Below are 88,825 nucleotides of genomic sequence, written 5' to 3'. Positions count from 1 at the left end.
CCGATCATCCAGAGGTCCTTTCAGAATCGATTTCCGCACACCACACAAGAGTCCCTTTGTACTCATGTGCGATTCCCCTGCCCTCGAGGGGGGAGATCAGCAGCGTCAGCTCACCGCCCCATAAACCGGCGTCTCGATCCCCTCCATCCGTGCCTTGATCTGCAGCGCTACATACTTCGAATAGAAGCGCGACAGCGCGAGGTTGCCGCCGTGGAACCACAGCGCTTCCTGCGCGGTCGGTTTCCACATGTTGCGCAGCTCGCCCTGCCATGGTCCGGGGTCGCCCTTGACGCCCGAGCCAAGACCCCAGCAGGGGCCGACCTTGTCGGCGACCTCGCGCGAGACGATTTGCGCCACCGTCTCGTTCATCGACTGATAGCCGGTGCAGGCGATGATCGCGTCGGCGGCGAGTTCGGTGCCGTCCTCGAACAGGATGCCGTCCTGCGTCAGCGATCTGATGGCGACGCCGCTGCGGATGCCGATCTTGCCGTCGATGATCAGGTCGGACGCGCCGACATCGATGTAGTAGCCGGAGCCGGTGCGATAGGCCTTCATCAGAAGGCCGGTCTCGTCGTCGCCGAAATCGATGGCGAAGCCGGCGGCGCGCAGGCGGTCGTAGAAGGCCGCGTCGCGCGCCTTGATCACCTCGTAGAGAGCCCGCTGGCCCTTGGGTACGAGCGCGAACGGCATCGAGGCGACGATCATGTCGGCTTTCTCGGTGGTGATGCCGCGCGCCAATGCCTTCTCCGAGAAGATCTCGAAACCGACCTCCATCAGCGTGTCCGACTTGACCACGGTGGTCGGCGAGCGCTGGATCATGGTGACGTCGGCGCCGCTTTCCCAGAGATCGACACAGACATCATGACCGGAGCTTGCCGCACCGATGACCGCGACGCGTCTGCCGTGGAACTTCTCGCCGCTGTCATATTGGCTGGAATGCAGCAGCTCGCCTTTGAATCGATCGGCGCCCGGCAGGTCGATCCGGCGCGGTGGACCATAGGCGCCGGTGGCGAAGACGATGTGCTTCGGCTTCAGCGTGATGTGCCGGCCGGCGCGATCGACCATCACGGTCCAGCCTTTCTCCGCCTCGTCATAGCTGGCGCTGAGGCAGTTCGTGGCGGGCCAATAGTTGAGCTCCATCACGCGCGTGTACATTTCCAACCAGTCGCCCATCTTGTCCTTGGGCGTGAAAACCGGCCAGTTTTCCGGGAAGGGAATGTAGGGCAGATGGTCGTACCAGACCGGGTCATGCAGCACGAGCGTACGGTAGCGGTTGCGCCAGGAATCGCCGGGCCTTGAATTTTTCTCGATGACGATGGTGGGCACGCCGAGCTGGCGCAGCCGCGCGCCGAGCATGATGCCGCCCTGGCCGCCGCCGATGACCAGGCAATAGGGTTGCTCTTCGGCGCCAAGCTTGCGTGTCTCGCGCGCCCGCGCCTCCGACCAGGTCTCACGCTCGGGATCGGCCTTGTGGCGGACGCCGAGCGGACGCTTTGCCCCCTTGCGCTCCTCGAACCCTTTGAGCTCGGTCATCGCGGTAAACAATGTCCGGCAGCGGCCATCGCGCAGCCGCATGATGCCCTCTCCTGACGCCACAGCTGTCTCGAAGCTGAGCCAGGCCTCGATGGTACCCTCCTCCGAAGTCGCCTCGCCGGTCAGCTGCCATGCCGTCGGCCTGGTCGTCGCCAGCGTTGCCTCGAGCATGCCGGCGATCGCGTCGCGGCCTTCCATGGTCGTGATGTTCCAGGTGAAGATCAGGAGATCGCGCCAGTAGCAGTCGTCGACGAACAGGTTGCTCGCTGCCGCCCCATCGCCCGCTTCGAGCGCGTGCGCAAAAGAAGCGAGCCATGCCGCTGCCTGTTTCGATGGTGCCATGTCCAGCATTACTTCCCACTTTCGTTTTGGCGTTGGCCTCGCCCGTTCTTTCCTTCTCCACTTGTGGGAGAAGGCAGAAGCGCAGCCTCAATCCCCGAGCGGCTCCATCTCCTTGCCGGAATCCTTGATCAGCCAAGTGATGTCGAGGATGCGCATGGCAGGATCGCGCCCTCCATATCGTGGCCCGGATCAGGTCCTTCCTGGCTGCCAGCTTCGGTCATGATCCTTTCCCGGGTTGCGAGGCAGACTTCTTAGCATGTTTGCAGGCCATGGCTCCACGTGGGCCATTCTGGATGATGACCACTGGCGCAGTATGACACCCGGAAGTAAGCCGACCACAGAGCGCCCCAAGGGCCTTCGCTATCCAATCACCTCCAGCCGCCTCGGCAGGCGGTTCATGGCGACAGGTCCATCCGGCGTGATCAGGAACTGGTCCTCGAGATTGAAGCTGGCGAGGCCATCGATGTAGAGCGGGATCTCGAAAGCCAGCACCATGCCGGCTTCGATCGCGACATCGCTGTCGGCCGCAATGAACGGCCATTGTTCGGAAAAGACCGATTGTCCGACGCCATGGCCGAAATGACCGCGGCGATAGGAGCGCAGCCCTTGCCGCGCCAGGCTCTCGGTGGCGACGCGATGCACGTGGGCGAGCGTGGTCCCCGGAACAAGGGATGCCAGCCCGTCCTCGAAGGCCTGTTCGGCGATCGCATGCAGCTCGGCCCGCTCAGCCGATGGCGGCCCGAAGGTGAAGTTTCGCGACATGTCGGAGGCGTAGCCGCCGACCGTGCAGACCATGTCGCACTTCAGCGGGTCGCCGGGCACGGCTTTCGCATCGGCAGCCTTGGCCTTCGCGCCCAGCGTCACATATTCGGCCGTCGCCACGGGATGGGACAGGCCCGCCGCGGCGCCGGCGACGCCTTCCCGGTAGAGGGCAATGAGATCGGCCTGGCGCATACCGGCCATCGCATCCACCTGCAGCCGCTCCAACCCGGCCTCCGAGAGGGTGATGCCTTGCTGCAAAAGGTCGATCTCGCGTTGCGACTTGATGGCCCGCAGCCTGTCGAGCGCGGCCGAGCCATCAACCATGATGCAGGCCGGCAGCAACGACTGCATGGCCAAGAAATCTGCGGCGGCGATGAAATCGAGATCGACGCCGATCGTTGCGCGGTCGAGACCGAAGCAGGTCAAGATTTCCTTCAACGCGCGGACGGAATTGGTCAGGTCGAAAGTCGCCGGCCGCGAGAAATCAGGCGCCCGGCCGGACGATGTCAGGCCAGCCTCGATGCGTTGCACCAGCGCTAGGCCGGACGTCGAGGCGTCAAGCGCAGCGGTTTCGATCCAGACCGGGTGGCTGCGAATGACAGCATCGGGCAATGCCGCCTGCAGCTGCGCCGCATTGAAGTCCGCGACCACCACGCCGATCGGCAGGTCCTGGCCAGCGGGGATGACGACGAAGCCGGCACCGGCACGCCGGAACAGTCCCGCCGGACCGATCGAGGCGCCGGTCGCATAGTGGAAGGCCTCGGGCGCGCACAGCACCAGCGCCTCGATGCCGGCGCGATCCATCAGTTGAGCCGCGCGCTGGCGGTCGACAAAGCCTGTCATGGGTTTCTCCGAATGTCCGAAGCGGCAACGGAGCATTCCGGACAGCGACGATCAAGTGGCAGATGCGGGGCAGGCGTTGTGCCGCGGGACACAACCCGGCGGTTTCGACCACTGCCCTTTCCGGGCGCGGGTCTGAAGCGATCGCCCCTGCGATGACGCAGGGAGCAACGGACGGAAACCGCTATCTGATCGATTCCAGCTTGGCGACGGCTGCGTTGGGCTTCGGCTGGGCCGGCCTGGTGGGCGGGCTAAGCCGCGGCGCGCCTGTCGTGCCGCCCTTCCCTGATTTCCTCGGCGAGCTTGTCGCAGAACGCGTCGAGATCGCCCGGGTTGCGGCTGGTGACAAGTCCCTGGTCGGTGACCACCGCGCTGTCTTCCCAGACACCACCGGCATTGATCACGTCGGTCTTGATCGATTTGTAGGATGTGACCCGGCGGCCCTTCACAATTCCGGTCTCGACGAGCAGCCAGGGCGCATGGCAGATCGCGCCGACGACCTTGTTGGCCGACCAGAACGATTTGATGAAATTGAGGAGTTTCGGCTCGATCCGCAGCAGATCGGGGTTGATAACGCCGCCGGGCAGCACGATCGCGTCGTAGTCATCCGCGCGCGTCTCGTCCAAAATCTTGTCGACGGGCACCTCGCGGCCCCAATCTTTGTGGTCCCAGCCCTTGATCTTGCCGCTTGCGAGCGACACGACATCGACCTCGGCGCCCGCTTCGCGCAATTTCTTGAGCGGCACCTCAAGTTCGGCTTGTTCAAAGCCATTTGTCGCAAGGATAGCGACGCGCTTGCCGGAAATGTCCTGCATGGTTTTCTCCATCATTGGGTTGATGGAAGAGCTAACGAGGTCCAGCGGGAAGCGTTCCTTGCTGTAACTTTATGTGACTTCTGGAGGATGATTGAAGGGATTTCGGTCAGGTACCCCCACCGGCCCGGTCAATGTTGTCGACCCAAAACCCGGTTGAAACCAGGTTCGGCCGCGCAGCCCCGCCGGGTCGCGGCGAGCGCTACATATGGCCAACGAGCTGTCGGCGATATTTCTTATACTGCCACTCGATGCGCTTGTACCAAAGCGGCCGTTGACTGTCGGGATTTATGGACGTCAAGAACGCCCCATTGTGCGTGCCCTGCTCAACAAAGGGTCTCTCGAACCAAAGCACCTCCACCCCGAGCGCCGCGTCCGCACCGTCGATCTCGTGGCCGATCGGCGCGGACATCTTGCGTGCATCAAACCAGGCGCACCTCTCGGCTGCCACGGAGCGGGTGATGATATAGGAATCGGTGGATCTGCCGTGAGGGGCTGGATAGAGATGTTGTCCGCGCTTCAACTTGAACGCCGAAATGTAGTACGTACCGGCATTGCCGATATAGATGACGGCCTTGCGGTTTGGATCGCCGAGCTCCGCCAGAGCTGCGTTAAACTTTGTATTGAAATTGGCCGCCAGGAAAACGTCGTCCTCAAAGACCAGACAATAGGGCTTGTCGGTCTGCAGAAACTCACGCCAGATCCCGATGTGTTTCAAGGAGCAGGACAGTTCCGCCAGTTTGAGAGCGCCTGGCACGGTAAGCCTTTCGACCTCTTCGTCAGTAATATCTGAAACATCCCAGTGAAGATACCAGGTGGCCGGGATACCATGACGAGCGACCTGCCTTGCAATGTGCTGTTCGCGGTCCTCATAGCCCTGCTTGACGTGGCAAACACGCACATAGACCTGGTCGGCGGGAAACGTAGGCATTTGCCGTGTATAGCCATCGGCTTTTTGCGAGTCTACGCCTTGAACGGTCACGGGACACAGCTTCTTATTCGCCATGCCGAAGCTCTTTGATTTAGAGGCGGATTCAAATTTCAGATCGAATCGACCTGAAACCATCCGGTTCTAGCCGCTTGTCCAAGGCATCTCGATCACCCCGTACGATACGGCGATCCCGAGGGCAATTAGCGCAATGCCCAAAGCAGCTTCGAAGCGTCGGCCACGCCGCATCAGCTTCTCGACGAAGACGATCAGTGTCAAAAGCAGCATCCAGGCGAGGCTCATGACGCCCGATGCGACCAGTATGGCGAACAGCGCCCAGCAGCAACCGAAGCAATACAGGCCGTGGCGCAGCCCCATCTCAAGCGCGCCAACTCGCCCGTCGCGCCAGTGCTGGGCAACGAAAGCGAGCGGCGAGCGGCAATGGCTTAGGCAAATGTGCTTGAGGGTCGTGAACTGGTAGAGGCCGGCGACGCCAAGCGTGGCACCGAGCGCGAGCGGCGCCCATTTCGACCGCTGGGGCGGATCGAGGCTTGTCGCGAACTCGCTGCCGAACTGGACCAGGACATACACGAGAAGGCCCGCTGCCACCCAGACGAGAAGGTAGCCCGCGACGAAAATCCAGGTCGGAACGGCCACCTGCCGTCCGCGCCTGGCTTGCGCCGCCGCGAACATAAAGATCATGGGCGCCGCGGCCGGCAGCATCATAGCCGCCATCATCACGGTCCATACTGCGAGAAAGGCGGCGACGCCGGCGAGTGACCAGCCGTCGGCCGCAATTCCGGCCATCGCCATGCCGGCCATGCCTTCCATACCCTCCATCCCGCCGCGCACCGCAATGCCCATGGGCATGTCCATGCTGAAGGTCTGGTAGAGGGTGAGCGCCCATGCCGCCGCCGTCAGTACGACGAGCGACGCGAGAAGGCCGAGCGGAATGCCACGCAAATTCCCGAGCCGCCACGTTTTCCTGGGGAACGCGCCGGGCATCGGCACGCCCTAGTTCGGGCCGGACCAGTCGAACGGAATGTGCTTGCTCGAGCGGGCCGTGCCCGTCCAGTCCAGCCCGAAGCCTTTGGTGCTCACCTCGACAGAACGCCCCCAGGTGGCAACCTGGCCTGGGCCGACCTCCGAGCCCGGCGGGTTGATTGTCTGCACCCGCTTGCCGGGCGGTGTCGTAGGACCGGAAAGCGCTTCCGCGCGACCGACGACGAGGCCAGGAATTTCGACTCGCCAGGTGGCGAGGTCGCCTGCCACCTCGAAAGTGATTGGCACAAACTCCATGCCACGCATCTCGCCGACATTGGCGGCAAAGCCCGCCGGCCAGCCGCCGGCGTGGCCGCCGAAGATTACCTGCAGGGCTTCGCGCTGCGACTCATTCGCCTTCTCGTCGAGGTACATGCCCATCACGGCTTTTGCCTCGCCGGCCCATAGATTGCCTTCGAACTCGCCGAGCGCCACCAGCGTCAGGCCGTCGAGCTTCACGTCGCCATACTGACCCTCGCGCACATGCCAGGCGAGCACGCCCTGGCAGTGATTGCCGGTTGGTCGCTGGGCGAACTCGCACGGGCAAGGGATGTCGCAGCTGCAGATGTCGAACCAATCGCCCGCGAGGCGCCATTGAGGCACTGCGTCCATGGCTCTTTCCTCCCGAAATTGAGCGGCAATCATACGTCGAACGCTGGGCGCATGCCAGCAGTTCGTGCGTCGCTCCGTGATTTGCCGCTCAATCCGGAAGCCCGCTTTTGCGATCGTCTGGCGGTCCTTGCGTCCACGCTCGAGAACGCCAGGCGTAAAGACGCCGTTCCAGATCGACACCAGCGCGGCGCCGCTCAGCAGAAGCGGAATGCGGGCATCTCAGCCAGCGCGGCGCTCGATCCGATGCCTGGAATTGGGGAAAATCCACGGTGCATCCAGCGGCACGAAAGAGGCTCTAAGGAGTCCTCACGCTTGCCTTCGGATAGGCTGGTCGTCGGCGATCAGGATCGCAATTGCAAGCCGAACTAAGAACTCCCCCGGACCCAGACAGCAAAAAGGCCCGGTTACCCGGGCCCTTGATGCTTTTCAAATCTAAAGAAGATTTGGAGCGGGTGAAGCGATTCGAACGCTCGACCCCAACCTTGGCAAGGTTGTGCTCTACCCCTGAGCTACACCCGCTCACACGGCGTCTTGGCCGCAAGCCGGGCCTATATGGCTGAAGAGCGCGGCGATTGCAACAGGGAAATCGCAGGCTTTTTTGTGACACGGCGGGCGACGTCGGCAAAGTCGCCGGCACCGTGGCGAGGCGTGCGAGCGGCGGGCGGCGGCGGCACCGCGAAGGGCGGTGCCGCTCACCGTGATGTCGCATGACGGTCTTGTGTCGGCCGCCCCATTGGCCGTAAACGGCATGGCTGAGAAACCGGGCGAAGACAAACCGATGCCGAAGACCGAAGCCGACCTGATGGCCTTTCTTGCCGAACTCGGGATCATCACGTCGACGAAACGCCATCCGCCTCTCTACACGGTCGCCGATTCACAGGCGCTGCGCGGCGAAATCGCCGGCGGGCACACGAAAAACCTGTTCCTGAAGGACAAGAAGGACAATTTCTTCCTGGTCACCGTCGCCGAGGACGCGGTTGTCGACCTGAAGCAGATCCACCAGGTGATTGGCGCCGCCAGCCGCGTCTCCTTCGGCAGGCCGGAGATGCTTATGGAGCTGCTTGGCGTCACGCCGGGCGCTGTCACGGTCTTTGGCGTCATCAACGATACCGCAAACAGGGTCAAGCTCGTGCTCGACAAGGATTTGATGGAGCACGCGGTGATCAATGCGCATCCGCTGACCAATGAGGCGACGACGTCGATCGCCGCAGGGGACCTGATCAGATTCGTCGAGGCAACCGGGCACGATGCTGCTATCTTGAAAGTCTCCGCGTGATCGCCACATGGATGGCTTGAAACCGATGGTCTGAAGGAAATGGCGCCGGCTGCCAGCCGGCCCGCTACGGAAGGGTTAAAGAGATGAGCGACAACAATCCGTTTGGCGGCCCCTTCGGCGGCAATGGTGGCCAGTACACCACATCGGTGCAGTATGGCGGCACCGCGCCGGCGCCGGCGAAGGTCGCGCTTGGCGATGCGCCCACTGCCCCTGCCAATGTCATCAAGGACACGACGACCGCCGCTTTTGCTGCCGACGTCATCCAGGAATCGCGCCGCCAACCGGTGCTGGTCGATTTCTGGGCGCCCTGGTGCGGGCCCTGCAAGCAGCTTACGCCGCAGCTGGAAAAGGCGGTCAAGGCCGCCGGTGGCAAGGTCAAGCTGGTCAAGATGAACATCGATGATCATCCGTCGATCGCCGGCCAGCTCGGCATCCAGTCGATTCCCGCGGTCATAGCCTTCAAGGACGGCCAGCCGGTCGACGGCTTCATGGGCGCCATCCCCGAGAGCCAGATCGCCGAATTCATCACCAAGGTCGGCGGCAAGGGCGATGGCGCGCCGCCGGTGGCCGAGGCGCTGGCCGCGGCTGCGGAAGCGCGCGACGCCGGCGACATGCAGACCGCGGCCGACATCTATGATGCCATCCTGGCGCAGGCGCCGGAGACCGTCGAGGCGATCGGCGGCCTGGGCGAGCTGCTGTTCGAGGCTGGCGACGTGCAAGGCGCCGAGGCACTTTTGGCAACAGCGCCGGAAGCCAAGAAGGATGCGCCGCCGCTGGCCGCCCTGCGTGCCAAGATGGCGGTTGCCGCGCAAGCGGCGGCGCTTGGCAATCCGGCCGAGTTCGAGCGCCGCCTGGCGGAGAATCCCGCGGATCATCAGGCGCGTTTCGATCTGGCCATGATTCAGAACGCCAACGGCGACCGCACCGCGGCGGCCGATAATCTGCTGGCCATCATCAAGGCCGACCGGACCTGGAACGAGGACGGCGCCAGGACGCAATTGCTGCAGCTGTTCGAGGCCTGGGGCATGACCGACGAGGCGACGCTTGCGGCGCGGCGCAAATTGTCGGCGCTGCTGTTTTCCTGACCTTGGTGTTGTTTTGCCGCACGGGCTTGGCGTCGGCGATCAGCGCGCCAGATTAATGCATGCGCTTCGTGAAGAAGCGATCGGAGGAATGAGGTGCAAGCGGGAAACGCGCATTACCGGCTCGCCAAGCATTTGCCATCGACGATCCCGATCTTTCCGCTCGAGGGTGCGCTTTTGCTGCCGGGGGGCCGCATGCCGCTTAATATTTTCGAGCCGCGCTACCTGCAGATGGTGGACGAGGCCATCACCGGCTCGCGGCTCATCGGCGTCATCCAGCCCAGGCTCGATGGTGCGCTGCGTGCCGACGGCGAGCCGGAGCTTTGCAATGTTGGCTGCGCCGGGCGCATCATTGCCTTTTCCGAGACCGGTGACGGCCGCTATCTGGTTTCGTTGCAGGGCGTGTGCCGGTTTCGCATTGCAAGCGAATTGACGGTCAAGACGCCGTTTCGCCAGGCCAAGCTGGCGCCCTTCCTGGCCGATCTCGATGAGGATCAGGCGGCCGACGAGATCGACCGGCCATCGCTGCTCAAGGCATTTCGCGCCTATCTGCAGGCCAACGACCTGGAAGCCGACTGGGAAAGCGTCAGCCGGGCCGAAAACGCCATGCTGGTCAACGCGCTGTCGATGATGGCGCCCTACGGGCCGGCCGAGAAACAGGCGCTGCTCGAAGCAGCCGACCTGAAGACCCGAGCCGAAACGCTGATCGCCATCACCGAAATGGCGCTGGCGCGCGAGAATGAGGACTTTGGCTCGAGCCTGCAGTAGGATGTGCCGATATTCAGGTCGGGCCGGCCTGCAAACGGAGGCTTCCTGCGCTTTCGGTGCTCACGTACCCAAAGTACGCTCCGCTCCGGTTCTCGGTATCAGCCGTTTTCGGCTCGGCCTGACCTGACTCAACACATCTTAGGCCCGCAACTGGCTGGGAAGAGAATCTTATGGCGGCGGTTGGACGTGACGGGAAGAAGGTCAATGTCGACCCCAAGCTGCTGGAGCTGCTGGCCTGCCCGCTGACCAAGGGGCCGCTGACCTGGGATCCGGAGCGTGGTGAGCTGGTCTCGCGGGTCGCCAAGCTCGCTTATCCGGTGCGGGACGGCATTCCGATCATGCTGCCCTCGGAAGCGCGGACGCTCTCCGTGGAGGATGTGCTGGCCCCCCCGCCGCCGCGCCTGGGTGGGCCGGGCTGAATTCGAGCGCCGTGCGGCGCAGAAATTGCCGTGGCTGGCGGGCCAGCACCCCCCTCTGGCCTGCCGGCCATCTCCCCCGCAAGGGGGGAGATTGGCAGTTCGTGCGTGCCGCCAGCCTTCAGACGTTGGAGATTGGCGAAGGCCGATGCGACATCCGATCTCCCTCCTTGCGGGGGAGATGTCCGGCAGGCCAGAGGGGGGTGCTGTCCCGCTGACATCGTTTTTGCCACTACTGAAAATTACGCCCCTTGGGCATCACTTGTTCCGCCTCTCCCGATAATGCCGCAAGATCCTGTCGGATCGGTGCGCTCCGGATTGTGGGTCGACTGTCGCGATCCGGACTTCTGGCAGTGCGTTCCTGAGGACCGGCGACCGCCGATCCAGCTTCGCTGACCTTCTCCAGAAGCACGGTTAGCCAAGGCGTCAGGTCCTCGACCTTTTCTGCGACGATGTGGACCACACCCGATTCCGACTGCAATTTCCCGGTGACCCGAATGAACCGCGCGCCCATCACAATCGGCCGGTAGCGGTCGAAGGTTCTTTGCCAGAAAATGATGTTGGCGACGGCCTTGTCGTCTTCGAGCGTCAGGAAGATCGCATTGCCCTTGCCGGGGCGCTGCCGCACCAGCACGAGGCCGGCAACGGAGACACGCCGGCCGTCGCGCACGCAAGGCAGGTTCGCATTGGGCGTGACGCCGGCGCGGTCGAGGCGCTCGCGCAGGAAGGCGACCGGATGCGCCTTCAGCGACAGGCCGAGCGAGCGGTAGTCGTGGATGACATGCTCGCCGAGCGGCATTCTCGGCAGTTTCGTCTCGGGCTCCAGGTCGCGCAGGCGGAGTGCCGGCTGATCGAACAGCGGCAGCCTTTCGGCGGCGCTCTTGCCGTCGAGCGCGCGCACCGCCCACAAGGCTTCACGACGATCGAGGCCAAGCGAACGGAAGGCGTCGGCCTGCGCCAGCCTCTCGATCTCGCCGACATCCAGGCCGGAGCGCAGCCAGACGTCCCTGACGGACACGTAGCCGTCGCCGCGCCGGTCGACGAACAGCTCCATGCGCTCCTTGGAAAGGCCTTTGATCTGGCGGAATCCGAGACGCAGCGCATGATCCGTCTCGATGACGCCGCGCATCTCGGCATGGCGCGCGAGAATGCGGGCCGGATCGAAAGGCGCTTTCTCCAGCGTGCAGTCCCAGACCGAGAAATTGACGTCGACGTCGCGGATGTCGACGCCATGGTCGCGGGCGTCGCGCACCAGCTGGGCCGGCTGGTAAAATCCCATCGGCTGCGAATTCAGGATCGCGGCGCAGAACACGTCGGGATAGAAGGTCTTGAACCAGCAGGAGGCATAGACCAGCAGCGCGAAGGAGGCGGCGTGGCTTTCGGGAAAGCCGTATTCGCCAAAGCCTTCGATCTGCTTGAAGCAGCGTTCGGCGAAGTCCTTGGTGTATCCCTTGCCAACCATGCCGTCGATCATGCGCCGGCGATAATTGCCGATCGTGCCGGTGCGTTTGAAGGTGGCCATGGCGCGGCGCAGTTCATCGGCCTCGCCCGGCCGGAAACCGCCGGCGACGATGGCGATCTTCATCGCCTGTTCCTGGAATAGCGGTACGCCCAGCGTCTTGCCGAGAATCTCCTTCAATTCCGCCTTCTGATACTCGGCCTTCTCCTTGCCCTGCCGGCGGCGCAGATAGGGGTGGACCATGTCGCCCTGGATCGGCCCGGGCCGCACGATCGCCACCTCGATGACGAGATCATAGAATTCGCGCGGCCTGAGGCGCGGCAGCATCGACATCTGGGCGCGGGATTCAATCTGGAAGACGCCGAGCGTGTCGGCGCGGCAGATCATGTCGTAGACATTCCTGTCCTCGGGCGGCAGCGTGGCCAGCACATAGGGCCGGCCATATTCATCCCGTGCATTGGGATAGTGCTCCTCCAGCAAGGTGAAGGCGCGCTTCAGGCAGGTCAGCATGCCGAGCGCCAGCACGTCCACTTTCAGGATCTTCACCGCGTCGAGATCGTCCTTGTCCCATTCGACCATCTTGCGCTCGTCCATCGCCGTCTTGACGATGGGCACGATCTCGTCGAGCCGGTCCCTGGTGATGACGAAGCCGCCGACATGCTGCGACAAATGGCGGGGAAATCCCATGATCTCGTTGGCGCGTTCCAACACATGCCGCGACACCGGATCGGCGCGATCGAGCCCGCCGGCGCGGGCTTCCTTTTCGCCGAGTTCCGAGGTCGACCAGCCCCAGATCGAGCCGGACAGGGACGCCCTGACATCCTCCGACAGGCCCATCGCCTTGGACACTTCGCGCAGCGCCGAACGGCCGCGGTAGCTGATGACGGCGGCGGCCAATGCCGTGCGCTTGGTGCTGTACTTCGTATAGATGTACTGCATGACCTCTTCGCGTCGCTCATGCTCGAAATCGACGTCGATATCCGGCGGCTCGTTCCTCTCCTCGGAGATGAAGCGCTCGAAAAGCGTGTCGATCCTGTCCGGCCCGACTTCGGTGATGCCGATGCAGAAGCAGACGATCGAATTGGCGGCCGAGCCGCGTCCCTGGCAGAGAATGTCCTGGCTGCGGGCAAACTTGACGATGTCATAGACGGTCAGGAAATAGCGGGCGTAGTTGAGGCGCTCGATCAGAGCGAGCTCTTCCGCGATGCGCTTGGTCACCGAAGCGGGCACGCCTGCGGGATAACGCTCGGCAGCCCCCTCCCGCGCCAGCCGTTCCAGCTCGGCCTGCGGCCCGAGACCCGATTCCGTCGGTTCGTCGGGGTAGTTGTACTGGAGATCGCTGAGCGAAAAAGTCAGCTCCTGCGCAAAGCGCAAGGTTTCGGCCAGTGCCTGCGGATGCCTGCGGAACAGGCGCGCCATCTCCATTGGCGGCTTCAGGTGGCGTTCGGCATTGGCGGCCAGTTGCAGCCCGACCTCGGAGACGGGTGTGTTGAGGCGGATCGCGGTCAGCACGTCCTGCAGCGGGCGCCGTTCGGCCGTGTGGTAGAGAACGTCGTTGGTCGCCATCAGCGGGATGCCGGCGCTCTCGGCAAACGCCGCTGCCTGCTCGATCCGGAAACGGTCATTGCCGGCATAGTCGGGCGAAACGCCAAGCCGCAGGTTCCGGCCGAAACGATGCTTGAGATCACGAAGCAAGGCGAGACGGTCTTGCGCCCCCGCCGTCAGATCGGGCAGGACCGCCAGCGACATCAGATCGCCCCATTCGAGCAGGTCGCTGCGCTGGAGAAGGGTGGCGCCCTTTTCGTTTTCATCGCGCAGGTTGGCTTGGGTGAGCATGCGGCAGAGATGACCCCAGCCCTTGCGGTCCCTGGGATAGGCGAGAATATCCGGCGTGCCGTCGCCAAAAACCAGCCGGCAGCCGGGGTGGTAGGAAAGCTTTTCCACTTTGGCCTGCTGCCAGGCGCGCACCACGCCAGCCACCGTGTTGCGGTCGGCAAGCCCGATCGCGGAAAAGCCCAAAAGCTTGGCGGCGACCACCAGTTCCTCCGGCTTGGAAGCGCCGCGCAGGAAGGAGAAATTCGACTGGATGCCGAACTCGGCATAGGGAATGACGGTCAGCGCGTTCATGCGAAGACACCATGCAGGAACCAGCGCGGCGGGACCTGCGAGGCGCCGCCGTAAAGGCCTTGACGGTAGAGCCAGTAGCGGCGGCCGTCGGCATCCTCGATGCGGAAATAGTCGCGTGTCGATGCCGCTTCGTCGCCTGGCGTCTCGCGCCACCATTCCGCCGCGATGCGTTCCGGCCCCTCGGCTCGCGTCACTCGGTAGAGCGCGCGCCGCCAGCGGAAGTTCAGTGGCGGTCCCTCCGGCATTTCGGTGGCCGGCACATCGATGGGTTCGGGCGAGCGGAACAGCCGGATCGGCCGTTCCGGCGGGAAGATGGTTTTCGGCGCCTGCAGCCTGTCCGGCCTCTTCGGCGGCGTGGTCCGGCGCGGCGCTTCGGTGAAGGGGATCGTGGCGACGGCGCGCTCCGGCAGATGGCTTTCGACGGCAACCGGCTGCAGGACCGCGCCATCGCCGAGCCGGGCGCGGATGCGGTCGGCAAACAGCGCGATATCGGCGCCGTCGTCGATCACCTCGCCGGCAAAGTCGGCCTGCTGCATGTCGAAAGCGGCTGATGTCAGCACCGAAAGCCGCACCAGATCGAAGCCATAGCCGGCATCGATATCCTGTTCGAGCGCCGCCAGCCGCTCGTGGAACAATTTCTGGATCAGCCGGGGCTCGCGCATCGGCCGCGAGGTGCCGATGGCGATGCGGCTGACGGCGCCGTCGACGCGAAAGAGCAGCAGCGCCAGCGCCCTGGCGCCCTCGCCGCGGCGCTCGAGGTCGGTCTTCAAGGTCGTCGCCAGCATGCCCACCAGACGTTCGATGTCCTCGGTCAGGGTGACGGGCTCGGCGAGATGGCGTTCGACCGAAAGCGGCGCGACGGGAAGGCGCGGCGACACCGCCTCGTCGAGACGGCCAAGCGCCTGGTCGAGGCGCAGGAGCAGCAAGGCGCCGAAGCGGCGGGCGAGCGGCGCGCGCGGTGCCGCCATGACGGCGCCCGCCGTGCGCAGGCCGACGCTTTCCAGGCTGGCGCGAGTCGCCGGCTCGATGCGCAGCGCGGCCAGCGACAGGGGTGCCAGCAGCGCTTCCTCCTCGCCGCCATCGACGATGCGGTCACCGGCAAACCGTGCCGCCGCCCAGGCCGCCCCCGGTGTCGCGGCAAGCCCGGCGCGAACGTCAAACCCCTGATGGAAGAAGCGCGACAGGATGTCGTCCAGCATGGCGCGTTCGCCGCCGAACAGATGGGTGCAGCCGGTGACGTCGAGAAACAGGCCGTCCGCCCCGTCCAGCGCCACCAGCGGGGTGTAGCGGTCGCACCAGTCGGCAAGGCCTTCGAGCAGGCGGCGGTCGGCCTCCGGATCGGCCTCGACGATGTCGATCGACGGATGCATGGCGCGCGCATCGGCAATGCCCATGTCGCGCTTCAGATGCAGCGCCTCAGCCCGCTCGTCGAGGGCCGAGATGCGTTGCGCGTTGCGGTCGCGATGGCTGATCACGAGCGGTGGACGAGATGGCGGCAGGTGATCCGACGGCCGGGAACGCCAGGACCGTCCCAGACGCTGCCGCAGGATCCGTTCCACTGCCAGATAGGGAAACCAGAGGGACAGGATTCTTTGCCCGGCCTCTCTCTTCGCCCCTTCTATCGTCGCCCGCTCTTTCGTCGCCCGCTCTTTCGTCGAATGCGCGTTCATCGGGGTTCCACTCCAGTGTGAATTGTCCAGGCAGGGCCGTGCGGCTCTTGCCGATGGTGAGGGTGAAGGCCGGGTGGCCGATCGAGCCGGCGAGCGGCCCGGCAATGGTGTCTCGCGGCGTTGCCGGTGCCGCCGCGACGATGAGGCGGACGGGGGCCGCCGTCGGTTCGGGCTCTGCCGCCTGCCGCAGCAGGAACACCGGCCGGCCGGCACCTTGCGCCCGCGCATGCAGCCGGCGCGTCGCGGTCAGGTCCAGCCGCTGCGGATTGCCGCGAATTTCGAGGATGACGGCGGCGAGCGCCGTCATCCGGGCCGCCTCCTCGGCGACCCACAGCGCATCGACGAGTTTTGGCGCCTCGGAAAACAGCAATTGTTCCGGCTCGATGCCGAACGAGGCGTGAAGCCCCCTGGCATAGGGAAAGCCCGCCTCGCGGAAGATTTCCGTGGTGCCGATCCACAGCACCGGCAGCCCTTGCGCCTGCTTGAGGATCAGGCTGGTGAGCGACAGGGCGAAGCCGGCGACGGCCCCGGCATCGCGGGTTTGCGTGCCATGGATTTCGCTCAGGGCTGCCTTCGGCAGGCCGCCGCTCAGGGCGGCATCGAGACGCTCGACGCCGGTGGGCAGGTACGCATCCGGCAAAGCCGCGGCAATGCCACGTCGGACGATTGTGAGATCGGTATTGGGCGTGACATCGGTTTTGGCGTCAGCATCAGGGGTCGCTGCGGCCGGCGCCTGCAGGCGCTCGGGCAGCGTTCCCTCGATTTTCGCGATCTGGCGGCGCAGGGCAAAAACAGTTTCCCGCGCCACGGCGGTCATCGCCATGACGGTCAGCTTCCACTCACAATTGTTCCTGTTATGTTCCCTATAGATTCCAGAGGGTGCCGGAAGAGTCAAGCGGAGTCATGGGGAATTTATTCCTCTCCACCTGATGGTGCAGGCGCATCAGCCCGTTCATTTGCCGATTCCGGTGCGAAAGCCTATATGCCCGGATCAAAGGACAAAGCATGGCCCGCATCTACAAGACCCGCACCTGGCACGACGAACTCTCGCCCTCGATGGACGAAATGGAGTTCCTGGCGCTGGAGGCCTATGCCCATCTGCCGGAGGATTTTCGCAAGCTGACCGGCGAGATCGTCATCCAGATCGCCGAATTCCCGACCGACGAGATCATGGACGATCTGTCGCTGGAGACGCCCTTCGACCTGCTCGGCCTGTTCGAAGGACGCGGCATCGCCGAGCGCTGGAATCCGCAGACCGGCGAAGGCCCGAACCGCATCACGCTCTACCGCCGCGCCATCCTCGACTACTGGTCCGAGAACGAGGAAACGCTGGGCGACATCGTCACCCACGTGCTGATCCACGAGATCGGCCACCATTTCGGGCTGTCCGATGACGACATGGAGAAGATCGAAGAGGCGGCCGAGTAACTGGTTCCTACGCCGCGTGAAATGTCTACTCCTCTCAAGTCGACCCAGAACTCAGCGGCGGCAAAGGCTTCTAAGATTTCGCTTCAGATAGGTCGGTCATCCGGCTGATGAAAAGATGCAGCGCCTTCCGCAGGGCGAGCGATGGCGGCTCGGACGGATGCCACTGCGAAAAATGACCATCAACCACCATTCGTGCCAAGCCATAGACAAATGCACGAGCGGCAAGAACCAGATGATCGAAGTCTGCGTTCGCAGCCAACTTACTCTGTTGTTGCGCTTGGGTCAGCAGGTCGATCATCTTCCGGCGAATGGCCTCATTCTGTCCGCGAAGACTGTCCGACCCGTCGAAATCAATCAGCGTTCGGGAACTGATGACCTGGAAATGCGTGGGATTGGCGATCGCCCATTCCAGATAGCCTTGTCCGATTGCTTCGAAGGCCACGATGGGATCTGCGCTGTCGACTTCTGAAAGTGCATCGGCCACGGCCTCTGTCAGCCGGCTCATGGCCTGTTCGGCTACCGCGGTCAGCAGCGCTGTTTTCGATTGAAAATGCCGGAAGGGGGCGCCGGGGGAAACGCCGGCGCGCTTTGCGGCTTCGCGCACGCTCACATGGTCAGGGCCGCCTTCCTCGACAAGTTGAATTGCAGCATCGATCAGCGCGTCCCGCAAATTGCCATGGTGGTAGCTGGTGCGGCGAGGCGTCTTGGCTTTTGCCATCTCTTTTCCTTCGTTCCGTAGAGCTGCTTCACGCGTATGTAGCACGATCCGCGATTAATGTAATCAGTGTTTACAACGCAGGCAAGAGTATGTAAGCAGCGATTACAAATGGGATCGGAACAGGCATGCGGTCTTCGCGGCTGCCGTTTTCCCTTATGAGGAGACGAACATGCTCGCCAGAACTGCCGAACCGCGCCGTCCGCAATCGCTCATTGCGCTTCAGAGGCCAGCCGAAGAACCCCAGCGCGAGGAGAATTCCGCGACTGTCCAGTCGAGCGCGGCTGCGCCCAGCGCCCAGCTTTATCGGCTTGCCTCCGCCGCCGGGGTGGGAAGCGCGCTTATTCTTCTGGTCAACGCGGCTAAACGCAGCGCGCTCATCGCGACCACCGATCTGACGCAACTTCTCGCGCCAGTCGCTGAGATATTGGCGCTTGGTCTTGTCGTAGGCCTGTTTCTTGCGTTTGGCCGGCGCGCGGGCCTGTTCGGCACCATCGCGTTCGTTATCAACTTCGTTGCATTGGCAAGTTTGGTAGGTGTGGAAGTGGTGATCAATCTCGTATTTTCGAAACTTCCTCTGGCGACCATCATCAAGCTGCGCGCCGGTCCTCTCGGACTGGCTCTGGTCGTCAGTTCAGTTCTTTTTCTGCTCGGGACGCTCGCGTTTGTAACCTCTCTTGTCGTTGCAAGAGGCGTGCCGCGCATTCCACTCGCCCTCTATATCATTGGCGCGGTGCCTATCGCGCTCCGGGCGTTCGTGCCGGAGTTGGCGCTTGACCTGGGCTTGATGACGCTTGCGGCAGCGATCGCCTGGCTGGCCGGGTGGCTGTGGATGCGAGCGCCGATTACCAGTCGCTGAGCTTGGTGTCCGGCCCGTATTCCTGCCCGTCGATATCCTTGACCACTGCCTGGCCGCAGCACATCGTCTTGGCTTTCTTGTCGTAGGCATAGGTCGGCGAGCCGAACAGGTGCCAGCCCTTGTTCAGGGCGGCCGTCACCTTGTGGCAGAAGCTGGCATCGTCCGGGCCAGTCAGAAAGCGGTAGAGCTTCATTTTTCAGTCCTGTCGTGAGTACCACGGCCCGCAAGCCCGATATCATGCGCCGGTGGCGGCCGCCTTTGCCAGCAGTTTTTCGGCCTGCGCCAGGTGCAGCCGCTCGACCATCTTGCCGTTCAGCGCAATCACGCTTTTGCCGGCATTCTCGGCAAGGGCGAAGGTATCTTTGATCAAGCGCGCCTCCGCCACCGCTTCCTTGGACGGCGCGAAGGCGCGGTTCGCGGCTTCGATCTGGGCCGGATGGATGATGCTCTTGCCGTCGAATCCCATGGCCGCCGACTCCGTGCATTCACGGGCAAAAGCGTCGAGATCGCGAAAATCGTTGGAAACGCCGTCGATCATGTCGATGCCGCCGGCCCGCGCGGCCAGCACCATCTGCATCAGCCATGGCACGAGATAGCGCCGGTCCGGCGTCGCCAGCACGCCGGTGTCCTTCACCAGATCGTTCGTTCCGGCAACGAAACAAGCCAGCCGAGCGGCGGGATCGCGGCCAAGTTCGGCAATGGTGCCGATGTTGAGCATGGCCTTGGGCGTTTCGATCATGGCCCATAGTTTCACGCTGTCGGGGGCGAAGTTGTCATCGAGCACATCGCCGGCCTCAAGCAGGTCGCGCGGCGTGTCGACCTTGGGCAGCAGAATGCCGTCGGGCTCGCAGCTTGCGGCGGCCAGCAGGTCGTCGGCGCCCCACTCGCTGGCCACCGCATTGATGCGCACGATCATCTCGCAACGCCTGTCGGCATGGCCGGCGAAAATCGCGGCCAATTTCCCGCGAGCGGCGATCTTGTCGGCTGGAGCGACGGCGTCCTCCAGGTCGATGATGATGGCGTCGCAGGACAGCTGCGCGATCTTGGCCAGCGCCTTGTCGTTGGAGGCCGGGATATAGAGCACCGAGCGGTGCGGGCGATAGGTTTCCATGGGGTGCGAGCTCCAGCGGCATCGCCGGTAGGTCTGCTTTCAGGAAGCCGCGAGCCGGTCTGGCCGAGATTGTGGCGCAAAGCTGTGCCTAAAGCGAGTGGAAAGGCAGTCTGGAATTGGGAGGGAAATCTCCACAGACCGAAACCCAAGGCGGACACGACCTGGTTGTTGCCAGCTCGCGGTGATATCGATAACATATCGAAGTCGATCCGATTCTGAGAGGTGGTGCATGAACGCGGCCGGACGCCAGACAAACCCCGTGACTGAGTGTCTGGCGCTTGTCAGGCCGGCGCGGCCGGCCGGTAGAGAGCGCTGATGGCCAAGGCAGCCTCATCGAAACCGAGCGAGAGCTACGCTCCGACGATGGTCGACGTGGCGCTGCGGGCGGGTGTTTCGACCATGACGGTTTCGCGGGCCCTGAAGGAAGGCGGTCGCGTTTCCAAGGCGACGCGGGAAAAGATCATGGTCGCGGTCAACGACCTCGGCTATGTGCTTGACCAGTCGGCCGGTAGCCTTTCCTCGCGCAAGACTGGATTTGTTGCCGCGATGGTTCCGTCACTCAACAACTCCAACTTCGCCGACACGGCGCGCGGCATTACGGATGAACTGGAGAGCACGGGGCTCCAGCTTCTGCTCGGCTACACCGACTATACGGTCGAGAAGGAGGAAAAGCTGATCGAAGCGATGCTCCGCCGACGGCCGGAAGGCATCATCCTGACCGGCGGCGCTCACACGGATCGCGCCCGCCGCCTTTTGAAAAGCGCCGGCATTCCAGTAGTCGAAACCTGGGAGTTGCCGGTAAAGCCGATCGATCAAGTGGTTGGTTTCTCCAACGAGGAGGCGATGGGGCTTCTCGTCAAGACGCTCGCCAGGAAGGGTTACCGAAAATTCGGTTACATCGGTGGCACGACCTCGCGCGACACGCGCGGCAGCCAGCGGCGCGAAGGCTTTGTCAGAGCCATTGAGGAGCTCGGCCTGCCGACCGGGCGCCTCGTTTCCTTTGGCGTGCCGCCGATATCCATCGAGCAGGGCGGCCAGGCCGTCGTCAGCATGCTGGAGCGTTGGCCGGACACGCAAGCCGTACTCTGCGTTTCGGACCTTTCGGCCTTCGGCGCACTGATGGAATGCAAGCGCCGGGGCATGCGGATCCCGCAAGACATCGCCATTGCCGGCTTCGGCGACTACGAGGTAGCCGCCTTTTGCCATCCCGGCATCACCACCGTGAATGTCGACTGCTACGGGATCGGGCAACAGGCTGCGCGCAGATTGATCCAGGTGATCCGAGGCGACGAGAAACGACACGGCCAAGAAATCGTGCTCACCGGCTATCGCGTCGTCGAGCGCGAAAGCACCTGAGTTCCTGCATGGATTCAAACGCAGCGAAGGGCAGCCCAATAGCGATGTTTCGCGAGACCATCACCCTCACGCATGACGGTGCTTTGAAAGCCGTTGCAGCCGGAGCAGCGCGCGCCGTCACGATGGGCGTGCCGCAATGTCTCGTGGTTGTCGATGCGAGCGGCGAAGTCCTCGCCAGCCTGCGCATGGATGGCGCGCGGTTCCTCAGCATGCGTACGGCGCAGGCGAAGGCGCGCACCGCAGCGTCAATAAACGCCGCTACTGGCGGCATGGCGTTCGAAGCGGCGCTCTCAGCCGGTATCGCTTCGCAGGGCGGCGTGACCAATTTGCCTGGGGGCTTGCCGATCCGCTTCGGCGGACGCCTTGCGGGCGGCATCGGCGTCGGTTCGGGAACCGGCGAGCAGGATTTCGATGTGGCACACGCTGCGCTGGCGGCGGTTGGCGCCGACGTGATTTAAGGCGATGTGCCTCCAGCGCAACCGAAGGATCTTCAGAACGCGATCTGAACCTTCATGGATTTGTTTCGGTCACCGGCGATGTCGAAAGCCGCGACCGCCTCGTCGAGAGGATAGATGCCCGTCAGTAGCGGTTTGACGTCCACCCGGCGGCGATTGATCAGGTCGACGGCGAGCGCAAACTCCTCGTGGAAACGGAAAGTGCCCCGCATCTCGATCTCTTTCGCGACGATGAGGTTCTGCGGGATCGACAGATCGCCGCCGAGCCCGAGCTGCACGAGCACGCCGCGCGGCTTCAGGACATCAAGCCCAGCACGCACCGCGCGTTCATTGCCGGAGGCCTCGAACATCATGTCGAAACTACCCTTGTCGACATTGTAGGCGGCGAGCTTTTCGCTGTTTGTCGCGACGTTGATGGTGCGATCGGCGCCGATCTCCAGGGCCTTCGCCAGCACGCCCTCCATGACATCAGTGGCGACGATTTCGCGCGCACCGTGGGCTCGTGCGGCGAGGATGCAAAGCGCGCCGATCGGCCCGCAGCCGGTGACCAGAACCCGCTTGCCGAGCATCGAGCCGGCGCGGTTCATGGCATGCAGGGTAACCGCGAAGGGCTCCGCAAACGCGGCTTCGTTGATGGAGATGTGGTCGGCTATTCTGTGGCACTGCCACGCCTCGGCGACCAGGCGCTGGCGGAAGGCGCCCTGGATGTGCGGCATCGGCATGGCGCTGCCATAGAAGCGCATGTCGAGGCATTGGTTCTGCATGCCTTGCAGGCAGTAGCGACAGGCATTGCAGGGTCGGCTAGGCGAGATCGCGACGCGGTCGCCGATGGCCAGCGCGGAAACGCCACCGCCGATGGCCCTCACCGTGCCGGCGACCTCGTGGCCGAGGATCATCGGTTCGCGCAGGCGGATCGCGCCAAAACCGCCGTGATTGTAGTAATGCAGGTCCGAGCCGCAGATGCCGCCAGCTTCGATCGCAATCTCGACCTGGCCGGCGCCAGGGGAGCCCGGATCGGTCTCCTCGATCCGCAGGTCTTTTGCGGCGTGGATGACGATCGACTTCATGATGTGATCCTTTCTCAGACGACCGGTGTCAGCAAGGTCTGTCCGCCGAAATGGGCCGCGAGATTATCGCGAACGAGCTGACCCATGGCCTTGCGGGTCTCCACCGTGCCACTGGCGTGGTGCGGTTGCAGCACGACGTTGGCAAGCTTCAGGAAGCGCTCGTCGATGGTTGGCTCGTTCCAGAACACGTCGAGCCCGGCACCCTTTATGGCCCTGGATTCCAGGGCCGCGAGCAACGCGGTCTCGTCGATTGTGCTGCCGCGCGAAATGTTTATGACGATACCGTCTGCTCCGAGCGCTGCCAGGATCGACGCATTAATCATGTGTTTCGTGCTTTCGCCGCCGGCGAGCGTTACGATCAGAAATTCGCTATCGCTCGCCAGTTCGAGCAGATCGCCGACGAACGTATAGGGAAGATCGTCGCGCTTGCGGTTGTCGAAATAAGAAATCGTGCAGTCGAATGCAGCGGCGCGCTTCGCCACCGCCGCACCGACGCGGCCCATGCCGACAATGCCCAGCCTTTTTCCACAGACACGCGTGACCAGCCCCATATTGCCCTTGCGCCAGCTTCCATCGCGTACGTAGGCGTCGGCCTGCGGGATTTTTCGCGCCACGGCGAGCAGCAGCCCGATGCCGATATCGGCTACGTCCTCGGTTAGAACATCAGGTGTATTGGTGACACGAATGCCGTTCGCCCGGGCATAGGCAAGGTCGATGGCGTCGGTGCCCACGCCGTAGCAGGAAACGATTTCAAGCTGCGGCAGCTTCGCCATCAGCGCAGCACTTGCGCCAAGCTCGCCACGCGTAGCTATGGCGCGGATCGCGCCGGCGTGGCTTGAGAGCAGCGCGTCCTTGTCCTCGGACTGCCAAAGCTTGTGGACGCGATATTTCGCTTCAAGATCTCCCATGTCCCAATCCGGATAGGGACCTGTCATCAAAATGTCGGTCACGGCGTCATCTCCTGTGCATTTTTTCAATTGACTATGTTATCGATAACATTCATGTCAATAGGGACTGGCGGCAGGTAGGTTGGAAATCGCGGCCGCTTCAGGAAACACTGCTCAGGAGGAGCGTTTGTGCAGTTCGTTGTTCGATTTGACCGGCATGAAGGCGCTGGTCACCGGCTCGGGGCAAGGGATCGGCCTGGCGCTGGCCGAGGGGTTGGCGCAGCACGGCGCCGAAATCGTGCTCAACGGGCGCAGCGCCGAAAAAATAAAAACGGCTGCGGATGCACTGACAGCGAAGGGACACAAGGTCCATAGCGCCGTCTTCGACGTCACCGATCATGCAGCGGTGGCGAACGGCGTCGCGGAGATCGAGGCGACGATCGGCGCCATCGATATCCTTATCAACAATGCCGGCATGCAGTTCCGAATGCCGCTCGAGGATTTCCCCGCCGACAAATGGGAGGAACTCTTGCGCACCAACATCTCCAGCGTGTTCTTCGTGGGACAAGCAGTGGCGCGGCACATGATCCCGCGGCGGCGCGGCAAGATCATCAACATCGCCTCGGTGCAGAGCGAACTGGCACGGACCAACATCGCGCCCTATACGGCCACGAAAGGCGCTGTGCGCAACCTGACGCGCGGCATGTGTGCCGATTGGGCGAAGCATGGCTTGCAGATCAATTCCATCGCGCCGGGTTACTTCAAGACGCCGCTCAACCAGGCGCTTGTCGACAATCCCGAATTTTCGGCGTGGCTGACCAACCGCACACCGGCTGGTCGCTGGGGCGACGTCGGCGAACTTGTCGGCGCGGCGGTGTTTCTGGCTGGACCGGCCTCATCCTTTGTCAATGGACACACGCTCTATGTCGACGGTGGCATCACGACCTGCCTTTGAACCCGCGCTCATCGTCGTGATGGGTGTCAGCGGCTGCGGCAAGACCAAAGTTGGCGTCGAGATCGCCGCACGGCTTGGCCTTGCCTTCGTTGAAGGCGATACGCTGCATCCGCGCAGCAATGTCGAAAAGATGTCGGCGGGCATACCGCTTGCAGACGGCGATCGCTGGCCTTGGCTGGATCTGGTCGGCGCAGCCTTGCGCCAGGCTCGTGAGGAGGGTCGCGGGCTAGTCGTCAGCTGTTCCGCGTTGAAGAAATCCTATCGCGACAGGCTTCGCGATGCGGCGGGCGAGTCGCTGTTTTTCGTATTCCTGGAGGGGTCGCGCTCGCTGCTGCAAGCCAGGCTCGCCGAGCGCCGCGGCCACTTCTTTCCACCGGCGCTGCTCGACAGCCAGTTCGCCACACTGGAGCATCCAGGCGACGAACCGCTGGTGGTCACAGTGGACATCGACGCGCCCGTCGACACGATTGCCGATAGAGTGTTGCAGGGCCTGGGTGCACTTGGGGTCGACCCTGCCAGGATGAAGGAAAGAGGCACGTTGAAATGACGCAACCAACAAAAGTCGCCGTTGTCGGCGCCGGCATCATGGGGTCAGCGATCGCCACCCGCCTGATCGAGACTGGGCTAGCCGTGACGGTGTTCGATCTGGACAAGGTCAAGGTTGCATCGCTGACTGCAAAGGGTGCTGCTGCCGCCGCGTCGGTCGCCGAGGCAACGCGAGCGAACGACTTCGTCATTCTCAGTCTCAACCATGCCGATGTCGTGCGTTCGGTGGTGTTCGGCGATGCCGGTGTCGCGGCTGCGGCATCGCCCGACAAGCTGCTGATCGACATGTCTTCGATCGATCCTGTCGACACCGCGCAGATGGCCGGGAAGCTGTCTGCCGAGACCGGCATGAAATGGCTCGACTGCCCGCTTTCGGGCGGCGTCCCCGGCGCGCTGGCCGGCAGGCTGACCGTCATGGCGGGTGGCGAGACTGAAGACTTCGAACAGGCGCGCACGGTGATGCGGCATCTCTGCACCAACTACACTCTCATGGGCCCAAGTGGGGCAGGGCAGACGACCAAGCTGATCAACCAGCTGTTCTGCGCAGTACTGTTCCAGGCTGTCGCCGAAGCCGTGAAGCTTGCCGAAGCCGGCGGCGTAGACCCGAAGGCAATTCCTGCGGCACTCAAGGGCGGGCGGGCCGATTCCAGCATCATGCAGGAGTTCATGGCAAAATTCGCTGCCCGCGATTTTTCGCCGACCGGCCGCATCGATAATATGCTGAAGGATCTGGATTCGCTGCAGGCCTTCGCGCTGAAAACCAAGACGCCGATGCCGATGACCGGGCAGGTGGTCGAGATCCACCGCCTGCTCTGCGCGGCTGGACTGGGGCCAAGGGATTCGGCTGAGATGATGCGCCTGCTCGACGGCAAGACCAGCTAAGCGGTCAGCCCTGATTTGTCGCTTGACGCTCAGAAATGTTATCGATAACATCCTTTGGCGATCTCGGGAGGAACGCTTTTGACTGAGGAAAAACTGATCGAGTTCAAGTCGATCACCAAGGAGTTCGGCGGCACCCGCGCGCTCTCCGACGTGTCGCTCGATCTGCACAAGGGCGAGATCCTGGCGCTGCTCGGCGAGAATGGCGCCGGCAAGTCGACGCTGATCAAGACGCTCGCCGGCATCTACCGGCCGGATGGCGGCCAAATCCTGTTTCGCGGCGAGCCCTACCACCATCGCCCGCCGCGGCCGAACCAGCGCCAGTCCGTCGCCTTCATTCACCAGGATCTCGGTCTTATCGAATGGATGACGGTTGGAGAAAATGTCGGCCTCGCCCAAGGCTTTTCGCTTCGCTCTGGCCTGATCGACTGGCGATCGACCGAGGCGAGGGCACATGAGGCGCTGAAGCTCGTCGGCTGCGATTTCGACCCGACGACGCGGGTCCAGGATCTGACGCGCACCGAAAAATCGCTGGTCGCCATCGCTCGCGCCTTGGCTACCGAGGCCGATGTGCTGGTGCTCGACGAGCCGACCGCCAGCCTTCCCGCCGACGAGGTCGAGCGGCTGTTCGACGCCATCCGTCCGCTCAAGCAGCGCGGCGTCGGCATGATCTATGTCTCGCATCGCCTGGATGAAATTTTCCGCATCGCCGATCGCGTCGCCGTGCTGCGCGACGGCAGGCTGGTGGGCGAGAAGAAGGTCGCCGACACAAAACCGGACGAACTGGTCGAGCTGATCGTCGGCCGTCCGGTCAGCCAGGTTTTCAGCAAGGCTCAAACGCAGGCCGGCGAGACGATCTGCGCCGTGCGCGACCTAGTCTGCGCCGGCGCCGGCCCGGTGTCTTTCGACGTACGCAAGGGTGAGTTGCTCGGCCTGGTCGGCCTGCGCGGCGCCGGGCAGGAACTGGTTGGCCGGGCGCTGTTTGGCTGCCAAGCCTTTTCCGGCACGGTGACGATCCGCGGGGCTGTGCCGGACCTGTCCAGCCCGATCGCGGCGATGTCGTCCGGCATCGGCTTGATCGCGCGCGATAGGACCGAAGAATCAATCGCGGGATCCTTGTCGATCCGCGAGAACAGTTTCCTCAATCCCGGCGCCGGCAAGCGCGGCCTGTTTTCCTTCCTCGCGCCTCATAAAGAGGCTGCGCTGGCGCAGGCGATTGGCGGGTCGGTCGGGCTGCGCCCCAACGACCCGAATCTGCCGATCGAGGCACTGTCAGGCGGCAACCAGCAGAAGGTGATCGTCGGCCGTTGGCTGCACACCGACCGAAAACTGCTGATCGCCGAAGACCCGACCGCCGGCGTCGATGTCGGCGCCAAGGCCGAGATCTACCGGCTGATCGGGCGCGCGCTTGAAGCGGGCCTCGCCGTCGTCGTGGTGTCGACCGATTTCGAGGAGATTGCCCACATCTGCCATCGCGCCTTGGTGTTTTCGCGTGGGCAGATCGTTCGCGAACTCACTGGCAAAGACCTCACCACATCCGCCGTGATTACCGCGGCATCGGCTTCCGAAGCCGCCTGATCTTTCTGGGAGCGAACTCATGCAATCGATCGAATCCAGCGCCCTCGAACCGACCCGCGGCGAGATGGCTGATATGTCCATGGGGCAGAAGGTCATCCGGCTGCTGCCGGTCTACGGGCTGGTTATGCTGACGGTGTTGCTGATCCTGTTGTTTTCGATCCTGCTGCCGAACACGTTCCCGACGCTGCTTAACCTGCGCTCGATCATTTCCGACAAGGCGATCATCGCGCTGTTGTCGTTGGCGGCGATGATCCCGATGGCATCGGGCCGAATTGACCTCACCGTCGGCTACGGAATTGTGCTGTGGCACATCCTGGCCATCAGTCTGCAGACCATGTTCGGCTTTCCGTGGCCGCTGGCAGTGATGATCGTGCTGCTTCTCGGCGCCGCGACCGGCTTCCTCAACGGCCTGCTGGTCGAAGTCGCCCGCATCGACTCTTTCATCGCCACGCTCGGCACCGGCACCGTGCTCTATTCCTTGGCGCTTTGGCATACTGGCGGCCGGCAGGTCGTCGGCGTGTTGCCCAACGGCTTCTACGCGCTCAATGGCACGATGGTGTTCGGGCTGCCGATCACCGGCCTCTACGTGCTTGGCATCGCCGTCGCACTGTGGATCATCCTCGAATATCTGCCGATCGGCCGCTACGTGTATGCCATTGGCGCCAATCCGAAGGCCGCGGCGCTGAACGGCATTCCAGTACGCCGCTTCGTCATCGGGGCGTTCATCTCCTCTGGCTTCCTGACGGCGCTGACCGGCGTGCTGCTTGCCTCCAAGCTGCGCATCGGCCAAGCCAGCGTCGGGCTGGAGTATCTGCTGCCGGCTCTCGTCGGCGCTTTTCTCGGCTCGACCACGATCAAGCCTGGACGTGTCAACGTCTGGGGCACGATGACCGGCGTAATCATCCTGGCGGTCGGCATTTCCGGCATCCAGCAGTTCGGCGGCTCGTTCTTCGTCGAGCCGCTGTTCAACGGCGTGACGCTGCTCGTTGCCATCGGCATTGCCGGCTACGCCCAGCGCAAGCGCGGCGCCGCTCACAGGGCCAGGACCAAGACCGTAGTGCAGGCCTCGAAGTGACCAGCCGAACCCATCCGGGAATAATGGCATGAGCGACTACGAGATTCTGGACGATCGCTTCCGAAAACTGACGATCGGGCATGCCAAGCTCGAACGGCTGTGGACCGGCAGCCGCTGGGCCGAGGGGCCGGTCTATGTTCCCGCGGCAAGGCATTTGCTGTGGTCGGACATCCCCAACGATCGGCTATTGCGCTACGACGAAAGCGACGGCTCGGTCAGTGTCTTCGAAACCCCTTGCAACTACCAGAACGGCCATACACTTGACCGCGAAGGCCGCGTCGTTGCTTGCGAGCATGGCGGGCGCCGTGTCTCCCGGCTCGAGCATGACGGGCGTTGGCGGACGCTAGTCGAAACCGTTGCAGGCAAGCGGTTCAATTCGCCCAATGACGTGGTGGTCAAATCCGATGGGACGATCTGGTTCACAGATCCGGTCTACGGCATCGAAAGCCACTACGAGGGCAAGATCGCCAGGGCGGAGATCGGCGGATCCCATGTCTACCGGTTCGACGAGCTTTCAGGTGAGGTGAGCGCCGTTATCACCGATATGGTGCAGCCGAACGGCCTGGCTTTCTCGCCCGACGAGACGATCCTCTACGTCTCGGACAGCGGCGCCAGCCACGTGCCCGGCCTGCCGCGCGCAATCAAGGCCTATGACCTTGCCGTCGATGGCCGGTCGGCGCGTGCAGGCGACACCTTCGCCGAATGCGGAGCAGGCCTCTTCGATGGTTTTCGCGTCGATCGCGACGGCAACATCTGGGCCTCCAGCGCCGACTCGGTGCGCGTCCATGCGCCGGACGGAACCCTGATCGGCCGTATCCTGGTTCCCGAGCTCGTTTCCAATGTCTGTTTCGGCGGTCCCAAGCGCAACCGCCTCTACATCACCGCGCAGACATCCCTCTACGCCATCTACGTCAACGCACATCCGGCCGGCGTTGGTTCGGTGGCGGGCGACATTAGCCGGTGACATGTCGCCAACTCCAATCGAAAGCCGAGTTTTGAAAGACCATGCAATTCTTGAAACCAAGGGAGGTACCAACATGCAACGCAGAACATTCCTGAAATCATCCGTCGCCTTGATGGCCATGACAATCGCTGCTCCTGTCCTTTTCGCCGGCCAGGCTCGGGCGGACGCGATGGCCGACGCCATGGCGGTCGTCCAGAAATATGCGCAGAAGGTCACTGCCTGGGATGGCCCGACCACCGGTCCGAAGGCGCAGCAAGGCAAGACGATCGTCGTGCTCGCCGGCGATCTCAAGAACGGCGGCATCCTGGGCGTCACCAACGGCGTCGAGGAAGCGGCCAAGGCGATCGGCTGGGAGGTCAAGGTGATTGACGGCGCCGGCTCGATCGGCGGCCGCACCGCTGCCTTCGGCCAGGCCATGGCGTTGAAGCCGAATGGCATCGTCATCAACGGTTTTGACGCGGTCGAGCAGGCGCCGGCGCTGGAACAGGCCAAGGCCGCAGGTATCCCGTTGGTCTCCTGGCATGCCGGACCGGTGATCGGGCCCGACGAGAAAAGCGGCGTGTTCGCCAACGTGTCGACGGATGCCATGCAAGTCTCCACGGCCGCGGCCGACTGGGCCTACGCCGATGCCAAGGGCAAGCCCGGCGTGGTTATATTCACCGATTCGACCTACGCCATCGCCATCGCCAAAGCCGACAAGATGAAGGCGGAGATCGAGCGGCTAGGCGGCAAGGTGCTCGAATATGTCGATACGCCGATCGCCGAGACCTCTCAGCGCATGCCGCAGCTGACCACTTCGCTGCTGCAGAAATACGGCGATGCCTGGACGCATTCACTGGCGATCAACGACCTTTATTTCGACTTCATGGGACCCTCGCTAGCCGCCGCCGGCAAAGCCGGCACCGACGCGCCGATCAATGTCGCCGCCGGCGATGGTTCGGAATCGGCCTATCAGCGCATTCGCGCCAGCCAGTTCCAGAAGGTGACGGTCGCCGAACCACTCAACTTGCAGGGCTGGCAGTTGGTCGACGAATTGAACCGCGCCATCGCTGGCGAAAAATGGTCGGGCTATCTGTCGCCGCTGCATGTCGTGACGGCCGACAATGTCGAGTTCGACGGCGGCCCGACCAATGCGTTCGACCCCGGCAATGGCTACCGCGACGCATACAAGAAGATCTGGGGTAAATAGGAGCCAGGCGATGCGGGCGTAACACGCGATGCGCCCGCATCGCATTCGTACCACAAATCCACGAATTGCACCGCGCCTGCCCTTGCCGGCCGGCGGCCATCCCAAGCGCAGAAAATCAGGAAAGCCTCGCCATGATCATTCGGTACGCCCTGTTCGAAGGCGAAATCCACCCCGGACGCGAGAGCGAATTCCGGCGCTTCGTCAGGGAAAGGCTGGTGCCGCTGTGGACGCAATTTCCTGGGGCGGAAGAGGTGCGCGTCCTGGACGGCACCGCGCGGGACGACGGCGCTCCCGTCTATGCCATGGCGCTTGCCATTCGCTATCCCGACATGGACACTTGCAGCCGGGCGCTGCAGTCCGACGTTCGCTTTCAGAGCCGCGACGTGACCGGAGAGCTGCTCAAGATGTTCACCGGCCGCGTGCATCACCATGTTTTCGAGGCCAACGAGTTCTCAACAGCTCGATAGACTAGACTGTATTCGACAGCCGCATTCCCGTGCAGATGGATTTCAGATTGCGAACAAATAAGGAAACGTCTCCGAAGTAATTCGGATACATTTCACCAAGCTTGTCGACCTTATCTACCTCGACCAAGACAGCCTTTGCGCCATTGCTCCTTAGCTCGATTTTCAGCTCTATCTCTTCCAGTGTCCGTGCGCCTAACATAAGCGTCCAGAATGGTTGGATGGTCACGTTATGATCTTTGCCATATTGGAGCAGATAGTATCGAGATTTTTCTGTTGGCTGTTCAAAGTTTTCTGAATAATGGGTAAGATTCTTGATGCCTTCTAGTATGCTGGTCGCACCTATACGCTTGTTGATATCCCGCAATTCCTGCACCCGGTCATTGTGATCCGGAACATCGATATGAACGGGGCACTGCTCAACGTGCGCGAATTCCGCCGACATAAGCTCGAAAAGGCGTAGCCAGTCCTGATCGCCCTTTCCGTGCTTCAGATCCTGGCCCCGGAACAGCCCGACAGCCTCAACTGCAGTCGCCCATGAGTGCTGAAGTCTGGTCCGAACTTGCAATTCGATGCGTCGTCCTTCGAAAGCCTCAGTGTCGGCATCTCTGGGTCGGTACTTGAAAACAATGTGGTGACTTCGATAGCCGTCCGGCTTCGGTTCATCGATATAGTTGAATTCCCGAGAGTGGATATCATGGGGGAACTTGTCTCGCATCGATGCGAGAAGCGAGCGAACACCTTTGATGTCGGCCATGATCGCTCGGCAACCGCCGATGTCGTTCATGGTGTCCAAATTGGTGGTGGACTCGCGAAGCTTCCGACGAATGGATGCGATACGCTTCGGGCGGGATGCCATGTCGCCCTTCAGTCGCAGGGCTCTCATGTGGTGACCGACAGAGAACCGAACGCTCCGCATCGGCAGAAAGTGCGAGTCGCGCCAGCTATTGGCGATTGAGAAGATTTCGAGTGTGTCCACGTACTGGCCGACAGTGATGTCTTGTCCGAACTGAATAGGTTCTGCCAGTCGGTCGCCTGCCCTGCGAACGGCTTTCGTGCCGTAGGCAAGGCGCGGGTACTCAGTCATTGGACCCATGAAGTCAAGGTAGTCCGCCTCATTCTGGACTGGCGGGACCGCAAGGGAATCAGATCTCATGGATCACAACATACGGATCTTAAACCTGGTGGGCTATGACGTTGCGGGCCGTCAATGTTTTTCGCGGCTGCGAAACAACCTGATGTCCATGATGGCGGCGGCCAGCGTTTCGTCCTCCAAGAACCTTTCAGCTTCGGCGGCTTGCCCATCCATGCCGGCCTCCTTTTCCAGCAAGCGTTGTCGGAACCGCCGCAGATTGTGCGACCTCAATGGCAAAGGACGTCCAGCGCCCTTTGTGCTGCGATGAGGTCGACGATTGGGTACCTGGTGTTAAATGTGTGGACCGCCGCTTGCAGACGCGTCGCTGCCTCATGGACACGACCTTGACGTGCCAGAAGTGGTGCCAGTTGCGTTGAGGCGCGAAGCTCGAAGAGTTTTGCTTGCTGCCGACGGGCAGTGGCAATTGCTGTTTCGAATAGGTGCGCGGCGCCCGTCAGCTCACCTCTGCCCGCGGCGATTTGGCCACGAAGGCGAATACATTCTGCCAGATAGCTCGCCTCGTCCGTATCGAAAACGAGGGTATCGACATCATCAAGCATTTGCGATGCGTCTTCGATGCGACCGGCCCGCAGGAGAAGATCACAAAGTTCGCATGCTTTCTCAGGGGTATGAAATACGACGCCCTGCCCACGCCAAAGAACCACACTCTCCCGGACGTCATCGATGCCGGCATCCATGTCACCTAGATGCGAGCGGGCATGGCCACGCCACCTGAGGCCACTGCTTCGACGCGCCGTGTAGCCATGCCGTTCGCAAATCTCGACGATCTTCGTAGCGTTATCGAGTAATTCCTCGTATTGGCCGAGTAGCGCGCACAATTGGCACTGCACGAGAAGATGCCACGCGAGGTCGAAGGGCTTATCGAGCTGGTCAAAATTTTGCATCAGGCGCTCTTTCTCTTCAACTGCAGCATCAAAGAAACCCAATATGATCAGCGATTCGCTAAAATATGCCTGGGCAGATACACGTTGATCTGCACCGGCGAACGAAATGCGACGACTTGGGTCAACCCGATCAATCAGATCTAGGGCCTTGCGCAAGGCCTCTACTGCCAGCGGCTCTTCTCCCCGGTTGGAATGAGCGATCCCCTTTGTTGCCCAAAGACCACTCAGATAGGCCGTTGGAAGGAGATCGGCACCGTTTGCGAGCTGCTCTTCGGCCAGGGTCAGGTAATCGTGATTGCGCCCGGTGGCATAAAAAAATGGAGCGAGTGAAAGCGCAACGTCACATTGCAATTGGACCGATGCGGTGTTCGCGGCGGCAAGTCGTGCATCCTCAAGCGTCTTCCCAAGGCGCGCAGAACGATACCCTTCAGCCTGCATCAAGGCATTGGCCATCGCAAGGTGGAGATGTGTCATCCGTTCGGCGCCGCTGGACATATCGCCAAGTCTCGTGCTGCAATCAATAGCGCTGGCAAAGTGCGACACGGCTTCCCGGGTGGCAGCTCTGGCCACGGCGGCCCTTCCCGCCTTTTCCCAGTGATCGAGCGCGCCCGCCCAATCCCCAGCTTCTTGAAGGTGGTGCGCGAGGAGCTCGGGTTGCGCTTCAGTGATTTCGGTCCACTTTTCCTCCAACACGTCTGCGACACGCTTATGTAGCTCCTGACGCTTACCGCGCAGCAGCGTGCCATACGCTGCGTCCTGAACGAGCGCATGCTTGAAGAGGTAAGTGGCCAGTGGCGGCGTCCCGCGGCAGAACACCAGACCGGCACCGACGAGCTGATCGAGAGCGCCATCGAGCTCAACCGCGTTCCGCTGTGCGACCGCTGCCAGCAATTCGTAGGAGAACTCCCGACCGAGAACCGCGCCGACCTGTGCGACCTCCTTAACGGTTGAGCCGAGGCGATCGAGCCGCGCCATCAATGAGGCATGCAGTGTGGCGGGGACGTTCAACGCCGTCGCAGCAGCTCTTGAGAGCACTGTCCTGGCGTTGCCGCTCTCCAACACCGCCTTGGTTAGCTCCTCGACGAACAGTGGCACCCCATCCGTGCGTTCAATGATCTCGGCGACAACATCGCTCGGCAGCTCTCCGTTGCCGACGACCCGTTGGACCAGCGCGGCGCCGTCGCGACGGTCCAACCGGCTGAGGGCAAGCAGTCTGACATGTGCCTGCCCGGTCCATGGCGCTTGAAATTCCGGGCGAAAGGTGACGACCAGAAGCACCGGCAGCCGCGACATGCGCTCGATGAGAAGGTCGAGCAGCTCGCGTGAGCTAGGATCAATCCAGTGCACGTCCTCGTAAAGCATCAGCACCGGGCCTTGCCGCGTCAGGTCTTCGAGCTGCCGAAGCAGCGCCTCAAAGGTTTTCTCTTTCTTACGCTGGGGCGTCAGTTGGAGAGGCGGGAAGCGACCTTCGGTCGGCAACGACAGCAGCTCGGCCAGCAGCGCCACGTCCTCCGGCGAGGTCGGGGCAAGCAGGGCCGCAACCTTATCCAGCTTCCTCTCAGGCGGGTCGTTGCGCTCCAACCCGGCGGCGCGTTCTAGCTGCGCAATGGTCGGGTGGAGCGCGCTGTCTTGAAGGTGCGGCGAACAGAAATAGCGCAAGCGGGTGTGTGGCTCATTCTGGATCCGCTCCTGCAAGGCGACGGTGAGGCGCGACTTTCCGATGCCGGGCTCACCTGAGAGCAGCACCACACGACCTTCACCACTTTTCGCGCGATGCCAGTGGCGCTGCAGCAGGTCGACCTCCTCATCACGCCCGACCAGCGGCGTCGGCGCCGTCCCATGCAGCGCCTCGAACCGGCTTTCGACAGCGCTCTCACGAAACACCTGATAGGAATGGATCGGCTCCGGAAAGCCTTTCACCTCGACGGCGCCAAGATCGCGATATTCGAAAAGATCGCCGACCAGCTGCCGCGTTTGCGGCCCGATCACGACCGCGTCGGGTTCGGCAAGAGCTTGCAGGCGGGCGGCGAGGTTCGGCGTCTCGCCCACGACGCCGCGCTCTTGCCCTTCGCCGGCGGTGATCAGATCGCCAACCACGACCTGTCCGGTGCCGATGCCGATACGAACCCGCAATGGCTCGGGCTCTGGGAGTCGCCTGACGGCATCAACGAGAGCAAGGCCAGCGCGCACCGCCTGCTCGGCGGCGTTCTCGTGCGCCTGCGGGTAGCCGAAATACACCAAGACTCCGTCGCCCATATACTTGGCGACAAAGCCGCCGAAGTGGGCGACCGTATCGGCGACGCAGCGGTGATACGCTCCGATGGTCTCACGCAGGTCCTCGGGATCCAGACGCGTCGCCAGAGCCGTCGAGCCGACGAGATCCACGAACATGACGGTCAGCTGTCGACGCTCCGCGCTTAGGTCCCGGGTGCGGCTCTGAGCCGCGATGTCATCGGTGCTCGCGTCGGGTTGGCTTGACGACCGCCCCAACCCCACAACCGCTTTGCGGAATCTTTTGCGATGACCGAGAAGCATGCCGAGCTTCTCGAGGTCGGCATCAGTCAGCTCCGGCAGGACTTCCGCGTCGATCGCGTTGTCGCGAAATGCCTGCTCGTATCGCTGGAGGCCGAGGCCTCGCAACCAAGCGGCAATGTCCACACAGCCCTCCCAAGGCGGAAATCGGGTCCCTCATCCGCAATATTAACTCAGATCCCAGGGAAATGCTGTAGGCTTGGTTTTCTGTCGAAGCTGGAGGTTACTATCTGCTCGGTGAATACGAGGCTTCGCTGGATTCGTTCCGCCGTTGGGACAATGACAACTATGATCGTGGGTTCGCAAATCTGGCTGCCTGTTTGGGACAGCTCGGACGCATTGACGAGGCAATATTGGCTTGGGGCAGGTGCCTTGAGCGCAAGCCTGGTTTCACTCTAAGTGATTACAAGCGGGGCTCTCCATATCGCCGTCAGGACGACGTGGAGCACTGGCAAGATGGCCTACGGAAAGCAGGCATTGCGGATTGACGGTTGATGAACAATCATGCGGTTCGTCGGAAACGCAACTGCCGTCAATTACTAACCGAGCCGCCACATTCGGACACGACCTGTACCACGCAATTCCGTTTCCTCGAGCGGGTCGCAAGCAAATTTTGGTCCGAGCAGTTGGCGAGTTGCATCGGAAATACGGATTTCATCGGGCTCCGCGGACGTTTGAATGCGTGAGGCGAGGTTAACCGTCTCGCCCCACAGGTCGTAGGCGAACCGCCTTTTGCCTATGACGCCAGCGACGATCGGTCCTGAGTGAATTCCAATTCTCAGTCTTATCGGTTCTCCCGCGAAGCGTTCGCGCTTGACCGCCCTCCGCAGTTCAAGTGCATAGTGCGCAAGGGCTTGTGCATGATCGGATCGCGCGGTGGGCAAGCCAGCGACAACCAACACACAATCGCCGATTGTCTTGATCTTTTCGCAGCCGTGTCGTTCCGAGAGCCGATCCGCCGCCTTGAAGAAGTAATTTAAGATAGCGAGCGTCGTTACCGCTCCGACGCTCCGCGCTCTTTCCGTGAAACCGACGATGTCGGCAAAAAGCACACTCACCTCCGCGTGGTTGTCCGCAATTTTTTTGTGCGCCTTCAACCGCTCCGCGATCGACGCCGGAAGAATGTTGAGGAGCAGGGATTCGGCGCGCTGGTATTCACGCGACAATCCCTCCTGGCTCTTCCTCAACGCCTCGTTCGTCGATTGTAATTTCTCGTTGAGTTGACGCTCCCTCTCCTGCAGGAGCGTCATTTCATAAGCCTTCTGTTGAAGCCGCTGCTTGTTGTCGCGTTCGGCAGTGGCGTCAAGAAAGAGCAGCCACACGCAGTCGTCGTCGGCAAAAAGATGAAGGTCCGCGACACGCCCGCTGGGCAGTTCGATCATAGCCATATGATACGGAAGTTCCGGGAAAGGCAGCAAGCCTTCCATGAATTGAAGCTGATCGGTAACAGGCCTACCGATGCGAACGGATAAGAGCCCGTAATGTTCAACGTTACCGCCCTTCGCGGCTATGCAAAGCTGGGCGTCAATTTTGACATATGCGATAGAGTGCTCGTTATAGAAGAAATTGTAAATCCAATCTCCGACTTCTCGTGGCAATCTACGCATGGTCTATTTGGTGACCATCGAAGCAAGTTGAAGGAACGCATCATCGACGTGCTCACCCGAAAGCGCGCTTGTTAGATAGATTTGCCATCCACGTTGCCTCAGTCCGTTAATCTCACTATCCGGTATTACCCACTGATCGGCCAGATCGGATTTGTTGAACAGCAATACAAACGGCATAGCACCGAATTCGGCCTCGACCCGCTCGCGCAGCGTGAGCGCGGCGGCAAGAGTAGCGGCGCGGGTTCCGTCGACGACAAGCACGAGCCCTGTCGCACCTCGCACATGGCTGACGCGGAATGAGCCGATATCGTCTTCGCCGGCCAAATCCCACAAAATCAGATCCACTGTTTTGTCCGGGAGTGCGACACTCTTCTTGTCGATTTTCACTCCTACCGTGGTCAAGTAGGTTTCTGAAAAGATGCTTTGCACAAACCTGCGAACCAGGCTGGTCTTTCCGACAGAGAACCCGCCCAACATACAGATCTTTTTTTGCAACATCTTGGGCTCCGCCCTAATCCAGGTTTACCGTAACCGAAACCCGGCGATTGGTGGAGCTACCAGTTTGACTATTTTCAGGCACCGCCGGTTCAAAGGTGCCCGCGCCCCGAACCAGCAGCAGTTCCGGAGCGACGCCGCGCTTGTTGAGAAGCGCACGAACTGTCTCGGCGCGGGCGGCGCTGATCGACGCGTTGGCCGTCTCACGGCCCGTGGCATCCGAATGGCCGGTCAACATGAACCGCGCTGTTACGCCTGACTTGCGGGCATCTTGGGCGAATTCCTTTATTTGACCCGCCAATCTGTCGAGAACCGGAATCTGCTCTGGTCCCGGCACAACTTTGCCGGAAGAGAAGAAAATATCGGTCGTCTGGATGGCCTCTCTCAAATGATTGAGTTCTGCAAGGTCCAGCTCATGCAGCTGCGAGACATCCAGAACCACTCCGTCCGCCGAAAGTTGTTCGGCGGCGGCCTGCGCCCGGTTGATCCAGGTGGCAGGAGCCTCACCCACGACAACGATGCGACCCTGGATGATCGAAAGCTGGACCGATTTCGGCGGGGTCAGCGACGCCGTCAGCCGCTTCACCACGAACTTCGGATCGAGGCTCTGATAGAATTGCCACTGCGAATGAACGCGGTCAGGATCAACCTCCGTTCCGGACAGCAGAGCTTGCGGGTCGGCGGCAAGCGGGTCTCTCAGGCCGGAAATGTAGAAATGTCCGCCCCTCGCCGTTTGTTGGGCGACGATGATCCCCGGTTGGGCCTCAAGTCGCGACACATAATACTGCCAGTGCTCCGCCGCGCGTGCTTCGGGGCTCACATCACGAACCTTGGAGATGTCGAATTCCGGTCCGCCTGCCGAAAGCTGTCGGGCGGCTGCGCGCGCCCGATCTATCCAGGTGTCGGGAGCCTCGCCCTCGGCAACGATGCGATCATTGACGATCGAAAGTCGTACTGTATCCGGCGGATACAGCGACGCCGTCAGCCGCTTCAACACAAACTCCGGCTCAAGGCTCTGATACAATTGCCACTGTGAATGAACGCGGGCGGGATCGACCTGCGTTCCAGACAACAGCGACTGCGGGTCGGCGCCAAGCGGGTCTCTCAGGCCGGCAATATAAAATTGGCCGTCGCGTATCTTCTGTTCTGCAACGATGATGCCCGGCTGGGTCCCCAGTCGCGACACATAGGCCTGCCAGTGCTCCGCTGCGCGTGCTTCGGGGCTCACATCACGAACCTTGGAGATGTCGAATTCCGGTCCGCCTGCCGAGAGCTGTCGGGCGGCTGCGCGCGCCCGATCTATCCAGGTGTCGGGAGCCTCGCCCTCGGCAACGATGCGATCATTGACGATCGAAAGTCGTACTGTAACCGGCGGATACAGCGACGCCGTCAGCCGCTTCAACACAAACTCCGGCTCAAGGCTCTGATACAATTGCCACTGTGAATGAACACGGGCGGGATCGACCTGCGTTCCAGACAACAGCGACTGCGGGTCGGCGCCAAGCGGGTCTCTCAGGCCGGCAATATAGAATTGGCCGCCGCGTATCTTTTGTTCTGCAACGATGATGCCAGGCTGGGTCTCCAGTCGCGACACATAGGCCTGCCAGCGCTGCCCGGATTGCCAGGAAAGAAAGAACCAACCGCCTGCCGGAATCAAAATCAGCAGGGCTGCAGCCACCACCAGCCACGGAAATCCCTGGTTTGATTCCTCCTGCTTCAGTTCAACGCAAGTCTGCAACTGCGCTTCTATGCCGGCCAACTGCGAACTGTCGCCGTCAAACTGCTCTAAAGCCTGCGAGCATTCATCATGGATGCGAAGCAATACATCGCGAACTATCTCATGCAATTCCTCTGGCGGATTTCCTCGGATCACCGAAACCAGGGTCGCAAACGGTCCAACTTCCGACCAGAGACGAAGGTCGCCAAAACGAATTGTGTCCAGGCCGCTCTGTTCTTTCTCGTTAAATGAATCTTTCACAAAATCTTGAATTGCACTGAGCATCGAAGAAATGAGTTGAGGATCTTCGCTCGTTGCATTATCGGCAGTTACATGCGCTATCAAAAGCCCGGAATTGCGGTTAATGAGAAAGACATGCTCTACACGATAGATAAGAGAATGTTTCAGAACAACTTCTGAGAAGCTAGCTCCAGTTCTCCACGATTCAAATCTCCACTTGAGCCCATGCCAGGTAAAGATATGTCTCAAAGTTTCATTCAGCGACTGAAAGGTCTGGTCGATCTTTTCCCCGATCGACTTGCGAATTGCCGGCAGAAACACTGGGTATAATATATCCGTCAGCGTGCGCGGGCTCTTCTGGATTGACCGTTGCACAGCCCTTTCAACAGCTGGCGCAAGGGCCTCGCCGAGTTGCGCATGAGGCGCTCGTGCGGCCGCACTGGAAAGAACGTCGCCCACGGCTGCCGCGAGCTGCTCCGGTTCGTCCAGCAGATGGGTAACTCGTGAAAGCTCTGAAATTTCGCGGCTGACCAGCAATTGGCGCAGCGTTTCCATGCGAGGATCGGCGGTTGGAACTCCGTCGAAACGCGCGCGGTAGTCCGGATCAACATTCCGGGCAATTTCGATCAAAAGGCGAGCCAGAGCCTCGCGATCAATCTCTGTATCGTTCGAGGCTGTTCTTTGCGGAAGGGTGATCGGGTCGACGGTTGACGTCAAGGTCCCATCAACTCACTTTCCAGCTACGGTCCGAGTTGCTCTTGCTGCCGACCGGGTCCTGATTCAGACATTTTGCAACCTCGACAAACAGGCCAGCCAGAAGATTTCGGTCGGTCTTGACGTTGCTGAGGTCGGCAAACATTTTCTCTATCAGCAACTGAACGCCTTCATTCTTCTGCTTGATTTCCTCACGCAGCAAATGATCGTTTCGATTTATCCGGTCCGCAACGTCGCGCTCAAGCTCGCTCAATTGGTCCGACAACGCGCGCACCTGCTTTTCAAGTGCCTGGTTTTGCTCGCGAAGGTTCCGGTCGATCTCCTTGTCGGCATCGGCTCGTGAATCTTTTTCGTTCCGCAATTGCCCCGCAAGCGAATCGACCTGCTTCTTTGCATTTGACTCGTACATTTCGAGATTGCGCTTGGCTTCCGATTCGACATCCTTGAAGCGCTGCAAGACCCGTTCTTCAAGCTTGGAAAAGCGGCGGTCATAGTCCTGCATCTGGTTGCCGAACAGCAGATCGCGTATCTTGTCGACACCTACAGCGTCGCCCGAGGCCCCGCCCTCGCGAGCCTGGCCCACCGCGAAGTTCAGCCCGTTTCCCTCTGCATTACCGATCAGGTTTCCGTCCACTTTATTTGCCGAAGAAGCGGCATTCGAAGATTCCTTAGCCATCCAGACGCCCCATTGACCAGAACAAAACTTGAAAACGCGAAATCATGTCAGACAAATACCAGGTCTGCAAGCCGGAATCCCTTGGCGCAATCCGATTCGTGCGTCTCTTGTTCGTCTTTTGGGCAATGCACAACCTACGATTGAGTTCGCCCTTGGTACCTATTTTTGACAACGGAAATAGCCGGCAAATCCAATTGACCACTCGGCAATCTACGCCGAAATGAGTAGTGATACGTTATATGAAATGAGGTCGAGATGAATTGCGACTAACCTATGGCTTCATTGAAATTCTATGAGCGCTTGCCTTAAGGCCCGTCTTCAAGGCTTTTTCGCCTAGCTCTAATTCGCCCCGATCTTGACAGAGCTGTGCTGCAGTTCGGCACGCATCGCGCGATCGACGGTCTGTCGAGCTCTGAGCTTGCCGCCGAACTCCTGCGCTCTCTTGTAGTTATTGAAAAGTGGACCCAACCACGTTCGCGGGCACCCTTCTCTGTCACCGACCGACGGCTTGGCAGGCTAAGGAGTGCGGCTATCGAACCGGCTTCGGCAGCAGACATGGGTCGGCGGACCGTGCGGGGCATGACGTTCCTGCCGCAGGCACCACAACGATGCTGCGTGCAGACCTCGGTGTCGGCGATGCAAATGTCTATCGCATCATGCGGGGATAGACGCGATTGCGTGCGCATCGCCGCAACTTACTCCTGCAAGGGTCTCTATTGGGCGACTTGGGACACTGCTGACATCAACTCCTGCGGGTTTGGCGCCCCAAACATGTATCGCCCACCCTCAGGAACCTCCGTGAAGCTCCACCGGACGATCCCCTGCCGGTCCAGCAGGAATTGACCTATCAATTGTCCGTGTCCCGTTGCCATCATCTGCTCGTCGGCTTCGGTCACTTCGTAATTGTCCTTCTTGCCGAGGAATTCGCTGGCCGCAAAAGGATCCATGGGACCGGGCAACTCGCCTGGTAAGTCGACCCGCATATCCTTCGCCATTGCCATCGAGACCTTGTACGGCCAGTTCGTCTCGTTTTCGGTGAATTCGAGATTGGGCAGTCCAAAAGCACGATGTGAAGCGCGTTCAGGGTCGGAGGCCGCAAGCAGATTTGGCATCGGGTGGTAGCGGAAATAGAGACGCGCCCGTTCGATCGGCGTGTTGACCACCGTCAGGCTCTGCACGCCCTTTTCACGCAGTTCCGGATCAAGCCGCGCCTGGGCGGCGATATGGCGCCGGCAAAACGCACAATGCAGACCTCGAAACAGGCCAACAAGGACCGGTTTATGCCCGCGAAAGTCGTCAAGCGCGATCTTGCCTTCCTGGGAAATGGCGTCGAGTACCACGTTTGGCGCCCGGTCGCCCGGTTGAAGCGGTACCAAGTCACTGCGCGCGGACATTTCAACCTCCAACCCCGGCTAATCGAGAAAAGGCAGCACCACAAGCGTCTCCGGGTCGAGCCCGTGCTGGGCGCATACACCCTGCGCCAAGGAAAAGTAGCGTTCGGCCTCGGCCAGATTGTCGAGGTCGAGATTAAGCGTTGCAAGACCATCATAGCACGGAAACAGCAGTTGGGGTTCGGCCGTTTCGCGGGCTACCTCCAGTGCTTCGTTGAACAAGCCAACCGCCAGTTCCGGACGGCCGTTGCACTGGTGGATCTGCCCAAGCACGATCAACGGCACCGGCAGGTGCTCGCGCTGGTCGAGTGCCCGGTCGATCTCGATGGCCTTCTCGGCAGCAGGCACGCCCTCCGTTGGACAGCGATCCGTGAAGGTACAACAAGCGACCGCCAAATTGGCGAGGAGGCGCGCCTGGAAGCCCAGATCACCAATATGGCGCGCCACTTCAAGACCGCGCCGACAGACCTCCATCGCCCGTGCCGGATCGATGGTCGTGTAAAGCACGCCGAGATTGGTGTAGCCGCGGCAGGCCGCGCCCAGCAGACCGGCGGCTTCGGCCAATTCAATGCTACGCTCAACCTGACGCACGGCTTCACGGTTTCGCCCAAGACGAGCCAACGCCACAGCCTTGGTATTGAGTGCCTCGGCGGTCACAAGAGTGGCACCACGCCCCACCTCGGAGACATGTTCCGTCGTCAGGGTGCCTACGCAATCCAGCGCTGCGTCTGCCCATTTTGCCGCGAGAGCATGATCTCCGCTACGGAATGCCTGTCGGCCACGTTCTTGCCAGAGATGCGCCTGCTCGACCGGGGCATCCGCTCCATCGAGGAGCGCTGCCGCTTCAGCATAGCGGGATTCTGCGTGGTCCCGCTTGCCGACGTCCCAGAGCAGCCGGCCGATCTTACGCAAAACTCGCGCCGAAGCGACACGATCGCCTGACTCGCGGTATGCCTGCAACACCGTGTCGTAGTGGCTGTGCGCGATCTCGCGGTGGCCTGCCGGGCCGCTCAGATCGGCAATGCACTCTTGAATTGCCAGTTTGAGCGGTGTTTGCCCGACCGCGCCCAACGCAGTCAGGGCTCGCTCGTAGAGACGAAGGGCGTCATCGTTGGCGTATATCATTCGAGCGCGATCGCCCGCTGCCTGCAGGTAATGCGCACCCTTCTCCCGTTCGGCGCTCTGTGCGAAATGATGACCGAGCACTGTCAAATCCTCGAGTCGTTCCGGCTTGTCGCCGCACATTTGCTCCAAGGCAGCGCCGACCCGCCCGTGAATGTCGGTGCGGCGTTGCAGGAGCAGATTCTGGTAGATCACGTCCTGCAGCAACGTTTGCGTAAAGCGGTAGCTTTGCGACGAGACCGAGCCTGATCCGGCAACTTCCTCGATGATTTCCGCATCGCATAGTATTTCGCAGGCGGCTTCTAGCCGGCCGGGGTCGGCTGTCACGGTTTTCAGAAGTGTGGCATCGAAGCGCGGGCCGATTACCGCGGCTTCCTGGGCCAATCGGCGCACCTCTTGGGGCAGCCGGTCGACGCGAGCAAGCAACATTGCCTGGATAGTGGCGGGAATGCCGGTTGCGACTTCGCCTGCCACAGTCCGCCATCGCTGGCCCTCGCGCATCAGTACACCGCGATCGATAAGGCCGCGAACGATCTCCTCTAGAAAAAGGGGGTTGCCGCCCGCGCGCTCGAGGATTTGCTCGAGAAGCCCGCCTGCAGAGTTTACCCAGCTCTCGCCGAAAAGCGCCGCCAGCAGGCTGCGGCCGTCATTCCTGTTAAGCGGCGAAAGTCTCAGCGCTGTGTGACTGACCCGACTTGAGTCGAGCTGGCCGCTGTCCGGCGCCGGACGATGGGTGACCAGCAACATCAACCGCGTGCGTTCCAACCTGTCCATCACGAAACGTAGCGCCTCAAGCGACACAGCGTCGGCCCAGTGCAGGTCTTCGACGACAATCAACAGCGGTGACAGCGCAAGCCGCCGTTCGATGATCGTGCGGACTGCGTAGAGAATTTGCCGCCGCAACTGCTCGGGCTCGACATGCTGCAACGTGGCTTCGGGGTCGCCAAGGCCAAGCACATGGTAGAGCAGAGGCATCAATCGCTTTGCCTCGTCGCCCTGCAGGCCGAGATCGGTAAGCAAGGCTGCGAGCTTCTCCCGCATTTCGTCCCCATTGTCGTTTTGCATCATCCCGGCAGCGCTGCGCACCACCGCACCCAAGGCGCCAAATGATTGTTCGCCCAGCGGTGAGCAGGTGGCCTGCCGCACAGCGACGTTGCGAAAACGATCCTCATCGCCGACGCGGGCGACGAACTCCTTCACCAGCCGCGATTTCCCGATACCGGCTTCTCCGACGAGGCGCACAAGTTGGGCCGAGCCGCCACACGCCTGGTCAAGGCTCGCCAGCATTCTGTTGAGCTCCGCACCACGACCTATTATCGGCGCGCTGAGGCCGAGCGCGTCGAGCCCACGCGCTGCACGCGGCGCCGCTAGCGGGGCATCGAGTCGATGGACGAGCACACTGCCAGCCTTGCCGCGAAGCACGACATCACCCAGCGGCTCGTAAGAGAAGGCATGCCGCGTCAGCCTGTGAGTGAGCTCGCCTACCAGCACCTCACCCGGCGCGGCGAGCGATTGCAGGCGTTGCGCCGTATTCACCGTGTCGCCGGTAACCGAATAGGATTTGGCGGTGCCGATGCCCAATCCGCCAGTAACAACCGGACCCGTGTTAATGCCGATGTGGAGTAACAGAGGCGAGCCAGAGTGGGAGGTGCCTTCGCCCAACCGCGCCGTGCGGGCGATCATGTCAAGAGCGGCGCGAAGCGCACGCTCCGGATCGTCCTCATGCGCGACCGGCGCACCGAACAAAGCGAGCAGTGCATCGCCGATGAATTTGTCGACGAAACCACCAAAGTTTCGGACGGCCGCGGTCAATTCCTTGAACAGTTCGTTCTGCAGCGCTTGCATGACCTCGGGGTCGAGTTGCTCACTGAGTGTCGTGAAGCCGCAAAGGTCGGCGAACAGGACCGTTACCGTCCGGCGATCGGCGTCAGAGACGGGATGCAGCCCTTCTTCGCGTTCGATGTTCGCAAGAAGCGACGGAGTCCGAGAAGGCGGCACAATGGTCTGGCTTGGTGTCGGAGCAGGCCGTTCGACGGCTTTTGCGGACGCACCGACGCTTGCCCCACATTTCGGACAGAACTCGAAATCAGGTGCGCAGGGATAGCCGCAACTGGCGCAAAGCACGGGCTGGCGCCTACCACACCGCGGACAGAAAGCGTAACCGCTCTCAACCTCGAAACCGCAGCCTGAGCAGTCCATAGAACAAGACCTCGCTAGGGGCCGTGACGGTGCGATCTAGCTACGCACTTCACGGCCAGGGTATCACAAGGATGAACCGATAGCCGTCGACCAGCAAGCGGCAGTGCAAAATGGGCATCGAGCGATCGGTGCGGTCCTGGGGCAGAGCGCTGCCGGTCCGGACGGCGCCGTGGCCATCGTTGCGAAAGTTCCCTCTTGCCACCTGCTAGCGTTGAGATGAGGAGACGCGTGATCAAGGCCACTCATCCTGACTTTCAATATCGACCGCCATAACGGCAAGATCGCTGCCGTACCGGCATATAGAGTTTGACGCAAAGGCCACGTCACTGCCGGCAGCTGTCAGAGTATAGTCGGGATCGGCGAGGCTCGTTACGCTTTTTTCGGCTTAAACAGTTGAAGATAGAAGGCGATCCCTGCCATGGGCGATGCGCGCAAGCCGCCGGTAGGTGTCACAGTCTTCCTACTCCGTTGTGCTGGCTTTTTTCCTGCGCCGATTGGTGTGCGACTGCGCGACAGCCATTTGCAACTCGGGTGTGACCTCCAATGGCGCATTCTCTGCCTCATGTGGGGTCTGCAGCCCCTGGATCTGGACGGTCGGGAATGGGAGCTCGATGCCCTGTTCCTTGAAGACTTGGCGCAGGCGCACATAGAATTTGCGTTTCATACCGAAGGCGCCTCCCGGTCTGGTCATGGCCTTGACCCTCAACACGATGCCGTATTCGCCGAACTCCTGCACGCCCTGCATCTTGATTGGGTCGAGCACCCAGTTTTTGAACTCCGGGTCTTCCGCCAGTTCGAGGCCGATGCGCTTGATCAGCTTGCGAGCGAAGTCGATATCGGTGTCATAGCCAACGGTGATGTTGAATTTGTCGATAACCCAGTCACGGCTCTGGTTCTGGACTGCCCCGAGTTCACCGAAAGGTATCGTGAACAGCGGGCCACGATGGTGGCGCAGCTTCACCGAGCGCAGCGAAAAACTTTCCACCGTCCCCTTGTAATTGCCCGAGGAAATATATTCGCCGACACGAAACGCATCATCGAGCAGAAAAAACACGCCTGAAATGACGTCCTTGACGACGGTTTGTGCGCCAAAGCCCACCGCGACGCCGACGACGCCAGCGCCAGCGATCAGCGGGCCGATCTGGATACCCATGGAGGCGAGCATCATCAGCACCGCCATCACAACGATCAATGCGAGCAGCATGTTCTGGAGGATTGGCAAGAGCGTGTTCAGCCGCGCCTGCTGCGGATCGAGGATCGGGACGTCCTCGTCGCTGATCACAGGGTGCGGTACTTCGATGCCCAGCTTCCGTTCGATCAAAGCCTTGATGATCGACCAGCCGAAATCGGCTGCGAGGGCAATGACCACGACATTGATCAAGCCTCGCAAAATGAACATCGTCGTCGTATCGCTGTCGCGCATCGATTGCATGTTCAGACCCCAGACGCCCGCGAGAAAGTAAGCCGCCGCCAGGATCAAAATCATCCGGATTCCGCGATCGATGACAGCGATCGTCACCGCCGGGATCGTAGGCCGGCCGACATCTTCCGAACCCGGCCGCAGCACGAAATTAACCCCGCGCTGTGTCAGCACTATCGTGAAAGGCAGGAAGAATGCGGCGAAGGTAAACCAGAAGTATATATAGAGCCCGGCTACACGCTGCAGGAACAGGACGACGAAATAAGCAGTCAACAACCATGTCACTTCCGTGTGACCGCTGTGGCGCACACCGTCTCGCTGCGTTCGTGGCCGACGCCAGATGGCAAGCAGCAACAGCAGCAGCAGCACGAAATCGGCGCCCAGTGACAGGACCATCATTCCGTCCTGATCGATGCCGAGACCCGGCAAGAGGATAAACGCGGCGCCGAAAAAGGCGAAGACGCCGACGATCCTGGGCAGCCAATAGGACCAATGGTCCGCCACTACGTTGGTGATCGGCAAACCCCGAACCTCGACGGCGTTCTCGACGTTCATGAAGGAAGGGACGAGCATGGCCATGACGTACATGCGCACACCCCATGTCAGGACCGCCGCCATCAGGAATGTCAATACAATCTCGCGGATAAGCATCGGCCAGTCGAACAACATAAACGCGCCGGCGCTGCCCAGTGCGAAAGAGACAATCAGCATGCTGGAATAAAGCGCGCGACCACCAATCTTCTTGGCTCGCCCGATTGGCGTATCCTTCGGTTGCGCGATAATCCAAAGACGAAATGGACGTGTGACTTTATACGTTGCCCAAGTGAGCGCCAGGCCGGCAGCAATGAACATCGCAATCAGCATAAATACGCTTGCGGACCCCTTGCTGGACATGTCCTGCATCGTCTCTGCGCGTACGCGCGCGAACTGGCCTGGCAGCAGGGGCAAGGTTCGCACGATTCGTTCGATATGGTGCCTGACCCGATCGAGCGTCGAGGATGCCATCGTATTCATCTGGCTCGGTGCGGCCACGGCGCCGGACGATGCGTCGGTCGGCGAAGCCCCTGCCTCGGCAGGCGTGCCCGTCGATCCGGCGTCCTGATTTCTTTGTTCAGCCACCCAGGCCTTCACTGTTGGATCGTCGAGAAGCTCGAACAGCTGTTTGACCCTTTCAGGCGGGACGGTCGCCGGCGCCTGCGCCTGCGCCTGTGCCTGGCCAGCCAACAAGAGGGCGATCCCAAAGACGAGCGGCCTGGCAACCAGGACCAGCATCGCCGTCAGGTACCCGAGACGCTGCGCCGGGCGCGCCAGGTTCGTGGCTCCCGATCGTCCAATCATGAGTGGCACCGTGCTGTTAACCTTCTGGTCAAAATCGACAAGCGACGACATTATGTCCGTTGTTGCCCTACCTTGGAGAAACAGATGTTGAGGTGCAAGACTTCATCGTTGCGAGCTAGACCGACGCCCGGCACCAGGATCCCAAGCCTATACCACGAGGGCATGAGCGCTTGCCATTCAGCCCTGTCTTCAAGCGTTTTTGCCTGCCCTAATTCGCCCCGATCTTGACAGAGCGGTGCTGCCATCCGATGCCGTCATCCGTTTTTGACATTCGCCGACTGTTGCCGAAGAAAACGAAAGCTCGATGATCCAGGACAATGCTACTGCGGCCGGTGTGGTCTCGATTTTCGATGCCGAGCAAACCATCGGCGCAACGCTTGCCAGCATCCGCCGGCAGACCTACCACGTACTGGGCATAGTCGCGGTAGAAGAGGGGTCGACGGACGGATCGGCGTTGAACAGCGTCCCTGACGACCGCTTCCTTTGGCAGGCAATCGCCGGCTATGTCTCCGGACTTTTGTTCTGCCTTCGAACCAGGCGCGGGTAAGACGGCGTGGCGCATAATCCTTTGGTTTCAATCGTGGTTCCTGCGCACAATGCGGAGGTGACGCTGGCGCGCGCACTCGATTGCCTTCTCGATCAGGAAATATTGGATTGGGAGGCAATCATCATCGACGACGCCTCCACGGACAGCACCCCTGCCATCATCGCCGGTTATGTGGAGCACGATGCCCGATTTCGGACGTTGAGGTCTTGCGCGTATAGCGCCGCCGGCGCGCGCAACAGCGGGATTTCGACAGCGCGCGGCCACTGGCTCATGTTTCTGGATGCTGACGATTGGGTGGATGCCAGCTTCCTTGCAAAAATGCTGGCCGCACTGAAAACCGCGCCCGATGCAGTGGCCGCCTATTGCGGCTCTCGGCGCGTGATGCCCGATGGCGAACTCACCCCTTCGAGCATTTCAACGGAGGTTGCGATCCAGCCCTTCGAAACATTCGCCCGCCGGTGTGCCATTCGCACTCACGCGCTTCTGGTCGACCGTGAGACAATTGTCGAGTTGGGCGGTTTCGATGTGTCGCTGCGCACCTGCGAGGACTGGGATCTGTGGCAGCGCCTCGCACGTCTAGGCAAAAATTGGGTGATGGTCGACGAGCCGCTCGCTTTCTATCGGATCAGCCCCAACGCGCTCTCCCGCAATTCGACACAGATGATGCTAGATGCGGAAATCGTGATCGCCCGCGGCTTTTCTGCTGATCCCAGGGTCAAACACCCAGCACCGGCACACGCCAATGGAGCGATCTCGGCGAACGGCAGCACCGCTTCCGAAGCACTCGCGTGGTTCGCGTTGTGGAACGCCGCGTCGGATTGCGGCCGCGGCTGGCACTCGATCAACCCGCAGTCCCTGCGCGCGCTCCCGGCAGGACGTAAGTGGGCGCGTGAGATCGCCACGGTGGTCTTCGATGGCCTTATGGTTGGAAGCCTTTCGGTGCCAGCGCAATTGGCTGCCAGTTGGGACAGGTTCGGCGGCTCCCTCACCGAGTTGATCATCGAACTCGGCAAGGTCTGGGACAATCCCGGCGCCGCTCGCCGCGTCCAGTATCACCTTGAGCAAATGCTTCTCGACGTCGACGATCTTGCCGCGCCGCGCAGACTGGCGCGGACACTCGGAATTCGTGTCGACGCTCGAAATCCGACCTCGATCGACCTTCCGGAAGGTATCGATCAAATCTACGCCTATCTGATGATCGATGGCCAGATCGAGGCTGTCGTGCAGTTCGGCGTACTCGGGACAGTGACCGGGGATCATTGGATTGGATTGATCCTGGATATCGTGCCCCCTGAGCGGATTGTAGACAGTGCCGCAAGGCTTTCGAGACGATCGCCTGTACGACAAAAGGGCGCTGGTGCCGACACGTCAAACGCGCTTGCAGCCGAGGCATTGTTGTCCGCAGGCGAACGTCGGCTCGATCCGGACAGCCACTTCGGCAAACTCGCCCAATTGGCCGCTGAAGCGCGGGAGCTGGTTCGATCAAGCGCCGAACCTGCACCACCTCCTGCAACGCCGCGCCGAGCACGGACCGCGGACAGGAGTGATCGCACGGCGTTCTGGAACAGCTATTTCGCGACCGAGGACCCGTGGAAGTACGGCTCGCTCTATGAGCAGGAAAAATATCAGCGGCAGCTCGAAATCCTGCCTGCTGGTCCCATCGGACGGGCGGTTGAGCTGGCCTGCGCGGAGGGCCACTTCACACGGCAGCTGGCGCCGCGTGTGGGCCATCTGACTGCAACTGACATCTCCGCCATAGCCATCGAGCGGGCCCGTGCGCGATGCAGCGATCAGCCGAACATTGAATTCGGTGTACTGGATTTCTCCGCCGACGCGCTGCCGGATGAGATGGATCTGATCTTCTGTTCGGAGGTGCTCTACTACCTGGATGATCTCACCGAGTTGCAGCGCATCGCCAAAAAATTCGCTGGGGCGTTGGCGCCTGGCGGCAGTTTCATCAGCGCACACGCATTCGTGCTGCGTGACAATGTTGAAAGGACGGGCTTCGACTGGAACACATTCGGTGCGCAAGCGATCTCGGAGACGCTGGCGGCGACCGAAGGCCTCGTCCTTGAGCAATCGATCCAGACCGAGCTCTACCGCATAGACCGCTTCCGCCGCCTGTCGCCGGACGATGTGGCGACGGAACCGGTGATCGATCATGTGCCAATCCGCGCGCCCATCGAAATCGGCGTCGCGCGAAATATCGTCTGGGGCGGGGCGCGGGCCTTGCGCCGCGACGTCGCCCGTAGCGAGCGGCGGCAGCGTGTCCCTGTCCTGATGTATCACAGCGTCGCCGATGATGGCCCGGCCGCGCTCGCCCGTTTTCGGCTCACGCCCGCAGCATTCGCCAGCCAGATGGCGTGGCTGCGCGCAAATGGCTTTCACGCGATTGGGTCCGAGCAGTTGGAACAGTCCATCGCCAACCGTCACCCTTTCGTTGGCCGCCCGGTGCTCATCACCTTCGACGACGGCTTCCAGAACTTTGCCGACCATGCCTGGCCGATCTTGCGCGCCAACGACCTGACCGCGGAAGTGTTCCTGGTGACGGATCTGGTGGGCGAAAGTGCAAAGTGGGACGCCGATATCGGTCCGCCGACGCGGCTTATGGACGCCGGGACGGTGCGACGCCTCTCCGCCGAAGGTGCGTTTTTCGGAAGCCATCTGGCGACGCATCGCGCGATCGATGGCCTGTCGAGCTGTGACCTGGCCGCCGAGCTCCTGCGCTCTCGTATGTTCATCGAACGGTGGACTGGTCGGCCAACCACGGCGTTCGCGGCACCCTTCTCCGTCACCGACCGACGGCTCGGACGGCTTGCCAAGGAGTGCGGTTATCGGATCGGCTTCGGCGGCAGACACGGGCCGGCGGATCTCGATTGCGATCCCATCGACCTTCCACGCATCGAGATTCGCGGGGATCGCTCGCTCGATGACTTTGTTGCCATTGTCGAGGCGGTGCTCGAATGAAGCAGTCGGTCGCTCACCGATAGTCGCCGTCACTTACCGTTGTGCACGAACCTGGAAAGAGGCCTTAAGTGAGGCTCAGGTCCCCTTGATCACTGCTTGGCCGATCTTGCGCCATCGGACGTTTTCGCGAACCAATCTCAGGTCGCCGGTCGTCTCAGCAAATGTGCGCGATCGGTATTGCCGGAGCAGGTCCGGGAAGAGCGCCCCTTCCGGCAGGCCGGCAAGCTGCTCGCGGACCGAAATCTTTTCGTCGATGACCCGCATGCCCCAGGCATTTTCCCGGACCTGCAGCTCCGCAGCCAAATCGCGCTCTTCCGGCGCGTTTTCGTCCAGCGCAGCCAGCAGAATCGAGTGGAAAAGCGCTACATAGCCAATCTGTCTCAGGCCGCCCACAACCCGGACGCGCGGCAATATGGCAAGGACGAGGAACGTCAGGAACAAGTTCGGCAGCAGCACGCCGTCCAACAGCGCCTGCCTGAGATGCGGCCGCTCGAACGGGATGGAAAGACCATGCGGCCTGTCAGGCTCGATCAGACGCCCGTTATCGAGGACGAGCTTGCGCACGCGCTCCTCGCGGATGCCCCAGAAATAGGCCGTGGCATTAGGCAGGAATCTGCCAAACGGGCTCGATTCGGCCTCTTGCAAGGCACGTTCGAGACGCTGGCGCCTTGCGGGCTCAATGAGCAGCCTGGAAAGAAGGCTGCCGTCATTTTCTAGATGCCGCGCCATGGCAGAAGCGGCGAGCCGATCATCGATGAAAACCGGCAGGGCCATGCCGGAACGATCCCAATCGGCGACCAGATCCTCGTTGAGGGCTGTCAGCGCGTCTGCGGCGGTTCCAAACACCTTGTCCTGGCTGGCAAGCAATGTGCCCAGCCAGCGGCTGGCATCCGTTTCATCGCCCACTGCCTCGAGCGCGCGCTTGTTGAGGGAGACGGGACCGGCCACGCAGGCGCTTTTGCGGCACAGTTTGTGGCGTCCCATGCCAAACAGGTTGACCTTGTCGTCGCCGACGTCGAGCCATCCCGGCCCCTCCCGGCCAATTGTCTCCATGGTCATCGTCGTTCCCATGAAACCGAAGAAGGCCGACAGCCCGTTTTCGACCGCGCCGAGCCAGGCAAGCAGGAGGGCATCGAAGGTGATCCTGTCCATCAGAAGCAGGCAATGCAGGCCGGACTGAATCACCGGTCTGTCCTCGAACTCTTCGAGGGCCTTGCCGATCTCTTCAGGCTGCATGATCACGCCAAGGCGCTGATGCAGGACTTCGCGCAGGATCGAGCGGGCAGCGATCGCCGGGGCCGATGCAGGCCTTGCCACCGGCCGCCACAGATGGCGGGCGTAATCGGAAACCGGTGCATTCCAGTTCTGCTCGATGTCACGCACGACTTCCGGGCAGAGCAGCGACAGCACAGCCAGAATTTCCGCCGGAGGCGTAGGGGTTGGATCAAAGACGGCGGTCATCAGAACCGCAGCCGTGCCATGCTCAGGAGGTCGTGGTACTGCCCGTCGGTAAAACCGGCCTTCACATGCCGGCCTTCGACCTCGAAGCCGTGGCTTTTGTAGAGGCGGATGGCTGGTTCGTTGTCGGCATAGACGGTCAACTCGACCCGCTTCAGGGCCCGCCAGTTGTCGGCCACGTCGAGCAACGCGCCAAGTATGGCAGAGCCGATGCCCTTGCCGACAAAGGCATCGTCAAGGCCGATATTGATCTCGCCGATATGCGAACGGCGCGGCGAACCCTGCACGACCAGGCTGCCATGGCCGACGACCTTGCCGTCCAACTCCGCAACGATCCAGGTGGTTTCCTGGCCGGACTTGGCGATGCGCCGCTCCACCTGCTCGACCATCTCGAAGGGCATCCTGAGTGTGCCCCAGCGGAAGCCCGGCATGTTGAAGATAGCGCAAAGCGCCTCCGCATCGCTTGGCCGGACGGATCGGAGCTGCGGCTGGATTTTGTCGGAAGATGGCGAGGTCGTACTGGTCATGGCGTTCCCGGCGAAGGCAATCGGCCCGGCACGATGCACCGGACGTCATCTGGAAATCCAGCCTTCTCTGCAACCTATGATGCCGATTGCGAGCCAAAATGCCGGGAGGCGGCGTAGAGTTTGAAGGCGCCGCTGATCCCGATCCAGCCGAAAAGGGCGAGCCAGAACAATGTCCCGGTCGCCGTCCAGTCGATCCGGTGCACCGCCGCGTCGGTGATGACGAGGCCAAGGATGGCAAGCAGGCCAACCAGAAACTGCGCCAAGCCGAGCACCAGCAGTTCCTCGCGCGGCGCGCTTTTCCAGACGAGATATGTGCCGCCCGCACCGGCGAGGAAGATGGCGCTGTAGACCTGAGCGTGGAAGGCATCGACCGGCCATGGCCAGATGCTGTTGAATGTCAGGGGAAACAGCAACAGGCCGACGCCATAGAGCCCGAGGACCGCCGATTCCACCCCCATGTAGCCGCGCCATGCGGGGTTTAAGATCACGCCTTTTGCAGAAGGACGGGCCCTTGCCCGCCACAGGAACAGCCCGGATACCGCGACCGAAGCAAGATAGACCAAAAACCAGAGCCAGGGCGCTTTGCGCTCGAAGTTGAAATAGCCGAGATTGATGAACGAAGCCACCGAGACGACGACGGTGAAGATGAAGGCCATGACGAGTACGAGCCTGCCGGGCGACCAGCGATTCCAGAACAGCAGCGCCGCCATCACGACCATTTCGGCGGTGTAGAAGCCGCCGAGAAAGCGGGCATTGAACGGCGTGACGGCCCAAGGCCAGCGCGGCTTGACTAGCACAGGCGCAAAAAACAGGCCAGCGCCCACGATCAGGACGATGATGACCGCCGCGGAGAACAGGCGCAGGGCCGCGGGAAATGGCGGGTTGTTGGATGTCGGCATGGGAGAAAGCCCCAAAGATGAATGCCCGTGAACCACCATAGTGCCGCTTGCCGCCGATGAAAATCCGCCGAATGGAAATTGAACTGCCACCAGGGCTTATCCATTCGATAGCCGTACGGTCCGTTTCGAAGTAAGATTGAGCACTTGGACCAAAGACCGGTCCGGTCAACACGCCCCGAGGGCGCATTTTCCGGAGCCTGCACGATGAACGAAGCTCAGGATCTGTTCTCGCTTCTGCGGCAATCGACCGATGTCGATCCACTGGCAATCGACGCGATCAAGCGGACCATCTCGGAGGGCAAGGACCGCGAACTTTGCCGCATCAATGCGCCAGCCTTCGCCAGCAAGCATGGCCTCGACGAGGAGCGGACCATAGGCGCCTTTCTCCACGCGGCGCGGGTGGGCATCTTCGACATTTCCTGGAATGTTCTGTGCCCCGGCTGTGGCGGCGTGCTCGACACCAACGCCACGCTGAAAACCCTGCAGAAGGACGAATACACCTGCGCGCTGTGCTCCGAGGGCTATTCGCCGACTCTCGACGAGATGGTCGAGGTGACATTCACCGTGAGTCCCCGCGTGCGCAGGATTGCCGCCCACAATCCACACGAACTGCCGATGGTGGAATATTTCAGCCAAATCTACTGGGCGTCCGGCGTTGATCTGCCGGAAGAAGATTTCGCGAAGACGATCGAAGCGTTCTCGCTGGAGGATATAGAACTTGCGCCCGGTGAAAAGGCGGTTCTGCCCATACAGCTTCCGTCCGAATTCATCATCGTCTTCGAGCCGGTCACCCATTCAGCGCAGTTCATCGACGTGAAGGGCGAACCGACAAAGGAGCGCCGAAGCCTCTCTTTGGTCTTCGACCGCGACCATGTCCAAAACCAGACGCTGGAGATGCAGCCCGGCCCGTTGCGCATTTCGCTGGAAAACAGGACCGACACCCGCGTGCTGCCGACGGTCTTCATCGCCGGCCAGGCATTGCATGATCTGCTGGGCAAACGCCGGCCCTTCCTCACCGCCAAGCGCCTGCTCACCAACCAGACGTTTCGCGATCTCTATCGCACGGATACGCTCGACATCAACCAGCGCCTGAAGATCACCAGCCTGACCTTCCTGTTCACCGACCTGCGCGGATCGACCGCGCTTTACGAGCGGGTGGGCGACCTTTCCGCCTTCGATCTCGTGCGCGCGCATTTCCAGGTTCTGCACGAGATCGTCGCCGCGGAGGCAGGCGCGGTGGTGAAGACGATCGGTGATGCAGTGATGGCGACCTTCGCGACGCCTGATCGTGCGATTGCCGCTGCCCTCAGGATGCGCGATGCCATGCGTGCACTCAACGACCAGAGCGGGCGCGAGGATCTGCTGCTCAAGATCGGCATCCATGCCGGCCCCTGCATCGCCGTGTCCATGAACGAGCGACAGGACTATTTCGGCCAGACGGTCAACATTGCTTCGCGGGTCCAGAACCTTGCCAACGCACAGGCGATCTTCGCCACCCGTGCGGTGGTCGACGACAATCTCACCGCCGATCTGTTGCGCAGGAACGCGCTGACGCCCGTGCCCCACGAGGTTTCGCTGCGCGGCATCGAGCGAGAGATAGCAGTATATACGATCCCCTGAAGATTGGGCCCTGAAGACTTGGGTCATCTCGGCCCCTCACACGCGTCTAGCGATAAAATAACGATCGGCGGGTACCGAAGGGGGCGGCGGGAGGCGTTGCAACTGTGGGTGATCGAGCGGCGTGCCACTGACCGCGATGCCGCCGACGCGAAGCAGGCGCGCGGTCAGATCGGGTAGCCAGGTAGAAGTCACTGCATCGCGATCTTCATAGCCGGTGCCAAGGTCGGCATGAACCAGAGCGGCGTCGATGCCAATGAACCTGCTCGCCGTCTCGCGTATTTCGCCGAGCACGAGATTTTCAGCTTCGGGAATTGAGCTGGAATGGGCGGCGAGTGCGCGGTCGAATGCGACGATCCGGCGCCCGGGCAGGCGCTCGCGCAGATGGTGGAACGTCCGTCCATTGCCGAGGCCGAGCTCGATCACGGGGCCCTCGATCTTCGCCACCTCCGCGCAGACTTGATCGAGAATGTCGCGCTGTGCGGTCATCCTGCGGATGAAACTCTCGAGGCGACTCATATGCGTTTGTGTGTCCTGAACCAGCTCAAGAGATCGGTAATGACCGCGATTAAAACCCGATCGAGCCTCGTCGCATATAGAGGCCAACGATGAACACTGCAACAACCGAACAGGCTGCCGACGAGGATCGTACCGGGTGGACTTGGCGGCCCGGCGCGCGCCGGAATAGCGACGTCATTTGTATGGGTCTGCGGCGTCCCGCAAGCCGTCGCCGAGGAAGTTGAACGCCAAGATGACGAGAACGACGGGGAGCATCGGCAAAAGCAGCCATGGATAGAACGCGATGACGCTAACGCTACGCGCCTCGGTTAGCAGGATGCCCCAGCTGGTTGTCGGTGGCCGCAGGCCGAGCCCGAGGAAGCTCAGCGCCGTCTCGCCCAGGATCATGCCGGGTATGGAGATCGTCGCCGTCGCGATCAGATGCGACATGAAGCCGGGAATGAGGTGCCGCCGGATAATGCGGCTGCTGTTGGCACCCATCAATTGCGCTGCCAGAACGTAATCCTCCTCGCGCAAGGCTAGAAGCTTTGAACGCACGGCCCGCGCCAGTCCGGTCCAGTGGAGCAGCCCGAGGATGACGGTGATGCCGAAGTAGATCAGGATCGGACTCCAGGTTATCGGCATGATCGCCGCCAGAGCCAGCCATAGCGGAATACTGGGGATCGATTGCAGAACTTCGATTATCCGTTGAACGATAAGGTCGAAGATACCGCCGTGATAGCCGGCCAGTCCACCTATGATGATGCCGAGCAGGAAGCTGAAACTGATGCCGACAAGGCCGATTGTCAGTGAAATACGTGCGCCATAGATGATGCGCGAGAGCACATCGCGCCCCAGCCTGTCAGTGCCGGCCAGAAAAAGCTGGCCGTTTTCAGCAGGGCAGACAAAATGCCTGTCACCTTCGATCAGGCCCCAGAACCGGTAACTGTCGCCCTTGCAGAAGAAACGGATCCGCTGAACATCATCCGGCTTATCGATGTAGTTCCGCTTGAGCGTATCCATGTCCAGCGTCATCTGGCGGCCATAGACGAACGGCCCGACGAGTTGGCCGTTGTGGAACAGGTGCACCCGCTGCGGCGGCGAATAGATGTAGTCCATGTTGCGCGTGTGCAGATTGTAGGGCGCCAGGAACTCGCAGATCAGTATCCCGAAATAGAGCGCTGCCAGGAATATGCCGGATACAAGGGCGAGCCGGTGCCGTCGGAATTTCCACCACATCAGGCGCAACTGCGACGCCTGAAAGACCTTCGACTGCTCCGCCGTCATCGCCTCGACCGATTGCAGGTCAAAGGGCGCGATGGAGACGTAGTGTTGCAGTGGGGCACCCGGAGCGGGCAGCGGCGATTGCGTGTTCATTTTGTGCTGCCGCCCTGCAAACGAATTCGCGGATCAAGGAGCGCGAGCGCCAAGTCGGAAATCAGGACGCCGATGACCGTCAGGAAGGCGAGGAACATCAGGAACGACCCCGCCAGATACATATCCTGGCTTTGCAGCGCTCTGATCAGCATCGGCCCGGTCGTTTCCAAAGACAGCACTATCGCGGTGATTTCGGCACCGGAGATGATGGCCGGCAGGATAGAGCCGATGTCGGAAATGAAGAAATTGAGCGCCATGCGCAGCGGATATTTGACGAGCGCCCTGAAGGGATGAAGGCCTTTGGCGCGCGCGGTCACGACATATTGCTTGTGAAGCTCATCGAGCAGATTGGCGCGCAGCCGCCGGATCATGCTTGCCGTGCCGCCGGTGCCGATGATCAAGACCGGGATCCAGAGATGGGCGAGGATCGACTTCGCCTTGGCCCAGCTCATCGGCTCACTGAGATATTGCGGGTCCATGAGATGGCCGATGGAGGTGCCGAACCAGATATTGGCGAAATACATCAGGATCAGCGCCAGCATGAAATTCGGAATGGCAAGGCCGAGAAGGCCGAAGAGAGTAAGGCCGTAGTCGCCCCAACTGTACTGATGCGTGGCGGAGTACATGCCGATCGGAAAGGCGATGAGCCAGGTGAATATGATCGTGACGAAGGAAACCAGCACGGTCAGCCACATTCGGTCCCCGACGACGTCGCGAACCGGCAACTCATACTCGAAGGAATAGCCGAAATCGCCGTGCAGCATCCCGCCGACCCAGTAGAAGTAGCGAATGACCGGCGGCTGGTCGAAACCATATTCCTTCCGCATCATTTGGATGCGATCGGAATCCACCGCTTCGCCCTGAGCCCGAAGCTCGGAGACATAGCTGTCGAAATAGTCGCCTGGGGGAAGTTCGATGATCGTGAACACCAGCGCCGATATGATCAGCAGCGTTGGAACCATCACAGCGATGCGCCAGACAATATATCGAAACACGCTCAGGACTCTCCAAGCCAGAATGTATCCGGCATGTAGACACCGAAATAGGCGGTCGGGTCATAGCCGTAGAGCGCCTTGTCAGGCAGATTGCGCAGTCGTGAGGACGCCAGAACCGGCTGATGTGTTCCGTTCACCGTGCCGATCGAAAACACCTGATCGGTGTAGATCGACAGCATTGAATTCCAGATTTCGGCGCGCTCCGCGGCATCGGTCGATGCGTTCCAGCGCTTGAGTAAAGCCACCAACTCGACCACTTCAGGAAGATCGGGCGCCTCACCCATCTCGCCATGGGACAGATAGTAAGCACCCCAGAGCGGCCATTGCAGCTGGTCGTCGATGGTGGGGGCCAACTGGTACGGGTTCATGTCGGGGGTCGGCACGCCATTGTCGATGCCCGACCACATCGACATCATGATCTGGCCGCCAAGCGCGCGGCTGCGGAAGATGTCGCGCTGGGAAGTCCGTACGAACAGGGCGATGCCTATCTGGCGCCAGTGATCGGTGATGAGTTCGAGCGCGTCGGTTTCCAACGTGCTTTCGCCGGCCGTTTCCACTATGATCTGCGCCGGGCGTCCATCGGGAAGTATCCGCAGGCCATCATCGTCGCGCGCCTGAAGCCCGACCTCGTCGAGCAGGGCGTTGGCCTGGTCGGGATCATGGGCGACCCAGGCCTTCGCGAATTCCGGCCGGTAGAGCGGGCTCTCCGGCAGGACCGTATCTGCACTTTCCTGTGCCAATCCGTAGAACACGGCCAGATTGATCTCGCGCCTGTCCACAGCGAGCGACAGTGCGCGGCGCACGCGCACGTCACGAAAAAGGCCACGCCACACCTGATCGGCACAATTCAGATTGGGCAGCAGCGCCAGCCGCGAACCCTGAGTGCGTTTCCAGAGATGCATCTTCACCGGGTAGCGCTTCTCCGTATCCTTCAGGAAGGAGTAATCGGCGAAGTCAATTCCCATGGCTTGCAGGTCGCTCTCGCCCGCACCGGTCTTGGCGGAAATGATGGCCGACGAGCTGACGTTCAAGACAATCCGGTCAACATAGGGCAGTTGCCGGCCATTCTCGTCTGTCCGATGGAAGAACGGGTTTCGCTCGAAGATGAACTGCTCAGCCGGCGGTTTGGTCCGGTTCTGCCAGGGATCGAGCGTCGGCAGCTCCGGGTTCTCCGGGCGATACTGCCGCGACATGCGGATATGCAGGAGCGTCCATTTCTGGACCCGGTTCTCCGTCATGAGGCCGGCGAGCCGGAATGGATCCTGGTATTTCTTGTGGAACTGCTTGAGATAGGCGGCCGGCAGGACAAGCGATAGCGGCGAGGCGGCAGCGAGCTTGGGCAGGAAGTCGGGATTTGGCGCCTCCCAACTGTAGCGGACCGTCAACGGGTCGACGATCTCGAAACGTGGCGGCTTGCCATCCGCCAGCAGGCCCGGGGCAAGGCCGCCTTGCGAAAGCTCATCGTTCAGCCAGACATCTTCCCAGCAATAGCGAAAGTCCTCCGGCGTCAACAGGCTGCCGTCAGACCATTTATGTCCTTCCCGCATCTTGAAAGTGAAGACGCGATCATGGACTACGTCGAAACTTTCGAGAATGTCGGGTTGCATGTTAAGCTTTTCGTCATAGCCGACCAGGCGAGCATACCCATAGATCGTCATCATCCGGATGTCTTTCTGGCTGCCGATGATCGTGCGCAGCGTGCCGCCATACTGGCCGGGCTGCCGGCCCATCGCAGCGAGATTCAACACGCGCGGGCTCTTGGGCAGGCGCTCAGTGAGTCCCGGCAGCGCCCTGGCCTTCAGCTGCGGCAGAAAAAATTCCGGCTCCAGGTCGCCTGCGTGCAACGTGCCCGGCAGAAATGCCGAAGTCATGAGCCCAAGGACGGTGCGCCGGCTGATCAAGGGCGTAGCTCGCTGACATCGGCCGAACGTCGGGCCAGCACGAGGTGGCCGCCGCCAAGATCGAGCGGCGACAGCATACCCTCGTCGCCCTCGTCGCGGAATTGCGGTCCCCATGCGCTGGTGTCGGAGGCGCCGCTGAGCTTCAACGTCTTGAAATCCATCGGCCTGTCGAGATCGGGAAAAGGTACTGCGGCGACCAGTGAGCGCGTGTAGGGGTGGACCGGTTTCCTAAGCAGAATTTCGCGCGGGGCAAGCTCGACGATACGCCCGCCGCACATCACTGCGATGCGGTCTGCCATGTAGTCCACCACCGCCAGGTTGTGGGATATGAATAGGTAGGTCAGGCCCAGTTCCTTCTGCAGGTCCTTCAAGAGGTTCAGGATCTGCGCCTGGACAGAGACATCGAGCGCCGAAACCGGCTCGTCGCAGATCAGGAGTTCAGGCCCCAGCGCCAACGCGCGCGCGATGCCGATACGCTGACGCTGCCCGCCGGAGAAACTGTGCGGATATCGCTTGATGAAGCGCGGATCGAGCCCGATTGCCTGCATAAGGCTCTTGACCGTGGCTAGTCGGGATGCGGCATTGCCCCGTTGATGGATTTCCAACGGCTCGCTCAAGATGTTCTCCACCGTCATGCGAGGTGAAAGCGACGAAACCGGATCCTGGAAGACCATCTGGATTTTCGCTCGCAGCAGGCGCAGGGCGTCTCCCTTGCCTTCCAAGACGTCGATCGGTCCATCGCGGCCGTTGAAGATCACAGAGCCACCGCTGGGGGTGACAGCCCGCATGAGGATCTTGCTGACGGTGGTTTTGCCGGAGCCGCTTTCGCCGACCAGACCCAGGCACTCACCCCGCCTGATATCGAAGCTCACGCCGTCTACGGCGCGAACAGAGGTTTGATGATCCCCGCCGAACCATCCGGACTTGCGGATGGTGAATGTCTTTTCCAGATCCCTGACCGATAGCAGGATGTCGTCCGGCCCCTTCGATGCCGGCGCCGTCTGTTTGCCGAGCAGGTTCCCGACATTCACAGGCACCTCGCGGAGCGCCTTTAGCCTTTCACCAGGCTTCAGGTCGAAATGCGGAACGGCTGCCATCAGGCCCCTCAGGTAAGGGTGACCTGGCCGGCGGAATATCGCCTCGACAGGCCCCGCTTCCATGATCTCGCCATGGTAGATAACCACAACCTCGTCGGCGACATTGGCGACCACGCCGAGGTCGTGCGTGATCAGCAGCATCGCCATGTTCAGCTTGCTCTGAAGCCCGCGCAGCAATTGCAGGATTTGCGCCTGGATGGTGACGTCCAACGCCGTCGTCGGCTCGTCGGCGATCAACAGGGCGGGCCGGCAGATAAGCGCCATGGCGATCATGGCGCGCTGACGCAGTCCTCCCGAAAGTTCAAACGGATACATGTCATAGGCGCGCTTGGGATTGGGAAAGCCGACAAGGCTGAGCATTTCCTCGGTCCGCGCCTTGCGCTCTGCCCGAGGCAGGGGCGTATGAATCTGCAGGGATTCGCTGACCTGGTTGCCGATCGTGTGCAGCGGCGACAGCGATATCATCGGCTCCTGAAAAATCTTGCCGATGCGGCTGCCTCTCAACGCCCGGATTTCGGGTCCATCACGCGGCATCTGCAGGATATCCTGCGTCGTGCCAGGCTTTTCAGGATCGGAAAATAGGATACGGCCACGAACATGGGCTGTGTTCGGCAAAATGCCCATCACTGCCTGGCTAAGAACCGATTTTCCGGAACCGGACTCGCCCACAAGCGCGGTAACCTTGCCGGGCAGGACGCGAAGATTTGCACGCCTGACGGCATGCAACGGTCCCCCGACAATGGCAAAAGAGATGCCAACATCTTCGACCCGCAGTAGATCAACACCCGAATTCATTCTCACACCAGCCCCACCCTGGCGGCCTGCCGAGCGGCAGGCCCAGAAAGCGAGACTAGCGCATTACCAGCCTAGAGCAACTTGGATTCGAAGCGGTCGCCAGTGGCGAATCCGGCGACCGGACCGGTTACCAAAGGTGTTCGGATCAGATTGGGCGAGCTACTGGAGCTTCCTCGGGTCGCCCGCCGACAGCTGAGCGGCATCGCGATGAAGCAGCATGACCTGCTCGGCCTCCGATCTCCGGTCGTAAGTCGGCTCCAGCGCACGGTCTTCATCGAGTGCGAGAGCGCCCGACAGATCGGGTGAAAGCACCGTCAGCTTCTGCTTGACCCCCGCCAGTTCCTCGTTGCCGAGCGTTAGCCAGCTGTTGGCGCCGCAATAGCCGGCGAAGTCTTTGCTGGCGAGAACGCAGTGCGGATATTTCTTGGTCAGGGTCTGGAGGCGCTGGACCTCGTTTACTGCCGAGCCGAAGACAGAGAATGTGAGCCGGTCGGTAAGTCCGACATTGCCGAACATCACGTTGCCGACATGCAGGCCGATGCCAAATTTTATGTCGGCCAACCCCTGTTCCTTCCTTCGCAGATTGAGATCGATCATGCGCGCAGTGGCTTTGTGCGCTGCCGCCAGAGCAGACTGGCAGGCGATCTCGGACTGCGAGCGATGCCTTTCGCAAGGGTAGACGGCAATGAAGCCATCCCCTATGAAACTCATGATCTGCCCGCCTTTGCGATTGAAAGGTGCAGCAATGGCATCGAAAAACTGGTTCAGAGTATCGATGTAGATTTCGCGGCCGGAAGTTTCGGCAAGCCTTGTCGACCCGCGCATATCGGCCATGACCAGCGCGGCTCGGATTGTGTCGCCCTCGCCGCGCTTGATCTGGCCGTCCAGCACGCGTCTGCCGGCGTCGCCGCCTAGATAAGTGGTCATCATGTTGTCGGCCAGCTTGGTGAGCACCGCCATTTTGGTTGCGATGGCGAGATGGTTTTGGATACGCAGCAGCGCCGAAATCATGCTGTCGGTGAAACCTGAAGCACTGTCGGTAGACCAGGACCCGATCATGCCCTGACTGGTATTGCCGTTAAAAGGATGGACGAAAGCAATGTAATCGGTCACGCCCATAAGCCTGAGTTCATCGAAAACAGGAAATTCCGACGGGACCGACGGGTCGAGCCGACGCCGCAGATGGTCGAGCTTGTTGCTGAGCAGATGGTAGTATGGGCTGGTCAGGAATCTGTCAGAATGGACACCGTCCTTTTTGCGGAAGCCTTCCACTTCCATGCCTTGGCCGCGAACCCAGGTGAAGCCAAGCGCGTCATAGAGCGGATGAAGCATCGAAAAGCTCAAATGCACCCGCTTCAGCGGCAGGCCGGCAGCAGCCAGCCGTTCGCAAAACCCCTTTACCAATGTTTCCAGCTCGTTGCCCGCCAGCGCCGACTGAGTCAGCCAATCGGCAACCTTATCCATGAGAATTGTGGAAATTTCTGCTTGCGCCGTACTCATACCACCTCGAAACCCGTCGAAGACGGAGCCATTATCCTTCGATCCGCCATAACACAGTCCGCCAGCGACCCAAAGATACCCCAAAGTCAACGAGGCCGGCTTCGGCGGCAGAACGGCGAAAGAATTTCCCGAATGACCGTCCTTGCAACCAAGGAACAGGCTTAACTGCATTCATGTCTTGTGGCGTTATGTGGCGAAGCTGCGGGCGGAGTGCAATCACGATCCTGACATCGCCCAGAAAATTCGCCGGCTGGGGCGCAGTCAGGCCTTCACCACCGTCTCTCGGACGAGCCCGAGACGGCCAAAAACATTGCGTGTGTCGACGATCAGAAGGGCGTGATCAGCGATTGTCTGATAGTCGATCGCGTCATGGTCGGTTGCAACGACGACAGCATCGAAATCCTTCAAGGCCGCCTCGGTCAATTCGACCGAGCGGCGCCCCTTGATCGCCATATGCTCCCTTGTGGTCGGGATCTCGGGAACATGCGGATCGTGGAATTCCGCCTTGCCGCCCCATTCCTCGATGAGTTCAATGAGCCGCAATGAGGGGCTTTCGCGTATGTCGGGCACATTCTTCTTATAGGCGAGCCCGATGATGAGAATGCGCGAGCGGCTGAGCGCCTTGCCGCAGCGCCGGTCCAGCGCTTTCGCCAGTTCATCGACCACATGACGCGGCATAGCAGTGTTGATCTCTGCCGCCAGCTCGATGAAGCGGGTCGGCAGTTCGTATTCGCGCGCCTTCCACGTCAGGTAGAAGGGATCGATCGGAACGCAGTGCCCGCCCAATCCGGGGCCAGGATAGAAAGGCATGTAGCCGAAGGGCTTGCTCTTGGCCGCCTCGATCACCTCCCAGATGTCGATGCCCATCGCGCCGAGCACGACCTTCAATTCGTTGACGAGGGCTATGTTGACCGAACGGAAGATGTTTTCCGTCAGCTTGACTGCCTCGGCGGTCGCCGTGGTGGAAACCGGAACGACGGTTTTGACCACGCCTTGGTAGAAAGCCTGCACGAGCGTCGCCGCTTCAACGCCGTCACCTGCCACGACCTTCGGGATCGTCGCGACTTCAAAGCTGCGGTTGCCGGGATCCTCGCGTTCGGGCGAGAAGCCGAGGAAGAAGTCTATCCTCGACTGCAAGCCGGTTTCTTCCAGCATGGGCTTGATCACGTCGTCGGTGGTGCCGGGATAGGTAGTAGATTCCAGCACGATGAGGTGGCCGAGACGCAGATGCTTTGCGATGGTGCCAGTCGTGTTCCTGACAAAGGAGAGGTCCGGCTCACGGTTTTTCGTCAGCGGTGTCGGAACGCAGATGATGATGATATCGCAGACGGACAGTTCGGCAAAATCCGCGGTGGCGCGGAACCGTCCACTCGCCACGTGGTCTGCAAGGGCTGTCGACGTCACCGCCTCGATGTAGGATTGGCCGCTGTTCAGGCTCTCGACTTTCTGGGCTTCGATGTCGAAGCCGAAAACCGGGAAGCCGGCGCGTGCGACCGCAATTGCCAGCGGCAACCCGACATAGCCCAATCCGATCACGCCGACTTGCGCGGCGTGCGTCGAGATACGGTTCAGCAGACGGTCATATGCCGATCGTGAAGCGTCCAAAAATCTGCTTCCCCGTTAATTCGGATAGGCTGGCCGTTCCCATGGCGCGGCTTACCATGGTCCCAGGAACCATGGCCGAGGCATATTGCGGAAAAAGGATTCCCGCAAGCCGTCATCAGACCGGCAACTTTGCCTTCAAGCTTGCGGCAGCCATCGCATAGCCGCCGGCGGCACCATCTATGAAATGAACGTGATCGCGCTGCAGAGGCGAGGCGACGAGGCATGTCATCAAGGCCGATTTCTGGCGGTGTAGGCCATAGTTGCAGATGCCCGCCTCTTCCGCCTGTTTCAGCCGGTTCTCGATCCGTTGCAACACATCAGCGTCAACGTCGATGGTCATCTTCAAGCCGTCATCGAATTTCCGGAAATCCGAATTGCTGGCCACGTCGCGTTTGTAGATTCTCGGATCGAAACTGCCGATCGTCCAGCCATATCTATCGGTGACGGCCGTAAGCGTCATCAGGAACACTATCCACACCTTCGACAACCACCGCCGTCCCGCCGGCGCCGTGGCCCGCGCCTCGATATCCAGGCCGGCGGGCAGCAAACTGTAGTCCGGCCCGTTCACCGGCACTGGGTGGCCATCGCGTTCCTGCCTGCGGGCAAGGGCGATGATGTCGGATGCCAGATACTGAAAACCGCGCAAGTCGCGCGACGCCCCCGGTATGGCTATGATCGAGACGATTTCGCCATGCCGGGTTTCGATCGGGTTCCAGCGGCAGGAGAGGCCGGTCAGGTCCGGCCGCGCGCCGGCCGGCGCAGGATCGATGCGGTAGCGCCCCGCTTTCATCTCGGCTTCCGCCCAACTGCCGCCACCGCCGGCGAACATGGCGTAGAAGACCGCTTCGGAGGCCTGGAATCTCGCCACGCGAACGTCGAGGCCTTGGGCTCGAATATCCTTTATCGGCACGATTGCGGCTCGCAAGGTCAGGTCCAGTTCGTCCGCCACCCATCTCTGGACAGCCGCCAGCGCGTTGCGGGTGATCTCCAGCGCCGAGCCGGGAAACGCGACGAGTGCGCCGTCGCCGCCGAAGACAAAGGGCAGATCTTGCCGACCCAGCGCATTGAGCAGCGCCGAAATGACGCTGGCGCCAGCCATATTGACAGTTTTGTAGCGTCCAGCCTCGATCGCCTTGGTCGAGCCGACAATGTCGGCGGTGGCCAGCGCCCAGCCATCGGGGAGAGGCCGATAGTTGTCGATATCGGCAACGCTTTCGAACTTTGCGAAGACCGGCAGAGAAGCGACAAACGGGTCGGACGCGGCAGCTGTTTCCATGAGCATCAGATAGCACATTCCACTGCTTGAAGGTGAAGTCGATCATGGTTCGAAATTGACTTGCGCATGCTTTCCGATGATAGGGTCGCGCGATGCGAATTGCCTTCTACGCGCCGCTGAAGTCGCCCAATCATCCCGTTGCCTCCGGCGACCGCCAGATGGCACGCATGCTGATCAAGGCGCTGGAGCATGGAGGGCACAGCGTCGAACTGGCATCCGAATTACGCTTCTATCTACGCGAACCGGAGCCGAAAAGTTTCGATGCGCTCAAGATAGAGGCCCGAGGGGAAGCCGCGCGGCTGACCAGGCTTTGGGATCGTGACGGCAAGCCCGATCTATGGTTCTGCTATCATCCCTATTATAAAGCGCCCGACCTGATCGGGCCCGAGCTGGCGTCGACCTTTGCTATCCCATATGTGACAGCGGAAGCTTCCTATTCGAGGCGGCGCAATGCCGGTTTGTGGGCCGATACGCAAGCGTTGGTGGTGGGAGCCGTCGAACAGGCGGCGCTGAACATCTGCTTCACGCAAAGGGATCGTCAGGGACTGGCTGATGCGATACCCGACGTCGCTCTTGATATGCTGTCGCCCTTTATCGACACATCGGTATTCCGGGAAATGCCGGGACGAGGTTGTCCGACGCGCCTCGTCACCGTTGCCATGATGCGCCCGGGCGACAAAGTCGAAAGCTATCGCATGCTGGCGCAAGCGCTCGGCGTGATCGGCCACCTGCCCTGGACCATGTCGGTCGTCGGCGACGGGCCCGCCCGTGACGAGGTCAAGGCGCAATTCGCCGGCTTGCCCGCCGACCGTATCGAATGGCTTGGCGCGATTGAGCCAGCCGCCGTGCCGGATGTCCTCTATGGTGGAGGAATTTACGTCTGGCCGGGTTTCGGCGAGGCCTATGGCGTTGCCTATCTTGAAGCACAGGCCGCCGGGCTTCCGGTGGTGGCTCAGGACATCGCCGGCGTGCCGGAAGTCGTGCGAGATGGCCAGACCGGGTTTCTCACCCCGCCGAGCGATGTGGCGGCGTTCGCTTCTGCCATTGAAAGGCTTCTGGCCCGTAACGACGAAAGAACCATCATGGCCGCAGAAGCCAGACGTTTCATCCTCGAAGAACGTTCCCTCGGCGTTGCAGCGGCGCGTCTGGCCGAACTTCTTCCGAAGGTCTCCGTTTCATGACATCCGATCGGATCTGGCAGCCCTTGGTGGAAGAACTGGCGGGCCGGCAGCGGGCGGGTCGTAAGGCAGAGTTCTGGCTGCGCGACGATGATGCCGTGGATCCGACACCTTCGCTTGATCGGCTGCTCGACCTCACCGGCGAGTTCGCGGTTCCGGTCACTCTGGCCGTCATTCCGGCCCTCACCGACGAGAAGCTTGTCGCCCGGCTTGACGAGGCGCCGCAAACCACGGTCGCCATCCATGGCTGGCTGCATCGAAATCATGCGCCCGAGGGTCAGAAAAAGCAGGAACTCGGCGCCCATCGGCCACGCGAGGCGGTGCTCGATGAACTGGCTGGCGGGCTGTCGCACGTAACCGGCCTGCACGGCGCGCGCACCATTCCGATGCTGGTGCCCCCCTGGAACAGGATCGACGCCGGCCTGGTATCCGACCTAGGATCGATAGGATTTGCGGCATTGTCGGTCTATGGGCCGCCGAAACCGGCCTCACTGGCGGTCATCAACAGCAATGTCGACATCATGGATTGGCATGGCACGCGCGGCTGCCGCGATCATGGCTTATTGGTCCAGGCTATCATCGCGCACTTGCAGCATGCATTCGACGACGAACCGGTCGGCCTGCTCACCCACCATCTCGTACATGATGAATCGGCCTGGCTTTTCCTCGAACGGCTGTTCACAGTCACTGCACAGACTGACCCCTGCGCATGGCTTCCAATCAGGACATTGATCGGGCGCAGCGCCGGCAAAGGAAAATAGCTCAGCGCTTTTTGTGCAATGAGACTGGAAATTCGAGCGTCTGGCCATCCCGCGCGGCAAAAGCGCCGGCAAACCTGTCTTTGGCCAGTTTCTCGATCTCATCCAGTTCCTCGTCGGTGCGTGTCGCATCGTGGTGAAACAGCGCAAGCCCTCGCGCACCGGCCGCCTCACAGAGTTTGACGCCCTGTTGCCATGTCGAGTGCCCGTTACCGCGGCGTCGTTCCATTTCCTCCTCGGTGTAGGTGCAGTCGTAGATGACGAGGTCGGCATCTTCGATGAGGCCGAGCACCGTGCGATCGAGTTTGTCCGGCTCGTGCTCAGTGTCTGTGATCACTGCCACGACGCGGCCGCCCCATTCGACCCGATAGCCGATACAGCCGCCTGGGTGAACAAGACTGCCGGTTCGGACCACCACCCCTTCGCGCGGCCGAAGCACGTCTCCGGGCATGAAATCGCGGCAGTCGAGGCTTGCCTTGCAGACATCCAGTTTCACCGGAAACCACGGCGGCCGCATGAACTCATCGACCATCTGCCGGGTCGTCATGCGTCCTGCAAGATGCCCGGACCAAATCGTAACCTTGACGCCCCGGTCGTAGATCGGCGCGAAGAAGGGCAGCCCGATGATGTGATCGTAGTGGCAATGGGTGAAAAGCAGGTCGAAATCGGCCACTCCCGACTTCCGAAGCGCCCCGCCGGCAGGCCGCAGGCCAGAGCCCGCGTCGAACAGAAGCGTATGCTTACCACATCGCAACTCAATGCAGCTTGTGTTGCCGCCATAGCGAGAGAATTCTGGCCCCGATACCGGAATGCTGCCGCGCACACCCCAAAACCTGACCAGGAAAACGTCGTCGTCCATGGTAGTCCCTTCGCGGTTCCCGTCGCTCATCGTAGCCAAACAACTGCTGCTAGAGCAATTCCAGGAACAGTGTGAACCAGTTTTCCGTCCGAATTTGCGTCCAAACAAGAGGCGAGACTGGTTTCCTCCAGTGACCTCAAGAGGCCAGTGCTATCACGACGGGGAGGATCGACCGCACGTCATTCGCTATTTGGCGCTTCGTGCGTCGATCAGATCCGCAGTGGTGTGGCTCAGGCGATCGGCAAGAACCCGCAATATCTCAATGGTCATTTCCGGCGACTCCTTCATAAGCCTCAGGAAATGTTCCTTGCTGATTCTTAAGGCTTCCAGCTGACTTGCCGCTCTGACGGTGGCAGTGCGGGAGCTGTTGCACAGTATGGCGATCTCGCCAACAATCGAATTTGGCACCATTTCGGCAACTTTTATCGGTCCGCTGTCGGAATCGACCAGAATATCTGCCCTGCCCGAAAGGATGACATAGGCGGCATCTCCCTCGTCGCCCTGCCGGAAAAGGATCTGGCCGGCGCTGTAGCTCACGCGATCGGATGTGAACGCAAGCAATTTGAGCTTTGTCAACTCGATGCCAGAAAACAAGGGAACGCGTTGCAGCATTCCAACTTCATCCTTGAGCAGCATTGTCGCAAACCTCAAAATTCGCGCTTGCCAGACTAGAGCAACGGGCGCCCAGATGGAATTAATTCCGTCTTCGGGACATCGCTCTACGACACCAGTTCCTTGAAGATACCGTTCTCTGCCAAAAGTGTCTCGTGTGTTCCGTCTTCCACCAATTGACCCGAGTCGAAGACGATAACGCGATCGAACATCATCGCCATTGACGGATTCGTAACGACCCACACAATTGCCGGCGAATGGCCGTCGCGTCTGGCTTCCTCGAGCACGTTTCGCAGCACCCTATCCTGCATGCGTTGGTCGAGCGCCGATAGTGGCCGGTTGAGAATGAGAAAATCGGGACGCTTGAGCAAGGCTCGGGCAACATCGAGCTTCTGTCGCTGTCCACCGGTCAGCCGCCTGCCGCCGGAGCCGACGTTGAAGTCCAGGCCAACATCCAGAAGTTCGGCATAAAGCCCCAGCTCGTCAAGAATGTCATAGAGGATGGAGCGTATGCGGTCCGGCGCGTCGGGATGATTGTTGCCCACACGCCCGAATAGGACATTATCCATGACGGTGGCCGCGGCAATGTATCTGGCAGGGTCATACCGTTCGACCGCAGTTTGCAGTTCGGGCGGCAGGTTTTCATAGAACCGGTTGCGGGCAGCGACGATCTTGCTCATCAGCTCATCGCTCAGCAGGCCGAAGCGGTGCCGAGGCTCGATGTAGGCAAAACTCAAGGTGACGATCATGGCACGGTCGTTCTCCGAAACCGCCTCGTAGGGACGATTCTTGAGCCGTTGCAGCAAGGTTTCGTAGGCGGGTATCTCGTCGGCGCTCATGAAGGCGAGCTGCTGGAAGAACTGGTGATCGGGTGGCAGGTCGGCAAATAGCTCAATCGCCTGTTGGGCGATTTCCATGCCCATTTCGTAGAGCGTTCGGTCGAGGCCGGCTTGTCTCAGCACAGAAGCAAAATAGGGATTGGCGGCAAGAGCCCTGTCGGCCAGTTCGGGGCCGGCGGCAGCGCCGAAGAGCAGGTTTTGGCCGATCGTTGCTTCCTTGTTGTAGGCGCCCGGTTCGAAAGGAACCACCAGTCCGCTCAGCCCTTCCTGGTCCAGCCGGGTTCGCAGCGCCGCACGCAGTTCGACGATCCGCCTGGCAAGCTCCGTGTGACGCGCGAGGTCGGCCGAAGAGCGCAAACCAAGATCCAGAATATCGCGCGACAGAACAACCGCGTCGAGCACCCGGCGCACGGCTTCAAAGAGGTCGTGCGGGCCGGTAGCGCCAGCGGAAGCATAGTTGATCCAGTCGCTGTGGATATCAAAATCCGGATTGCCCGACCGGCGCGCCTCGTGGATGTTCCAGCGATGCTGGTCCGCCGCGACACCGTCATAAGACGCCGATGTCAGCGGCGCATGCTTCAACCCGTAGAGCAGGTTGTCGCGAAGGCTTGCCTGGAACAGGAAAACATCCGACGAGGCATAGGACATGCGCCGGCCGGTCACTGCTTCGGGGAGTTCAAGCAGGTCGTCTGCGCCCGAAGCGACTCTTCCGCTGTCCGGCCAGTTCAGCCGCGCGAAAGCTTCTGCAAGCGCCTCCGCTCCACCTGTTGCGGTACTGACCAGCGCCACCGTCTCACCCGGCTTGACCTGGAGGGAGACACGGTTGAGGAGCATCGCACCGCCATCGTCTGCTATGGACAGACCGATCGCCGACAGGGGGTTGGTCATCGGTTCGGGATCGTCGATCGTCAATGCCCCGATTTTCGGCGCGATGAGACTCTCGACGGTGAACTGTTCAACCACCTGTTGATATTTGACCTGGACATCCTGCCGATCCTGATCCCAGTCGATCAGTTCCTTCATCGGTCCGGGCAGGTCCTTGTAGGCGCCGATCACGGCCACGAGCTGGCCGACGTCCAGTCGCCCCTGGATGACCAGATACCCGCCGATCATGTAGAACAGAAAGGGCGTGAGCTGCGCGAGAAAATTGTTGAGGAACTTCACCATGAATTTCCATTGGTAAAGATCGAAGCGGATTTTGAAGATGAGCCCGAGCCGGGCAGCTATGTCGGCGCGCTCGTAGTTTGATGTGTCGTGGACGTGAACCGCGCCGATGCCGTCGACGATTTCGCCAACCCGGCCCGAAAGCGCGCGCGCCGTCAACTGCCGTTGGCGCCCGAGCACGATCAGCCGCCGCCGCATTCGCGGGATGAGCACGATCTGGATCACCACGATCACGACCGCTATCATTCCGAGCCAGACGTTCTGGATCATGATGAACAGCATGGACGTCAGCGCCTGGCCGCCGAGCAGTACCGGCTGCAGGAAGGCATCGCCGATGAAGCCGCCCAGCGGCTCCACCTCGTCCTTCACCATGGTCGCCACTTCGGCGGATTTCACCCGCTTGAAGTAGACCGGCGGAAACCGCAGCACACGATCGACCAGATCGAAGCGGATACGCCGCAGCATACGTTCGCCGAGGCGGCCCTTGTAGGTGTTGATGTACAGTTTGAACAGGCCGTTGATGACGACCAGCAAGAGGAACACAAGGCTCAGGGCAAACAGCGTCTCCTTGCGGTCGAGCTGAAAACCGGAGAAGAACTGGACCTCTCCAATGAACGGCACGTTATAGTGTAGCCTCATGAATGGCTGGGTCGCGCCCGGTTGCTCGAAGCCCTTACCTTGGATCGGGCCGTTGACGATCAGCTTCGGCAGGTCGAAGGACATGAAATACGGGATCATCGAAAGCAGGACGATCATCAATATCCAGAGCTGCTGCTTCTTGGTGTGCGTCCAGATATAGCGGGCTAGGCTGGGTTCCATATGAGACTGTGGATCCTTCAGTTGGAAGGATGCGGGATGGAGACGCACCTGCTGGCGAATGAGATATCGGCAATTTCTTCGTCGTCAACGACAATCTCAAAGCTGCAGTGCAGGGAGATTGTCCTGCGCTCAGACGGTTCGCGGCTTCCGTGGGGTTTTGGCGAATAGGCGAGCACGAGGCTGCAGCTGCGCGGCTGGTACTGGCGGATGGACGCCGATGGTCCGGACAGACGCAGCCAGCTCTCTCCGGCATCGGGCAATGGCGAAGCGGCTTGCAGCATGATCACGTCCGCGGAACGAACAGCCTTGCGGGAGGCAAGATTGCGTTGTGTCGCCCGAAATCCCAACATACAAGACGAATATGATGGATGTCACGCAACCACGCAATGCCGGCATGGACTGGCACGAACATGCCCTGGATCTCACGCGGGGAATTGCTGCCTATGTCAACGACCCTCTCGTTGCCGGACTGGCGCGCGTCATCAGCAAGCATCCGAAGGCCGATATCGCCAACGCCTTCAACCACAAGCAGGTCGCCTGCAAGATGTGGGCGCTCGATAGGCTGTTCGAAAGCTGCGGCGGCCAGTTCGGGCGCATATGGGTTCTGGGTGGATGGTACGGCGTATTGCCCGCAATGCTTTTCAACGACGCTCGCTTCGACATCGCGTCGGTCGACAGCATCGACATCGATCCCGAAGTCGCGCCGGTCGCCGGGACTCTCAACCGGGACGCCGGCGACCGGTTCCGGGCGCTGACGGCAGATATGTACGCGCTCGACTATGCGGCCGGGCGGCCGGACCTGACGGTCAATACGAGCTGCGAACACATAGCCGATCTGCGCGCCTGGCTTGCTCTGCTTCCGCGGGGCACGAATGTACTGCTGCAATCGAACGACTATTTTAGCGAGCCGACGCACATTAACTGCGTGGCTTCGCTGGCAGCCTTCGAAGCAATGGCGGCACTACGCGAGGTGCGGTTCTCCGGCGAATTGCCGACAAAAAATTATACGCGCTTCATGCTGATTGGAGCGGTCTAGACCAAGACTAGGATCCAAAGTCCGTTTGATCATCAGCTTTTCCGAAACCGGGCCGCATTTTTAGGGACCATGTTCGATACCGCTCGCGCAGGATTTGCGCCGAGTGACGCGCGCCTTCTAAATCGAGACGATGCGCGGATGGCGTCGGTGCCACAAGCGCCTGTTCGATCGCTTGCGTCAAACCTTCAGGCGTTAGGTCCTTTTCCATCAGCACCGTTGCAAGACCGAGTTCTTCGAGCATCAGGGCGCGAACGTTTTGTTCGGTTTCCCCGCCAGCTGCAAATGGAACGAGCAGGGAGCGACAACCCGCGCGCAGGACATCGCAGACCGTGTTGTAACCCGCCTGCGACACTGACAGGCGAGCGCCGGTCAGCAGGCTGGCGAAATCCTCGCGGAACCGGAAGATGGACAGGCCCGGCGTGGCATCGCCTGCGATCGCGTCAAACTCGTGTTTCGGCAGGTTTGGGCCGGTGATCAAACACCATTTCCAACCGTTGTTGGCGTTCCGAGCCGCTGCGACGGTGGAGCCGACAAGGCTCTTTCCGGCAGCCCCGCCGCCAACCGACACCAGAACGTCGAAGCGGTCGGAGCCCACGGGCGATGGCGGCGCGGCAACGAGCCCTGTATAGGTGACTTCGGCCCTGATCGCCCCAGCCAGTGGAAATGTCTTGTCGATGGTTGCGAAAGCCGGGTCGCCATGGACCATGACAAGGTCGAAATGCCGGTTGATGAGATCGACCGTTTCCTCGTTTCGGCCGAGCTTGACGCGCTCCTGAAGGATATCACGCACGGACGTCGCCAGCAGCGGTCTGGGCGACGTCGCGTCGATGGCCTCGAGCAGCGGCAAGAGTTCGAAACGCATCTGCCGGCGTCCAAATGGAAACGCCTCGATAATGACGATATCCGGCCTGCAATCCCGGAATGCCTGCAGCAGCATCTCTGAACGCCGTTTCCTGAAATCATCGTCGATGGGTTTGCCCTGCAAATCGACAAGTCCGGAAAATCCTTCATCACCGGAGGTGACAGGTGGCAAGGTTACAGATTTTACGCCGAGTCCCGGAAACCCCGCGACCGGCGCTCCGCCGGTCACAACGGTTACGTCAAACCCGTCATCGACCAGAGCCGCCGCGACACGACTAGAGCGCGCGAGATGACCGATACCGAGCAGGTGCTGGACATAAAGGAAGGCGCGCAGCCGGGTCAATCGGCGGCCCGCCACTCGCGCTCGAACAGTTCCTTGAGCTGTCCAATGCTTGCCAGATGATCGAAATTGCCGCGCACGCGCCGCTCTGCTGCGTCGCCGAGGCGGGTGCGCAGCACGGGATCGCGGATCAGGCGCTCCAGCGCCTGTGCCAGGGCAATTGGATTTTCCGTCGGAACCAGCAGCCCGGTTTCATCCGGCGATAAAATCTCGGGCACGCCGGAAATATTGGTCGACACGCAGGCAAGCCGCTGGCTAGCCGCCTCCATCAGGACATTCGGCAGACCGTCCCGGTCGCCATTAGCGGTGATCCTGCAGGCCAGGGCGAAGATGTCGGCGCAGCGGTAGTGCTCAAGCACCTCCTCCTGCGCGAGCGCGCCTTTCCAAGCGACGCGACCACTCAGTCCCAGCTTTTGCGCCAGTACCTTGAGCCGTTCCAGTTCCTCGCCGTCGCCGATATGCTCGAAACGCCACGCCAAATCGCCAGGCAAGAGGGCAAGAGCCTCCAACAAGGTATCGTAGCCTTTCTTTTCAACGGCGCGCCCGATACTCAGAAGGATAACCGGTTCGTCCAGCGCCGAGCCGTCATGATGCTTTCGCGCCTCGCCAAAACTGCCGAAACGATCGAGGTCGAGCCCATGGTAGCTCAGATGCACAGACGAGTTGCCGTTAGCAAGTTCCGTCAGACGGTCGAAGCCGGTCTTCGTGCAAGTGACCGTCCAGCGCGCCGAGGAAAGCTTGCCAGCCAAATCCCAATCCGCCGAAGTCCAGATGTCCTTGGCATGGGCTGAGCAGCTCCAGGGCAGGCTAAGAAGCTGGCTGGCATAGCGCGTCACCGATGCCGGCGTGTGCACGAAATGTGCATGCAACCATCCCGCGTCTTTCGGCCATTCGGCCGCCAGCACGAGCGCTTGCCCGAAACGGCGCACGCGATTGCGGGTGAAGTCGCGGGGGATATCGGCAGCCAGCGATCCGAGCGCGCGCCAGAAGCCCGGCCGCAGCAAACAAGCAAACAGCGAGCGAAGCACGCGAAGCGGCTCTTCATGCAGATATTCCGGCAGATAATGGACGGCCGCTTTGATCTCGCCATGCACGGGGTGGCGTTTTGCGTCGGTCGGCCGCCTGAGCGCGACGAGTATCAGCTCGAACCCCGCGCGCTCCAGACCGAGCAGTTCCTGCGCGATAAAGGTTTCCGATACGCGCGGATAGCCCTTCAGAACCACGACAATCTTGCGATGTCGCAAGTCAGTTCATTCCTTCAATGACCGACAGGCGATGGCCGGGCCGCCGGTCGAGCAGTTCCGCGACGATTTCGGAAATATGAGGCAGCCCTTCCAGCGTCAGATGCGGATTGCTCTGTGATGGGCGGGGCCAGTCCGGCAGTGCCACCAGTGCATCGGCAAACCGCTGGGAGTCCTTGGCTTCTTCCGGCAAAAACATCTCGATGAGGCCGAGTTCGGCTGCGCGCCGAGCGCGGATCAGTTGTTCCTCGCGGGGCTCGACGCGCGGCACGATCAGCGCCGGCTTGTCGAAAGATAGTATCTCGCAATAGGTGTTGTAACCGCCCATCGCCACAACCGCCTTGGCGCCGGCAATCAGGTCTTCCATGCGGTTGTCGAACTCGATGATCTTGATGTAGGGGATCTTGGACCCCTTCTTGATCAGCTTGTTGCGCTTGCGCGCCGGCATGTAAGGTCCAAGGACGATCAACGCCCTGTGTTGCAATTGCGGATCCTGCTGATAGGCATCGATGACGTCGTGGATCAGTTCGGCGCCGTCGCCTCCGCCACCGGTGGTAACGAGGATATAATCGCCCTCGGGCCGGTGGCCGGGCAACTCGTTCCGCTGTAGGCTCCGTTGCAGGAAACCGACGAATCTCATCTTTGCCCTGACAACCGGCGGCACATCCAAGCCGGTCAACGGATCGTAGAAATCCGGCGGACCATAGGCCCAGATCTTGTCGTAGAACAGGCCTATCTTGCGCATCACATCCCTGCGTGCCCACTCTGCTTCGAGCAGATGCGGCGCATCCATCACCTCGCGCAGGCCAAGCACCAGCGTGGTTCCCCGCGTCTTGAGGTAGGACAGCGTGTCCTCAATCTCACCGCGCAGGCCGAGCGGTTCCTTGTCGACGATGAAGATATCCGGCCGGAAGGTCTCGGCTGTGTGGCGGATGATCGACTGGCGCATCCTTAGCGTCTCATGCAGATCGATATCCTTTTCCAGCGAGGTGTACTCGCCGTTGCGCAATTTGATGACGCTGGGGATCTTCACGAAGTCGACACGGGCGCGGTAGTCGAAGGCGCCCGCTATAGGCGCACCCGAAATGATAAGCACCTGAAGTCCCCGGAAATCCTCGACCAGCGAATGCGCGATCGTCCGGCAGCGCTGCAAGTGGCCAAGCCCGAACGTGTCGTGGCTGTACATGAGAATTCGAGCATTTTCTGCGTGCTGGGTCATTATTGAACGTCTTTTCGAATTCTCGCCTTGAGGACCGTGACAAACCCGCAGGCTTCGGAACCCCCTGGCTGTACCGACCTGTTGTGAAACATGACGGCGCAATTTTCAATTTGTATTAGCAGAAAACCGCAGATCGCCTAGTTATCCGCGAACTCATCGACTTTGCCCTTCATCCGAAGGCTTCAGGCACCGCCCGGCCAGGATCGGGCCGTTCCCCGCCACACGGTCCGCCGTGATGAACCCTCGTTGTCCGCTCGGCAAGCGGTCGCTGCCGCTGCAACGGCTTACGGTCCGGTCCTCGCAACGAAACCATTTCGGCTTCGTCGGTGCCCGAATTTTGCACGATTCCACCGCCCGAGCCGATTGGTGCTACACTGACAGCCAGTTAACGCGACGGACCGGTGTTCGGTGATATGACCAAAGCAACCGCTTTACCCGACAGAGTGGATTTTGACGTGGCCGCAGGTGAGACCTTGCTTGAGGCTGCTCTCAGATCGGGCGTGCCATTTGCCCACGCATGCGGCGGCAGGGCGAAATGCTCGACATGTCGCGTTTGGGTTCTCGACGGCATTGAGGCTTGCCCTGACCGCAATCCCGACGAAACCCAGATGGCGAACCGGTTGAGATTGGCCGATGAGGTTCGGCTGGCCTGTCAACTCCGGCCGGAAGGCGAGCTTCGCGTCCGACGCCTCGTGCTAGACGAAACCGACATGATGATCACCAGCCAGCTTGGTGCTTCTGCCGCGACGCGTTGCGGCGAAGCAAGGCGTGTTGCGGTCTTCTTCAGCGACATTGTAGATTTCACAGCGCTGTCGGAGCGGCTTTCCCCCTATGACGTGATGTATCTGCTCAATCGCTACTTCGCCCAGGTCGGCGACATCATCGAGCAGAATGGCGGTTTCATCGACAAACTGATTGGCGATGGGCTGATGGCAATATTCGGTATCGACGACCAGCCAGACGCTCCGCTCCGCGCCGTGAACGCCGCACTTCAGACCCTCGCCACAGTCGATCGTCTGAAGCCGTTCTTTGCCTCGATGTATGGCATCGATTTCGATATTCGTATCGGCCTCAACTACGGCGAAGCCGTCATCGGCACATTTGGTTTTGCTGGACACGAACGTCTCACGGCCATCGGCGACGTTGTAAATCTGGCCAGCCGGGTCGAGTCCGCCAATAAAGATGCCGGTACGCGCTTGCTGATATCCGAGGCCCTCCGCGACCAGATCGCCGAAAAGGTGGAAATCGGCGACTTCGTCAGGGTACGCCTTCGCGGTACCGGCGAGCGTACAAGCCTGTTCGAAATCGTCAGGCTGAAACCCGAAATTGACGCCGAGCTGAATGCCAAGGGGCTTCGCGAAACCATCCGTCAGGGCGGCAGGAGGTGGGTTCGCGCTTTTTCCGAAGACGAGCTTCAGCCCTACGAACGTCGGATTCTCGATTTTGAAGATTACGATATCGTCGTCGTTCGTGGATCCGACAACTATTGCGCCTTCAACAATGCTTGCCCGCATCTTCATCTGCCGCTCTACGAACGCCGAAGTTCCGCTCAGGTCGAGGCGCTGCAGCTCCCACACACGGGGAGCACGATCACAGCAGATCTCGGCCTGGTCTGCCGCTGGCATCAGAGTTGTTTCGACCTGCTTACCGGCGAAATCAGGCAGTGGGCCAAGTTGGAGCACGACGGTACCAGGGCGGGACTTGAATATTTGGGTGACATTTCGAAGAACCGCGCAAAGCTGATCGTATATCCTTGCCGAAAGCAGGACGGCTTTGTGTGGATCGGGCTCGAGTGAAAACGACGGCCCGATATTTCAGTTTTTCCGTCGGACCCATTGCAATGTCCGGATTGGGTCATTCTCGTCGGTTGTGGCTTGTCTGTTCACGTCCGCTCACGAAGCAATCCGGGATATCTGAGTTCACCGTTGGTGATGCACATCGCGGCGACGGCGGCACCTTTGCGCTTGCCTTGAAGACATCCTAGTTTGGAGGCTGGTAACCGCTCGTGAGCATAGAATGTCGGCACTGCCTTTCTTAAGAATTTACGCGCCGCTCAACGCGCTGCTGGCTGCGATTGGGCTTGTGGCGGTGGCTACGCTCACGACGCCGGGCATGTCCGAACGAAGCAGACTGGCTCTGGCTGCGGTCCTCGCGGTCATCTGGGGCGTCTATCTCCTGCAACTGGCCGAGACGCTGCTCAAGCGCCGGGCGGGAGACGTTCGGGACAGGACGCCGGCAATCGCAATTGATGTGCTCGCGGTTTTGGTTCCGCTTGCCGCATTTCTACTCGTCGGCATGCCCGACCGGAGCCTCTACTGTGCTGTCTGGCTGCTGAAACCTCTGCGCGACTCGACTTTCTTCCCGCTGCTGGGCAGGATCCTGACCAACGAAGCGCGCAACCTGATCGGCGTCACGACGCTCTTCGGCGTCGTTCTGTTCGGTGTCGCGCTCGCGGCCTATGTCATCGAGCGCGACGCCCAACCGGAAAAGTTCGGCAGCATCCCCCAGGCAATGTGGTGGGCGGTGGTCACGCTGTCCACCACCGGCTATGGCGACGCCATTCCGCAAAGCTTCGCCGGCCGCGTCCTGGCCGGGATGGTCATGATGAGTGGCATCGGCATCTTCGCACTCTGGGCTGGCATTCTTGCCACCGGCTTTTATCAAGAAGTGCGTCGCGAGGATTTCGTTCGCAATTGGCAATTGGTCGCCGCCGTGCCGTTGTTTCAGAAGCTCGGCCCGGCCGCGCTAGTCGAGATCGTGCGCGCGTTAAGACCTCGCGTCATGCCGGCGGGCGCCGTGATCTGCCGCAATGGCGAAACCGGTGATCAGATGTTCTTCGTCGTGGAGGGGCGCGTCAGCGTCGCGACGCCGAACCCGGTGGAGCTTGGCCCTGGCGCCTTCTTCGGCGAGATGGCGCTGATCAGCGGCGAACCGCGCTCGGCGACCGTCAGCGCCGCAACGGTGGTCTCGCTCCTGTCGCTGCACTCGGCGGATTTCCAGATGCTGTGCAGCAGCAGCCCGGAGATCGCGGAAATCATCCGCAAGACCGCGCTCGAGCGGCGCGGCGCGGCACCGCACTAGGTGTGTTCTTCAGGAGGAGTATGTGATGGCAAGGTTGTGTGCCGGTTATCGGCCATTCTGTTGTCCCTGGTGACCGCCTGACATCGCCTCGCTTGGCTGTCCTGTCTCGCGCGAAGGCCGACGACATGCTGTTGCGGCAGACGCTCGAACTTCAGAAAGCTGAGAAGTTCCCGGAGGCCGTCGTTTACGGGGAGAAGATGCCGGCAGGCAGATGAGGGGCGGCGCCAACCTCTGGAAGGGTGGGCAAATTCCAGTTCGAAGTGGTTGCCCCAGCCCTGCACGAAAACTGCACAAGCCTGCGGGAAACCTCCTCGCATCCGCCGCACCGTTTCCTCGCCGGCGTGCGAGACAGCCGGCATGCAAAAGCGAGAAAAACTCCGTTGGTCCCTCCCCTATCGGCTGCGCAGTGAAGGCTGGTGGCTGGCCGATCCGCCGCGCGCGTGTCTCGTCGCAACCTTCATTCCCTTTGCCCGCAAGCGCCCGGCGCCAATCCGGCTCGAAGCCATCAGGGAAGCCAGGTGATGACTTTGCCGTTCACCGCCGTGCCGAGCTGTTGCGGCCGCTTCGGCGTTGCCGTGCTGTTGCCAGGACTTGCGGAATTTCTCTTTTATGGCCAACCCGCCGGGATCACGGTTTTCCTGTTCGCCTTCCTGCTTGCCGCCCGCATCGCGCTGGGAAGATCCAACGAATGGCTGCTGTCGGCCAATCTTCCGACGTTATCTCTGACGCTTTATGCCGGCTGTTTCATCAATTTCGCCGCGCTGATTGCCAATCACAATGTCGCCATTCCTTCGAAATGACCGGCCAGGGGCGTTCCCTCGACTGGCGGCTGCTGCGCACTCTCGACACCAGGGGTCCGCCCGTGGTTCCTGACCATATCGAATCCCATTTGCCGGGCCGCTGATCGATGCCGCATCACATCCTCGTCGCCGACGACGATCCGCATATCCGCGAGGTGATCTGCTTCGCGCTGGAGAAGGCCGGCATGAAAACGCAAGGAGTGGCCGACGGCGCGGCCGCCCTGCAAGCGATCGGGCGGCGGGCACCCGATCTCGTCGTGCTCGACATCGGCATGCCGGAGATGGACGGGCTGGAAGTCTGCCGGCGGCTGCGGCACACATCCGATGTGCCGGTGCTGTTTCTGTCCGCGAGGGATGAAGAAATCGATCGGGTGCTGGGGCTCGAAATGGGCGGCGACGATTATGTGACAAAACCGTTCAGCCCGCGCGAACTGGTGGCCCGCGTCAACGTCATCCTGCGGCGCGCCCGCCCGGCGCCGCCCGAACCGGTCGACGACCGGCAGTTCGTGCATGGCAAGCTTGCTTTGGCGCCGGCCAGCCATGCCGCCAGCTTCGACGGCAAGCCGCTTGCCCTGACAGGAATAGAGTTCTCGATCCTGAAGGGGTTCCTGGCGCGGCCGACGCATGTGCTCGACCGCGACGCGGTGATGGCCAGCGCCTACGCAGGCAAGATCCATGTCGCCGACTGCACCGTCGACAGCCATATCCGCAACATCCGCGCCAAGTTGGCGGCACTGGGTTGCCCTGAGGTCATAGAGACCGTGCATGGCGTCGGCTTCCGGCTCGGCCGATGCGGCTGACTTCCAGCAAGTGGATCGGCCGCAAATGGCGGCCTCGCCTCGCCACGGTCGTCGTCGCCATCCTGATATTGGTGATGGCCTTGCCGCTGGTCGGCCTGTTCTTCTTCCGGCTCTACGAGAATCAGCTGATCCGCCAGACCGAGGCGGAGCTGATCGCGCAAGGTGCCGCCATCGCCGCCATCTATGCGCAGGACGTGCGTGACGCCGGCATTGCTCCGGACAAACTCGGCGCATCGATGCAACAGGCGGGTGGGAATGCGAGCCGAAGTGCCAATCCGGACCTGTACAGGCCGATCGAGCCGCAACTCGATCTTGCCTCGGACTACGTGCTTCCCACGCGGCCGGCGGCGGTGACTGCGACCGCCGACCCAGCCTTCGCCGCGATCGGCATCCGCCTGTCCGGCATTCTCGACGCCACCCAGAAAACCACGCTGGCCGGCTTCCGGCTGCTCGACCCCACAGGCGTCGTCATTGCCGGGCGCGGCGAGGTCGGCCAGTCGCTTGGCGATGTCGAAGAGGTGCGCGAGGCACTCGCCGGCCGCTACGCCAGTGCGCTCAGGCTGCGCATCCCCGACCAGCCGGCGCCCCCGCTCTATTCGGTCAGCCGCGGCACCAAGGTGCGTGTCTTCGTCGCCTTGCCGGTGGCCGTCGATGGCCGAGTCGCCGGTGTCGTCTATGTGTCGCGGACGCCCAACAACATCATGAAACATCTCTATGGCGAGCGCGGCAAGGTGACGTTGGCGGCGATCGCCATTCTCGGCGGCACGCTGCTCATCGGCCTGGTTTTCCTGCGCACCGTCAGCCGGCCGATCTATGCGCTGATCGACCGCACCAAGCGCATCGCCGCCGGCGACCGCGAGGCAATCCGGCCGCTCGACCACCACGGCACATACGAGATGGCCGAGCTTTCCGCTGCCTTCCTCGACATGGCCGAAAAACTGCAGGCGCGCTCGGATTCCATCCAGACGTTTGCCACCCATGTCTCGCACGAACTCAAATCGCCACTGACGGCGATCCAGGGTGCGGCCGAGCTGCTGCGCGATTCAGGAAGCGCGATGGACGATACGGAGCGTCGGCGCTTTTCCAACAATATCGTCACCGATGCCGGGCGGCTCAATCTGCTGGTGCGGCGCCTGCTTGACCTGGCGCGCGCCGAAAACCTGGCGCCGAGCGGCGAAAGCACCTCGATCGGCGCGGCGCTGGCGCTGCTCCCGGTGGACAACAGGCTGGCGGTCCGCGTCGAGGCGGGCGGCGATCTGGCCTTGCGCATATCGGCGGAGAACGCGGCAATCGTGCTTGCCAATCTCATCGACAATTCGGCCAGGCACGGCGCGACGCAGGTTTCGGTCACGGCGGCGAGCGCCGGGAGCAAGGCGGCCATTCAGGTCAGTGACGATGGTGCCGGCATTTCGCCGAGCAACCGGACGCGCATCTTCGAGCCGTTCTTCACCACGCGCCGCGATTCGGGCGGCACCGGCATGGGCCTCGGCATCGTCCTGGCCCTCCTGAAAGCGCATGATGGTATGATCGCACTGGTTGACTCCGAACGCGGCACGCGCTTCGAGATCATTTTGCCGGTCGCGTGAGGACGCGGGCAAAGGATCGGAGAAAAAAGTGCGCTACGACATCGTCATCATCGGCGGGGCCATCGTCGGATCCTCGGTCGCCTATTATCTGCGCGAGGAAGGGTTTTCCGGCTCGATCGCCTTGATCGAGCGCGATCCGCAGTTCGCCCACGCGGCAACGACGCTATCCATGGCCTCGATCCGCCAGCAATTCTCGATCCCGGAAAACATCCGGCTGTCGCAGTTCACGCTGAAACTGTTCCGGCGGCTGAAGGAAGAGTTCGGCGCGGATGCCGATATCGGCTTTCGCGAGGGTGGCTATCTCATCCTTGCCGGCGAGGACGGGCTGCCGATCCTCAAGGCCAATCACGACGCGCAGATGGCCGAGGGCGCCGACATCGTTCTCCAGGACGCCGACGCGCTCGTGCGCCGCTTCCCGTGGCTATCGGCCGAAGGCATCACCGCCGGTGCCTATGGCCGGACAGGCGAGGGCTGGTTCGACGCGCATGCGATGCTGATGCTGTTCCGCAAGGCGCTGCGCGAGAAGAAGGTCGATTTCATCACCGCTGATGTCACCAATATTGCGCGCGACGGCAACCGCGTCACCAGCGTCAGGCTCGACAATGGCGAGGTGCTTGAAGCCGGCATCGTCGTCAATGCCGCTGGACCGAACGCCGGCAAGGTGGCCGGCATGGCCGGCCTGGCGCTGCCGGTCGAGCCGCGCAAACGCAACGTCTTCGTTTTCGAGGCGCGCGAAAAATACGCCGACATGCCGCTGCTGGTCGATCCCTCCGGCATCTATGTGCGCCCGGAAGGCTCGGTCTATCTCACCGGCGGTGCCGAACCGGAAGAGGGCGATGGCCCGGCCGCCCCTGGGGATTTCGAGGTTGATTGGCCGCTTTTCGAAGAGGTGATCTGGCCGGTGTTGGCGACCCGCATTCCAGCTTTCGAGGCGATCAAGCCGACGCGCGCCTGGGCCGGCCACTACGATTACAACACGCTTGACCAGAACGCGGTGATCGGCCCGCATCCTCAGGTCGGCAACTTCCTGTTCGCCAACGGGTTCTCCGGCCACGGCCTGCAGCAGGCGCCGGCGGTCGGCAAGGCGCTGGCCGAGCTGATCATGCATGGGGGTTATCGCACGGTGGACTGTTCGGCGTTCGGCTATGGCCGGATTGCGGAGGGGCGGGCGTTTCGGGAATTGAATGTGATTTGAGACGGGGGCGTCGCAGAATAAAGCCGTTCTGTCGAGTTCCCGCCCACCCCCCTCTGGCCTGCCGGCCATCTCCCCCGCAAGGAGGGAGATTACGCGCTCAACCGCTTTCGCCAATCTCCAGCGTGGCAAGAATGAGCGGAGCGTCGAAGTTGCTATCTCCCCCCTTGCGGGGGAGATGGCCGGCAGGCCAGAGGGGGGTGCTGTCCCGCTAGTGTTGCAAGTCAAGTGACCGCAGTCAGCCCTTGCGGGCGAACCAGAAGGCGTCGGCCATGCGCTTCATGCCGATGCGCTCGTAAAAGCCGACGGCATCGGGCATGGAGATCAGGCTGATGGCGACGGACGGTCCGAGTTGCCGGCGCGCCTCGTCCATCAGGCCCTTGCCGATGCCGAGCCCCTGCGCCGATTGGGAAACGGCGAGTTCGGAGATGTAGCAGACCCAGGAAAAGTCGGTGAGCGCCCTGATAACGCCGATCAGTGGCTTGCCCTCCACGTCGAGACGCGCGGTCAGGACCAGGTTTGCGCCTGAAAGCATCGTCTGGAGGCGAGCGTCGTCATCGACAGGACGCGTTTCGCCAAGACCGGAGTCCACCAGCACGCGACGGAATTCGGCGATGTCGAGCTGCGGCTCGCTGGCATAGAGGACGTGCGAATTCTCAATCTGCCAGAGTGCACCAGCGGGCGAGCATTTCGAAGCCACTTTTTGAAGTGTTTCAGTTTGGCATGCGGCATGGTAAAGCCGTCCCGGCAGCCCGTAGCTCAGGGGAAGAGCGCCAGCTACATGCTGGAGGCCCCCGGTCAAGACGGGGCGGGTTCGCCGCCATACGCCGCGCACAAACAGTTGCCTTTTATTTGCCGCCGGCATTGTGTAAACCGGCGTCAGCAAATTCCCCCGCAACGAAAACACGGGCAAAAGCCATGGAAAAATTCACCAAGCTCACCGGCGTCGCGGCTCCGATGCCGATCGTCAATGTCGACACCGACATGATCATCCCCAAGGATTATCTGAAGACGATCAAGCGCACCGGGCTCGGCACCGGCCTTTTCGCCGAAATGCGCTACAAGGACGACGGTTCGGAAAATCCGGATTTCGTGCTCAACAAGCCGGCCTACCGCAAGGCGCAGATTCTGGTCGCCGGCGACAATTTCGGCTGCGGCTCGAGCAGAGAGCATGCACCGTGGGCGCTGCTCGATTTCGGCATTCGCTGCGTCATCTCGACCTCGTTCGCCGACATTTTCTACAACAACTGCTTCAAGAACGGCATTCTGCCGATCACCGTCAGCCCCGACGATCTCGAGAAGCTGATGGACGACGCGTCACGCGGTTCCAACGCCACGGTGTCGGTCGATCTCGAGGCCAAGGAAATCCGCGGACCGGATGGCGGCGTGGTCACGTTCGACCTCGATGACTTCAAGCGGCACTGCCTGCTCAACGGGCTCGACGACATCGGCCTGACCATGGAAAAGGCCGGCGCCATCGCTTCGTTCGAGAAGAAGAACGCCGAACAGCGCCCGTGGGCCTGAGCGGCACGCTCCGGGAGAGATAGGCCCCGGCGGCTTTCAAGCCGGGTTCGTTGCGACTGAGTGAAGGGACAGTCATGACTCGTTCGCTTCTTGCCGGCACTTGCGGGTTGGCGTTTCTTCTGCTGACTGCCGTGGGCCACGCCCAGACACAGACGCCCGCCGCGCCGGCGCCGGCGGCCGAAAAGCCTGCCACCGACCAGGGAACGGACGCCGCCGACGCTTCCGATGACGACAGCCAAGCGCCTGTGCCATTCGAGGGCGGCCAGCTGACCATCACCCAACCGGAACAGGACGGGGAGAAGGTGCTTGCCTTCGACGGCAAGCAGTTGGCCACCAACTATGATGTCTTCTTCGACAGAATAGTCGAGGTCGGCGGCGTCAAGGTGGCGCTGTTCGATGTCGGCGATGGCGGCAATCAATGCGGGCCGGCGACAGTGATCGTCTGGAAGCCGGAAGGCGGCACCATCCAGAGCACCACAGTCGAGCAGGACGATTGCGGCGCGCCGCCATCGGCGGTGTCCGACAACGCCATCTATTTCGTGCCCTATCTGTTGCCAGGCGACCAGAAGCCGGCTTTGCAATGGTCGCCGACCGACGGGCTGACGATTTCGGGCAATCTGACCTACATGCCGGAACCCGGCACGGACTGGAAGGACATCGATCCGGAAAAGTACCAGAACATCATCGACGCCTTCCACAACGAGGCTGTCTACAAGGAAGCTGAAAAGCTGCTGGGCAAGGACATGCCAGACATGGCGACCAGCCTGCTGGTCGGCGGCGGCACGGAAAAGACAGCGTCGGGCGCCTTCTACGCCAGCGGCTGTGTGCCGCATGACTGCGGCGGCAATGACGGTTTCATGGCGGTCGACCCGGCCAAGCACAAGCTCTACTTCGCCCGCCGCGGCGACAATGGCGAGCCGAACGCCTGGCCGGCAGTGGCGACATGGCCGGCCGATGTCAAGGAGGCGCTGGACAAGGCGCTGGGCTCGGCGAATTAGGCATTTGTCGGTGGTGAACTGAAGATTGTTACGCCGCGATCCTTCACACCCCCCCCTCTGCCCTGCCGGGCATCTCCCCCGCAAGGGGCAGGGCTGTCCGGGGAAAGTTTTGAGTGAATCGAAATGCCGCATGTGCATGCCCCGTAAAACGGGGTTTGTCCGTCTTCTCTCT

At 61.4% G+C, this 88,825-nt stretch carries 73 protein-coding genes, 1 tRNA gene and 1 pseudogene; 32 read left to right on the top strand and 43 right to left on the bottom strand.

Going from position 1 to position 88,825, the window contains the following annotated elements:
- Positions 1-105: 105 nt before the first annotated feature.
- From NKJ89_RS22540 to NKJ89_RS22510, 7 genes are all read right to left on the bottom strand, one after another.
- Positions 106-1,884 carry an NAD(P)-binding domain-containing protein gene (locus NKJ89_RS22540; protein WP_352605710.1) on the bottom strand — a complete coding sequence of 593 codons (1,779 nt, stop codon included), beginning with the start codon at positions 1,882-1,884 and terminating at the stop codon, positions 106-108.
- Positions 1,885-2,235: 351 nt separating this feature from the next.
- A complete protein-coding gene (locus tag NKJ89_RS22535; protein WP_352605708.1) occupies positions 2,236-3,480 on the bottom strand; it encodes a M24 family metallopeptidase in 1,245 nt (414 codons plus the stop codon).
- A gap of 248 nt (positions 3,481-3,728) precedes the next feature.
- Positions 3,729-4,292 carry a type 1 glutamine amidotransferase domain-containing protein gene (locus NKJ89_RS22530; RefSeq protein WP_352605706.1) on the bottom strand — a complete coding sequence of 188 codons (564 nt, stop codon included), beginning with the start codon at positions 4,290-4,292 and terminating at the stop codon, positions 3,729-3,731.
- Positions 4,293-4,491: 199 nt separating this feature from the next.
- Entirely contained in the window at positions 4,492-5,295 is an 804-nt protein-coding gene (locus NKJ89_RS22525) for a glycosyltransferase family 25 protein (protein ID WP_352605704.1), read from the bottom strand.
- A 66-nt stretch (positions 5,296-5,361) separates the two neighbouring features.
- Positions 5,362-6,222 carry a DUF2182 domain-containing protein gene (locus tag NKJ89_RS22520; protein WP_352605702.1) on the bottom strand — a complete coding sequence of 287 codons (861 nt, stop codon included), beginning with the start codon at positions 6,220-6,222 and terminating at the stop codon, positions 5,362-5,364.
- 9 nt (positions 6,223-6,231) lie between these two features.
- A complete protein-coding gene (locus NKJ89_RS22515) occupies positions 6,232-6,870 on the bottom strand; it encodes a DUF1326 domain-containing protein (RefSeq protein WP_352605700.1) in 639 nt (212 codons plus the stop codon).
- 444 nt (positions 6,871-7,314) lie between these two features.
- Positions 7,315-7,389: transfer RNA gene (locus NKJ89_RS22510), tRNA-Gly, on the bottom strand.
- Positions 7,390-7,648: 259 nt separating this feature from the next.
- On the opposite strand from NKJ89_RS22510, the gene NKJ89_RS22505 reads away from it, so the two are divergent.
- The 4 genes from NKJ89_RS22505 to NKJ89_RS22490 all read left to right on the top strand — a co-directional run bounded on the left by NKJ89_RS22505 (position 7,649) and on the right by NKJ89_RS22490 (position 10,415).
- Positions 7,649-8,146 (top strand): prolyl-tRNA synthetase associated domain-containing protein, encoded by a 498-nt coding sequence (locus NKJ89_RS22505; RefSeq protein ID WP_352605722.1) that lies wholly within the window; start codon positions 7,649-7,651, stop codon positions 8,144-8,146.
- An 83-nt stretch (positions 8,147-8,229) separates the two neighbouring features.
- Positions 8,230-9,231, top strand: a complete 1,002-nt coding sequence (gene trxA / locus NKJ89_RS22500) for a thioredoxin (RefSeq protein WP_352487150.1) — start codon at positions 8,230-8,232, stop codon at positions 9,229-9,231.
- Positions 9,232-9,324: 93 nt separating this feature from the next.
- Complete coding sequence (locus NKJ89_RS22495; protein ID WP_352605698.1) at positions 9,325-9,996, top strand: LON peptidase substrate-binding domain-containing protein; 672 nt, start codon at positions 9,325-9,327, stop codon at positions 9,994-9,996.
- 170 nt (positions 9,997-10,166) lie between these two features.
- Positions 10,167-10,415, top strand: coding sequence for a Trm112 family protein (locus NKJ89_RS22490; RefSeq protein WP_023763174.1), 249 nt, complete (start codon positions 10,167-10,169; stop codon positions 10,413-10,415).
- Between the two features lie 229 nt (positions 10,416-10,644).
- On the opposite strand, the gene NKJ89_RS22485 is transcribed toward NKJ89_RS22490, so the two are convergent.
- From NKJ89_RS22485 to NKJ89_RS22475, 3 genes are read right to left on the bottom strand one after another with little or no spacing between them, the layout of a single operon-like run.
- On the bottom strand, positions 10,645-13,998 hold the full coding sequence (locus NKJ89_RS22485) for an error-prone DNA polymerase (protein WP_352605696.1): 3,354 nt from the start codon (positions 13,996-13,998) through the stop codon (positions 10,645-10,647).
- The gene (locus tag NKJ89_RS22480; RefSeq protein ID WP_352605694.1) at positions 13,995-15,473 is read right to left on the bottom strand and encodes a DUF6504 family protein; all 1,479 of its coding nucleotides are present in this window, start codon (positions 15,471-15,473) and stop codon (positions 13,995-13,997) included. Before NKJ89_RS22480 ends, NKJ89_RS22485 begins: the two co-directional genes overlap by 4 nt.
- Positions 15,415-16,491 carry an ImuA family protein gene (locus NKJ89_RS22475; RefSeq protein WP_352605692.1) on the bottom strand — a complete coding sequence of 359 codons (1,077 nt, stop codon included), beginning with the start codon at positions 16,489-16,491 and terminating at the stop codon, positions 15,415-15,417. The genes NKJ89_RS22480 and NKJ89_RS22475 overlap by 59 nt, the downstream gene beginning before the upstream one ends.
- A gap of 182 nt (positions 16,492-16,673) precedes the next feature.
- Here NKJ89_RS22475 and NKJ89_RS22470 point away from each other — a divergent pair, with 182 nt between their 5' ends.
- On the top strand, positions 16,674-17,096 hold the full coding sequence (locus NKJ89_RS22470) for a metallopeptidase family protein (protein WP_023763026.1): 423 nt from the start codon (positions 16,674-16,676) through the stop codon (positions 17,094-17,096).
- Between the two features lie 70 nt (positions 17,097-17,166).
- Here the strand turns inward: NKJ89_RS22470 and NKJ89_RS22465 are convergent, their stop codons facing one another.
- On the bottom strand, positions 17,167-17,814 hold the full coding sequence (locus NKJ89_RS22465; protein ID WP_352605690.1) for a TetR/AcrR family transcriptional regulator: 648 nt from the start codon (positions 17,812-17,814) through the stop codon (positions 17,167-17,169).
- Positions 17,815-17,983: 169 nt separating this feature from the next.
- Between NKJ89_RS22465 and NKJ89_RS22460 the strand changes: the two genes are divergently transcribed.
- Positions 17,984-18,670, top strand: a complete 687-nt coding sequence (locus NKJ89_RS22460; RefSeq protein WP_352605688.1) for a hypothetical protein — start codon at positions 17,984-17,986, stop codon at positions 18,668-18,670.
- On the opposite strand, the gene NKJ89_RS22455 is transcribed toward NKJ89_RS22460, so the two are convergent.
- Positions 18,657-18,863 carry a DUF1737 domain-containing protein gene (locus tag NKJ89_RS22455; RefSeq protein WP_023763029.1) on the bottom strand — a complete coding sequence of 69 codons (207 nt, stop codon included), beginning with the start codon at positions 18,861-18,863 and terminating at the stop codon, positions 18,657-18,659. The two genes, NKJ89_RS22460 and NKJ89_RS22455, sit on opposite strands and share 14 nt — an antisense overlap.
- Before the next feature lie 42 nt (positions 18,864-18,905).
- Positions 18,906-19,781, bottom strand: a complete 876-nt coding sequence (locus tag NKJ89_RS22450; protein WP_352605686.1) for an HpcH/HpaI aldolase/citrate lyase family protein — start codon at positions 19,779-19,781, stop codon at positions 18,906-18,908.
- A gap of 315 nt (positions 19,782-20,096) precedes the next feature.
- On the opposite strand from NKJ89_RS22450, the gene NKJ89_RS22445 reads away from it, so the two are divergent.
- Together NKJ89_RS22445 and NKJ89_RS22440 are read left to right on the top strand one after the other, a co-directional pair.
- Positions 20,097-21,137, top strand: coding sequence for a LacI family DNA-binding transcriptional regulator (locus NKJ89_RS22445; RefSeq protein ID WP_023763031.1), 1,041 nt, complete (start codon positions 20,097-20,099; stop codon positions 21,135-21,137).
- Between the two features lie 8 nt (positions 21,138-21,145).
- Positions 21,146-21,595 carry a GlcG/HbpS family heme-binding protein gene (locus tag NKJ89_RS22440; protein WP_502898137.1) on the top strand — a complete coding sequence of 150 codons (450 nt, stop codon included), beginning with the start codon at positions 21,146-21,148 and terminating at the stop codon, positions 21,593-21,595.
- 32 nt (positions 21,596-21,627) lie between these two features.
- Here the strand turns inward: NKJ89_RS22440 and NKJ89_RS22435 are convergent, their stop codons facing one another.
- Complete coding sequence (locus tag NKJ89_RS22435; RefSeq protein ID WP_352605684.1) at positions 21,628-22,659, bottom strand: L-idonate 5-dehydrogenase; 1,032 nt, start codon at positions 22,657-22,659, stop codon at positions 21,628-21,630.
- Between the two features lie 14 nt (positions 22,660-22,673).
- Positions 22,674-23,594, bottom strand: a complete 921-nt coding sequence (locus NKJ89_RS22430; protein WP_352605720.1) for a 2-hydroxyacid dehydrogenase — start codon at positions 23,592-23,594, stop codon at positions 22,674-22,676.
- A gap of 169 nt (positions 23,595-23,763) precedes the next feature.
- On the opposite strand from NKJ89_RS22430, the gene NKJ89_RS22425 reads away from it, so the two are divergent.
- The 8 genes from NKJ89_RS22425 to NKJ89_RS22390 all read left to right on the top strand — a co-directional run bounded on the left by NKJ89_RS22425 (position 23,764) and on the right by NKJ89_RS22390 (position 31,199).
- The gene (locus tag NKJ89_RS22425; RefSeq protein WP_352605718.1) at positions 23,764-24,501 is read left to right on the top strand and encodes an SDR family oxidoreductase; all 738 of its coding nucleotides are present in this window, start codon (positions 23,764-23,766) and stop codon (positions 24,499-24,501) included.
- Positions 24,470-25,048, top strand: coding sequence for a gluconokinase (locus NKJ89_RS22420; RefSeq protein ID WP_023763036.1), 579 nt, complete (start codon positions 24,470-24,472; stop codon positions 25,046-25,048). Before NKJ89_RS22425 ends, NKJ89_RS22420 begins: the two co-directional genes overlap by 32 nt.
- Positions 25,045-25,929, top strand: a complete 885-nt coding sequence (locus NKJ89_RS22415) for an NAD(P)-dependent oxidoreductase (RefSeq protein WP_352605682.1) — start codon at positions 25,045-25,047, stop codon at positions 25,927-25,929. The genes NKJ89_RS22420 and NKJ89_RS22415 overlap by 4 nt, the downstream gene beginning before the upstream one ends.
- Before the next feature lie 78 nt (positions 25,930-26,007).
- A complete protein-coding gene (locus NKJ89_RS22410) occupies positions 26,008-27,504 on the top strand; it encodes a sugar ABC transporter ATP-binding protein (RefSeq protein ID WP_352605680.1) in 1,497 nt (498 codons plus the stop codon).
- A gap of 19 nt (positions 27,505-27,523) precedes the next feature.
- Positions 27,524-28,579, top strand: a complete 1,056-nt coding sequence (locus NKJ89_RS22405; RefSeq protein ID WP_352605678.1) for an ABC transporter permease — start codon at positions 27,524-27,526, stop codon at positions 28,577-28,579.
- A gap of 28 nt (positions 28,580-28,607) precedes the next feature.
- Complete coding sequence (locus tag NKJ89_RS22400) at positions 28,608-29,543, top strand: SMP-30/gluconolactonase/LRE family protein (RefSeq protein ID WP_352605676.1); 936 nt, start codon at positions 28,608-28,610, stop codon at positions 29,541-29,543.
- A 73-nt stretch (positions 29,544-29,616) separates the two neighbouring features.
- Positions 29,617-30,732 carry an ABC transporter substrate-binding protein gene (locus NKJ89_RS22395; RefSeq protein WP_352605674.1) on the top strand — a complete coding sequence of 372 codons (1,116 nt, stop codon included), beginning with the start codon at positions 29,617-29,619 and terminating at the stop codon, positions 30,730-30,732.
- Between the two features lie 131 nt (positions 30,733-30,863).
- The gene (locus NKJ89_RS22390; RefSeq protein ID WP_352605672.1) at positions 30,864-31,199 is read left to right on the top strand and encodes a hypothetical protein; all 336 of its coding nucleotides are present in this window, start codon (positions 30,864-30,866) and stop codon (positions 31,197-31,199) included.
- A gap of 1 nt (position 31,200) precedes the next feature.
- On the opposite strand, the gene NKJ89_RS22385 is transcribed toward NKJ89_RS22390, so the two are convergent.
- The 9 genes from NKJ89_RS22385 to NKJ89_RS22345 all read right to left on the bottom strand — a co-directional run bounded on the left by NKJ89_RS22385 (position 31,201) and on the right by NKJ89_RS22345 (position 48,738).
- Complete coding sequence (locus tag NKJ89_RS22385) at positions 31,201-32,283, bottom strand: RelA/SpoT domain-containing protein (protein WP_352605670.1); 1,083 nt, start codon at positions 32,281-32,283, stop codon at positions 31,201-31,203.
- 275 nt (positions 32,284-32,558) lie between these two features.
- Entirely contained in the window at positions 32,559-35,894 is a 3,336-nt protein-coding gene (locus NKJ89_RS22380) for an AAA family ATPase (RefSeq protein WP_352605667.1), read from the bottom strand.
- A 413-nt stretch (positions 35,895-36,307) separates the two neighbouring features.
- Positions 36,308-37,375: an adenylate/guanylate cyclase domain-containing protein gene (locus NKJ89_RS22375; RefSeq protein WP_352605665.1), complete on the bottom strand. Its 1,068-nt coding sequence runs from the start codon at positions 37,373-37,375 to the stop codon at positions 36,308-36,310.
- A gap of 3 nt (positions 37,376-37,378) precedes the next feature.
- The gene (locus NKJ89_RS22370) at positions 37,379-37,873 is read right to left on the bottom strand and encodes a Rab family GTPase (protein ID WP_352605663.1); all 495 of its coding nucleotides are present in this window, start codon (positions 37,871-37,873) and stop codon (positions 37,379-37,381) included.
- Between the two features lie 13 nt (positions 37,874-37,886).
- Positions 37,887-40,544: an OmpA family protein gene (locus NKJ89_RS22365; RefSeq protein WP_352605661.1), complete on the bottom strand. Its 2,658-nt coding sequence runs from the start codon at positions 40,542-40,544 to the stop codon at positions 37,887-37,889.
- A gap of 7 nt (positions 40,545-40,551) precedes the next feature.
- Positions 40,552-41,217 carry a hypothetical protein gene (locus NKJ89_RS22360; RefSeq protein ID WP_352605659.1) on the bottom strand — a complete coding sequence of 222 codons (666 nt, stop codon included), beginning with the start codon at positions 41,215-41,217 and terminating at the stop codon, positions 40,552-40,554.
- A gap of 713 nt (positions 41,218-41,930) precedes the next feature.
- Positions 41,931-42,611 (bottom strand): redoxin domain-containing protein, encoded by a 681-nt coding sequence (locus NKJ89_RS22355; protein ID WP_023762157.1) that lies wholly within the window; start codon positions 42,609-42,611, stop codon positions 41,931-41,933.
- Between the two features lie 18 nt (positions 42,612-42,629).
- Entirely contained in the window at positions 42,630-45,929 is a 3,300-nt protein-coding gene (locus NKJ89_RS22350; protein ID WP_352605657.1) for an ATP-binding protein, read from the bottom strand.
- A 460-nt stretch (positions 45,930-46,389) separates the two neighbouring features.
- The gene (locus NKJ89_RS22345) at positions 46,390-48,738 is read right to left on the bottom strand and encodes a mechanosensitive ion channel family protein (RefSeq protein WP_352605655.1); all 2,349 of its coding nucleotides are present in this window, start codon (positions 48,736-48,738) and stop codon (positions 46,390-46,392) included.
- A 253-nt stretch (positions 48,739-48,991) separates the two neighbouring features.
- On the opposite strand from NKJ89_RS22345, the gene NKJ89_RS22340 reads away from it, so the two are divergent.
- The gene (locus tag NKJ89_RS22340; protein WP_023762160.1) at positions 48,992-49,234 is read left to right on the top strand and encodes a glycosyltransferase family A protein; all 243 of its coding nucleotides are present in this window, start codon (positions 48,992-48,994) and stop codon (positions 49,232-49,234) included.
- Positions 49,235-49,240: 6 nt separating this feature from the next.
- The gene (locus NKJ89_RS22335) at positions 49,241-52,201 is read left to right on the top strand and encodes a glycosyltransferase (protein ID WP_352605653.1); all 2,961 of its coding nucleotides are present in this window, start codon (positions 49,241-49,243) and stop codon (positions 52,199-52,201) included.
- A gap of 75 nt (positions 52,202-52,276) precedes the next feature.
- Here the strand turns inward: NKJ89_RS22335 and NKJ89_RS22330 are convergent, their stop codons facing one another.
- The 3 genes from NKJ89_RS22330 to NKJ89_RS22320 form a co-directional block, all read right to left on the bottom strand.
- Complete coding sequence (locus NKJ89_RS22330; protein WP_352605651.1) at positions 52,277-53,662, bottom strand: hypothetical protein; 1,386 nt, start codon at positions 53,660-53,662, stop codon at positions 52,277-52,279.
- On the bottom strand, positions 53,662-54,186 hold the full coding sequence (locus NKJ89_RS22325; protein ID WP_352605650.1) for a GNAT family N-acetyltransferase: 525 nt from the start codon (positions 54,184-54,186) through the stop codon (positions 53,662-53,664). The genes NKJ89_RS22330 and NKJ89_RS22325 overlap by 1 nt, the downstream gene beginning before the upstream one ends.
- A 74-nt stretch (positions 54,187-54,260) precedes the next feature.
- On the bottom strand, positions 54,261-55,085 hold the full coding sequence (locus NKJ89_RS22320) for a hypothetical protein (RefSeq protein WP_352605648.1): 825 nt from the start codon (positions 55,083-55,085) through the stop codon (positions 54,261-54,263).
- A 204-nt stretch (positions 55,086-55,289) separates the two neighbouring features.
- Here NKJ89_RS22320 and NKJ89_RS22315 point away from each other — a divergent pair, with 204 nt between their 5' ends.
- Entirely contained in the window at positions 55,290-56,705 is a 1,416-nt protein-coding gene (locus tag NKJ89_RS22315; protein WP_023762165.1) for an adenylate/guanylate cyclase domain-containing protein, read from the top strand.
- Between the two features lie 36 nt (positions 56,706-56,741).
- Here NKJ89_RS22315 and NKJ89_RS22310 read toward each other — a convergent pair whose 3' ends face one another.
- From NKJ89_RS22310 to NKJ89_RS22275, 8 genes are all read right to left on the bottom strand, one after another.
- Positions 56,742-57,221 (bottom strand): class I SAM-dependent methyltransferase, encoded by a 480-nt coding sequence (locus NKJ89_RS22310; RefSeq protein ID WP_023762166.1) that lies wholly within the window; start codon positions 57,219-57,221, stop codon positions 56,742-56,744.
- Positions 57,222-57,395: 174 nt separating this feature from the next.
- Positions 57,396-58,577: an ABC transporter permease gene (locus NKJ89_RS22305; protein ID WP_352605646.1), complete on the bottom strand. Its 1,182-nt coding sequence runs from the start codon at positions 58,575-58,577 to the stop codon at positions 57,396-57,398.
- Positions 58,574-59,572, bottom strand: coding sequence for an ABC transporter permease (locus NKJ89_RS22300; protein WP_023767396.1), 999 nt, complete (start codon positions 59,570-59,572; stop codon positions 58,574-58,576). The genes NKJ89_RS22305 and NKJ89_RS22300 overlap by 4 nt, the downstream gene beginning before the upstream one ends.
- A gap of 2 nt (positions 59,573-59,574) precedes the next feature.
- A complete protein-coding gene (locus NKJ89_RS22295; RefSeq protein WP_352605644.1) occupies positions 59,575-61,473 on the bottom strand; it encodes an ABC transporter substrate-binding protein in 1,899 nt (632 codons plus the stop codon).
- The gene (locus NKJ89_RS22290; protein WP_023762170.1) at positions 61,470-63,365 is read right to left on the bottom strand and encodes an ABC transporter ATP-binding protein; all 1,896 of its coding nucleotides are present in this window, start codon (positions 63,363-63,365) and stop codon (positions 61,470-61,472) included. The genes NKJ89_RS22295 and NKJ89_RS22290 overlap by 4 nt, the downstream gene beginning before the upstream one ends.
- Before the next feature lie 159 nt (positions 63,366-63,524).
- Positions 63,525-64,865 (bottom strand): adenylate/guanylate cyclase domain-containing protein, encoded by a 1,341-nt coding sequence (locus NKJ89_RS22285; RefSeq protein WP_352605642.1) that lies wholly within the window; start codon positions 64,863-64,865, stop codon positions 63,525-63,527.
- A gap of 261 nt (positions 64,866-65,126) precedes the next feature.
- Positions 65,127-66,470 carry a nucleotide sugar dehydrogenase gene (locus tag NKJ89_RS22280; protein WP_352605640.1) on the bottom strand — a complete coding sequence of 448 codons (1,344 nt, stop codon included), beginning with the start codon at positions 66,468-66,470 and terminating at the stop codon, positions 65,127-65,129.
- 115 nt (positions 66,471-66,585) lie between these two features.
- Positions 66,586-67,746 (bottom strand): DUF3095 domain-containing protein, encoded by a 1,161-nt coding sequence (locus NKJ89_RS22275; RefSeq protein WP_352605716.1) that lies wholly within the window; start codon positions 67,744-67,746, stop codon positions 66,586-66,588.
- Between the two features lie 92 nt (positions 67,747-67,838).
- Between NKJ89_RS22275 and NKJ89_RS22270 the strand changes: the two genes are divergently transcribed.
- Positions 67,839-68,927: a glycosyltransferase family 4 protein gene (locus NKJ89_RS22270; RefSeq protein ID WP_352605638.1), complete on the top strand. Its 1,089-nt coding sequence runs from the start codon at positions 67,839-67,841 to the stop codon at positions 68,925-68,927.
- Complete coding sequence (locus NKJ89_RS22265) at positions 68,924-69,685, top strand: polysaccharide deacetylase family protein (RefSeq protein WP_023762175.1); 762 nt, start codon at positions 68,924-68,926, stop codon at positions 69,683-69,685. Before NKJ89_RS22270 ends, NKJ89_RS22265 begins: the two co-directional genes overlap by 4 nt.
- Position 69,686: 1 nt before the next feature.
- Here the strand turns inward: NKJ89_RS22265 and NKJ89_RS22260 are convergent, their stop codons facing one another.
- The 4 genes from NKJ89_RS22260 to NKJ89_RS22245 form a co-directional block, all read right to left on the bottom strand.
- Positions 69,687-70,541 (bottom strand): MBL fold metallo-hydrolase, encoded by an 855-nt coding sequence (locus NKJ89_RS22260; protein ID WP_023762176.1) that lies wholly within the window; start codon positions 70,539-70,541, stop codon positions 69,687-69,689.
- A gap of 186 nt (positions 70,542-70,727) precedes the next feature.
- Positions 70,728-71,177 (bottom strand): cyclic nucleotide-binding domain-containing protein, encoded by a 450-nt coding sequence (locus NKJ89_RS22255; protein ID WP_352605636.1) that lies wholly within the window; start codon positions 71,175-71,177, stop codon positions 70,728-70,730.
- An 83-nt stretch (positions 71,178-71,260) separates the two neighbouring features.
- The gene (locus tag NKJ89_RS22250; RefSeq protein ID WP_023762178.1) at positions 71,261-73,975 is read right to left on the bottom strand and encodes an ABC transporter transmembrane domain-containing protein; all 2,715 of its coding nucleotides are present in this window, start codon (positions 73,973-73,975) and stop codon (positions 71,261-71,263) included.
- 17 nt (positions 73,976-73,992) lie between these two features.
- Complete coding sequence (locus NKJ89_RS22245) at positions 73,993-74,256, bottom strand: hypothetical protein (protein WP_352605634.1); 264 nt, start codon at positions 74,254-74,256, stop codon at positions 73,993-73,995.
- Positions 74,257-74,339: 83 nt separating this feature from the next.
- Here NKJ89_RS22245 and NKJ89_RS22240 point away from each other — a divergent pair, with 83 nt between their 5' ends.
- Positions 74,340-75,011: a class I SAM-dependent methyltransferase gene (locus NKJ89_RS22240; RefSeq protein ID WP_352605714.1), complete on the top strand. Its 672-nt coding sequence runs from the start codon at positions 74,340-74,342 to the stop codon at positions 75,009-75,011.
- A 7-nt stretch (positions 75,012-75,018) separates the two neighbouring features.
- Here NKJ89_RS22240 and NKJ89_RS22235 read toward each other — a convergent pair whose 3' ends face one another.
- From NKJ89_RS22235 to NKJ89_RS22225, 3 genes are read right to left on the bottom strand one after another with little or no spacing between them, the layout of a single operon-like run.
- Positions 75,019-76,215, bottom strand: a complete 1,197-nt coding sequence (locus tag NKJ89_RS22235; RefSeq protein WP_352605632.1) for a glycosyltransferase family protein — start codon at positions 76,213-76,215, stop codon at positions 75,019-75,021.
- Complete coding sequence (locus NKJ89_RS22230; protein ID WP_352605630.1) at positions 76,212-77,456, bottom strand: glycosyltransferase; 1,245 nt, start codon at positions 77,454-77,456, stop codon at positions 76,212-76,214. Before NKJ89_RS22230 ends, NKJ89_RS22235 begins: the two co-directional genes overlap by 4 nt.
- Position 77,457: 1 nt before the next feature.
- Positions 77,458-78,672, bottom strand: a complete 1,215-nt coding sequence (locus NKJ89_RS22225; RefSeq protein ID WP_031261200.1) for a glycosyltransferase family protein — start codon at positions 78,670-78,672, stop codon at positions 77,458-77,460.
- 413 nt (positions 78,673-79,085) lie between these two features.
- Between NKJ89_RS22225 and NKJ89_RS22220 the strand changes: the two are divergent.
- The 8 genes and pseudogenes from NKJ89_RS22220 to NKJ89_RS22185 all read left to right on the top strand — a co-directional run.
- A pseudogene (locus NKJ89_RS22220) lies at positions 79,086-79,325 on the top strand (2Fe-2S iron-sulfur cluster-binding protein); the annotation flags it as partial.
- Positions 79,326-79,385: 60 nt separating this feature from the next.
- The gene (locus NKJ89_RS22215) at positions 79,386-80,468 is read left to right on the top strand and encodes an adenylate/guanylate cyclase domain-containing protein (protein WP_352605712.1); all 1,083 of its coding nucleotides are present in this window, start codon (positions 79,386-79,388) and stop codon (positions 80,466-80,468) included.
- A 220-nt stretch (positions 80,469-80,688) separates the two neighbouring features.
- Positions 80,689-81,753: a cyclic nucleotide-gated potassium channel gene (locus NKJ89_RS22210; protein ID WP_352605628.1), complete on the top strand. Its 1,065-nt coding sequence runs from the start codon at positions 80,689-80,691 to the stop codon at positions 81,751-81,753.
- Between the two features lie 357 nt (positions 81,754-82,110).
- Positions 82,111-82,275 carry a hypothetical protein gene (locus NKJ89_RS22205; protein WP_352605626.1) on the top strand — a complete coding sequence of 55 codons (165 nt, stop codon included), beginning with the start codon at positions 82,111-82,113 and terminating at the stop codon, positions 82,273-82,275.
- Positions 82,275-82,553, top strand: a complete 279-nt coding sequence (locus NKJ89_RS22200; RefSeq protein ID WP_352605624.1) for a DUF4153 domain-containing protein — start codon at positions 82,275-82,277, stop codon at positions 82,551-82,553. The genes NKJ89_RS22205 and NKJ89_RS22200 overlap by 1 nt, the downstream gene beginning before the upstream one ends.
- 107 nt (positions 82,554-82,660) lie before the next feature.
- Entirely contained in the window at positions 82,661-83,353 is a 693-nt protein-coding gene (locus NKJ89_RS22195; RefSeq protein ID WP_352605622.1) for a response regulator transcription factor, read from the top strand.
- Entirely contained in the window at positions 83,344-84,939 is a 1,596-nt protein-coding gene (locus NKJ89_RS22190) for a sensor histidine kinase (RefSeq protein ID WP_352605621.1), read from the top strand. The genes NKJ89_RS22195 and NKJ89_RS22190 overlap by 10 nt, the downstream gene beginning before the upstream one ends.
- 28 nt (positions 84,940-84,967) lie before the next feature.
- Positions 84,968-86,134 (top strand): NAD(P)/FAD-dependent oxidoreductase, encoded by a 1,167-nt coding sequence (locus tag NKJ89_RS22185; protein WP_352605619.1) that lies wholly within the window; start codon positions 84,968-84,970, stop codon positions 86,132-86,134.
- A 235-nt stretch (positions 86,135-86,369) separates the two neighbouring features.
- Here NKJ89_RS22185 and NKJ89_RS22180 read toward each other — a convergent pair whose 3' ends face one another.
- On the bottom strand, positions 86,370-86,831 hold the full coding sequence (locus tag NKJ89_RS22180; RefSeq protein WP_352605617.1) for a GNAT family N-acetyltransferase: 462 nt from the start codon (positions 86,829-86,831) through the stop codon (positions 86,370-86,372).
- 218 nt (positions 86,832-87,049) lie between these two features.
- Here NKJ89_RS22180 and leuD point away from each other — a divergent pair, with 218 nt between their 5' ends.
- Positions 87,050-87,655, top strand: a complete 606-nt coding sequence (gene leuD / locus NKJ89_RS22175) for a 3-isopropylmalate dehydratase small subunit (RefSeq protein WP_352605615.1) — start codon at positions 87,050-87,052, stop codon at positions 87,653-87,655.
- A gap of 74 nt (positions 87,656-87,729) precedes the next feature.
- A complete protein-coding gene (locus tag NKJ89_RS22170) occupies positions 87,730-88,653 on the top strand; it encodes an Ivy family c-type lysozyme inhibitor (protein WP_352605613.1) in 924 nt (307 codons plus the stop codon).
- Positions 88,654-88,825 lie beyond the last annotated feature (172 nt).

The organism is Mesorhizobium sp. M0047, from assembly GCF_040323315.1.
Lineage (GTDB): Bacteria > Pseudomonadota > Alphaproteobacteria > Rhizobiales > Rhizobiaceae > Mesorhizobium.
Note: the sequence above shows the minus strand (reverse complement) of the source record. Positions and strands in the feature narration are given on the sequence as shown.

What these genes read in the sequence shown, in the direction of transcription:
- NKJ89_RS22540 (WP_352605710.1), bottom strand. Translation starts at nt 1,884, where the DNA reads ATGCTGGACATGGCACCATCGAAACAGGCAGCGGCATGGCTCGCTTCT.
- NKJ89_RS22535 (WP_352605708.1), bottom strand. Translation starts at nt 3,480, where the DNA reads ATGACAGGCTTTGTCGACCGCCAGCGCGCGGCTCAACTGATGGATCGC.
- NKJ89_RS22530 (WP_352605706.1), bottom strand. Translation starts at nt 4,292, where the DNA reads ATGCAGGACATTTCCGGCAAGCGCGTCGCTATCCTTGCGACAAATGGC.
- NKJ89_RS22525 (WP_352605704.1), bottom strand. Translation starts at nt 5,295, where the DNA reads ATGGCGAATAAGAAGCTGTGTCCCGTGACCGTTCAAGGCGTAGACTCG.
- NKJ89_RS22520 (WP_352605702.1), bottom strand. Translation starts at nt 6,222, where the DNA reads ATGCCCGGCGCGTTCCCCAGGAAAACGTGGCGGCTCGGGAATTTGCGT.
- NKJ89_RS22515 (WP_352605700.1), bottom strand. Translation starts at nt 6,870, where the DNA reads ATGGACGCAGTGCCTCAATGGCGCCTCGCGGGCGATTGGTTCGACATC.
- NKJ89_RS22505 (WP_352605722.1), top strand. Translation starts at nt 7,649, where the DNA reads ATGCCGAAGACCGAAGCCGACCTGATGGCCTTTCTTGCCGAACTCGGG.
- trxA (WP_352487150.1), top strand. Translation starts at nt 8,230, where the DNA reads ATGAGCGACAACAATCCGTTTGGCGGCCCCTTCGGCGGCAATGGTGGC.
- NKJ89_RS22490 (WP_023763174.1), top strand. Translation starts at nt 10,167, where the DNA reads ATGGCGGCGGTTGGACGTGACGGGAAGAAGGTCAATGTCGACCCCAAG.
- NKJ89_RS22485 (WP_352605696.1), bottom strand. Translation starts at nt 13,998, where the DNA reads ATGAACGCGCTGACCGTCATTCCCTATGCCGAGTTCGGCATCCAGTCG.
- NKJ89_RS22475 (WP_352605692.1), bottom strand. Translation starts at nt 16,491, where the DNA reads ATGGCGATGACCGCCGTGGCGCGGGAAACTGTTTTTGCCCTGCGCCGC.
- NKJ89_RS22470 (WP_023763026.1), top strand. Translation starts at nt 16,674, where the DNA reads ATGGCCCGCATCTACAAGACCCGCACCTGGCACGACGAACTCTCGCCC.
- NKJ89_RS22465 (WP_352605690.1), bottom strand. Translation starts at nt 17,814, where the DNA reads ATGGCAAAAGCCAAGACGCCTCGCCGCACCAGCTACCACCATGGCAAT.
- NKJ89_RS22460 (WP_352605688.1), top strand. Translation starts at nt 17,984, where the DNA reads ATGCTCGCCAGAACTGCCGAACCGCGCCGTCCGCAATCGCTCATTGCG.
- NKJ89_RS22455 (WP_023763029.1), bottom strand. Translation starts at nt 18,863, where the DNA reads ATGAAGCTCTACCGCTTTCTGACTGGCCCGGACGATGCCAGCTTCTGC.
- NKJ89_RS22450 (WP_352605686.1), bottom strand. Translation starts at nt 19,781, where the DNA reads ATGGAAACCTATCGCCCGCACCGCTCGGTGCTCTATATCCCGGCCTCC.
- NKJ89_RS22445 (WP_023763031.1), top strand. Translation starts at nt 20,097, where the DNA reads ATGGCCAAGGCAGCCTCATCGAAACCGAGCGAGAGCTACGCTCCGACG.
- NKJ89_RS22440 (WP_502898137.1), top strand. Translation starts at nt 21,146, where the DNA reads ATGGATTCAAACGCAGCGAAGGGCAGCCCAATAGCGATGTTTCGCGAG.
- NKJ89_RS22435 (WP_352605684.1), bottom strand. Translation starts at nt 22,659, where the DNA reads ATGAAGTCGATCGTCATCCACGCCGCAAAAGACCTGCGGATCGAGGAG.
- NKJ89_RS22430 (WP_352605720.1), bottom strand. Translation starts at nt 23,594, where the DNA reads ATGACAGGTCCCTATCCGGATTGGGACATGGGAGATCTTGAAGCGAAA.
- NKJ89_RS22425 (WP_352605718.1), top strand. Translation starts at nt 23,764, where the DNA reads ATGAAGGCGCTGGTCACCGGCTCGGGGCAAGGGATCGGCCTGGCGCTG.
- NKJ89_RS22420 (WP_023763036.1), top strand. Translation starts at nt 24,470, where the DNA reads ATGTCGACGGTGGCATCACGACCTGCCTTTGAACCCGCGCTCATCGTC.
- NKJ89_RS22415 (WP_352605682.1), top strand. Translation starts at nt 25,045, where the DNA reads ATGACGCAACCAACAAAAGTCGCCGTTGTCGGCGCCGGCATCATGGGG.
- NKJ89_RS22405 (WP_352605678.1), top strand. Translation starts at nt 27,524, where the DNA reads ATGCAATCGATCGAATCCAGCGCCCTCGAACCGACCCGCGGCGAGATG.
- NKJ89_RS22400 (WP_352605676.1), top strand. Translation starts at nt 28,608, where the DNA reads ATGAGCGACTACGAGATTCTGGACGATCGCTTCCGAAAACTGACGATC.
- NKJ89_RS22395 (WP_352605674.1), top strand. Translation starts at nt 29,617, where the DNA reads ATGCAACGCAGAACATTCCTGAAATCATCCGTCGCCTTGATGGCCATG.
- NKJ89_RS22390 (WP_352605672.1), top strand. Translation starts at nt 30,864, where the DNA reads ATGATCATTCGGTACGCCCTGTTCGAAGGCGAAATCCACCCCGGACGC.
- NKJ89_RS22385 (WP_352605670.1), bottom strand. Translation starts at nt 32,283, where the DNA reads ATGACTGAGTACCCGCGCCTTGCCTACGGCACGAAAGCCGTTCGCAGG.
- NKJ89_RS22375 (WP_352605665.1), bottom strand. Translation starts at nt 37,375, where the DNA reads ATGCGTAGATTGCCACGAGAAGTCGGAGATTGGATTTACAATTTCTTC.
- NKJ89_RS22370 (WP_352605663.1), bottom strand. Translation starts at nt 37,873, where the DNA reads ATGTTGCAAAAAAAGATCTGTATGTTGGGCGGGTTCTCTGTCGGAAAG.
- NKJ89_RS22360 (WP_352605659.1), bottom strand. Translation starts at nt 41,217, where the DNA reads ATGGCTAAGGAATCTTCGAATGCCGCTTCTTCGGCAAATAAAGTGGAC.
- NKJ89_RS22355 (WP_023762157.1), bottom strand. Translation starts at nt 42,611, where the DNA reads ATGTCCGCGCGCAGTGACTTGGTACCGCTTCAACCGGGCGACCGGGCG.
- NKJ89_RS22350 (WP_352605657.1), bottom strand. Translation starts at nt 45,929, where the DNA reads ATGGACTGCTCAGGCTGCGGTTTCGAGGTTGAGAGCGGTTACGCTTTC.
- NKJ89_RS22345 (WP_352605655.1), bottom strand. Translation starts at nt 48,738, where the DNA reads ATGTCGTCGCTTGTCGATTTTGACCAGAAGGTTAACAGCACGGTGCCA.
- NKJ89_RS22340 (WP_023762160.1), top strand. Translation starts at nt 48,992, where the DNA reads ATGATCCAGGACAATGCTACTGCGGCCGGTGTGGTCTCGATTTTCGAT.
- NKJ89_RS22330 (WP_352605651.1), bottom strand. Translation starts at nt 53,662, where the DNA reads ATGACCGCCGTCTTTGATCCAACCCCTACGCCTCCGGCGGAAATTCTG.
- NKJ89_RS22325 (WP_352605650.1), bottom strand. Translation starts at nt 54,186, where the DNA reads ATGACCAGTACGACCTCGCCATCTTCCGACAAAATCCAGCCGCAGCTC.
- NKJ89_RS22320 (WP_352605648.1), bottom strand. Translation starts at nt 55,085, where the DNA reads ATGCCGACATCCAACAACCCGCCATTTCCCGCGGCCCTGCGCCTGTTC.
- NKJ89_RS22315 (WP_023762165.1), top strand. Translation starts at nt 55,290, where the DNA reads ATGAACGAAGCTCAGGATCTGTTCTCGCTTCTGCGGCAATCGACCGAT.
- NKJ89_RS22310 (WP_023762166.1), bottom strand. Translation starts at nt 57,221, where the DNA reads ATGAGTCGCCTCGAGAGTTTCATCCGCAGGATGACCGCACAGCGCGAC.
- NKJ89_RS22305 (WP_352605646.1), bottom strand. Translation starts at nt 58,577, where the DNA reads ATGAACACGCAATCGCCGCTGCCCGCTCCGGGTGCCCCACTGCAACAC.
- NKJ89_RS22290 (WP_023762170.1), bottom strand. Translation starts at nt 63,365, where the DNA reads ATGAATTCGGGTGTTGATCTACTGCGGGTCGAAGATGTTGGCATCTCT.
- NKJ89_RS22285 (WP_352605642.1), bottom strand. Translation starts at nt 64,865, where the DNA reads ATGAGTACGGCGCAAGCAGAAATTTCCACAATTCTCATGGATAAGGTT.
- NKJ89_RS22275 (WP_352605716.1), bottom strand. Translation starts at nt 67,746, where the DNA reads ATGGAAACAGCTGCCGCGTCCGACCCGTTTGTCGCTTCTCTGCCGGTC.
- NKJ89_RS22270 (WP_352605638.1), top strand. Translation starts at nt 67,839, where the DNA reads ATGCGAATTGCCTTCTACGCGCCGCTGAAGTCGCCCAATCATCCCGTT.
- NKJ89_RS22265 (WP_023762175.1), top strand. Translation starts at nt 68,924, where the DNA reads ATGACATCCGATCGGATCTGGCAGCCCTTGGTGGAAGAACTGGCGGGC.
- NKJ89_RS22260 (WP_023762176.1), bottom strand. Translation starts at nt 70,541, where the DNA reads ATGGACGACGACGTTTTCCTGGTCAGGTTTTGGGGTGTGCGCGGCAGC.
- NKJ89_RS22255 (WP_352605636.1), bottom strand. Translation starts at nt 71,177, where the DNA reads ATGCTGCTCAAGGATGAAGTTGGAATGCTGCAACGCGTTCCCTTGTTT.
- NKJ89_RS22250 (WP_023762178.1), bottom strand. Translation starts at nt 73,975, where the DNA reads ATGGAACCCAGCCTAGCCCGCTATATCTGGACGCACACCAAGAAGCAG.
- NKJ89_RS22245 (WP_352605634.1), bottom strand. Translation starts at nt 74,256, where the DNA reads ATGCTGCAAGCCGCTTCGCCATTGCCCGATGCCGGAGAGAGCTGGCTG.
- NKJ89_RS22240 (WP_352605714.1), top strand. Translation starts at nt 74,340, where the DNA reads ATGGATGTCACGCAACCACGCAATGCCGGCATGGACTGGCACGAACAT.
- NKJ89_RS22225 (WP_031261200.1), bottom strand. Translation starts at nt 78,672, where the DNA reads ATGACCCAGCACGCAGAAAATGCTCGAATTCTCATGTACAGCCACGAC.
- NKJ89_RS22215 (WP_352605712.1), top strand. Translation starts at nt 79,386, where the DNA reads ATGATCACCAGCCAGCTTGGTGCTTCTGCCGCGACGCGTTGCGGCGAA.
- NKJ89_RS22210 (WP_352605628.1), top strand. Translation starts at nt 80,689, where the DNA reads ATGTCGGCACTGCCTTTCTTAAGAATTTACGCGCCGCTCAACGCGCTG.
- NKJ89_RS22205 (WP_352605626.1), top strand. Translation starts at nt 82,111, where the DNA reads ATGCAAAAGCGAGAAAAACTCCGTTGGTCCCTCCCCTATCGGCTGCGC.
- NKJ89_RS22200 (WP_352605624.1), top strand. Translation starts at nt 82,275, where the DNA reads ATGACTTTGCCGTTCACCGCCGTGCCGAGCTGTTGCGGCCGCTTCGGC.
- NKJ89_RS22195 (WP_352605622.1), top strand. Translation starts at nt 82,661, where the DNA reads ATGCCGCATCACATCCTCGTCGCCGACGACGATCCGCATATCCGCGAG.
- NKJ89_RS22190 (WP_352605621.1), top strand. Translation starts at nt 83,344, where the DNA reads ATGCGGCTGACTTCCAGCAAGTGGATCGGCCGCAAATGGCGGCCTCGC.
- leuD (WP_352605615.1), top strand. Translation starts at nt 87,050, where the DNA reads ATGGAAAAATTCACCAAGCTCACCGGCGTCGCGGCTCCGATGCCGATC.
- NKJ89_RS22170 (WP_352605613.1), top strand. Translation starts at nt 87,730, where the DNA reads ATGACTCGTTCGCTTCTTGCCGGCACTTGCGGGTTGGCGTTTCTTCTG.